This is a genomic window from Gloeobacter violaceus PCC 7421, assembly GCF_000011385.1.
In the GTDB taxonomy this organism is placed as follows: domain Bacteria; phylum Cyanobacteriota; class Cyanobacteriia; order Gloeobacterales; family Gloeobacteraceae; genus Gloeobacter; species Gloeobacter violaceus.
This window is the reverse complement of record NC_005125.1, coordinates 1072299-1185940: the sequence shown is the minus strand read 5'-3', so window position 1 is coordinate 1185940 and position 113642 is coordinate 1072299. Positions and strand designations below refer to the sequence as shown.

Genomic DNA, 113642 nt, shown 5'->3' with positions numbered 1-113642 from the left:
TTGAACACGGCAGCGGCACCACCGAGGGTAGCCTGATCAACTTTGGCTACGACCACGATTCTAATTTTGTTAATGAAATGCTTCAAGCGATTCCTGAAAATGGCGTAGGTATATTCGACCGGGGCTTTGCAGGACTGGAATATCTAAAAAATGCCCAGGCATCAAGCAAATATTTTTTAATGCGCATCCCGAGCAACTACAAGCTCGCCTTCGAGGGCAATGCTGGACGGATGCGGGTGGGAACGGGCAAAGAGTCCGGGATGTATCGAGTGGTCAACTTCTGCGATATCGAGAACCGGGCTGAGTATCGATTGGTCACCAATTTGCCTGGCGAGGGCGAATGGTTAGTCAGGGACGAGGAGGTGATGGAACTGTACCGTCAACGCTGGCAAATAGAGCTGTTATGGAAGTTTCTGAAAATGCATTTGAAGCTGAAGCGGCTGATGACAAAAAGTGAGAATGGCATCCGGATGCAGCTCTACATCACCCTGATTGCCCACCTGTTGCTGGAACTGGTGAGCGTGCCGAAGATTTGGGGGAGCCAACGGTTGGATAAGTTGCGCTACTTGCAATGTTGTATGTGCCAAGAAATCAGTTATGTGCATTGGCTAGGAAAATTACTCGGTAGCCAGAGGCGTAGAGCGCGGCTGCCCAGAGCGTGTACATATGTCCATTGATTCAACATTTCTGATCCGGAATGCGCTGCAGCAAGGCGTCAGTTGCCGGAAAACGATCGCAGTTGGCGGCGACCCGGCGGCCGTAGAAGTAGAACACCAGGGATTTCCACCTCGACTCGGCCATACCGCTAAATCGCGGTGACAAGTCTGCAAAGTGCGGTATTTTTTCCTGCACCATGAGGGCTTCGTCGAGATCGCGACGCATCACTTTCCAATGGGCCTCTAGTTCAGCGACCCACGGAAATTGCTCCGGATCAAAAAAACGGGCATCTGCATCGGGGCTATAGCGCTGAATCAAATTGTTTTGCAACTCAAGTAGAGGGTTGCCATGCCGCAGGACTTGTTTGTTCATGGTGTTTTTATCCGTATAAATCGATGAATTGCTTCAGCAAAATGATCCAACCTCTTAAGATCAAACGGTAAAAGGAGCCGGGGGCGGCAAATGAATTTGCCTTCAGCAGGTTGAGCATTGGTAATAAACTCTTCTACCGTTGCAGGCAATCACATTTTATAGAGCCCTCGCTTGTGCTTCTGCTCAAAGAAATGCTTATAAAACCCGCAAATGAACTTGACTAACTGTTCAGTAAAGCCGGGGAAGCTCAGTTGATAATTCCATTGGCAGCAGATAAGCGCTTTCTCTGGGACCGCTATGCGAGAGTGCTCATCAGTCCGGCATTCGACGGGCAGCGATCAGCGCTACGACGGCACCGGGTGGGCTTGGCAGCGTCTGCATATCGACGAACCCTATCTGGTTCAAGAGTGTCTCAGCCTGGCCAGGAACGATCACACAACCGCCCCGAATCACTGTCCGTAGTCGAACAAGGGAGGCGCTCAGCGGATCGCTGCCGGGATTGGCCATCGCAAACAGTAGCCATCCACCAGGACGTAAGGCGCGGTGTACGTGTTCGCAGGCTGTTGGCATCACCTTCTCAGGCATGAAGGCGCTGGGAAGCCAGGCGAGATCAAAGGTGCTGGTGTCACAGAGGTCCTCTGCTGCCTGCTGCCGTAACTGGATGCGGCCTGTGAGTCCGGCGCTGTGCACATTCGCGCGCGCGAGGGCCAAAGACGGCGCCCAGGGATCGATGCCGACCACGCTCAGCGACGGCCACAGGCGTGCCATCGCGATCGCCAGGCCGGCGACGCCCACACCGACATCGAGAAACGAGCCGTCGGGGAAGTCCAGGCGCTGCGCAAGCCCTTCGAGGCGCGGTACGATCGTGCGCGTCAACGTATCGGCAAAGCCATCGGAGACCTCTCCCGCCTCCTTCAGGATCTCGGTCTCGGTATGTGCCCACATTGTTGTCCGTTTTGTGTCGAACAGAAGCTTTGTTTCCAGGAGCATATTGAAGCGAATTTCTGCCAGCAGGTGCTTGAGTTGAGCCGGATTGTACTTCTCTATCAGGTCGTACACCCCGAGTGCGCTTAGAACTTCGTCGATCCGGGCCTGGAGTACGGGATCAAGGGAATTGCCCGTCACCTGCGCATCGAGCACTGCAGCGAGGGCAGCAAGGATGGTCGTCGAACGACTCTGGCGATCGACGAATTCGCGAAGGGCTTGGGTACCGGCTTTGCTCTGGGTGCAATTTACTTCATCGTTCACGGCTGTGTCCTTGTAGCTGGCGGTGCTCGATAATGCTTGAGGCGGATGCATTTACCGGCAGCGTCGGCACGGTTGGGAACGAGGCTTGGCGGGTGGGATGGGCTTATTCTTCCAGTGCGTGCACGATGCGTGTCGACTGCGGCATAGCGCCAAGTGAGCGGTGCAGTCAGAAAGGGCGGCTGAATGCATGAATCTCTGCTCCAGGTGGTCCTAGCGGCGAGTGGGCGTGCGCTGAAATCTGGCGCGAAGCAGGGCTTTACCTAGGGCGGCGTGGGCTTCGGTCAGTTGCGCCTCGTGCAGTTGGGCTGCGTCGCGGGTGCGGTTTCGAAAACCGCTTTCCATATGCATTTCGGCCTGGAAAAGCCAGGCTTTGATCTCGGAGGGGGGTAATTTGTACTTGCGGGCAAGGTCGAAGACCGTCGCATTCCCTTTCAATAGATCGAGGACAACCTTGACTTTGCGCCGGGGTGTCCAGTAATCGAAAGCGCGCTCATTGGGTCCAGTGTTGTTTAATGGGGTGAACATCGTCTGTCACTCACAAACTGATAGGTTGGCACGTCAAGTCGCGCTCGGCCCAGCGGAGCTTGAACAGTTGCCACAGCAAGGTAGGCAGATGGCACCCGAACTGTGGGAGTTGTTGCAAATGTTTGACCATCGAAACAGCCAGGACAAAGCAGATAGAGACGTTGTCATCGCCGAGGGAATCGATCAAGCAGCCCGTGGCAAAAAAACACGGGATCCAAAACCAGAGCGCTTGTTTGCGCAAGCTGGAGCAGACTCTCATTAAGCTTTTCATTGTACTTTACCCCGCGCGTAGCGATTGGCATTGCCCTGGAAGTCTTTGACTGCTTTAAATTGCCCAGCAGCAGCGATAATGCCGCGGTTGATTGCCGAAAGCCATGGAGGAAGCGGCCTGAGAAAGTCGAGCATCAGTACCGCACGGCAGCGCGGGTCACGGTTCCAGACTTCGTGCTCAAACGTGTCGTCAAAGAGCAGGCTTTTGCCCTCTTTCCACGAACGGACTTCGTTGTCGACGCGAATGGCGCACCGCTCATCTTCTACCGGAATGATGAGACCCAGGTGATAGCGCAGCACACCCTTGCATGGCCCGAGGTGAGGAGGAATGTGTGCGTGTCCGCCCAGGATAGAGAACATTGCAAGGTTCAGGCCCGGAACCCGTTGCAGCAGAGCCGCTGTCTGCACAAAGCGTCTGCAGTTTTCGTCAACCCTGCGACCGTAAACGTAGAACATTACAGATTTCCATGCTGTGCCGGAAAACCGGGACTGCCGCTGTGATAAATCTGAAAAATATGGTATTTGCTCCTGCTCCAGGAGCGCTTCGTCCAGGTCGCGCCGAATTATTTTCCAATTCGATTCGAGATCTGCTACCCAAGGAAACTGGTTCGGTTCAAAAAAACGGGTATCTGCATCGCAACTGAAGCGATTGATCAAGTTGCCTTGAAGCCGACCCAGTGATTTATCAAGTCGCAAAGCGCGTTTGTCCATAGGTCACACTCGACTTTTCTGGTTATGGTTGTGAGGTGCCATTGGCGCCTCAAGGTGCGGCGGATCGATCTCGGAGGCTGTTGTGCTCCCTGCCGAGCTTTGCTGTGGATCTGCCCGAAGAAATTCAACAGTGGAGGGTGGCTGTGGGCAGGAATCGACTGCACGGCTCCTGCAACAGGTTCGCGCGCAGCTGGCAGAGAGTCTGGGAGTGCCTGGTCTGGCACTGGGCAACGACCTGCTCCGGTAAGACAAGCAGTTGCACTTCGCTGAGGGCGACCGCTTGTCCCACAGCACAGCAGGACGCCAGAAATCCCTCAGCGCCAAAGCATTCGCCGCTTGAAAGAATGTTCGGTGGCCGGTCTGAGCTGCCCGGATAATACAGGGCGACTGCGCCGGAGAGGACGATAAACAGTGCCCCGAGCAAATCTCCTTGCTGCACGATAATTTTGCCTGCCCGCACCCGGTGGAGGATGGCGTGCTTGAGGAGCGCTCTGGCGTCCGCTTCGGTCAGTCCCTGCAGCATCCGGATGGTTCGTTCGGGCGGACCACCGAGGGTCTGGCAAAGATTGGACCACCGCCGTTCGGGTGGTAACGACCGCCGTTCGGGTGGTAACGACCGCACGGGGGCAAATTCCGCCGGCGGTAGGAATTGCTCAGAAAACCAGAGCCCATCTGCGGCATTGGTGACCCAACGGTTTGCCTCGCGGGCAAAGGGAGAGCCCACCGAGCGCAGGTACTCTACATCCTCGCCCACACAGACCATCGGTGCCATCAGACCGACCGCCTCATTCACGTCGCGATAGTTATTCAAATAGCGCCGGTAACCGAGGTGCTCGTACATCTCAATCAGGTGAAAGCGGCTCAGTAAAAAGTCGAAGCGCAGGCCCTCCTCGCGGCCGTGGCGGTAGGCGGCGACGGCCAGCCGTACGGCCATCGAACTGTTGCGGAAGCGGTGGGCGATCACAAAACGGCTGCTCACCGAGAGCGAGTCCCTGGCGATCTTTGCGAAACGATCCAGGGCAAATGCCTCGCGCCACGCGGGGGGGCAATTGTCGGTATCGACGATGTTGCGGCGCAGCGTGGCGGCCACTTCGCCTTGCTCGCCGATGTAGAACAACACGGCGCTCTCATCGTGCTGATCACGCAACCACTGGCGGCGGTGGTCGGCGTGGGGAAGCCGCTTGTTCATCTCCTCTACGTAGACGTGGTAGCGGAAGCGGAAGATCGCTTCGCGTTCTGCGGCGGTGGTGGCGATTTTGACTTCTAAGGGCAGTTGTATTTGGGCAACCATGGCTGTGTAGAACTCCACTTGCCCAACAACGCGACAATCGCCGGTAAATTGATCGCCTGGGACGGAACAGTTTTTTTCAGGGCGGGTTTCAGGTGTCAGGGGGTGGAGAGCCGACGGGCTGTCCGCCGCCGTTGGCCTGGAGATTCTGACCGGTCACCCACGGTCGAAGCGACGGAGGAACGCCGAGGGTCAGGGCAGGAAGGCCACGTCTTCGTAGAGTTCTTCGAAGGTGCCAGAAAAATTGAGAGCGCCGATTTCGTACACTTCTAGTCCGTAGGACTGTAGCACCCAGAGTGCTTCAGCGTCGCGCCGAAAGCATTCGACTTGCGGCTGTTTCGAGCTGACCAGAACATACTCACTTAACGTGTCGATCGTTTGATAGTCTTGAAACCTCGCTCCTCGATCAAAAGCTTCTGTAGAGTCCGACAGAACCTCAACGATGAGCCTGGGAAAGCGCAGATACAGCGGTGTCGCCCAGTCGCGCTCGTCACAGGAGACGGCAATATCCGGATAGAAAAAGCGGTTGCGCTGTTCGACTCGCACTTTCACATCCGATGTCAACACCCGGCAGCCGGTTCCGCGCAGATGCCTGCGCAACGCAAACGCGAGATTGAGCACGACCAGATTGTGGTCCTGGGTGGAACCAACCATCGCATAGAGTCTCCCGTCTAGATACTTGTGCTTGATGGGGCTGTGCTCCTCGATCTGGAGATATTCCTCGGGAGAGTAAAAAGGATTGTCAGCAGTGGTGAGCATCGTTCAGCCCCAAAAGCGCAGTGTGCGTGGCTGCTACTAAGGTAGTCCATCGGGTTCCATTGCCATAAAAACGGTGGTCTGCCCCCTTAAAACCGGTCCGATCATTTGGGGGCAAACCAACCATGGACGTCGGTGGGGGTGTGCAGGTTATGTTGATGGCAACCCGTCCTCGGAGGCAGCGTGGAGGCTCGTCGGTTGTGCTTCGTGCAGTTGGGCCGCGTCGTGGGTACGGTTGCGAAAGTCGTTTTCCGTTGACAATGTTGACTATGACTCGCACTTTGCGCCAGGGAGCCGCAGGGATTTTCAAGGACCTCGGAATACCGAGCGGTTTAACGGCTGAGGGCGGCTAGTGCAGTCTGTCGTTGGTCTGCTGCTTGCCGGGGTGAAGAACAACCGGGGACAAAAATTTGCCGCACGGCTCCTGCAAAAGGTTTGTGCGGAGTCGGCAGACGGTCTGAGGGTGTTTGCGTTCGGTCTGGACGACGGTCTGCTCGGGCAAGATCAGTAATTGAACCTCGCTGAGGGCGACCGCCTGTCCCGTAGCGCCGCAGGAAGCCAGGAGCCCTTCGGCTGCGAAACATTCGCCGACCGAGAGAATATTCGGGGGCCGGTCGGAGTTGCCAGGGTAGTCCAGTGCGACCGTGCCGGAGACGACGATAAACAGTGCCCCGAGCTGATCCCCTGGCTGCAAAATCACCCTACCCACACGCACTCGGTGAAGGATAGCGTGTTTGAGGAGCGCTTTAGCGTCCACCTCGCTTAGACCCCGCAGCATTCGGATGATTTGTTCGGGCGGACCGCCTAAGATTTGTCTAAGTTTGGACCACCGCCCTTCAAGCGGTGTCGACCGCACAGACGAGAATTCAGGAAGCTGTGGGAATTGCTCGAACAGCCAGACCCCACCTGTGATGTCGTTGGGAAAACCATCTGCCACGCGGGCGAAGGGAGACCCCACTGATCGTAGGTACTCCGCATCCTCGGGGACGCAGACCATCGGTGTCATTAAACCGACTGGCTCATTGGGATCGCGGTAGTTGTGCAGGTAGCGTCGGTAACCCAGGTGTTCGTACAGATCAATGAGGTACCAGCGGCAGAGCAAAAAGTCGAAGCGGACACCCGCTTCGCGAGAATGGCGATAGGCGCCGGCAACCAGTCGAGCCGCTATCGTACTGTGGCGAAGGCGGTGGGCGATCACGAAACGGCTGCTGACCGTGAGCGCGCCTGCAGCGAAGCCGGCGAAGCGATCGAGGGCGAATGCCTCGCACCACCCGGGGGGGCAATCGGCGAGGTCGATAAAGTTGCGGCGCACCGAGGCCACTACTTCGTCTCCCTCGCGGATGTAGAACAATACGGCGCTCCGGTCGTGCGGATCACACAACTGCTGACGGCGGTGATCGGCGTGGGCAGGCCGCTGGTTCATCTCTTCTATGTAGACGCGGTAACGAAAACGGAAGATGGCTTCGCGTTCTTCATCGGTAGAGGCAATTTTGACATGCGAAAGCGACTTGTATTGGGCGACCATGGTTGCACCAAATGAATACGGCGGCATGCCCCGTTGGCCTTATACCAGAAGAAAAATTCCTATGTCGATTAGAGGCCGCAAGGACGAATCAAGAAGTTTCAGAACTGGGCTCCAGCCCCCGAAATGTGAGCCGGAAGGAATCATAAGTGTTCGAATAGTACCGGGCACAGGGGGAGGAGAGACCGTGCCTTGCGCGGTTGAGCGCTTTGTTATCAGTTGCCCTGACTGTAGAGGGGCGCTGCTTGCACTCTTGCTCGGGGATGCGCTTTGCGTGCCGCTTAAATATAAAAAATATTTCCCACTAACTTCGCAGATGATGTATGGACCTATCGATGAATTTACTTTTAGAGGTTTTGCCCTGGCGCAACTCCTCGAAAAGGTGTGTCATCAATTCAACCAGACGATCGCTGCTGCAAGATAAATTAGCACTGGGTGTTACAATTCTTGGGCGAGCGCCCGCAAACGCATCTTCTCTATCTGTGCCCTGAGATCGGTCAGAAGTTGCTCGAAACGCTTATCCCTGCGCAGGTTCTCGAAGATTGGGTCAAATTGCAATGTATGCACGTCGCGGTAGCCGTTTTTGATCGCTTCGCGCAGCTGGACCACTGCCGCTTCCCGTTCTCCGCCCAGGGCGTGAATTACCGCCATATCTCGAAAGTACAGCCATTCTTCATTGCCCTCGGCAATGCGCTTGCGGTCAAAATCCAGACTCTGCGCGAGCAGGCGGTGTGCCCGCTGCGGTTGATTTTCCTGAAGTGCGAGATACCCGAGGGCGGTCCGTGCCCGCAAACTGGTGTCGCCCGCATCCTCCAGGTCCGTGGTCTCGGTGAGCTTGAGCATCCTCTCGTAGTAGCGGCGCGAGCGTTCCCAGCGCCCGCTCAGCCGCTCCGCCGTCCCCGCCAGACTCAAAGCCTCCGCATTGTTCGGCTCCTCTTTAAGCACCTGCAAGGCGATCTGCCGGGCCTCATCGTACCGCCCCCGAGGCAGATACGCGCGGCCACGGCTCACATGCAGTCTCGCTCCATCCGGGATGAGGGCAAGACCCTTATCGATCCAGACATCGCCCTTTGCGGCTTCTCCCAGTAGCCAGTAGTAGGAAGCAATCGAGCGATAACAACCGATGCACAGCGGATTGACCCTGACCGCCTTTTTCATCCAATACAGACCTTCATCCAGCCTGCCGAGGCTGGCCAGGATGGCCGAGTAGTTGTACATTGCCGAGAAAAAATTTGGGTTCAAGTCGATGGCCCGGCGATACTCCGCCATCGCCTGGGGCTGGAGGCGCAGTTCCATCTGCGAGTAACAGGCAGCCATGGCGTTATGGGCCTCGGCCAGACCGGACTCCAGAGCAACGGCGCGGCCCGCCTCCCGACAGGCGGCCTCGCGCCACGACACCTTACCGCCGTAGATAAACCGGTTGAGATAGCCGACGGCCAATCCGCTCCGGGCAAGGGCGAAGTCGGGGTCGAGCGCCAGGGCCTGCTTGAAAAAACCGATCGCGTATTCGTTGTCTTTGACCGTAAAGCGGTTGTTGTACTCGCGTCCGCGCAGATAGTACTGGTAGGCCATGGCGTTTTGGGCAGGCGCTCGCGCCAAGCGGATCTTTTCCTCGGGTGTAAGCTTTGCTTTCATGGCTGCGGCGATCCGCTGCGCCACTTCCGTCTGGATTGCAAAAATATCCTGCAGTTTCCGGTCATACTGCTCCGCCCACAACTGGGTGCCGCTGCGGGGGTCCACCAGCCGGGCGGCGATGCGGACGCGCTCGCCCGAGCGCAGGACGCTGCCGGTGAGTACGCCGGTGGCTCCCAGGTCGCCGCCGATCTGAGCAAGGCTACTGTCGCGGTACTGCATCGCCGCCCGGTCGGAGATGACCGTGAGCGCCGCTACCTTGCCCAGATGGGTGGTGAGGCTGAGGGTGAGTCCATCTGCAAGGCGCTCGTCGCCGGTGCTGCCCCGCTCGCTAAAGGGCAGCACCACCACGGTTTTACCGGAGGCCGCCAGCAAGCGCTCCTCCAGCAACGACCAACCGTAACCGCTCGCCAGTGCCAGTGCCGCCGCAGCCAGAGCGGTACTCACTCGGTGTCGGCCGAGGAACTTGCGGGCGCCGTAGAGCCAGGAGACACCGCGGGCTGTGACTGGCCGACCGTCTAAATAATTCCTGATATCTGCGGCGAAGGCATCGACTGAGGGGTAACGCCCTTCCGGCTCCACGGACATGGCTTTGCAGGCGATGCTGTCGAGTTCTTCAAGCTGACTGGATTGGGGTCGGGCAGCAGGCTCCGGCCCGGGGCGAGGAGGCCGACTGCCGTGGAGCAATTCGTAGAGCACCACACCCAGGGCGTAGATATCGGTGATTGGGGTGATTGCCCCCCCGTGTAACTGCTCGGGCGCGGCGTACTCGGGGGTGAGCGCTCCTCCGGTGACCCCGGCGGGCTGTTCGGTCCCGACCGTAAGGCTTGCCTCCGGCGCGATACTCTCTGCATGCTCCAGGAGCTTGGCGACACCGAAATCGAGCAATCGAGGCATTCCCTCCGCCGTCACCAGGATGTTGCCGGGTTTGAGGTCACGGTGGACTATTCGCCGCTGATGGGCGTAGGAAACTGCCCCGCACACCCCCAGGAACAGTTCCAGCCGGGCGCGCACGGCGAGGCGACGACGCTCGCAGTAGCGGTCGATCGGTTCGCCGTCGATGTAGTCCATCACCAGGTAGGGCAGCCCCCCGGCGGTCGTGCCGCCATCGATCAGGTGAGCGATATTCGGATGATCGAGGTCCGCGAGGATCTGCCGCTCCAGGCGGAAGCGCCGCACCAGTGTCTCCGTCCCGAGCTCGGCGCGCAGGACTTTGATGGCGACCTGCTTGCTGTACTGCGCGTCCGCCCGCTCCGCCAGATAGACGCTGCCCATCCCGCCTTGGCCGAGTTTGCCCACCACCCGATAGGGGCCGAGATTGTCTCCTGGCTGCAGAGTTGGTATGGGCTCCTCCAGCAGTTGGACCACCGGGCGGTTCAAAAAGTTTTCGCTCTCCCGGTGGTGCTCCAACAGCGAAAGGGCCTCCGCCAGCATCTGCGCACAGTCCGCGCAGGAGCGCTCCAAAAAAGCCCGCCGCTCATCGGCAGGCTTTTCGAGCGCCTCGGCAAACAGGTTTTTCACCCGTTGCCACTGTTCAGTCGTCAACACGATTCCACTATCTGGACGCGCGAAAAGTTTACTCCGGCGCGCTTGCTGTCGGCGGTGTTTTTGCCGACAAACAGGGACTTGGCCCTGCGCCCGCTAAAAAATGCTTCAATGCCGAGCGATCAATTCATCGACGTTTGTCGCGTTGTTGGGCAGAGAGGAGTTCTACCTCGTAACTCCTACCTTGCCTCGCGTGGGGTTTGACGATTCGCACGGCGCATGGCGCCGAAGGAAAGGATACCTGTGCAGAAGTTGCCCTGTAAGACCCCATATCACCCGTCGGCAAACGCGGCCGACCCGAGTGAAACGCTGCTGCCACTGCGCATCTACGCCCTGGGTACGGCTTCGGTGTACCGGGGCGAGTACGCCCTGACGGCTGCCGACTGGACCTACGCCAGGCCCCGGGAGCTGTTTTTCTGCCTGCTGCTGCGCCGCTTTGCCACCAAGGAGCAACTCGGCCTGGCGCTGTGGCCCGACGCCTCGGCGCTGCAGTTGCGCCGCAGTTTTCATACCACATTGCACCATCTGCGCCGCGCCCTCGGCCCGTCGGACTGGATCGTCTACGAACACCAGCGCTATACCTTCAATCGCCGCTTACCCTACTGGTTCGACGTCGAGGAGTTCGAGGCTCACTTTGCCGAGGGGAAGCGGCTGGAAAGCTCTGCCCCCGAGCGGGCCATCGCCTGCTTCGAGGCGGCCGCGGGCCTTTACGAGGGCGAATTGCTCGAAGGGATGATCCAGAGCGAATGGTGCCTGCAGAGGCGGGAGGAACTGCACAGGCGGTTTGTGGAGGCGCTGTTTGCCCTGGGACAACTGTTGAGCACCATCGGGCGGAGTTTGCAAGCCGCCGACGTCTACCTGCGCATCGTCTCTTGCGACAATCTGCTGGAGCGCGCCCACCGCGAACTGATGCGCTGTTACGCCTGCCTGGGAGAGACGGGTCTAGCGCTGCGGCAGTACCAGACCCTGGTGCACCTGTTGCGCCGAGAGTTGGACTCCCCGCCGGCTGCTGAGACAACCCGCCTTTTCGAAGAGCTGCGCCGGGGCGAGAATCTCTAAAAACAAGGTCACCGACCCATCTGCAAAGTTTGTAGGAAAGTTTTTTACATTTAAGCGCTTCTGATAGCGCTTAAATGAGTGAGAGTGATTGTGCAATCTCAGAATTTTTGCAAAGAGGCGAGTCCGGGCAAAACAATTTTTCCACCGAGCGATCAAATGGTCGGCGTTTGTCGCGTTGTTTAGACAGAAGGGATATTTGGAGAACATACTCTGCGCTCCAAGCTCAGCTAAACCGAGGGCTCATAGCGATTTGACCAAGCCAGAAATAGGCATTGGGTGTTTCAACACCGCCTATCAAATCAGGTGAGGAATAGAGGATAAAAACATGACGCAGAATCCACTGTGCGACAGAGTGATGAGGATCTCAGATCAATCTCTCACAATTCCTTTGAAAGAATTACTGAATTTGATGTTGATTGTACGTGAAGGTGATTTGCGTGAAGGGAATCTGATGCGCCAGGGAAAAGGCTGGATTCATATCCCAGGGATGGGGCATGAATCCTTGATTGCCATCACCCACCATTTGCATCGTGAAGATTATCTTTTCACGTACTATCGAGATCGCGCATTGATGCTGGGAAAAGGTTTCACAGCTCAGCAGTTAGCCTGGGACTATTTTGCCTGCGCCAAGTCTTCGACCGGTGGGCGAGGCATGCCTGTTCACTGTTCAGCTAAACATCTGAATATTTTCCCACCTGCTACACCGACCGCAAGTCAATGCTTACCTGCTGTCGGCGCTGCATGGGGGATCAAACATTCTGAAAAAACCGATGTGGTGATCTGTACTATTGGGGATGCCTCCGTTAGACAAGGTGAATTTTATGAGGCAGTTTGTATGGCGGTTCAAGAAAGGCTGCCCGTGATATTCGTAGTTGAAGATAATGCCTATGGAATTAGCACATCTACCAAACATCAACTTCCATTCCGGTTAGGCATATTCAATGAAGAGATTTTCGTTCGAGTCGATGGACGACATCCTGCGGAAATTTTCAATCACAGCGGACAAGCCATTACCAAGGCAAGACAGGGAAATGGGCCTACAATTCTTTGGGTTGAATTGGATCGGTTGGTTTCCCATACCAATTCTGATGATCATCGCATCTACCGTCCGAAAGAAGAGATCGATGCGATGCTGCAACGGGATCCACTTTCTGTACTGGCCAGACATCTAATCAACGCTGGAGAGCTAACAGCAACTGAATGGCAGGCTTTGCAGTTTAAAACTGCAATGACGATCGACGAGATTTATCAGCAAGCCGAACGGGAAAACTCCCCAAACCCTGATCAGATTTTGGTTCATCTATATGGCTCAAAAGTTGATCATCAATGTGTTCCTTTCCAACCCGTTGAACGAACCACAACGATGGTTGCGGCCATAAACCAGACTCTGCGAGAAGCATTGCAACTTTACCCTCAAATGATCATGTTTGGTCAAGATATTGAGGATCCTAAAGGGGGAGTCTTTGGCTTTACCAAAGGGTTGAGTAGTCAGTTCTCACAGAGAGTTACTAACTCGCCTTTGGCAGAAGCAACCATTGTGGGCGTTGCAGCAGGGTTGGCTGCAACGGGTTACAAACCTGTATTTGAGTTACAGTTTATAGACTTCATTACTCCCGCTTTTAACCAATTGGTGCAACAAATTGCCACGCTGCGCTGGCGATCACAGGGCGACTGGAGTTGCCCAATGGTACTCTATGCGCCCTACGGAGCCTATCTACCAGGTGGAAGCACTTGGCACAGCCAGAGTAATGAGGGGTGGTGGACACATATTCCAGCAGAAGTGTTGAATGTCAGGAATTGATCCTACAAAAACAGCTCGAAGTCGTGTAAACTTCGAGCTGTGTTCAATTTCATTATGTTGAGACAATGCTACTCGATTTTCCGCAACTTGTCAAAACCGCTCTGTCTTCCTTGCCCAATGATGATTTTCCTGTTCTCGATTCCAGGCTCTTTTTCAGTTGCTGGCTTGCCCTGGTGATGGACAAAAGTACCGTCAGCATGCGGGACCTCTTCAAACGCGTCAACCACACTGGCATCCCCGTCGATATCTCCACTTTTTCCAAAGCCTGCAAGTCCCGCTCTCTCCAAATCTTCGAGCAGTTGTATCAGGCCTTGCTGGTCCGGGTCAGGCGAGAACTGCCCGCTAAAAAACTACATCCTTGCCCAATTGACTCGACGGTAGTCGGCTTGACAAGCAAATTGCTATGGGCACAAGACTATCACCAGGTCAAACTGCTCACCTGCCTTGAACACGGCAGCGGCGCCACCGAGGGTAGCCTGATCAACTTTGGCTACGACCACGATTCCAACTTCGTAAATGATATGCTTGAAGCGATTCCTGAAAATGGCGTAGGTATATTCGACCGGGGCTTTGCAGGACTGGAATATCTAAAAAATGCCCAGGCATCAAGCAAATATTTTTTAATGCGCATCCCGAGCAATTACAAGCTCACCTTCGAGGGCAATGCTGGCCAGATGCGGGTGGGAACGGGCAAAGAGTCCGGGGTGTATCGGGTGGTCAACTTCTGCGATATCGAGAACCGGGCTGAGTATCGATTGGTCACCAATTTGCCTGCCGAAGGCGAATGGTTAGTCAGGGACGAGGAGGTGATGGAACTGTACCGTCAACGCTGGCAAATAGAGCTGTTATGGAAGTTTCTGAAAATGCATTTGAAGCTGAAGCGGCTGATGACAAAAAATGAGAATGGTATCCGGATGCAGCTCTACATCACCCTGATTGCCCACCTGTTGCTGGAACTGGTGAGCGTGCCGAAGATTTGGGGGAGCCAACGGTTGGATAAGTTGCGCTACTTGCAATGTTGTATGTGCCAAGAAATCAGTTATGTGCATTGGCTAGGAAAATTACTCGGTAGCCAGAGGCGTAGAGCGCGGCTGCCCAGAGCGTGTACATATGTCCATTGATTCAACATTTCTGATATTCCAGGTATTCGGGTGGCCGTTCCCAGCACACCCACCGATGCAGTTGGGCTTTTTTGGTCTGCATTTCAGGATGAAGATCCATCGTTGATATTGATCCCGAAGCACATCATGAGGATGCGGACGCCTGTGGAGAACTATCAAGCTATTCCGTGGGGAAAAGCTGCAATTAGGCGGGTAGGAGGCGATGTCACGGTCGTAACGTGGGGAAACTGTTTGGAGTTGGCGGAGCAAGCAGCTGAACGATTGTCAAGTGAGGACATTTCGATCGAGATCATTGACCTGCTTACGCTTGTGCCGTGTGACTGGGAAACGATTGAAAAATCCCTTTCAAAAACTGGACGGTTGGTTGTGATCAATGAGGACAGTCGTACGTGTAGTTTCGGTCAGGCTGTCATCACAGAAATGATCTCCATGCCAGAACGTTTTAATTACTTTTTGTCTCCACCGCAACTGGTGGCACGGGCGGATGTGCCTATTCCTTACAATCCAGTCTTGGAGTATGCCGTGCTGCCCGACTTGACAAGGGTGTTAGAAGCAATTTATACAACTCTAGAGTAACGGCAGATGGTCATCACAGAAATCAAGATTCCCCAGTTGGGAGAGGGTTTGCAGGAAGTTTTGATTGACAGACTACTCAAGCGCTCCGGTGAGCACATCAAGCGGGATGAGGCAATCTACGTCATAGAGACGGACAAAGCTCTGATGGATGTGGAGTCACCTTATGAAGGAGTGATTCAAGAATGGCTGGTGGAAGAAAATGATGTTGTCCTCGTTGGAAGTCCAGTTGCACGGATCCAAACCATTATCGAGCATTCGGCCGCCCCGCACTTGGAGCCACGAAAAGCGGAGTTTCCTGAAACGAAGCCAAAATCCCAGATTGCCCCTTCCTCTTCGGCCGTAATTCCGCCACGAACCCGCGCCTACTGTAAGCAGTTGGGGATCCCTGAAGATGAGATGCTCCAGATCTCAGCTCTAACGGAAAAGCTGATGCCACGGGATGTAGACAAATACGTTGCTGCGAAGTCAAACCCAGAAATTTTACCGAGTCTGGAGCAAGTTCGTTGCGATTACCTGGAGCGCTCTATATCCGGCAAACAGAAAACACTGCTCTATCGACTCAAGCGCAGCACTGAATTGGTAGTGCCGGGGACCATTTCACGCCCAGTGGCTTGGTTTCGCCTTCAAGAAGGGATTCAGATTCTCACGAACAGAGGAGATTCTCCTTTGCCTTCTGAATTTCAGATGTTCGCCTATTGTGTAGCACAAGCAAGTAAGAAACACCCCAAATTTCGTTCTGTTTTGACAGGTGAAAATTCGGTTCGAGAGTACCGTCTTCTAAACCTGGGGATTGCGATTGCCAGACCCAATGACGAACTAATTACGGCAGTGATCCCTGAGGCAGACTGTTTGAGCCCTGCAGCATTCGCAAATACAGCACGGCGACAGATGAGAAAAGCAATCAAAGAAGGAGATCAAGCTTCTGAGTCAACCCAAATCACCTTGTCATACCTTGGTGAATATGGAATTGTTGACGCAACACCTGCCCTGGTAGCCCCTGCAGTCGCTGTCATGTTCATCGGCTCAACCTATGGGCAGGCGGGTAAACAGGTTGCCAACATAGCATTGACTTTCGATCATCGCTTGATCAACGGAGCTGGGGCCGCACTCTTTTTGAATGATATCGCTCAGCAAGTCGAATCTTTTTCAAGTGAATTATGAATAAAACGGCTAAGTTGTCTGACAGCCCAGACGGCCCAGGTTTGCTGCAAGCCTAACCGAAGGTTGGTGTAGCAATAACCAGCTTAAGAAACTTTTCACTGGCCGAGATAGGAAATAAGAAATGAAAAGCAGGAATCAAAGAGAGTTAAAGCGCGTTGTCGTCACAGGCATGGGATCAATTACTCCTCTACAAAATGATCCAGAATCCTTCTGGCAGCAGTTACTTGTTGGCAGATCTGGGGTGAGTCGGATCACGTACTTTGACACATCGCATCATCGTTGCCAGATTGCTGCTGAAGTAAAGGGGTTTGAGGCGTCAGATTATCTATCATTAAAAGCAGCTAAGCGCACCGAAAGATGTATTCAGTTCGCTATTGCCGGGGCTAGGCAGGCCCTTGACGATGCTCAATTTTCGATCGATGCACTGAATGCCAGTCAAGTGGGGGTCGTGATTGGTACAGCCATTGGGGGAATCCGAATCTTCGAAGCACAAGCAAATGTTTATGCCCAGAAAGGACCAGATCGTTGCAGTCCCTTTTTGACGCCGATGACGATTTGCAATATGGCTGCTGCTCAGGTCGCTATTCAAATTGGAGCGACGGGGCCATGTTTTTGCCCAGCTACTGCTTGTGCTGCCGGTTCCAATGCGATTGGAGATGCTTTTCGGTTAATTCAGTTGGGGCATGTTCAAGCAGTGATTGCTGGAGGCACCGAAGCGCCCATCACACCATTGGTCATCGCAGGGTTTGAAGCTGCTAGAGTTGTATCTACTCTCAATCAGGAACCGGAAAAAGCTAGTCGACCTTTTGATAAAAGTAGGGATGGATTTGTCATTGGAGAAGGTTCAGGAATCCTTTTGCTTGAGGAACTTGAACACGCTCTCAGGCGCGGTAAAAAGATATATGCAGAATTGATCGGATATGGAGCTAGTTGTGATGCACATCATATCACTTCTCCTTTACCAACCGGTGCTGGGGCAGCTCAGGCAATGCGACTGGCTATCGAGGATGCCGACTTATCTCCTGGCCAGGTCAATTACATTAATGCCCACGGCACTAGCACCCTTGCTAACGATGCAATGGAAATTAAAGGAATTAGTCTTGCATTTGGAGAACTAGCTCCTCTGATTCCTATCAACTCCACCAAATCGATGACTGGTCACCTCTTAGGAGCAGCGGGGGGGATTGAAGCTATCGCAACAATCATGACGATCACTAAGGACCAGATCCCTGCCACGCTCAATCTCCAAAATCCTGATACTGAATGCGATCTCGATTTTGTGACGAAGGAAAGTCGTCACAAAATTGTGGATGTAGCGATGTCAAATTCATTTGGATTTGGGGGACATAACGTATCATTAATTTTTCGCAAGTTCCCCGGCATGCTTGAATAATCTACGCCGCGGTTTCCAGATTTGTACTACACGGGGTAAGCGAACGGAATGACCAATCGCCGGGCGATAGTGCTCGAACAGTTGCTCCGGGCTCAAATGCGGTTGGAGGCTGAGGTGTTTGGGCATGAAGTACACTTCACTCGGAAGTCTCATCACCCAGTTCCCGACGCAGCCAAGCGCGGGCGAAGGCCCAGCGGCGGGTAACCGCTCCTGCCGACAGACCCAGTACCTCGGCAGTCTCCGAGATGGTAAGACCGGCAAAATAACGCAACTCGACCACCCGGCACTCCTCGGGCGAGTGGATAGCCAGCCGCTCCAGCGCCGCATCCAGGATCAGCAGATCGATATCGGCCTCTGGCGCGGCCACCGCGAGGGATTCATCCAAAGACAGCATGCATGCCCCGCCACCCCGCTTGTGTCGGGCGCGGGCGCGGGCGTAATCCACCAGTACCCGTCGCATCAGGTGGGCCGCCACTCCGAAAAAGTGGGCGCGGTTCTGCCAGCCCTGGCGCTGGTCGATCAGCCTCAGATAGGCCTCGTTGACGAGGGCCGTCGGCCGCAGGGTATGTCCGCAGCGCTCCGAGCGCAATAGATGCCGGGCCAGTTGGCGCAGTTCGCCTTCAAGAATCGGTGCCAGGCGGTCGAGAGCTTGTCGGTCTCCGCGCTGCCAGTTGCATAGTAGTTGTGTGAGATCACCTTCGCTCCCAGCCTGGTGGCCGTAGTCCTCAACGGTACTCATGCGCTAGTTCTCCAGCAATGGCCGAAAAAGTGAGCCTCGAACGCCTCGACATCGAACCAGTAGGGCAGGCGGCGGTGTACGGAGCCTGCCAGGGCAACTTTTGCACAGGTATCCTTCCCTTCGGCGCCCTGCGCCGTGCGAATCGTCCAACGCCATCTAAAATACGAAGTCACCCGACCGGCAGGATCGTTTATCGCTGGGAAAATTTCGAGAATCCGACCTTCTGGGTGTGCAGGCGCAGGATAGGCGGCAGAGTTTTTGATACCTACACCTGAAGAAATAGTCCCTTCGGCTGTTAAATCAATTCTCCGGACGGGACGAACGCAACATTTCTCACTTGCGGTGGATGGAAAAGGCTAGTTGTCTTGTAAAGCTGGGTGTAATAAGCAATCGAACCTGATCAGGAGGCATTCATGGCAATCGGTACCAGTGATACCGTTGCTGCCCACGGCAACCACAGGGTGAGCATCGATATCGCCGCCCCCCCGGAGCTGGCCTACGCCCTCTGGACCCAATTTGAAAATTTTCCCCGTTACTTCCGCCACATCCTGGAGGTGCGCACGGCTCCAGAGAACCGTCTGGTGCAGCACTGGAAGGGCAAAATCTTCGGCATCGAGCAGGAATGGGACGCCGAAATCAGCACCCTCACCCCCAACCGGGTAATCGCCTGGCGCTCGGTAAAAGGTTTCGAGAACAGCGGTTCGTTGACCTTCGAACCCCGTGCGGGCGTAGGTACGCAGCTGACTGCTCAGATCGGCTACGACCCGCCCATGGGTGCCCTGGGCGATATCGCCGAAGCGGTCTGGGTGAAAAATCGCTTCGACGAAGGCTTGCAGGAGGATCTCACCCGCTTCAAGACCTACTGCGAAGGAATCTACGGGCGCATTGCCGAACGAACCCAGAAGGGTGAATCGATGGAAGCGGCTTTGCAGGCGGTGCTGGCAGGCGAAGAAGGCATGATCGCCCAGGACTTGCCCACCCGTATCGAACCGGCCGAATACGACATGGACCATGCCCCGCGGGGCGGGGTGATTACCACCACCGAATTGACGAATCGCCTCGGCTGGGGGGAGGTGGCCTTCACTCTGCTCGATGTGCGTCCGCTGGAAGCTTACAAAGCGGCCCACATCCAGGGGGCAAACGCCGCGCCGTTGGAGTCTCTGGAGGAGATTGCGCGCGAAATCACCGCCCCGATGAGCGGCGAGGGCGATCGGCAGTTGATCGTCTATTCCGAAAGCGGCGACGGCCTCAGTGCCGTTGCTGCCCAACGCCTGCTTGCAGTTGGCTACACCAACGTGCTCGATTACACCGACGGCTTCGCCGCCTGGCGCTCGGCGGGTCAGCCCGTCGAGACACAGACCATGGGTCAGATCCAGAGCAAGGGGTTGCCCGAGCGCGAGGAGTACATCGATCGCGTGATCACCGCCCCGACCCCCAACGACAACCCGGTGGTGGGCAGCACGGCCGACGGCCAGGAAAAGGTCAAGCCCCAAGCCTACGGTTCCCCCATGGGCCGTGCTGGCGAGAACGCGGCCTTAAGCGAGGAAGAGTTCCTGCGCAGGCAGGAACAGAGGGACGAGGACAGCGCCAAGACCGATCCCCGCTAGCTTGCCGCTTGCAGCCGCGCCGTTGCGCGGCATGTCGAATCGAGACAAACCGGCCTGGGTAGCGAATGCCCGGGCCTTTGTTTTTGCAATCCAACATCCCAATTAGGGATCAAAAAGAAAAATATAAAATCTACATAGTTTCTACCAGTATTCGCCGCTCAAAATTCTGAAGACAAAGGCTCTGAGCGACTTGGGCAAACAAAATTCTTGTGATAAAAGTGTCTTAAATCCAGGGAGACTGCCATGGCGTCCGAAGCGACTACGGTCCGCGCTCCACACCGCACCACCGTGGAAGTCCAGGCAAAAGCGGAACTGCTCTATTCGCTGTGGAAACAGTTTGAATGTTCGCCGTTATTTTTCCACCACGTCAAAAGCGTCGAACTCGATCCCACTAACTGCCACATCCAGCGCTGGAGCGGCGATATCGGCGGTACCGCGCAGGAGTGGACGGTCTATATTACCGAACTAGAACCCAACCGCCGGATTGCCTGGCGCTCGGTGCAGAGCGACTTTGAAAACAGCGGATCGGTGACTTTCGAGCCCTCCCCTGCAGGGGAGGCGACCCGACTCACCGTCGAAATGTTCTTCGAACTGCCCACGGCACTCGAAACCGACGGCCCCGAGGCGCTCCAAGAAACCTTCGCAGCCCATCTTGCAGAGGATCTCAGCCGTCTGGGGCCGATGGTGGAAACGCTCGAAGCTCGGCTCGACAGCCATCGGTTGGCAGGCGAGCCGCTCGACGCAGCGCTGACGCGCTTGCTCCGCAGCGAAGCCGGGTGGCCGGAACGTTTGGCAAAAGGCAATGGCAACGATCCCGCTGCTGTGTTTGAGGCGAGCGGTGTCTTTGTGCATGCCGGTGCCCGCCACATCGACGCTTCTGCCCTGCTCGCACTGCTCCAAAGCGGTAACCCGTTGCTGCTCATCGATGTGCGCTTCAGCAGCGACTACGAACAAGGGCACATCGAAGGAGCGGCTAATGCTTCCCTGGATAGACTTGAATTGTTTGTCTACGAGCAGTTCGAGCAGATGGAAAGCACCCTCGAACTGCCCGTCGTGCTTTACAGCGACCTCGACGGCATCGCGGCGCGTGGGACGCTCATCCTCCAAGAAGCGGGCTACTTCCCGGTCCTGGAGTACGCGGGCGGTTTTACCGAGTGGGAGGCGATGGGCCTGCCCGTCTGCCGCTACGCCGAGGAAGAAGCGGAGGAGTCGCCGCAGGTGGGTACCTCCGAGCCGCCGGCCCCGGCCGAGTTCCCCACCGCCTCGGGTCCAGAGCCGGCGGCGGCTTTCGAGCTTTTAGCCGCGTCCGCGACGCTCCTGGCCGAGCCGGACCAGACCCCGTTCAACCCATGGACGCCGTCTGCAGAAGAACACCTGCCACCCGGCGGCGAAGAGCACTTTGGAGCCCAAGCCGACGAGATGCTTGCTTTTGCGGACCTCTCGTCGGCCGAGGTGCAGATGCCGATGGACGACGAGGAGGACGAGGACGCTCCATTTTGAAGTTCAGTCGAGGCCCGCGCCCATCAAGCACTTGACCACGTAGGGGTGCAGTCCGTCCGCGATGCGCTGCACCCAGAGATATTCTTCGTGGAAGCGATCGAGCACGGGTGCTCCGACCGCGGCGACCGGATACAAAAAAAAGCAGCTGTTGATGCTGTGGATCGGGATACCCGAGGGACCGTCCGGAAAGATCGTCTCGGCGGTGTGGATGATCGGCCCCACGTGGCATTCGATGCCGACCTCTTCGAAGGCTTTGCGCCGGGCGGCATCCTTCATCATTTCGTTCTTGAGCACCCGGCCTCCGGGTACCCACCACTGCCCCATCGCCGGGGGCACCTTGCGCTTGACGAGCAGGACCGCACCCTGGGCGACGATAGCCACATCCACACAGGCGATGGGCAGATTGGCGAGAATCTGGTCGTACAGCGGTTGGGGAATAAACGTGTCGGGCAATGCGGGCGCGGCGGCAGCGGCGGCTTTGGGCGGCATTCTCTTCATTCGGACCTGTTGTCGGGTGGCAAAGCGGAATCGATGTTTGCGCGCCCGCTATTGTAACGGAGCCCGATTCCCGGGTAAAGATGATTTTTTGGTATACTGTCCCCGTCCTGCCCGCGCGGTTGGTCCGCGACGCGGCGGGACGACTGCACCACCCGCACCAAATTCTCGAAAGCTTCATGAGCAGCGAAAGCCTCGATTCCTGGCAAAAACTCGACAGCGAGACCCTCGGCACCAACCCCTACTGGAGCTACCGGCGCGACCACTTTCGGACCGCCGGGGGCAATACGGGTATATATTACTATGTCCAGACGCCCGGCTCGGTGCTGGTGGTGCCGTTGATGGACGAAAAGACCGTCCTGATGGTGCGCCAGTACCGCTACTTGCGCGATTGCGAGAGCCTCGAACTGCCGGGGGGCGGGCGCAAAATCGGTCAAAGCGCCCTCGAAGGCGCCCAGAACGAGTTGCGTGAGGAAACCGGCTTTCGGGCGGCACTGTGGCAGGAAGTGGGCGGCTTCAACCCGTGCAAGGGCCTCACCGACGAGTGGTGCACGGTGTTTGTCTGCCGCCAATTGCAAAGCGATCCCCTGGAGGGCGAAGACCCCTTTGAAGTGACTGCCGCGGTGCCGGTGGCCGTCGCCGATATCCCCTCCAAAGTGGCCGACGGCGAGATCTGGTGCGGCATGACCGTTGCCGCCTGGTTTCTGGCGGCCCGGACGCTCACAGACTGACAAACGCCGCGGCCAGTTGGGGCGCGAAAGGCTCGAACAGACCCTTTAGCTCGGGCGGATAGCGCAGGACGACATGTTGAATGCACCGCCTTTGTGCAAAAAACCCAGGTAGCGCCGATTGATCTGATCCGGCGCTACCTGGGCTGGGTTGAAACCCCAGGAGGGTTTACTGGCCTTGCTTCTGGATCGCCTCGATGAGGATTCGGGCCACCTCGGGGCGGGTGAATTCCGGCGGCGGCTCGAGACCTTCGCGCAGCATCGCCCGCACCTTGGTGCCGGAGAGATGAATCCGGTCCTCGGGGCCGGAGGGACTGGTCTTGGTGGTGGCCATGCCCGCGATGCGCTTGCAGTAGAAGGCGTGCTCGAACATCAGCGGCGTGATCCCCAGATCCTGCGGCTCGAACTCGTAGAAGATGTACTGGGCGTCGTAGGTGCCGTAGTAGTCGCCCACCCCCGCGTGGTCGCGCCCGACGATGAAGTGGGTGCAGCCGTAGTTCTTGCGCACCAGGGCGTGGAAAATCGCCTCGCGCGGACCGGCGTAGCGCATCGCCGCCGGGTTGATGGCGAGGATCACGCGGTCGAGCGGGTAGTACTTCTCGATCAGCACTTCGTAACAGTGCATGCGCACATCGGCGGGGATGTCGTCGCTCTTGGTGGCACCGACCAGCGGGTGCAGGAACAAGCCGTCGACGATCTCCAGGGCGCACTTCTGGATGTACTCGTGGGCGCGGTGAATCGGGTTGCGGGTCTGGAAACCGACCACTGAACGCCAGCCCTTGTCGATAAACGCCTGGCGCGAATCGGCCGGGTCGAGTTGGCGGGAGGCGAACAGCGGGTGGGGACGGCGCTCCAGGAGCATAATCGGACCGGCCAGATAAACATCGCCCTGGCCGTAGACCACCTTGACGCCCGGGTGCTTCTCGTCGGTGGTGCGGTAGACCATTTCGGCCTCGCGCAGCTTGTCGTAGGTGTACTTCTCAGCCAGGTCGAGAATGCCCACCAGGGTACCGGTGCTGTCCTCCAGACCGAGGCTCTCGCCAATTTCGAGCGTCTCGGCCACCTCGGCGCTCACCGGCAGCGTAATCGGGATCGACCAGACCACGCCGCTGGTCAGGCGCATCTTCTCGACCACCGAATGGTAATCTTCGCTGCCCATGAAGCCGGTCAGGGGCGAGAAACCGCCGATGGCGATCAACTCCAGATCCGAGACGGCCCGATCGTCGATGCGAACGCGCTTAAAGCCCCCGGCGCCGTCCTGATACTTCTGCCGTTGCTCAGCGGTGGCCACCTGGTTGATGAGCGTTCCGCCATGCGGAGCGATAGTCTGTTTTGGGGCGCTGCTCATAACTTGTTGTAAAGAAATTCTGCAGTCAGATTACCACTGGTGCGGCTAAACTGCGTTGCTATCGCTACAAATGCGTGAAGTTTTGTGTGCATTTGGGCTGCTGTTGCGTAGGATCTTGGCAATTTGGTACAAAAGCACCAACAACGAGGGAGCCGAGGCGATGACGGGCGAGATCTTTTTTGTAGCAGGGTTGGTTTTCGTACTGACGCTGGTGGGTATGGCCATCGGTTTTGGTGTCCTCAAGCTGCGCGGTGAGGGCAAAGAAGCCTGAAATGGCGAAGGCGGGCGCTTCTGGAGTCCGGGGGGGCGCCGGGGAGCACGATCGCTATTTCGTGGCGGTGCTGCCTCCAGGGGTAATTGCCCAGGAAGTCGAGCGCATCCAGCAGATTTTTGCCGACCATTTTGCCAGTTGCGGCGCGCTGAGATCGCCACCGCATATTACGTTGCAGCCGCCTTTCGAGTGGCCCGCTGCGGAGCGGGAGTGGCTTGAGGATTGTCTGCTGAATTTCGCCGACAAGCAGCCCCGTTTTGTTGTGGCATTGTCGGGATTTGCGGCTTTCCCGCCGCGGGTCATCTATATCGATGTGGTAGCCAATGCAGCCCTCGAAGCTTTGCAGATCTCCCTTGCGGAGCGATTCGAGCGGGTGCTGGGCGTCGTCGAGAGGTCGCGCTCCCGGCGTTATGTTCCCCACATGACCGTTGCTTTTCGGGATTTAACGCAGGAAAACTTTGCGCGCGCCTGGCCTCAATTTAAAGACCGGCCGTTGTCCATGGAATTTGCGGTGCACCGTCTAACCCTGCTGATGCATGGGGGTGGGCGCTGGCAAGTCTGCAAAGAATTTGCGTTGCAACCGTAGGCGCCCGTGGGCGTTTTGCTGAAGTCCGCCCCTGGAACGGATTGCTTGTGTCTTTTGGTCGATGGATTGTCGGGACTGATACGACTACAACAAAAGAGTGCCCCGCTGGGGAACATGTCGTCGATGGCAAGGCTTGTGCATGGCTGAAGGGTTGGGATTGCTGCTATTCTTGGCCGGGGTTGTGGGTACCGCCTTTGCCGGCTCGCTTTGGCCCGCCGCTCGGCAGCATGTGCCCGAGCCGCTCGGGCGGTTGCCGGGGGACGTCGTCTACAGCGGCGGCGGAGTGACGCTTTACTTTCCCTTGATGACGAGCATTTTATTTGCCGTTGTAGGCAGTGCTGCAGTGTGGAGCGCTCTGCGGCTGGTGCGCTAACGCGCCTTCGATGGTGGCGGTGATTGGCCTGGCGGTGGGCTAACTTGGAGTATTGGTACACGCAAGGAAGGCAAAGATGCCATTTGAACTGTCGGCTTCGCAACCGGTTGCGCAAGAAATTCGGCGCATTGTCCGTGAGCAGATTGCCGAAGCGCTCGAACTGTTGGGCACCCGGTACGACGAGCAACCCGAAGCAGCCGTGCACTCCGCCCGCAAGCTGTTCAAGCGGTTGCGCGCACTGCTGCGCCTAGTGCGCGCCGAGTTGGGAGCGGGCAGGTACAAAGGCGAAGACCGGGTCGTTCAGCAGGCCGGACGGGCGCTCTCCGAGGCGCGCGACGCCCACGTGCTTACCCAGACGCTGGCCAAGGTGCGCAAGGACCAGGTAGGGCCATTGCCCGACGGTTTGTTTGACGCCCTCGCGGACGCCATCGACCGCAATGCTGCGAGCACCCAACTTGACCGCACGGCCGTTACCGACGTTGTCGTGGCTCTGGTCGGCCTACAAGAGCGGCTTGCAGACTGGCCGCTGGAGCGCGAGGGATTCAAGCTTCTCGAGGACGGTCTGCTGTGGGTCTACCGCGAAGGTCGCCGGGCGATGAAGGCCGCCTTTGCCGATCCCGACCCGGAGCACTTTCACACCTGGCGCAAACGCGTCAAAGATCTCTGGCACCAGTACGAGGTGCTCACCCCGCTCTGGCCGGAATTGCTGGCGCCCTGCGCCACCCAGGCCCATCAACTGGCCGACTACCTGGGGGACGACCACGACCTGGCAGTCCTCTATGAGACCGTCGCAAAGCAAATCCCCGTCGATTATGCCGCCGAGGGAGCCTGGCTGCTGAGTGACATCGATCGGCGGCGCACCGAGTTGCAGCGGTTGGCAAAGCCCCTGGGGATCAAGCTCTACGCCGAGACGCCCGGCGCCTTTGTGCGGCGTTTGGGCGCCTACTGGCGAGCCTGGCAACGCAGCGAGCAGGGCCTCGCACCATCGCAAAGGACCGAGCCTGCGTTGCAAAAGTTGGCCTGAGGCGGCTCAACTCGCGCTCGCAAGCTTGTCTTCGCCGAGGGCGGCGTACTGGCTGTCGTCGATACGTCCAGCCTGATGCAGAGTGCGGGCGATACGTTCAAAGGGCAGTACGGCGTAGGCATTGTACCCTTGCGATTGCAAAAAGGCGCTCGCCTCAGGACCGTGCTCGATGAGCACGACGATATCGCGGACCACCAATCCGACGGACTGGAGCTTGCGCGCCCCTTCTACGGCGCTGTTGCCGGTGATCAAGATGTCGTCGATCACCACGACCGTTTCGCCCGGATAGAAGGTGCCCTCGATCGCCCGCCGGGTGCCGTGGGCTTTGACTTCCTTGCGCGGGAAGATCAGCGGCCGGTTGAGGTGAAGCGCCAGTCCGGTGGCGGTGGGCAGCGAGCCGTAGGGAATTCCTGCGATGCGATCGAAGGACAGGGTGCTCAAGATTTCCGCGTAGGCGAGCAGCACCTGCTGAAAGAGCTGCGGGTTGGAGATAATCCGCCTGAGATCGATGTAGTACGGAAACACCGCACCGCTGGCCTGGACGTACTCGCCGAAGAGAATACAGCCGGTGTCGAACAGCTGCAAGGCCAGATCCAGGAGCCGATCGGTTTCGATGAGGCAGACATCCGGTTGCCAGAGGGTGCAGCTGCTCGGTACATCCCCGGGGACAGTCCGGATCGCTTCAATTTCGCAGCGCAGCGCTGCGACGCTGAGGCCAGGAGTGTCTGCCCCCAGACACTCCTGGGGCACCGGCACCAGCAAACCGGCCCCCGCTGCATCGAGGCCGGCGGCGAGCATCGACGCGAGCGCCCCCGGCGGTGCGGCCCAGAGGCTGCGCACCATGATGAGCCGCTCGGGTGCGGCGGCGCGCACGCGCGCCAGGATCTCCGGCCGGACCGTACCCACCTCCAGGCCCAGTTGTTCGGGCAGACCCCAACCCCTCGCCTCGCGGACCACCTGTTGATACAGCGGCGGTTGCTGGCCCGGGTGCGCTTGCATCGCCTGGGCCGCCGGATTGGCGGTGTGGCAGAGGACGAATACCCCTTTGCGCGGGTAGAGCAAAAACGGCGCCACCGCATCCTGACCGGCAAAGGGATTGATGGTGACCGCATCGACCCCCCAGTCCTCAAAGAACGTGCGCGCGAGCTGCGTACCGGTGTTGAGATCGCCGTGTTTGGCATCCAAAATGACCGGCAGGTGCGGCGGGATCCACTCGAGCACCTCCAGCAACAGGTCGATCCCGGCCGGACCGAGGGCCTGATAGAAACCGAGGGTCGGTTTGAAGGCGCAGATAGAAGCGGCGGTCTGCTCGACGAGGGCGCGCATCCAGTCGCGCAAAGCAGCAATCGACGCGGTCCGGCCGTAGCGCTCGGGCAGCATCTCGGGGTTGGGATCGAGGCCGACAAACAGCAGACTGCCTTGCTGCGCGATGGCCTTGTCCAGTTTGTCGAAAAAATTCATGGCTCTATACCGCCGCCCTTTGGGCCATGATAGGCGCAGTTATCGACTCCAGCGGCATGCCCCAGGACAAACCTCCCGGTTTTTCGCTGCACCGGTTGCAGCCGCTGGAGCGTTTCAGCACGTTTTTCTGTGCGAACGGAACTGAAAAAAAGGGTGCCAGGGGCAAACCATTGACCATCAGGTTGTCACGTCCCTTGAACGGCTTAACTTCCCAACACAATCGCAGCCCAACGGCGAGCAAGCCTCTTCGCCGCAGTCGACACGCGTCGTGCACGCACTGGAAGAATAAGCCCGTCCCACCCACCAATTCTCATGCCCACCGTGCCGATAAGTCCGGGGGGTGTCGGGGGGCTGGCAGCCCCTCGACGCGGGGAGGGGGAGAGCGCGAGAGGGGAACCCGAAGGGGGTTCCGCCTCTCGCTCCACAGACCCTCGTGCCAAACCCAGCAAACCCCCAGCCAACAATCTTCAAGAACCTGCCGCCAGTTTGCCGATTTCCCCCGCCAGTGCGTCCAGTTCAGCCAATTGCGATGTGGAGCGAACGACTAGAGCTGCTCGACGGCCAGCCGGCCCAGCCGGGTGAGGACGCGACGGCGGTCGGTGGCCGAGGGAATCGAATCGCAGGCCCGGTAAAAGGCAGCGAGCAGCGTCGGGTCGTGGGTAGTGGCGACTTGCGGGGCCATGCGCAACAGCAGCCGGGCGCGGTCGTCACTCGAAGGAATACTCTGCATCGCCTCCAGAATGCCCAGGATCACCGGCCGATAGCCGCCGCCCTGGTGTTCGAGCAGCCGCGAGAGCACGCGCCGCTTGTCGCTGGAGGAACTGACCCCGGCGTAGGCGTCAAAAAAGGCGGCAAGGCCCGCTTCGCCAAGCGGCAATGCCGCCGCCTTGAGCAACACGTTCGCTTTGTCGCCGCTCGCCGCAATGCCGTGCACCGCTCTTAGGGCACCGCGGGTGACGCTCTCGCTCGGGGGCAAATCGAGCAGTTCACCCAGCACGCGCCGCCGGTCACCGGAGGAAGCGAGCGTATCGATCCCCTGCAGCACCCCCGCAACAATGGCTTCGCTTTCGGGCGGCGGCAGGTGGAGCACCTCGACAAGCACCCGGCGCTTGCTGCTGTCCGCAGTCAAGCTCTGGACACTGCGCAGCACCCGCAGCAGGACACTCTCCTCCAGATCAGATCTTTCAAGAACCGTAGAGAGCACCCGACGGCGATCGTCGTCAGCAGGCAAACCCTCGATCAGTCTAAAAAAAGCGGGCGTGAGCGGTGCAGCGTTTTTTGCTTCGCCCTCGGCGTAAGCTCCCAGGGCGCGGGCGCGATCGGAGGCCGACGGCATCGATGCAATCGCAGCAAGCACCTCCTGGGGCGAGGGAATCGCCTCCTCCAGCGTCTCGGTGGCAAGCACGACGCCGCTAAACTCCCGCAAAGCCTCTTCCTCGTCATCGGGAACGGGAATTTCGATCGGATCTTCGCCACGGCGAGCCACTTTCGGGGCGGTGCGCTCCGCCACAGCCCGCTTCGCCATCCGCTCGAACTCGGCTTCCATGCGCGCGTACTCCGCCTCGTGCCTGGTGTGTTCGAGCTCCAGGCGGGCGTACTCGGCCTCGCGCCGTTGTTCGGCGCGCTCCAGTTCTTGGCGGGCGCGCTCGAAGTCGGCGGCAAACGCCCCCGAATCGAGGCCCAGATCCACCAAGAGATCCGCTTCAAAATCGAGAGCGGCCTCGGAGCGAGGGACCAACACCACCGGCACCATCTGCACGGCAAAGGCCGAAGCGCTCAACAGCACCGCCGCCGCCGCCAAAATCGGCGAGGAGAGCCTGGGCCGGGTGTTGCGGTCGCGCTTGAGCAGCATTTCGACCCGCCGCCGGATCTGGGAAGTGCCGCTCAGCACCCCGGGTTGCAGCCGACTCGTCCCAGAAGCGCGCGTCAGCTCGATCAACCGGGCCAGGCAGGCGGCGTAAGGGAGCGGTTTGCCGGTCACGGCGATCACAGCGTCGTCGCAGGCGATCTCCCGCTCGGTATCGAGCCGCCGGGCGATCCACAGCACGGCGGGGTGAAAGAAAAAGATGGCCTCGATCAGCTTTTGCACCAGATTGGTCCAGTCGTCCCAGCGGCGCAGATGCGCCAGTTCGTGCAAAACGATCTGCTCCAGTTCGCCATCGCTCAGCTGTGCCAGCAGCGCCTCCGGGAGGATCACCGTCGGGTTAAAAAGACCCACCGCCACGGGCACCGGCACGTCCCGAGCGCTGCACAGCCGCACCGGTCGGGGGGTGGTCGCAAGCCACGGCTCCAGAGCCTCGCGATAGGCGCTCTGCAGCGGCATACTGCGCGCTTTGAGCCGCTGCAGAGCGCGTAAGCTGTTCAGGACGCCGGCCAACCGATAACCGGCAAAGCTCAACCAGATTCCAACCAGCCCCACAGGCCAGCTGTCGGGCACCTGCGGCAATTGCCAATCGGAATCGCTTGGAGCCGGGGCGGAGGGTGCTTCCACGGGCGCCGCAATGGAGACGGCGGCCGGAGCCCCCGCAACCGCAGAGGCAGGTACCACCCGTTCCACCCCTTTGGGAACCGGGGCAGGGACGGTGGGCAGCCGCCCGGATACCAGCGGCAGGACGGCCACCGTCACCAGCACAGCACACCAGACAGCGTAGCGGGTCGCGGCATTGAGGCGCTTTGCCGAAGCCATCGGCATGGCCACCACCGCCGTCAGCAGGGCACCCTGCCATAGACCGTTGAGCAATGCCTCGGCAATCGCGGCTGAGAGATCGACAAACACGCTCAAGTGGGGCATGGCGGCTCGTTGGGTGTAGGAAGCGGTGGAGCGGGTACTTTTTGAGTGCGTTTCACTGGGCTTGCACCGGCACGGCATCCGAATGGACGACGCGCCCGTCCAGCAGGTGGATGGTGCGGCTCGCGCAGCGGGCAAAGCGCGGATCGTGGGTGACGATGCAGATGGTGGTGCCGCCCCGGTGCAATTCGCCCAGAAGCTCCATCACCGTTTCACCGTTGGCCGAATCGAGGTTGCCGGTCGGCTCGTCCGCCAGCAAAAGCGGCGGCCTTCCCGCCAGGGCGCGGGCGACGGCGACGCGCTGCTGCTGGCCGCCCGACAGTTGGGCCGGACAGTGTTTGCGGCGGTGGGCGAGGCCGACGCACTCCAGGGCCGCTTCGACGCGCCGCTCGCGTTCGCCGGCCGCAAGCCCCCGGTAAGTCAAGGGCAATTCGACGTTCTCAGCGACACTCAAATCGCCAATCAGATTGAACGCCTGAAAGATAAAGCCGATGCGGCGGTTGCGCAGGCGCGAACGCTCGCTGGGGCCAAGCCGGGACATCGGCTTTCCTTCAAAAAAATACTCGCCGCCGGTGGGTGTATCGAGCAGGCCCAAAATCGACAGCAACGAAGACTTGCCGCAACCGCTCGGACCGGCGATCGCCACGTACTCGCCCGCCCCGACCGTCAGACTCACCTCCGAAAGGGCGCGCGTCTCCACGGCATCGGTGACAAAAACCCTCGAAACGTTCTCCAACTGGATCAGCGGTCGGTAGTCGGTGCTCATGGGGCAGAAAAATCGCATAGGGCCGAAAAGGCGCAACAACCGTGAATTGCCCGTGTCTACTAAATTATTAATTGCTCTTGCGCTCAGCCTACCGCCCGCTCCGTGGACCTGTCAACTAAGTAATTAATAGCCTCAGGTTAGTTCGAGCACGGCGAGCTGGACGGGGTCGCCCGGCCGTTCGACCAGTTCAAATCCGAGTCGGGTGCAAATGCGCTGCATCACCAGGTTGGTGGTCAAGATTTCGGCGCGGATGGCGCCGAGGTTTTCGTCGCGGGCCACGGCGATGAGCCGTTTGAGCATTTCGGTGCCCAGTCCCTGGCCGTGGAGCCGGTCGCTGACCATCATCGAAAATTCCGCCCGGGTGGTGCCGGGGATTTTGCTGAGCCGCCCCACGGCGACGATCTGCGCCCGCCCGCTTTTGGGGTCGTGAATTTTGGCCACCAGGGCCATCTCCCGGTCGTAATCGATAAAGCAAAGCCGGGCGAGGCGTTCGTGGGCGACGCGGCGGCTGAGCTTGAGAATCTGGAAGTAGCGCTGGTAGACGCTTTCAGTCGAGAGGCTCTCGTGGAAGTGCACCGCGAGCGGTTCGTCCTCCGGCCGGATCGGTTCGATGAGCACTTCGGTCCCGTCGCGCAAGGTCCAGGGGGTGCGGTACTGGAGGGGGTAGGGCCGGATGGCGGGCCGGGGCAGATCGCCGTCGGGAATCGTTTCCGGGTGCAGCACGACGCGGGCGTCGAGGGCAATCAGCGTCGGGGCGTCGCTGTCGCCGGGTCGGGCCAGTAATGGATTGATATCGATTTCGCGGATGCGCGGCTGCTCGGTGACCAGTTGGCTGAAGCGCACCAGGAGCCGCTCCAGGGCGGCGAGATCCACGGGCCCCCGGCCGCGCACCCCCAGCAGCGCCCCATAGATCCGCGTCTGCTCCATCATCCGCCGTGCCAGGGTGGTGTTGAGGGGTGGCAGACCGAGGGCGCGGTCTTTGAAGACTTCGACCAGTTGTCCGCCGGTGCCGAAGAGCAGCACCGGCCCGAATTGGGCGTCGATGCTGCTGCCCAGGATCAGTTCGTAGCCGTCGAGGCGAACCATCGGCTGCACGCTCACCCCCAGAAAATGGGGTTTCTGCGGGGAGGGTTGGAGTTTGCCCGCCCGTTCCTGCACTTCCACCGCCCCGGCGACGGCGCGGTAGGCGGCGCGCACGGCCTCTGCGTCCCCCAGGTTCAGGTGCACCCCCTGCACGTCGGTTTTGTGGGTAATCGTCTCGGAGTGCAGCTTTACAACCACCGGGTAGCCGATCGCCCCCGCGGCGGCGACGGCCGCCTCTTCGTCCGCTGCTACGCGCGTCTCGACCGTCGGGATGCCGTAGGCAGCCAGCAGCGCTTTGGCCTCGAATTCGGTGAGCAGCGTCCTGCCCGCTTGCCGGGCGGCGGTGAGTATCCCTTCGGCGGCGGCCCGCTCGATGCCTGTGTCCGCTTCTGTGGCGGAGGGCGTCTCGTAGATGTCGCGCAGGTTGTAGCTGTAGAGCCCCATGTAGTTGAAGATGCGCGCGGCGGTATCTGGATAGGTGTAGGTGGGAACGCCCGCGCGGTTGAGCAACGCTTCTCCCGCCGCCACTTCCGCTCCTCCCATCCAACTGGCCAAAATCGGCTTGTGGTGCAGTTCACGGGCGCATTCGACCAGTTGACGGGCGGTCTCGGTGGGTTGGCTCATCGCCTGGGGGGTGAGGATCACCAAAAGCCCGTCGCTACCCGGATCGCGGGCGGCGGCGGCGAGCGCCTGGGTGTAACGCTCGGGTTCGGCGTCGCCCAAAATGTCGATCGGATTGCCGTGGCTCCAGTGGTCGGGCAGCAGTTTGTCCAGTTCGGCGACGGTCTCGGGCGACAGTGCCGCCAGTTCGCCCCCCGCGCCGACGAGGGCGTCGGTGGCGAGCACCCCCGGCCCGCCCGCGTTGGTGAGGATGGTGAGCCGGCGCCCCCGCGGACGCGGCTGTTTGGCGAGCACTTCGGCCATATTGAACAGCTCCGAGATGCTCGCCACCCGCAGAACGCCCGTGCGCCGGAAGGCGGCATCCAGCACCTCGTCGCTGCCGGTGAGGGCACCCGTGTGGCTGGTGGCGGCCTGGGCCGCCGCCGCAGTCCGGCCCGCCTTGATGACGATGATCGGCTTGGTGTAGGCCACCTCCCGCGCCGCCGACAAAAACGAGCGCGCGTCGCCGATCGATTCCATGTAGATGACGATGCTCTCGGTGCGGGGGTCATCCCCGAGATAGTAAATCCAGTCGCCCCAGCCCACATCGAGCATCGAGCCCATCGAGACGAAGGCGCTGAAGCCGACGTGCTCGCGAAAGCTCCAGTCGAGAATCGACGTGCAAAGAGCACCGCTCTGGCTGAGAAACGCGAGGTTGCCGGGGTTGGCCATGGCACCGGCAAACGTGCCGTTGAAGCCCAAATGCGGGTTCATCACCCCCAGGCAGTTGGGACCGACAATCCGCATCCCGCCCTTGCGCGCCTCGGCAAGCACCTGCCGCTCCAGTTCGGCCCCCGCCTCCCCCGTCTCCCGAAATCCGGCGGAAATGACAATCGCCCCCGGCACTCCCGCCTCGGCGCATGCGCGGATCACCCCCGGCACCGTGGCGGCCGGGGTGACGACGATGGCCAGTTCCACCCGCTCACCGACCGCGGCAATGGTCGGGTAGGCTTTGACACCCAGCACGGCGGGCCGCTTGGGGTTGACCGGAAAGACCGTGCCGCCGAAGGGATTGCTCAACAAATTGGCGAGGATCGTGCGGCCGACGCTGCCCGGCCGGTCGGTGGCGCCAATTACCGCCACACTTTTGGGAGCAAAGATGAGATCCAACGGTCGGCGCATCGAGCGCAAAACGTCCTGGGCCGGATCGGCGGTGAGCATCCTGGAGCACCTGAGAAAATCTTTCCCATGCTATCGGTTGGTCCCGAAGGTCTTCCAGCCGCAGCGGCCACGAATCGCTTCATTGCTTTTGGAGGCGCGGCCAGTCCCGCAGCACCGCCCCCGCCAGGTACAAAGAGCCGGCGATCACCGTCAACTGCTCTGTATCGCTAAGCTGAAGGGCTTCAGAAAAACCGGAGGCGCTTGCGATGGAGTGTATGCCCATGGTCTGCGCCATGGAGGCCAGCCTCTCGGGCGGATGGGAGCGGGCGTCGGGAACGGGGACGGCTACAAAAGCGTCGCCCGGACGGAGCAAAGCTTTTAAGACGGCTCGCGCGTCCTTGCTTTCGAGAATGCCCACGATCCAGCGGATGGATTCTTTGGGGTGGAGGGTATCCAGATAGCGGCGCAGGTACACGGCACTGTCTTCGTTGTGGGCACCGTCGAGCAGCAACCGTTCGCCAAGCCACTGGTAGCGTCCCGGCCAAACGGTGTTTTCGAGGCCGGTGCGGATCGCTGTTTCATCAATGGGCAGTCCCCGCTCCCGGAGCACTTGGCAGGTGGCGAGGGCGGTGGCGCTGTTTTGCAGCTGTACCCCACCTGCGAGGGGGAGCCGGTAACGAAATCCTTGCCACTGCGCCTCACCCGGGGCGACCTCGTGGGCAGGCTCGGCCAAGGTGATCACAACGCCCAACGCCAGTGCCTTTTCAGTGACCACCTGCATCGCTTCCGGGGCCAGCGGCGCGCAGACCAGGGGGCAGCCGGACCGCAAAATCCCGGCTTTTTCGGCGGCGATGGCCGCCAGCGTGGAGCCGAGTTGGTCGCAGTGATCCAGGCCGATACCGGTGATCACGCTCGCCGGCGGCTGCTCGAAGACGTTGGTGGCGTCGAGTCGTCCGCCCAGTCCGACCTCGACTACCGCCACTTCGACGGCAGATTGGGCAAAGTGCAAGAACGCAGCGGCCGTGACAATCTCGAACTGGGTAGGCTCCCCCAAACTTTTCGGCAAATGCTCGGCGGAGGCTTTCACTTTTGCCAGGCACGCCTGCAAAGCCCCATCCGAGATAAAAGCACCGTCAATCCAGATGCGCTCGTTCCAGTCGAGCAAATGGGGTGAAGTGTAGCGCCCCGTCCGATACCCGGCCGTCTGCAAAATATGGCTCAGATAAGCGCAGACCGAGCCTTTACCATTGGTCCCCGCCACATGCACGGCTTGGAAGGCAACCTGCGGCTCCCCCAGGCGCTTAAGCAGCGCCTGGATGCGCTCCAAGCCCAGGTGAACGCCAAATTTTTGCAGGTGATCGAGATAACCTCCAGCCGTCATTGGTTTGGGTAGTAGATATCTACATTATTTGGACTATTGTGACGCACTGGACACTCCTGCAGCTCAGTGGCGAGCCAGCCCCATCGCCGCAGTCGACACGCGTCGTGCAGGCCCTAAAAGAATAAGCCCAGCCCACCCACAGAGTCTCGTTCCCAGCCGTGCCTTGAAGTCCGGGGGGTGTCGGGGGGCCGGCAGCCCCTCGACGCGGGGAGGGGGAGAGCGCGAGAGGGGAACCCGAAGGGGGTTCCGCCTCTCGCTCCACAGACTGTCGTGCAAGACCAAAGAACCGGAGAACCCAAAAGTGGAAGTACCCGATCGGCTCGGCGCGCGACGTTTTCTTTTTTGATCGCGGACGGGAGACAGCTCCATAGTTGCCGGCTGACGGTAAAAAATTCGGGAATGCTGCGGCTCACTTCGTCGGCGAACCCACCAGCACCGAAGTACAAAAAGGGCAGCGGCGCGCATCGATCGCAATTTCGCTGGTGCATTCGGGACATTTCTTGGTGGTCGGGTCGGGGGACGGTTCCTTGTGCGCCCGCGCAATCAGGGCGTTGAGCGGCAGCACGATCAAAAAGTAGACCACCGCCGCGATGATCAAAAACGAGATGATCGCGTTGATGAACTGGCCGTACATGAACTTGCTGTTGTTGATCGTGAAGTAGAGACCCGAGAAATCCGGCTGGCCGCCGATGGCGGCAATCAGCGGGGTGATGAATCCTGAAACCAGGGTTTCGACGATCTTTCCGAAGGCGGCACCGATGACCACGCCCACGGCCAAGTCGACGACATTCCCCCGCAGCAAAAATTGTTTGAATCCGTCCAGCATCTTGGAACCTCCAATGGTCGAGATAAACATACGTGAATAATCTCAGAAAGTCGGCTGCTTTTCTTGTATGGAAGCGTTGCTTTACCGAGCTGTATCGCCTGTGGGTGAGTATACGTCGCCCATCCGGGGACAGTCGGCAAGCTTCCCGAAAATTTCAGTTGAGGCCGTTTACTCTGCGTCTGAATGCTGGGGCATTTTCAAAGATTTTTTGCGCCCCGGCTCCAGATTCCGCCGGTAGCGTATTCTGCGCTACTAAGTACCCAACACTGTCTGCTGTTTTTGCCGCCGGAGCACCCGTTTGCGGGCACCGGCCGCGAAATCGCCCTGGATGGGATCACCAAACTGCTCGAATAAGCGCGGTGGCTGTTTCCCAGGTTTTTCACCTTTTTTGCTTACTTTGAAATTGGCTACAGACAGGGAGGCTCGGCGTATGACAGGCAAAATTGACACCGAAGCATTTCTGGCGTCCGTGGGGCGCATTGCCCGCGCGGTCGATCCGATTTTGAGGGTGATCCCCCGCGATGAGAGCCGCTGCACGGTGCTCTACCCCGGTCTGGGCGATCAAGTCTGGGTGAAGGTCGGCCCCCGCGAGGGGTTGTTCCATGTTTTCAAGTCGCGCCTCAGCGAGCCGAAACCTGCCCACCTCGGTCTGATTACCCCGGCGGGCGCCGACTTTCTCAGGCAAGTATTGAGCGAGTACGTCGAGGAAGTGGGCCATCCGAATATCCGCATGCTGTAATGACATGAACGATATCCTGGTACTGGCGATCGACGCGGCGCGCGCCCGTTTTTTGGCCCTGGAGCGGCCGGAATTTCCCGAGTGGGAGCCTGGGCCGACGCTTGTCGAAGGGGAGACGCTCATCAACGCCGAGCGCGAGGCCGCCGGGCGGCAGCTGTGGTCTGAGACCAAGACGGGGCGCAACCGTGGACCAGGGGCTGGTCCTGCCCACGCCTACGACGATCACCGCGAAAACCACGCGGAGGAGTTTGAGCGGCGCTTTGCTAGGTTGGCCGCCCAGGAGGCCGCCCACCGCGCCGATCGGTGTCAGGCGCGCCAGGTGGTGCTGGTGGCGGAGCGGCGGATGCTCGGGTTTGTCCGCGAGGCGCTCGCTCCGCTGCTGGGCGCTCAGGTGCGCCTGGAGGAGTTGGCAAAGGATCTCTGCAAACTGAGGGCGGCTGAGTTGCAGGCGCATCTGGCCGGGGAAAATTTGTTGCCGGCGCACCGGCGGCCATAGAGCAGTTTGAAGTTGCCCAGATGATAGTTTTCAGCCTGGCGGTTGGTTTTGCACGAGGATCTGTGGGTGCGAGAGGTGGAACCCCCTTCGGGTTCCCCTCTCGCGCTCTCCTCCTCCCCGCGTCGAGGGGCTGCCGGCCCCCCGACACCCCCCGGACTTAGCGGCATGGTTGGGAACGAGAATTGGCGGGTGGGCTGGGCTTATTCTTCCAGTGCGTGCACGACGCGTGTCGACTGCGGCGATGGGGCTGGCTCGCCGTTGGGCTGCAAAGGCATTGGGGTGTGGGGCGGCTCAGGCAAACGCTGTGCAAAATTGGACAGGAAACGGTTTTTCCCTGGCACCTACTCTAAAAATCGAACGTTGCGCGCAGGGTGCCGACCTGCACTGTTGGGTTGTTTCGGTTGTTTTCGGGGTTGAAGATTGTGAGTAAGCCAGGGGTGATCGAGATGCGGTCGGTGAGGCGGATGCGGTAGAAAATTTCTAGATGCACCGCCCCGTCCGGGTCCTGGAATTTGTTTCCCAGGTCGCTACGCGTGACGCGGGGCGGTTGGCCGATTACCAGGCCGCCCAGGTTGCCCTTGCCTGCTAGATCTGCAAAGGCAAAGGAGAGTGCGTAGTTGACGATGCTGGATCCTGGACGGCCGGGCAGATCTTCGGCGCGCGCCTCGGTGAGGCCGAACCAGCCGCCGATTTGAAAGCCTGGGGAAATCTTCCAGAACCCCTGCAGGCCGTAGGAATCGGCGAAGGTGCGCTTGCTGTCGCCGTCGAAGGGGTCGTTGGCCAGGTCGCTGCCGGTGCCGGTGTCGGTGGCGTTGAAGGTGCGGATATAGCTCAAGCCAATCCCTGTGGTCTTGCTCGGCTGGAAATTCAATTGCGCGAGTATCCCGGTGGGCAGGAAGCGGTCGGTCTGCCTGACATCGTCGAGATCGTCGTCCTCGGCCAGGGAGCCGAAGTCGGCCACGAAACCCGCCGAGAGGGTGAGGGTCTTGGTGGCCTCCCAGCGCACGCCCACGCCGGTGCCGCTGATGAGTCGGTAAATGGCGTTGCGCTGGCCGAAGCGCGAAATGGCACCGCTGCCGGTGCTGCCCACCAGCGGATGGAGTGCGTCGGTGAAGTCGTCGAGGCGGCCCCCCAGGGCTCCGATGTAGACGCGCAGATTTTTGGCGAGGTCGAAGCGGTACTCCAGGCGGGCGACGTTGAAGACCCGGTTGGTGTTGCCCCCTACCCCGAGACGGGCCATGTCGGTGCCGGCAAGCGAACCGTAGTTGGGAAAGTCGCCTGCCTGCAGCCGCACCCGCAGGCGGTCGTTGCGGCCGAAGGTCGTGTCGAAGGTGAGGCGCGCCCGGCCGCTAAAGCGCACGGCGGTGCTGTCCCCCTCGTCGTCGTCGAGCGTGTTGCTGAGGGTGCTCAGGCCGAAGATCACCTGGCCGCTCATGGTGGTTTTGCTGTCAAACGGGGCGTACCTGGCCCGGTCCAGGCGCTTTTCGAGGTTTTCGAGGCGGGCGGTGAGCCCTTCGCGCTCGGGAAGAAACTCCAGTTGCAGCCGCCGCAGGGCGTCGAATTGTTCGGCATCCAGCGCATTCGCCTGTTGCGCCGATTTTTCGACGGCCGCGAGCACCCGACCGAGGCGAACGGCAAATTCGGCGCGCGAGATGAGCTGTGCATGCGGACGGGCAGGGTCCGGCAGACCCAGCTGCCGCTCCAGGCTCGTAAGCGTGCGCTCGGCCCACTCGCCTGAGCGCACATCCGCCAGCTGCGAGACGGCAGGGTCCGGCTCAGCTGTCAGTGGCTCCGCCCCGAGCAACAGCGAGGCGAGCAGGGCGGCTAACCCGCGACTTCGACGGGCGCTACGGCGGGCCATCGCGGGCGGACGGTGGTGGTGGTGCGCACAACGGGCGAAGCGGCACTCAGGTAATCGCGGTACCAGCAGACGAAGCGCTCGATGCCGACGGTGAGTGGGGTGCTCGGTTTGAAGCCGACTTCGCGCATCAGGTCGTCCACATCGGCGCAGGTGGCGGGCACATCGCCAGGTTGCATCGGCAGCAGGTTTTTCACGGCCCGCTTGCCCAGGGCCTGCTCGATGACTTCGATAAATTCAATCAGACTCACCGGCTGGTGGTTGCCGATGTTGTAGATGCGGTAGGGGGCAGCTCCTGCATGGGTGGGAACGCGGGGGAGGAGGCGGACGATGCCCTCGACGATGTCGTCGATATAGGTGAAGTCGCGCTGCATGTGGCCGTGGTTGTAGACGTCGATGGGCTTGCCTGCTTCGATGGCCTGGACGAACTTGAAATAGGCCATGTCCGGCCGTCCCCAGGGGCCGTAGACGGTAAAAAAGCGCAGGCCCGTGGTCGGCAGGGCGTACAGGTGGCTGTAGGCGTGGGCCATCAACTCGTTCGCTTTTTTGGTGGCGGCGTAGAGCGAGACCGGGTGATCGACGTTGTCGCTCACCGAGAAGGGTGCTTTGGTGTTGGCGCCGTAGACCGAACTGGAGGAGGCGTAGACCAGATGCCCGATGCCGCTGGTGCGGCAGCACTCCAGCAGGTTGACGAAGCCGCTCAGGTTGCTGTCGACGTAGGCGAAGGGATTTTTGAGCGAATAGCGCACGCCTGCCTGGGCCGCCAGGTGGACGACACAGTCGAACGATTCGCTTTCAAATAGTTCGAACATGGCCGGGCGGCGGGCGATATCGAGGTGCCGGAAGGTAAATTGCGGGTGCGGCACCAGCCGCGCGAGCCGCGCTTCTTTGAGGCGCACGTCGTAATAGCTGTTGAGGTTGTCGATGCCGTAGACTTTGCTGCCTTCCTGGAGCAGACGCGCCGCCAGGTGGTAGCCGATGAAGCCGGCTACCCCGGTGATTAAGACTTTCATGGCTTGACTCGCTGGATGTAGGTGTGGATGGTGTCAGGGCTTGCCCGAGGCGGCGGCCGGCACCTGACACCGGTAGAGGGCGGCGTAGCGCCCGCCCGCGCGCAACAGTTCTGTGTGGCTGCCCTGCTCGACGAGCCGGCCCGCTTCGATAAAGAAAATCCGTTCGGCGCTGCAGGCTGCCTGCAGGTCGTGGGAGATCAGAATGGTCGTGCGGCCTTGGGTGAGGCGTTCGAGCGCTTCGTTGACCGCCTGCTCGCTGGCACCGTCCAGGCCGACGGTCGGTTCGTCGAGCACGACGATGGGTGAGCGGCGCACGGCGGCGCGGGCGATGGCGATGCGCTGGCGCTGGCCGCCGGAGAGGCTGGCGCCCCGCTCGCCCAGGATCGTGTCGTAGCCCTGGGGAAGCGCTTCGATGAAGCTGTGGGCGTTGGCGAGGCGGGCGGCCGCTTCGACCTCCACGCCGGTGGTGCCGGGGGCGCCGTAGGCGATGTTGTCGCGCACGCTCACCGCGAAGAGCACGCTCTCCTGCAGGACGATGCTCACCTGGCGGCGCAACGAATCGAGCTTGTAGCTGCGCGCGTCGTGTCCGTCGATGAGCACCCGTCCGGCGCTCGGGTCGTAGAGGCGCAAGATCAGGCTTGCCAGGGTCGATTTGCCGCCGCCGGAGGGACCGACCAGGGCGATGCGTTCACCCGGGGCGATCGTGAAATCGAGATCTTCGAGGATTGGACTGCCCGGCTGGTAGCCGAAGCTCACCCCCTCGAAGCGGATCGCCCCGGTAAGGGGCGGGGCTTCGACGGCCCCCGGCAGATCCCGGACGTCCGGGACGCTGTCGATCACTTCGACCACCCGCTCGCCGGAGGCGGTGGCCTTGGCGATCTGACCGGTGTACTTGGCCAGGTAGCGCATCGGCTTGAAGGCCGTCTTCAAGTAGGTGACAAAAACCAGCAGATCGCCGGGGGTGAGGGCGCGCTCCAGCACCAGTTGCGCTCCGCGCCAGAGCACCAGGGCGATGGCCGCCCCGACCAACAGTTCGACGGTGCGCTCCAGCCCCGCCGCCAGTTGCTGGGCGCGCTCGCCCTCTTTGAGACTTTTGAGGTTGTCGCGTTTGAAGGAGCGCTCCAACAGCCCCTGCAGCGAGAGGGCCTGCACCACCTTGATGGCGCCGATCGACTCGGCGGCGCTCGCGGCCATCGCCCCTTCGCGGCGGCGCTGGGTACGGGCGACTTTGTGGATGCGGCCGGTGAGGCGCACCGTCGAGACTAAAAACACCGGCAAGATGGCGGCGGCGAGCAGGGCCAGCTCGAAGTTGAGCCAGAACATCACCGCGAGCATCCCGAAGAGGGTCAGAAAGTTGGTGAGCAAAGGCAGTGCCGCGGTGACGGTCACCTCCCGCAGCCGTTCGGTGTCGCTGGTGACCCGGGCGATCAGATCTCCGCTTTTGTGGCGGCTATGAAAAGCGAGGGAGAGGCGCTGGATCTGGCTGTAGAGCCGGGCGCGCACCTCGCTCATCACCTGGGTGGCCACCAGCGACATGCCGACCACCGCCAGGTAGGCAGCCCCGGCCCGGAGGGCGGCGATCGCCACCAGGCCGAGGGCAAGGGCGGTGAGCACCACCGTCGGTTCGGCCCCGGCCAGGGGAGCCGGGAGCACAGCACCCGATTGGGGCAGGATCACCGTGTCGAAGATGTACTTCAGCGGCCACGGTTCCAACAGCCGCAGGGCGGTCTCGGCGATCAGGGCACTAAACGACCCGGCAAGCAGCAGTTTTTGCTTGCGGATCTCAGGCCAGAAGCAGCGCAGGATGCGGCCAAAACCCGGCAGGTTCAGCTTGGGAACGCGCAGGTGCATGGCTTACTCCTGGGCCGCAGCGGCAGTCGGTACCGGCGCGGGTGGTACAGTAGCGGACGCACCCAGGCGGTCGGTGAGGTAGCGGTTGAGCTGCTTCTCCATCTCAGAGAGCATCGCCTCCAGTTCGGCGTCGTACTCGCCGCCGAGGCTCAGGGCGCGCACCAGCGGGCGCAAGAACGCCTGGTGGCGCCGGTGGCCGAGGCGGTCGAGGCGCTTTTGAAAGTACTTGTCCTTAGCCAGGCCCCACTTCTTGCGAAAATGCTTGAGGCTCGCCAGTTCCCAGGCGTCGCTCCAGCGCAGCAGGAAGTAGGACAGATCCGACCAGTCGAAGGGCGGTCCCGGCACGTAGGTCACCACCGAGTCGGGCTCCACCCAGATGCTGCCCCCCGCCTGCTGCACCGTCAGACAAAAATCGATGTGCTCGCGGGTGCTGAGTAACTTTTCGTCGAGGGGACCGAGGCGGCCCATCAGCGAGGCGCGCACCAGCACGCAGTGAAATTCGGCAAATTCGCAGGGGCGACGGGCGGTCTTGCCCAGCACCTCGGCGAGGGGCCGGTTGACGAAGTAGTGCTTTTCGTGGATGCGGCGCTCGTCGCGGCCGTCTTCACCGGTTTGCTGGAGGATGCGCGCTTCGCCGCCCGCCAGGTGCACGCGCTCCTCGCCGGGAGTGCCGATGCAGACGAGCGGACCGACCACGGCGGCACCGGTGGTCTCGGCGCAGTCGACCAGCCGCTCCAGCCAGCCCGGGGTGACCTGAATGTCGTTATCGACAAATACGACGTAATCGCTGTCGCCGCAGCGGGCCAGGCCCAGGTTGCGCGCCTGGTTGGGGGCCAGGTAGTGTGCGGTGCGAATCAGTTCAAACCCACGAAGGGCGGCTTGCTGTTGCAAGTAGCGCTGCACCGGCTCGGGGGAGCCGCCGTCGACGTAGACGAGCTTGAAAGGGTAGTCCGTGTGGGTATAGAGGCTTTCGAGCGACTCGCGCGTGTAGCTGAAGCGCTCGCGCGGCGAGACGATAAGACAGACAGTTGGCTTGCGCATGGTAAATATCCCAAAGTGCATTGCTAGTGGTCAGCCGCCAGGGGCAGTTCGACGGCGGTGGCAGGCAGGCTATGGGCGGCGGCATCGGTCTGCTGGAGGACGTGCCGGTAGATTTCGCTCCAGTGCTGCTGTTCGATCCAGGGGGCGAGCCATTCGCTGACTTTGTAGCGGGCGGCTTCTCCCAGTTGGCGGCGCAGATCCGGCGAAGCGACGAGGCGGCCCAGGGCGGCTGCGAGGGCTTCGCTGTCGCAGGGGGGAACCAAAAGCGCGTCGCGCTCGTGATCCAGAATTTCGCCGATGGCGTCCGCGCGGGTGCCCACGATCGCCCGGCCCGCCGTCATCGCCTCCAGTAGGGCGTTCGGGCAGCCGTCGTGCAGCGAAGGGATGACGAAGATATCGAGGAGGGCGTAGCAGGCGAGCGCCTGCTCGCGGGGCAATAGTCCCGTTACCACCAGCCGGTCGCCCAGGCCGGCATTTTCGACTTCCAATTGCCAGTAGGCGGCTTCTTTGGGCACGAAGTCTCCCACCAGCAGCAGGGTAACGTCGAGCGATTCGGCCAGCAGGCGGCCGCAGGCATCCAGCAGAAATTCGATCCCTTTTTTGTCGCGGAAGCGGCCGACCGAGCCAATGACGGTGCCGCTCAGGGGAGGGACGGGGGGATCCCCGACATGCTCAAAGCGCACCGGGTCGATCGAATTCCAGAAAGCCGACGATTTGTCGCGGATGGCCGGGGCAAAGAGCGCTGCCCGGCTTTGCAGGTCGCGGCTGACAAAGGTCACCCAGGCGGAATTTTCGAGGGTCCAGACCATCTGGGCGTGCAGTAGCGGGCTGAACATGTGCTTGTGGATGTCCGAGCCGCGGATGCTGTTGATCACCGGCACGCCGTATTCGCGGCCGAGCAGGGTGAACAGATAGCCTGTCTCGCTCAAGAAAAAGGCGTGCAGCACATCGAAGCTGTAGCGCCGGTGCAGGGCGCACAGCTGAAAGTACAGATCGCTCAGCATCTCCTGTTTGGAGGCATCGGCGGAGCGGATGGGCGGTTTGAGGCGGTGGACGCTCAGGCCGTCCTGCTCGGTGGTGAGGCACTGGGCGCGGCGCGGACCCTGGCTTAGCACAGCCTTAGGTTCCGAGCGAAAGACGGCGATGTGCACTTCGTAGCCCAGATCCCGCAGGAAGTGGGCGATGCGGTGGACCGATTCGCCGACCCCCCCGACATCGGGGGGAAATTCAAGGGTTGCGATGCAGACTTTCAGGCTCATGGCGGCTCTCACACCTCGGTAGCGGTTGGTGATGGTAGTGGGGTGCGGTGCAACCCTGCCCCGGGATCAACGGCAATGGCCGACGGCGGCGGTGGGCAGGGCGGGGGCAAGCAGGGCGCGGAGGTGTCCTGCCGTGCGCGCCACGCCGTCGAGGTCGAAATGAAAAGTCGTGGGCTCGCGCTCCAGGCAGGCGAGGATTTTGCGGGCGAAGCGCTCCGGCAGCAGCTCCTCCGGGTGGATGCGGGCGACGACGCCCAGGTCTTCGAGTTTTTGGGAGCGGATCGTTTGCTCGAGATCGTCGTTGCCGGTAAAAGCGAGCAGCATCGCCCGCACGCCGGTAGTCAGCACGTTCATCGTCGTGTTGTAGCCGGACATGCTGATCGACAGGTCGGCTTTTTGCAGGTAACTGAGTAGATGGGGCGTGTAGCGCTCGACGGTGGTGCGCGGCAAGGAAGTGGCCAGCGCTCGGAAGCGCTCGAAGGTCTCCTCGGGCATAAACGGTCCGCAGAAGATGGCGAAGCGGTGCGGCAGCCGGTCCTGGAGGATCCCGGAAGCGCCGATGGTCGATGCGATCAGTTCGTGGCCGAAGCGGCCGCCGCCGATGCTCGTGACGATGAGCGGCCCGGCGGGCAGGGCTGCGGGCGGGGCCGGGGGCGGCTGCTGGACGACGTAGCCGGTGTAGTGCACCGGGCAAGTCAGATCCGCCACCCGCGAAAAAGTCTCCTCCAACGGCTGGAAGCGCGGGTCGCCGTGCACCAGCAGCAAGTCGAAATAGCGGTTCATCAGTTGGCAGACTTTTTGTTCGTGCTTGGCCTGGTCCTGCTTGGTGACCACGATGTCGCGCAGGCTGCAGATCACTTTGGTCCGACCCCCGGCGCGGGCGGCTTCCAATAGCGGCACCAGTTCAAAGGAAAACCGGCGCCGGCCGAAGGGAAACAGCTCGATCACAAGCGCGTCGGGAGCAAACCGGTGCAAGATCGCGAGCAACCGGTCGCGGCGGGCCGCCTGGACGGCTTCGAGATCGTCCGCCTGACCGACGACAGTCAGGGTGCGAAAGGCGGCGTCGGTCTTGATGGCGGGCAGGTTGATCACTTCGATCCCCGCCGGTACCTCGAAGCCCGGCACCTGCTCGCCGCCGTTGATGAAGCACACCTGAAAATCGTCCGCCAGGCCGCGGACAATTTCCATGCTGCGGACCAGATGGCCCATGCCCAAAATGTGCTGGCAGTAAAAAAGAAGCTTCTTTTTCATCAGCTGGCGACCTCCAGAGGCGGCAGAGCCGGAACGTAAGCGGGTGGGACGGGCGTTTCGCCGCCGGGAAGCAGGTGGTGGGTGATGCGGCCCAGGGCGTTGAGATCAAAGCGCGCGCAGGGAGGACGGACAGGCTGAGCGAGGGCGCTCTGCACGGCTGTGTACAATTCGCCCGCCTGGATGCGGTCGGGGTGAAGGGCGGTGAGCAGCCCCATGTGTTCGAGCCGCGAGGAGCGGATCCACTGTTCTTCGACCGGCCGCACGCGCGGAACCACCACCGCCCGCTTACCGAGGGTAAGGATTTCGCAGATGGTGTTGTAGCCGCCCATGGAGACCACCGCGTCCGCGGCGGCTATACAACTGGTCAGATCGTCGGTAAATTCGAGCATGTGCAGGTGCGGCAGGCGCGTCGCGGCGGCAAAGCAGTCCCGGCGGCGCTCGGCGGGCATCTCCGGCCCGAGGATCACCAGACTGTGAAAAGCCCCGTCTGGCGAGCGTTCGAGGTCCGCCAGATACCGCTCGACCAGCTGAAAGCCGTCCTCACCTCCACCCGGGGTGACCAGCACCAGCGGCCGGTCCGCTGCGATACCGAGACCGGTGCGGATTTGGGCGATCGACTGCACCCCGGCGGGCTTGGCGATGTAGCCGCAGTAGTGCACTTTGCGGGCAGTCGCCTGGGGAAGTTGATACTCGCGCACCAGATCGAACACCTGGGGCATACCCGCCACCAGAATCGATGCGTAGAATTTCTCGATCGTCTTATGAAAGCCCTGCTTCTGCCACAGGGCGATCGTCGCTTCCGGGCGGTCGAGAATGTCGCGCAACAGCAGCACGCAGCGCGTCGGCGGCAGCATCTGCTCGACGTAGTAAAGCGTATCCTCCAGTTCGCCCTCCAGGCCGCGGGGGTTCTTGTCGACCAGCAGCACGTCCGGGTGAAAGTGGGCCACCGCCTGCAAGATCAGCTCCGAGCGCAGGCGCACGGTTTCAGCGAGGCCGGTCTTGAGGTACTTGGCGGTGGGCCGTCCGGTCTGGCCGCGGTTGAGGCAGGGCAGCTTGATGTAGTCGAGGCCCTCAGGGAGCCGGAAGCTGTGCAGCATCGGCGAGCCGGAGATGAGCAAGATGGACAGATCTTCGGTCGTGGCAAGCAAGTGTTCGCAAATGGCGATCATCCTGCGCACATTGCCGAGGCCGTAGGAATCGTGAGAATACACGGTAATTCTCATCGCCGCAGGTCCTTGTGTGAGTGTGGATGCGAAAGGTCAGCCGGCGATGGCGAGCACCGGCGCCGCTTTTTCGGGGGCGGCCGGCGCCGCTTTGGCCCCGGGTTTGCCGATGCCCACGTAGGTAAAGCCCGCCGCTGCGAGAATCTGGGGATCGAGAAAGTTGCGCCCGTCCACGATTAGCGCTCTTGCCATCGACCGGGCCAGGCCGGCGTAGTCGAGGGTACGAAATTCGGCCCACTCGGTCACCAGCACCAGGGCGTCGCAACCGACTGCGAGGCTCTCGGGGCAGACGGCCACACCCGCTTCGAGGCCCGCGGGCGGACGCTCCGGGCGGACGGTCGGGTCGTAGGCTTTCACCCGAGCCCCCAATCTCCGGCACTCGGCGGCCAGATCCAAGGCCGGGGCGTCGCGCAGATCGTCGGTATCGGGCTTGAAAGTAAGACCCAACAGACCGATCGTCTTGCCTTTGAGGATACCCAGCGATTGGCGCAATTTTTCGATAGCCAGATAGCGCTGGGAGCGGTTGACCGCCACCGCCGCCGCCAGCAGCTTCGCTTCATAGCCGTAGTCGCAGGCAGTGTGCACCAGGGCTGCGACATCCTTGGGAAAGCAAGATCCTCCCCAACCAAGACCCGCCTGCAAAAATTTGCCGCCGATGCGCGAATCGAGGCCCATGCCCAGGGCCACCTGCTGCACATCGGCGCCGACCCGGTCGCAGATATTGGCTACTTCGTTGATGAAGCTGATTTTGGTGGCCAAAAAGGCGTTCGCCGCGTACTTGATCATCTCGGCAGAGGCCAGGTCCGTCACCACCACCGGCACCGGGGGCAAAGCGGCCTCGGCGGCCACTTGCCGTTGGGTAATCGGTTCATAGAGCTTTTTCATCAAAGCGACGGCCCGCCTGCCGCTGCCCCCAAGCACGATGCGATCCGGATTGAAGGTATCGAATACTGCCGAGCCTTCGCGCAGAAATTCGGGGTTGCTCACGACATCAAAATCGACATCCGGCGCAGCGTTTTCGCTCACCAGCATCCGCACCCAGTCCCCCGAGCCGATGGGCACGGTCGACTTGTTGACGATCACTTTGTAGTTGCCGTCCAGGTGGGTGCCGATCGCCCTAGCCACCGCTTCGACCGCCCGTGTATCGCTCTCGCCGCTCGGCAGAGCCGGGGTGCCGACGGCAATAAAGATCACCTCGCCGTGGCGCACCCCGGCGGCGATATCGGTCGTAAACGCCAGCCGCTGCGCCTGCATCGCCCCGGTCATGATCGTTTCGAGGCCCGGTTCAACAATGGGGGAGATTCCCGCTTGCATCTGGGCGACCTTGGCGGCGTTGTTGTCCACGCCCACAACGTCGTGGCCGATATGGGCCAGACAGGCTCCCGTAACCAAACCAACATAGCCAGTACCGATAACGCAGACGCGCATAAAATAACCCCTCATCAGTTGTTGGCAATTAATCTGATAATCCGGCCGCTCCTACTCAAGACGATCTGACCGGCCGGATTGTCGGCCCGTCGCACTTGCGAGCCTCTAGATTGCTCTGGGCAGATTGTGAAGCGAAGGTAACACCGGCGTGCAATTATTATTCATTCCCACCCGGCAGCCCACGGAGCAACTCCGGCTCAAAAACCCTAATTTGCACCACGCCTGGCCGCAGTCTCCCCGCAAAGCGTGCCAGCCCCAGAAACATCGGCCAAGCCCGCCCACCCCCTCTCCCGCCGACCTCGCCAATAAGTCCGGGGGGGTGTCGGGGGGGTGGCACGCCCCGCGAGGCGGGGAGGTTGGAGAGCGCGAGAGGGGAACCCGAAGGGGGTTCCGCCTCTCGCTCCACAGACCCTCGTGCAAAACCAACTGCCAGATGCCACGATAAAAACCCTTACCCATCAAAGTTGCCAGCCGACCAGCCGTTATCTGGGCAACCAAAAATCGCTCCAACCGCATCGCGAAGCGCAAAGTTGCCTCCCAGCGCCCGGCCCTATCGCCCTGCTGTGCTCTGAAAAAGCCCCTGTACCGGTCGCCAGTCCCCCGAGAGAATAAAGGACGACCAGTAGTACGGATGGCTGTACTGCTTGCTTTTGAGCAAGTTGAGCTGAGCTTTGCGCAGCCCCTCGCCGCGGCCTGCCCCCTGCTGCAACTGCCGGTAGTACTGCACCATCAGATCGCGGGTGCCCTCGTCTTCGACCTGCCAGAGACTCACCAACTGGCTTTCCGCCCCCGCCAGCGTCAGCGCCCGCCGCAGGCCATAGACCCCTTCGCCGCTCGCGATTTCCCCCAACCCCGTCTCGCAGGCCGAAAGCACCACCAGCCGGGTGCCCTGTAAATTCAGCCCCGACAGCTCCAAAGCCGTGAGCGCCCCATCGTCGCCGCCGCTGTCGCGCTGGTTGAACCCGGCCAGGACCAGTCCCGAGCGCAGCAGTGGATTTTTGACCTGCTCCTCAGCTGCCTCCAGAAAAAACCCGTGGGTGGCGATATGCAAAATCCCCGGTCCCTTCACCTGCTTAAGAGCATTCTCGGTAGCATTTCTGCCGGTGAGCACCCGCGCCTCGGGCAGCAACCCGGCGATCGCCTCCGCCTCCTCGGCCGTAGCCGGCAGCGGATCGTAGCGCAGTTTGCCCAGATCCGCCGCGACCGGTTCGGCACTGCGCTTGCGCTCCTCCCCCGCCGAGCGCGTCCGGGCGACTTCGGCATTGTCGAAGTTGGGATTGGCAACGATCAGCGCGGATTGGGCCGCAGGTTGTGAGCGGCCCAGTCTGAGCAAATCCCGACCGGAACTCAGGTAGCTAATCGTGTAGTTCTCGACCAGATAGCGGTTGCGCTCGTCGACCAGGGCGGCAATCGGCAACAAATTAAGCAATCCGTCCGGGGAAATCAAGATCTGGCGGGTATTGCCCAGTTTGCGGCGAATGGGGGCTATCAACTGCTGATCGAGGCGGCGGGCCAGGGGTTTGAGCTTTGCCGCCGAGCGCTCGCCATCCTGTAGACGCTGGCGCAGTGCCGTGGCAGCCGCATTGAGATCTCTAGCCTTTCCCAGATCCAACCACTGCAATCTGCCCTGTCCGTCCAGCAGATAAGCGGCGTATCGCGCTGCTCCAAATTGCTTGTTCCGCTCCGCCGCCTGTACATTTAGCGGTCGGTACTGAACGATCTCGACCAAGGCTGTGTCCGCTGGCAACCGTCGCTGAACCGATTCGAGCGTCACTGAGGTGCTCTGCCGGACGAACTCAGTACTGCGGCGGCTGAGGTTGGCCTCCAACTGCTCCGCCTGGGTCTCCAGAGCTGCCACCTTTGCCCGGTACTGTTCGGGAGTATCGTCTTCCAATCCTCGGAAAACCAGAGCCGCCAAGTTGGAACGGGTTGCCGTCAATTCATCCAGCAGTTTCTGCTCGTTGGGTTCGAGACGCTGGCGCAGTGCGGTGTTGGTATCGCTGAGGACATCGAGCAGTCGTCCTTTGCGGCGCAAGACAGTGGTCATTGCCAGGCGCGCTGCCTCCGCATCCTGTAACGCAACTTGCTGATGAAACCAGAGAGCGGTATCGGTGGTCCTGGCCACGGTCGTCAGGTAATCGCGCTTGCGCTTCTCTGAACCGGTACTGAGAGCAAGCGTCAGGTTGCGCTCTTGAATGTTGAGACTGCGATTGAGTAGCTGTACAGCCGGACCGAGTTTTTTCTGCCGGGCCTGGAGTATGGCCAACTCCTGCAAAGATTCACTGATAGCCGGGTGGTCCGCAGGAAGCGCCTTTTCGCGAATGGCCAAAGCTCGCAGGTGCAAGGGCTCTGCCTGGGAAAGCCGACCCTGGCTACCGTAGAATTCAGCAAGATTGTACAGGCTTTGGGCAACATCTGGATGTTCCGCTCCAAGGCTTTTTTCCCGGCTGGCCAGCGCTTGTTTGAATAAGGGTTCAGCTTGTACATATCTGCCTGTGTATAGATACAGTGTTGCTAGGTCATTAAGACTCGTAGCGGTTCGCGGATGCTCAGGCCCTAGAGCTTTCTCGACGATAGTTAAAGAACGCTTGTAAAGTGGTTCCGCTAAATCATATTTGCCCCAGTCCCGGTACAGATCAGCTAAACCACTACAACTGAGGGCTACGTTTGGATGTTCAGGCCCAAGGGTGCTTTCCAGGATCGATAAAGAGCGACGGAACAACTGCTCCGCTTTTGCATATTGCCCCCCTTGGTTTCTGTATAGTTCAGCGAGATTATTGATACCCATGGCCACGTTAGGATGGGTTGGGCTGAAAGCTTTCTCCAGAATTGCCACGGCACGACGCAGCAAGGGTTCAGCCTCAACATATTTGCCCTGGTTGCCGTATAGAGTAGTAAGATTGCTTAAATTTCTAGCTACATCTGGATGTTCTGAGCCTAAAGAGCGCTCCCGTATGGCTAAAGCACGGAGCAGTAAGGGTTCGGCTTCAACATACTTGCCCTGGCTATTATAGAGAGCTGCAAAGTTACTTAGGCTTCTGGCCACATCCGGGTGTTGTATACCCAGGGTTTCCTCGCGTATTGCCAAAGCTCGACGCAACAGGGGTTCAGCCTGTTCATACTCTCCTTTGCGGATGTAGAGAACAGCTAAGTCGTTCAGGCTTGTAGACACTTCTGAATGCTGCGGGCCAAGAGTGCTTTCTCGAATTGTCAAGGCTTGCTGGGCCAGTGGAACCGCCTCTGCATACTTACCACTGTCCCGCAGCTTTTCCACCTGAGTACTTAGATCTTTTGCTTCTTCTAGTCGCAAAGCTGATGCACTGACATCACCGGTTTGGTGCTGGGCATCGACCGGGTGGAGAGAACTGAAAAGAAAGCCAATTAGCAAACCTAGTCGCGCCCCATAGGTAGACAGAGCCCTGACCTTACTTGCTTTACTTTTGTTGGTCACCTGCAGCCTTTTCTCCAGCAGTCCCATGCACTCAGGCGAGAGGAGGAGTCAGCTGCGATAATAGTCGCTTTCTACCGAGCACGCATCATCAGCCCAGGGTACTGTGTAAGCAGGTGAACAACCATCTCGCTTAGAGCGTCCGCATTCAACCTCAATTCTGGCTGTAGTTTATAGCTTGTGAGTCGAAAAACCAGAACGAATTTTTCCCCTGTGTTTGGGGGGTGTTCGCCAAGCCCTTGCTGGCCGTGCGATCCACCGGTGCGTAAACGTTCACCGGCGGCAAGAAGGGTGTCGAGGAGACTTTTGTGCCGTTCAGGTTCCAGACGGCGTTCTCGCCGCTGGTCTGGTTGCGCCAGAGGACTTCGGCTTTGCCGTCGTTGTTGAGGTCTTTTGCGCCGCCGATTTGCCAGTTGAGATCGGCCTGGGTGGGCAGGTTGGCGGTCGAGGTGCGGGTGGTACCGTTCATGTACCAGACGGTGTTCTGGCCGGTGGTGCTATTGCGCCAGAGCAAGTCGGGCTTTTTGTCGGCGTTGAAGTCGCCCACACCCACGGCTTGCCAGGCGGTGCCAGTCCAGGCGGGCAACGCGACGGTCGAAGTGCGGGTGGTGCCGTTCATCAACCAGACGGAATTTTCGCCCGTGGCTTTATTGCGCCAGACCAAGTCGGACTTGGCGTCGGCATTGAAGTCGCCCACGCCCACCATCTGCCAGTTCAGATCGCTTTGGGCAGGCAGGGTGACCGTCGAGAGGCGTTGGGTGCCGTTCATCAGCCACACGGAATTCGCACCGGTGGCCTTGTTGCGCCAGATGATATCGGGTTTGCCGTCGGTGTTGAAATCGCCCGTGCCCACGATCTGCCAGTCGGGATTGGTCTCCACCGGCAGATCGGCGAACGAAAGATAGGTAGTGCCGTTCATGAACCACACACCGGTTTTGCCGGCGTTAAAAGTGCCGTAGTTGCGCCAGAGGATGTCCGGCTTGCCGTCGCAATTAAAATCGCTCTGGACGCAGGCGGTCTGGGCGGGTGCGGAGGTGCTTGCCAGCACCAGCGCCACACCGGCCATCGACGCGATCAGCAGGCCCCCCCGGACGCCAATCGCCTGACCTATTACACCTGGAATGTCGAAAATCTTCATGAAAAAATGCTCCTTCGCTACAACCTGGGCAGAAGTCTTACTTGGTAATTGCCGACCAGGGGCTGGGGGTGCCCTGGATTTGCGTTGTGCTCGGAAGTCCGTTGGCGGCGTTCAAAGACGCGACATTGACCACCTGGGGCAGGTAGCCGGTGAGATTAAAGGTGATGCCGTTCATCAGCCAGATGGCACTCTCGCCGGTGACCTTGTTGCGCCAGACGATGTCGGTCTGGCCGTCCTGGCCTGCGACGACCTGCGGGATAGCACCGCTCTGAAGCTTACCGTAGTCGCCCACCCCGACGATCTCCCAGTCGAGATTGGTCACCGGCGAAAAGGTCGCCGACTCGGTGAAGGTGGTGCCGTCCAGATACCAGACGCGGTGAGCGCCGGCCTCGCTGCCGCTGCCGTAGTTGCGCCAGAGAATGTCCGGCTTGGCGTCGCCGTTAAAGTCGCCCGCCCCCGCGATCCGCCAGTTGAGGTCGCTCTCCGCCCCAAGGATGGTCGTGGAGACGCGCACGGCTCCGTTCATGTACCAGATGCGCACTTCGCCGGTGGCCGTGTTCTGCCAGAGGATGTCCGGTTGGGCGTTGTTGCCGAAATTGTCCACCGCGACAATTTGCCAGTCGAGATCCGTCTCCGCCGGTAGCGGGATCTGTTCGAAGTCATCATCGTCGTCATCGTCATCATCGTCATCGTCGTCGTCTTCCAGCGACCAGACGTAGTTCAGGCCGGTGCCGGAGTCGCGCCAGACGATGTCCGTCTTGCCGTCGACCGTGAAGTCTCCAGTGCCGCCGATTTGCCAATTGAGATCGGGTTGGGCAGGCAGGTTGGCCGCCGAGAGGTAGGTCAGGCCGTCCATGTACCAGACCAGATTGTTGCCCGCCTCGGCGCCGGTACCCAAGTTACGCCAGATTACATCGGGTTTGCCGTCGCAGTTGAAGTCGGTGCGCGCGCAGGCGGGCAATTGGGCGGGTGCTGAAGCACTGAAGACCGCCAAAGCCGCGCACAGGCCCGAGGCGGCCAGCAGCCCAGGCCCCAGGCGATAAAGCGCCGATCGCCCGCGGGGGCGAGAAGCAGCGAATGCCCTTTGGAATATCAAGATACCTTGCTCCTTGTCGTGCTTCATTCTCGTTCTATAAGTGCACATGGGTCATTTTGAGGGGTTCGGTTACCACGCGGGTGTGCGCGAAGGCGAACAACTTTGCCCGGGCATCGACCTGTTGGCCTTCGAGGTAACCGCCGGTCGGCCTTTTGCCCATGGGCAGGTAGGATACCACGCTGTCCGACCCGCGACTTGAAGAAGGCCGGACATTCGGACACAGGTTGCCGCTCCGGGAGTGTTTCGATGGATAGCGAACCATGGAAAGTGCTGTTGCACCGTTGTTCGAAAATGTGAAGCAGATGGCCGTAACCGACCTCGATCGCCTGGCAGGCAATCTGAAGCCGCTGTTGCGGCAGCGGGAGGCAAGCTGCTGCAATCGGGATTATGCTCTGTCCGCCCGGTTGCAGGCCGTCGAGTCCGCCGACGGGGCGTTGCGCGAAGCGGGATTGAACGTCTTTGTCGAGGAAGTGGCGCGATTTAGCCGGGCGTTTCTCAAGCGCAAAGATTTCTGGCAGTTGGGCAGCCGTCCTCTCGATGCGGAGGATTTTGTCATGGAGGTGCTCATCCGGCTGACGACCGGGGAACTAGACAACTTTGACCCGGCGCGGGCCGGGTTTGGCACCTGGCTGAAGGCCACGGTACTGCGCACGACTTTTGCCGAACTGAAGCGCCGCGACAACCCTTATTGGGGGCGCACCCGGAACCTGGGGCTGCGCGCCGAGCGCTCGCGCACCCAGGCCCAGGCGCTCGCCAACCCCGCTTCGCTGAATACGCCGCTCGGCCAGGGCGGCGATGCCGTTCTGCAGGATGTGCTGGTGTCGAGGGGAAGTTCACCGGATTTTGAGTTGTTGGAAGAGCAGTGCGCCTGCCGTTTCCGGCAGGCTATCGAGGCACTCACGCCGGAGGAGCAGGTGCTCATCGAGCGCGCCTACGCCTTCGACGAAAGCCACGAGCGGATCGCCGGCTCGCTGGGGGTGACCCGGGCGGCCGTCACCCGGCGGCTCGGGCGCATCCGCAACCGACTGGTGGCGCTGTTGGGAGAATCATTTTGTCACGACTGCGATGGAACTCGATTTGCCAAGGAGATCTTTGGAGACCCCCATGATGAACCCTGATCGCTTCGAAAAGGCGCTGCCGACCCTGATCAAAAATTCCGGCTGGGTGCGCAGCCCGGGGCGGCACCGCCCAGCCGGTGCACCACCGCAGACCCGTCCGTCCCGGCGCACCCCCTCGCCGTGGCTGTGGGCAGCCCCGGCCTCCCTGGCGGCAGCCGGTCTGGCGGTGGTGCTGACGGGCCGCCTGCCGGGGCTGCTGCTCGCTCCGGCGCCCCACACCGAGGAATTCTCAGAGCCCCAGAGCCTCACCGATGTGCCCGAGCCGGTGCGCTTTCCGCTGTGGCTGGAGCGCGGCGCCCGCGGCCAAGTGGTTTACCGGGCGCCCGCCGAGACGCTGGTGGCCAATACGGCGGTGCGCCTGCCGGTCGAAGGGCGGGTGGGAGCGGTCTCCTTTCCGGCGGGTACCGCCCTGGTCGGTTCGTTGGTTCCCGTCGATGCCGCCCATGCGGTGCTGAAGTTCGAATCGCTGATTTTGAACGGCCGCACCTACCGCATCCAGGCCACCAGTGCCCCGCTGGCCAGCAAAATGCAGACCCGCCAGGGCAGCACAGCGGTCGCGGTCGTCGAACTGCGTCCCGCCCAGGTGCTGCCCGTGCGCTTCGACGAAGCGGTTCAATTGGAAAGTCTTTAGATCGGTGGAGTGGTCGGGCATGTCGTCGGGTTTCTCACTACACAATCTGCGCGCCGGCGCCCTGGGGCTGGGCGGGCGGGTTGTCGCAATCCAGTTCCTGCTTGCCGCCCTTTTCGGCCTGTGGCCGGGGGTAGCGGTAAACGCCCAACCGGCGGGGGCCGGAGCGGACGAGACCATAAGCCGCCTCGGGCCGCGGGTGCTCGAATTTAGCCGGCGCAAAACCGTGCGCGGCAAACCGGAGGCGAAAATTGACGTGGTCGTCTTCGCCTTGCCCGCGCTGAGCGAAACCCAGCGCATCAAACTCGAAGATCTGGGCATCGATGCGGCGCGGGCCGTGCGGGGCGGCTCGCCGCTGGCGGCGACGCCGGGGGTGCTCCGGGCGCTGTCCCGGCTCGACTTTGTCGTACACATCGACGACCGGCACCTCACCAAGATGGATTCGACCATCGCCAGCTACCTGGCCGCCCTGGACGGCGGCCGTCCCGGAGGTAACCCGGCAGCACTCGAAGTCGAAGTCACCCTGCATCCCGACCTTACCGCAGCCCAAAGGCAAACCCTCGCAAGCTTCGGCCTCGACCCGCAGGCAATCGCCTACGACCGGGTAGTGGGAGCAGTAGCTACCCAGCGGCTCGAACAACTCGCCGCCCAGGAGTGCGTACTGGGAATTTCGCTTCCCAGCGAAGAAGAACAACAGCAGGCTCCTCGACTGCCGGCCCGGATCGACAGCCCCGCCGATGTGGCCAAGTTGCACCAGCGCGGCTGGACGGGCAAGGGCGTCAAAGTGGCTGTCATCGACGGCGACTTTGATCCCAAAGACCCACGACTCGCCGGCGGCGGCGGGGTGCTGTACGCCGAAACGGTCGGGGCGGTGCGCGGCGAAAGTGCCGCCGGTAAGGCCCACGGCACCGCCGTCGCCGCCATTCTCCGAGCGGTCGCCCCTGAGGCGCAGTTGATTTTGCTCTCGGTAGGCAGTGCTCCCGGCGGCAACGTCTACCGGGCGATCGACCGGGCGTTGGCGCTGGAGGCCGATGTGATCAATGTCTCGCTGGGTAAGGCGATTCCTGAAGAGAGCTTTTTGCGCGGCGACGGCCCGCTCGCCCAGGCTTTAGGCCGCAAGCTCGCCAAGCGCGGCACTTCGCTGGTGGTGGCGGCGGGCAACTACAACCGTTCGCTTGCCTACCTTCCCGACGGCGGCCGCTTCGACGGCCGCAGGCTGCTGCTGGGGCCGCAGCGGCAGACCCAGATCCGCTTTTTCTGGCCGCGCCGGTTACCGGACAATCAGGTCTTCGTCGCCTGGGACGACGAGTACGCTCCGGTGGCCCGGCGTGCGAGCGATCTGACCCTCGAAGTGCGCGAGGCGCGCTCCGACAAAGTCGTAGGCTTCTCCAACGACAACCAGTTGGGCAGCAAGCCGCCCAAGGAGGTGCTGCGGCTGGCCCGGCCCGGCTCCGCCAACTTCGGCAAGCCCGGCTTCATCCCGGTCACCGGCGGCGGTGAATATTTTGCGATCGCGGTCGGTAGCGCCATGCCCCCCCAGACCATGCGCGGCCGGGCGCTGCGGGTCGGTGTGAGCCAGGCAGCCGTGCTCGAATCGCCCAGCAACGCCGCGAGCATCAGCGCCGCCCCCTACGCCCTCGCCGCCCAGAGTCTAATGGTCGGTGCCCTGGAGGCCAAGGGGGGCAAGTTCGCCATCGTCCCCCACAGCGGCCGCGGTCCCCAACTAGACGGCGTACCCCGCCCCGACGTGCTCGCCCGCGACGCCGGAGCGCTGCTGCGCGGCACCTCCGCTGCCGCGCCCTTTGTGAGTGGAGTGGTCGCTATGCTCAAAAGCCTCCAGCCGGATCTCAAGCCGCCTGAGATCCGTGAGCTGCTCAAGCGCACCGCCGGCCGCGGTGAAGCCGGCGGCATCGACCCGGTAGCGGCGATCGGCGCGGTGGTCTCCGCCAACGGCAACACCCAATTTCTGACGGCCGTCGACCACTAGTAAGCCTGCGAAGCAATCCGCAAGTCGAACGAGCGGGTCGGGCTAATCTCCAGAATTGCTGCGCCCCATCGCCTGCAGCAGCGCAGTGAGGGCACTGTCTTCTGAGGGGTTGATGCGGCGATCAAGCATGGCGATACCGACGGCCCTGGCTAGGGCGAGGGCAGCCACATCCGGATCGAGCTCCGCGAGCACCGCTTCGAGCGGCTGTGGACTGGATAGATGCGAACGGATCCCAGCCAAGGTCGCCTCGTCGAAACCGAGGGCCATCAGTTGGGGTCTCAGATTCTCCCAGGGAATCGGCCCCTCGCCCTGGCCCGCCTGGATCATGTGGGCGAGCAGGCGGTGCAGCTGGCTCTGCTGGGTGGGGGTGGGCTCGAACGGAGCGGCGGTGGGCATTCCTGGGGTGCGCTGAAGTTTGCCTAGGATGTGTTGCCAGTCGTGGGGGTCGCAGGCTTCAGGCTTCTCGACGCAAAAAGAGACGTAGATGCGGTTGGTGTCCGGTTCCAGGTGGGTGACCCGGGCGCGCACCCCGAGGAACCCGAGCCACTGCGAAAGCAAATTGACCAGCGTCGAGCGCGGCGCTGCGGAACCGGCCAGAAGCCGGATCTGGGTATGCACCATCGGGCGAACGATCTGCGAGAGCATGCGTGCACCTGTAGAGCGGTCGATTTTCACAGCATACAGAGAGGGTCGCAGCTTGACACTGCCCAAAGCGGTGTGCGAGCTTGGATAAGCCATTGGGGAATGGTGTAATTGGCAACACGTCAGGTTCTGGCCCTGAAGTCTCTAGGTTCGAGTCCTAGTTCCCCAGCTAAGCCCAAGTGAAAAGTCACAGCGAGTGGATGGGTATGGCCCTGGAGCTGGCGCGCGAGGCGGGCCGGGTGGGGGAGGTACCCGTCGGTGCGCTGGTGGTGGATGCGTCCGGAGTGCTCCTGGCTACCGGCGCCAACCGCCGCGAGCGCGACTATGACCCGACCGCCCACGCCGAGATCGTGGCGATGCGCGCCGCCTGCGCGAAGCTGCGCGACTGGCGGCTGACCGACTGCACGCTTTACGTCACCCTGGAGCCCTGTGCGATGTGCGCCGGTGCGATTTTGCAATCACGCCTGGGCCTGCTCGTTTACGGCGCCGACGATCCCAAAGCCGGAGCAGTAGGTTCGGTGCTCAACTTACCGGCGAGCGCCGTAAGCTTCCACCGCCTGCCCGTTGTTGCAGGCATTGAAGAGCGGGCCTGCCGGGATTTGCTTTGCAGGTGGTTTGAGGAGCAAAGGTAACCGAAAAATCAAAACCCCGGCCAAGCCGTAGCCGCCGGGGCGAAAGTTACCGCTCAGGCGTCGCTTAGACGTCGAAGTAGAGCGAGAACTCGTAGGGGTGGGGCCTGAGCGACATCGGGATCACTTCTTTTTCGAGCTTGTACTCGATCCAGACGTTGATCAGCTCCTCGCTGAAGACGCCGCCCTCGGTCAGAAAAGCGTGGTCCTCTTCGAGCGCCTTGAGGGCTTCGGAGAGCGAACCGGGGGTGGAGGGCACCTTGGCCAACTCCTCGGCGGACAGCTCGTAAATATCGACATCGAGAGGCTCGCCCGGGTCGATCTTGTTCTTGATGCCGTCCAGACCCGCCATCAGCATCGCCGCAAAGGCGATGTAGGCGTTGGAGCTGGCGTCGGGGCAGCGGAATTCCAGACGCTTGGCCTTGGGGCTCTTGCCGCTCAGCGGGATGCGGATCGAAGCGGAGCGGTTGCCCTGGGAGTAGGCCAAGTTCACCGGCGCCTCGAAACCGGGCACCAGGCGCTTGTAGGAGTTGGTGGTCGGGTTGGAAAAGGCCAGAATCGCCGGGGCGTGCTTGAGCAGGCCGCCGATGTAGTAGAGCGCCATTTCGCTCAAGTCGGCGTACTTGTCGCCTGCGAACAGCGGCTGGCCGTCCTTCCAGAGCGACTGGTGGGTGTGCATGCCGGTGCCGTTGTCGTTAAAGATTGGCTTGGGCATGAAGGTCGCTACCTTGCCGTGCTTGCGGGCGACGTTTTTGATCACGTACTTGTAGATCTGCAGCGCGTCCGCCGCCTCCACCATCGACAAAAAGCGCACCCCAAGTTCGGCCTGACCGCCGGAGGCCACTTCGTGGTGGTGCTTCTCGATGGGCACCCCCAGACTGCCCATGGTGAGCAGCATCTCCGTGCGGATATCCTGCATCGAATCGGTGGGGGCAACCGGGAAGTACCCTTCTTTGTTGCGGGGCTTGTAGCCTAGATTGGGACCTTCGTTGCGGCCGGTGTTCCAGTTGCCTTCGACCGAGTCGAGATAGTAGTAGCCCGCATTCTGGGTCTGATCGAACCGCACATCGTCGAAGATGAAAAATTCCGCCTCGGGACCGAAGTAGGCAGTGTCGGCGATGCCGGTGCCTTTGAGATATTCAAGTGCCTTCGCGGCAATCGTGCGCGGATCGCGGCCGTAGGGTTCGCCCGTGCGCGGCTCGCGGATCGAGCAGGTAAGGCTCAAAGTCGTCTCTTTGAAGAACGGATCGATGAACGCCGTGCTCGGATCCGGCACCATCAACATGTCCGACTCGTTGATGGCCTTCCAGCCACGGATGCTCGAACCGTCAAAGGGGATGCCCTCGGCAAAAGCATCCGCATCGATCTGGTTGGTGGCAAACGAACAATGCTGCCAGGTGCCCGGCAAATCGATGAATTTTAAGTCAACTATTTTGACGTCCTCATCCTGGATCATCTTGAGAACGTCATCGGGAGTCTTCGCCATGTCGAGGCTCTCCTAGAGCTGTAGTGGGCCAAGTGAAAGAGTGGAGCCAAGCCGGCCAGGGCAGGGCCAACCCATACTAAGGAGGGTCGGGGAGGTGTTTTGTAGTCTGAGATACGCTCTTCGGGTGTGCTACGGGAGGCTTCGGCAGCGGCGTGAGGATATGCTGATGAAGTTGTCTGTCTGCTGTTCACCATGACCGCCACCCCCTGGAGCGCCCGCTTTGAAGCGGGCCTGCACCCGACCGTCGCCGCCTTTAATGCGAGCATCGGCTTCGACATCGAGCTTATCGAGTACGACCTGAGCGGCTCGGCGGCCCACGCCCGGATGCTGGCGCATAGCGGCATCCTCAGCGAAGCGGAGGCTGAGGCTCTAGTCGGTGGTCTTGAGCAGATCCGCTCGGAGTGGCGCACCGGTCAGTTCCGCCCGGGTCTTGAACAGGAGGATGTGCACTATGCCGTCGAGCGGCGGCTGGTGGAACTGGTGGGCGAGGTGGGCAAGAAACTGCACACGGCCCGTTCGCGCAACGATCAGGTGGGTACCGACCTCAGGCTGTGGCTGCGCGAGCGTATCGACCGGATTGTCGGCCGACTTGGCGTATTTCAGCGCACCCTGCTGGATCTGGCCGCTTGCCACGTCGAGACGCTCATTCCCGGTTACACCCACCTGCAGCGGGCACAACCGGTGAGCCTCGCCCACCACCTGCTTGCCTACATCGAGATGGGCGAGCGCGACATCGAGCGGCTGACGCAGATCCGCGAGCGCGTCAACGTCTGTCCGCTCGGTTCCGGGGCGCTCGCCGGAACGGTCCTACCCATCGACCGGCACTACACCGCCCGGCTTCTGGGTTTTGTCGCCCTCAGCGAAAATTCGCTCGATGCGGTGAGCGACCGCGACTATGTGGTCGAATTTCTGGCGGCAGCGAGCCTGATTGCCGTGCACCTGAGCCGGCTTTCAGAAGAAATCATCCTCTGGGCTTCGCAAGAATTTCGCTTTCTTACCCTCACCGATCGCTGTGCCACCGGCTCCAGCCTGATGCCCCAGAAGAAAAATCCGGACGTGCCGGAACTGGTGCGCGGTAAGACGGGCCGCATCTTCGGCCACCTGATGGGGATGCTCACCGTGCTCAAGGGGTTGCCGCTCGCCTACAACAAAGACCTGCAGGAGGACAAAGAGGGCATCTTCGACGCGGCGCGCTCGGTCGAAAGTTCTCTAGAAGCGATGACGATTCTGATGGCCGAAGGCATCGTCTTTCAGCCCGACCGGCTTGCCGGGGCTGTCGAAGAAGATTTCTCCAACGCCACCGACGCCGCCGACTATCTGGTGCGCAAGGGGGTACCCTTTCGGGAGGCCTACGGCGTCATCGGCGCAGTGGTCAAGCACTGCTTAAAATCAAATGCACTGCTGCGGGATCTGCCCATTGCCCAGTGGCGGCACTTCCATCCGGCCTTCGACGATGATCTCTACGCGGCTATCACCCCCAGAACGGTGGTGGCCGCCCGCAACAGCTACGGCGGCACCGGCTTCGAGCAGGTGCGCGCCGCCCTCGGGCGCGCCGAGGCCCGCTGGCAAGGACATTTCCCCTCCGCTTCGGCCCATTAAGTGGACAAATTGTCTACTGGATGTCCAGCGGCATAAGTCGGTAAGACATGGCGAAAACCCGCGCCATTAGAGGTTGTGGGCGAGGCGCAACACCTCGATAAGAAAGCTTGCCGCCTTGCGCGCGCTGTCGTGAGCGTGCTCTTCGACAAGGGCACAGGCTTGCTCCAGGTCGGTCTCAGCCGCCATCGCGCTTTGCAGGTCGTTGGTGATCTCCCCGAGCCTGCGGCAGGCGTCGAGCACACGCGGATCACCGAGCGGCAGGCACTGGATCACCTCGAGCGCATTGGCAAATGTATCGTCCGCTGACATAGATTATTTTAAGAGAAGGACTGCGAGAAATACTACACGCTCTCCGAGCGTATTTCCAGTAAAATCTCACGAAAGTGTGAAAAATCCCACGGATTGTGTCGGGCGGCACCGGGGATCGCCTTCCCATGCCCGGGGGTGCCTGCACCGGTAAGTTACCGCCGATGGGATAACATAGTATCACCGTATACACGTAAACGGCAATGAATGGTGCACTTCCAAAACGTCAGTTCCCTCTTGGGCAATTGCTGGAGAATTTTCTCAACGAAGCCCGCATGACCCAGACGGATTTTTGTTTGCTTTCGGTCGATCAGTACACCGGTGAACGCAACATTACGCAAAACACCCTGCGGCGGATCATGCTGGGCTACAACCCGCACGGGCCAAACCGTCAGGCGGTTCCGTACAACCCGACACCCAAGATCGTCCGCAGTATCCACACGGTCTTCAGCCGCATTCGCGATTGGGAGCAGAGTGTCACTCCCGTCCTGTTTGAAAATTACAATCGCCTGCTCAAAGAGCGCATGGAGCGCGAGGAAGGCGAAGAGGAACGCCACTGGCATGGGCGGCTTGCCAAACTCGAAAAGCTCATCGTGGAGCGGCCCGAAATCGAACAGTTGCGCCTGGTGTGCAAGCAGTCCGTGGGTCTGGTGCCCGAGCGCAGCGAGGCGGAATTATTTAATCTGGCGGGGATTGCCGGCGAATTTGCGGCCTCCGACTTTCGCAACGGCCACAAAGGCTTCGTCGGTCTTCCCAAGCGCAAGGGCGAGCTGATCCTGGAGCTGCGCAACACCGGGCTCAATCCCCAGGAGCAGCAGGAGATTATGAGCAAGCTGGAGACGATCGTGCAAACTTATCTGCAGACCTTGCTGTGAATCGGGAGCATCCTGTTGTGATTATCAGCACCACCACCGCCATCGAAGGCCGCCCGGTCCAGGGTTATCTGGGTGTCGTGACCGGCGAGGCTATCCTGGGCGCCAACGTCTTCGCCGACTTTTTTGCCAAGATCCGCGACATCGTGGGAGGCCGCTCCGCCGCCTACGAGCGCGAATTGCGCAAAGCCCGCCAGATTGCCATGGACGAGATGACCCGCGAGGCGCGCGAACTGGGCGCCGATGGGGTGATTGGCGTCGACATCGACTACGAAACTATCGCCGTTCCCGAAGGGGGCAGCATGTTGATGGTCTCCGTCTCCGGCACCGCCGTCAAACTCAGCTGAGGGAACCCCCCATGGAACTGTCCGCCACCCACCGGGCACGCCTCGCTTCACCCCTCACCATCGGTTCGCACCGCTTCGCCAGCCGCGTGCTCCAATCGCCCCTGGCCGGGGTGACCGACAAGGCGTTTCGGCAACTGGTGCGCCGCTATGCGCCGCACTCGCTGTTGTACACCGAGATGGTGAGCGCTTCGGGGCTGCACTACAGCCGCTCGCTGCCCCAGATCATGGACATCGCGCCGGGCGAGACGCCCATCGGCATCCAGCTGTTCGATTGCCGCCCCGACTTTCTGGCGGAGGCGGCGCGCGTCGCCGAGGCCCAGGGTGCCGATGTGATCGACATCAACATGGGTTGCCCGGTCAACAAGATCACCAAAAACGGCGGCGGCTCCTCGCTCCTGCGCGATCCGGCCACCGCGGCCAAAATCGTCGCCGTAGTCGCGGCGGCGGTAAGCCTGCCGGTCACCGTCAAGACGCGCCTGGGCTGGAGCGACGGGGAGATCAATATCCTCGAATTTGCGCGCCTGATGCAAGAAAGCGGCGCCCAGATGCTCACGGTCCACGCCCGCACCCGCGCCCAGAGTTTCGAAGGCACCGCCCGCTGGGAGTGGATAGCCCGGGTCAAAGCGCAACTGGCCATCCCAGTCATCGCCAACGGCGACATCTTCTCAATCGACGCGGCGATTCGCTGTCTGGAGTTGACCGGAGCGGACGGCGTCATGTGCGCGCGCGGCACGATGGGGGCTCCGCACTTGGTGGGTCAGATCGATCACTATTTGCGCACCGGCGAGCGACTACCCGATCCGACACCCCGCGCGCGCCTGGAGATGGCCTGTGTCCATCTCCACTTGCTTTTTGACTATCTCGGAGCGCCGGGGGTACGCCGGGCGCGCAAGCACATGGGCTGGTACGTGCGCGACTTTCCCGGAGCGGCGGCTTTGCGCGCCCAACTGATGTGCATTGAGACTGTACCCGAGGGAGAAAGGCTGCTGAACGAGGCCATCGAGCGTCTGGAAGCGAAGCCGGTATTGAGTGCAAATTAGAGCTCGTGGCAACCGGTGCGAATGCCTAGGATTTAATGGTACAACTTTCAAGCATTACGAGGTATTGCTAGCCAAGTATGCCGACAAGGTTTCTGTTGTCCAAGTTGGCAGTCCACACCCCAAAAAATCTCCATCAGCAGTCCATATTCCGGCCTCCAGGACCAAGGCCAAGGCAACCGTGGGCCAGTCCTGAGGATCACGGGGGATGCGCAGCAAGGCCTGCATTTTATTGGAGAGATATATGGGCTCAGGAACTGGCTGAATATTCTTCTCGATGCACTGGATGGCTGCGGCGCGTAGAGCTTGTGCACTCTGCAAGTTCTGATTGCCCTTTCGGACCATTGCTTCCATGCGCTTTGCCAGCTCGTATTCGTATTCTTCTACGACTTTCTGGGTTGCAAATATTTCGAGTGCAGGGTTAGAAAAGAGTTCCTGTCCGCGCTTTCGTAGGGATTCACCGACCAGAATGTTCGCATCGATCACTAAGAGCACAGCGGATCAACTCGAGAGATCCAGTAATTTGTTCAGTTCGTCTTCGGTAAGGTTACTTTCCTTCAAAACTTGCTCTAATGCTTGCTCAAATTGTAAATGAGCCTGCCGGATCTCCTCTTTGGTAGCAGTGTTTACAGGAAGATAAAAGCCTGCTACTCTACCGTGCCTTTTCACTACAGACACTTCTCGGTTACCCAATTCGCTCCAGTTCAGTTCAGAACTGCTACTTTCGTCCAAGCTACTGAGATTGTTCGCATACGGATGCAACCCTTTGCTTGCCGGGCTAATAGGCAAATACTTCGATTCATCCTGTGCAAGAACACTGCTAGCGTAGAAGAGATCGATAAAACTTTGTACATTCAAAGCATCTTCAAGGAATGAACCATCGCTAGGCCCCTTAAATTCTTTGCTGCTTCCTAGAATTTTGCAGCCACACACCTCCAAAAGTAAGTTTTTACTGTTTGTGATCTTGAATACAAGCATTCTCTCAGAGCGGAGAAGACCTCCAGGCATCTTGTATCCGAGTGTTTCTCCATCATCCCAGAACAATGAAGCTCTTAACTGCATCATAATCGACTTAATCTGGTCTTTGATTGCGACGACATCCGAAGTAAGCTCGATTTCCGCTTGCGGTTTAAATCTCGCTGCGGAATCGAATGCCCTCGTCCAAACGTCATTGATGGTTAGAGCAAAGATGAATATGCTCACAATAGAGAGTGCAAATAGTAAAGGACTGATACTTATAGAGGCAACGAGGAAAAGCAACAAGGATGACAGAGTAACATGAACAGCAGTAAATAGCACTGCAACGATCTGTTGAGTGCGACGCTTAGACTTTTCGGCATCATCACGCTTTGTGCTACGGATCGTTATCACTCCAGTTGTACGGAGCCTGCTTAAGGTGCGATTGTCACTCAATTCGTTCAAGTAATATCTAAATAAGAAAGCGATCAGAGTAGTGCCAAGACTCTGCAGAATACTAAGTAGAGTATTAAGAAGTTCGGGGCCTATCATGATATTCCTCAAGCAGGTTATTTCAATACAACCTCGAACACTATCGTACTCCTATTTACTAGGTGCTTACCCTGAACACTGGGAGATGAGCACTAGCAAACCAAGGTTTTACCTTCCCAGCTTACAAACCTAACGGCCGGCGGCCTGCGAGGATATGTGCTCGGGAGCCGGTTCGCCCACATTGTGATCTCTTCCCCCAGCCGCCTGGGCCGCCTCGTATTCGGCTTTGAGCTTGGCCATCACTTCGCCCCGGCGGTCGTAGAGGCGCTTGAGCGGGCGGGACTCAGCGTTATCCAAGGCGTAGGCGGTCAGTAGCGGCAGAGCAATCGTCGAATCGACGTAGCAGACCACCGTGTCCGGCAGCCGGTCGGGATCCACTTTGCCCCAGGAGACCGCCTCGGAGGGGGTAGCCCCCGACAGACCGCCAGTATCGGGCCGCGCGTCGGTCACCTGCAAAAAGTAGTCGTGCCCCTTTTCTTGAATGCCCAGGACTTCTTGGATCTGCGGTTCGGTCTGGAGCATGAAGTTCTTGGGTGAACCGCCCCCGAGAATCCAGACCCCGCTCTCACCCCCGGAGCGCTTGGCGTCCAGCACAATGGCCGCGGTCTCGTTGACGTCGAGTGAGACATCGAGGCGCGGACCTTTGCCGTCGAGGGCCATCGCCGCGATGTTCATGCCGATCGAAGAATCCCCGGGACTGGAGGTGTAGATGGGCACCCCGAGACGATAAGCCGCGGCAAGCAGCGATTTATTCTCCAGGCCCAACTGCCGCTCGCGCTCAGCGATGTACTTGCCCGCCAGGTAGTGAAATTCGGCCGTGCCCATGGCGGCTTGAAACTCGGGAGCTTTAAAGATTTCGCGAAAGAAGCGGTCGGTCGACAGCAAGACGTCGTAGTCGAAGAAGATGTCGTAGATGCGCACCACGCCCTCTTCGCGCAGGACCACGTCGGAAATATCGGCCCGGCCGCGGCGCAAATCGAGGCCGATGCCGTGGTGGGTGTCGTGGTAAAGATTGGCGCCCGTGGAGATGATCCAATCGATAAACCCCGCTTCCATGAGCGGAATAATCGCCGCCATACCCAATCCCGTGGGCGTGAGCGCGCCGCTCAGAGTCACGCCTACAGTCACCCCCGGACGCAGCATGCGCTCGACTAAAAGCCGGGCCGCCTCGCGCAGCCGGCCGGCGTTGTAAGCCAAAAACGTGTTGTCGATGAGGGCACTCACCGAGATGCCCGCCCCAATCGGCTGGGGGTCGATCTTTTTGCCCGCCAGAAAGCGATGTTTGGCCATGGGGTTACGATTCGTCCTCTTCGAGTTCGAGCAGATGCACGTAGGCATCGACCAGTTGGGGACGACGATACTGCAGGGCCTTGAGCACTTGCCAGTCGGCGAGGGCGTCGAAGGCGTGCTCGTAATCGTCGTTTTCGAGGCGACGGGCCAGCTCTGCCACTTCTTGGGGCGTCCAGTCCGCGAGGGTCTTGGTGGTGCTGGGGGTGACCACGGCCATATCCTTAAAATTGCGCTTTTTTATCGTACCAACTTCTGCTACGAAGGGGCGTCGCGGCGGCGGTAGAGTACCGGGTTGGCGGTCGGGGCGCAGGTCGGACGGCCTTCGCCGTTGCAGCGGGCGGGGGCGAGGGCAAAAAAATCCGCCCCGCGCAGATCCACAAGCCAGGACGGCCCTCCGGTTGAGACCAGCGCCAGATCGTAAGGGGCGCTCACCGCCGCCGTCAGATCGACGCTGTAGTTATTTGCGGGACGCAAAGAGAGCACCACCCCGTTCGGGCTGCTTCCCGCCTGGATGCGCAGGCTGTCGCGCAGCACCAACCCGACGTTACCCAGCGGGTTCCAGAGGCCGATGAGCACCCCCTGGGCCAGATAGGCTTCGAGGGTAGGCCACTGGGGAGCGTAGGGCGCGGGCCGGTAGATGCCGTCGAGGTCGCGGCCGAGGCCCACCAACAACAAGGGCGGATCGGCAAAATCGGCGGCGGAGTCGTAGATGAGGCGGCCGGTCCGGCTACCGACCGCGACACTCAAAGTAAGCACCTGCTCGCCGCGCGCCAGGTCCACCGAGCGCTGGGCGCCGGTGACGACCACACCGGCCTCCGCCCCCGGGGTGCGCAAAGTTATCTGATATGGCCCGCCGCCCACCGGCAAAGCGACCTGCAAGGCCGGACTGGTGCGCAGTTCCTGCAAGTCCTGCAAATTTTCGAGGGCGGCGCCCGCCTCGGCGCGATAGTAAGAACCGACCATCTGGGGCAAAATCGGCACTCCGTCCACCGAGAGCCCCGACAGCAGCGGTGCGGCGTTCCAGCTGCCCTCGGCGTGGCGGTAGACGCGGCGGCGCAAGGCGCGCTTGGGCTGGCCGAGCCGTTCTTCGACAATCAGTTCTGAGCTGCCGTCGGCGTTCAGATCCGTCCAGCGCACCTGCATCTGGTCTGTGGCACAGATGCGCCGATCGGCAAAATCGTCCTCGCCAACCTCCACCGGCACCGCCGCAAGATTGCCGGTGCGGTAGCGAAAAAACGCGTAGCAGCGACTGCCGGCCCCTTCGAAGACTACCCCAAGCAGTGCCATCCGGCCCGAGAGGGGCACTGTCTCGACCGCCCGGGCCGAAGGGGCGAGCGTCATGCGGATCTCGCTCCTACCCTGGGTGCGCACGCGCAATTCGCTACCCGCCAGGACGATCGTCTCAGCCTGACCATCGCCGTCCAGGTCAAATTTCAACGAAGTCTGAGCTACCGCCGACCACGGCCACAGCCATACCAGCAACACCAGCAGACAGCGGCGCATCGGCAGGTTACTGCAGCAAACTGGGCGGGGTTTGCTCGGGCAGTTCGGGCTGAACGGCGCGCACGGCGACAAGGTGGCGGATTTTGCGGGTGAGGGTGGCCATTTCGATGGCATTCTCGCCGTACTCCCAGCCGAGGTTGCTCTTGATGCCGGCCCGCTCGATCGCCTGCTGCATCGTGTCGGTGGTGAGCACGCCGAAGGTGACCGGCACCCCGGTCTGAAAGGCGAGGGCCTGGATGCCCTTGGCCACTTCCGAGGCGACGTGGTCGTAGTGGCTGGTCTGGCCGCGGATGACTGCCCCCAGGCAGACGATCGCGTCGTAGCGGCCGGAGAGGGCAAGTTGGCGGGCCACCATCGGGATCTCGAAGGAGCCCGGCACCCAGGCATAATCGACCTGGTGCGAATCGGGACCGACGGCGACGCCGTGGCGCCTGAGGGAATCCTCACAGGCGGACAGCAATTTGCCGACCACCAGGTCGTTGAAGCGCGCGATCACAATGGCGAATTTTAGATCCCGGGTGTCCTGGAGGTTGCCTTCGAAGACGGTCATAGCGGTAGGGGAGACGGTGTCACTACTGTTTCATTTTGTCCTGCGGGCCTCGGTCCTGGTACTCCATGCCGTTGCTGGCGGCGTAGCGGTCCATAAACCGGCGCAACCGCTGCCACTGCAAATCGTCGATCAATTCGAAGGTGCACACAAGCTTGGCGAGGTTGTCGTCGCTTTTATAAAAAAATTCGAGATTGCGCGGGGTGACCTGGATGTCGCCTTCTTCGTCGTTGAGCAACATGTACTGGGCACCCCCCGAGGAGAAGCTGCTAAGTTTGTCCATCGCATTCACCTTCTCGAAGACGAACACGACGATGCGGTTGCCGCTGGTCTGGCCGCGGCGCAGTTTGATTTCGGTCAGTTCCTCGCGGATGCCGCTGATAAATTCGATCGTCGCCAAGGACTGCCCTCCCGAATGCCGTTCCAACCACTGTACCGCGCCGAAGCGGCGGGTGCTTTCCGGGCGGATGGGCTGGTACACTGCTGAGGGTAAATCGGATATCGGGGTGTCACTGCCTTGCGACGAAAGGTTCTGGCGGGCAACTGGAAAATGTATAAGACCCGCGGCGAAGCGCGCGCCTTCCTGGAGGCTTTTGTACCGCTCATCTCCCCGGGCGCCGAGAACCGGGAGGTCATTCTCTGCGGGCCGTTTACCTGCCTCGACCTATTGAGCGCCCAGGCCGGACCCTATGCCGTCGGCGCACAGAACGTGCACTGGGCCGATCACGGCGCCTACACCGGCGAAATCGCTCCCCAGATGCTCGTCGAACTGGGTGTGCACTACGTGATTGTCGGCCATTCTGAGCGGCGCGAATACTTCAACGAGACCGACAGCACCGTCAACCGACGCCTCAACAACGCCCAGGATCACGACCTCGTCCCGATTCTCTGCGTGGGTGAGACCGAGAGCGTGCGCAAGGACGGCATCACCGAAGCCCACATCCGCTCCCAGCTCGATCGCGACCTCGAACTGGTGGACATGCGCCGCCTGATCATTGCCTACGAACCCATCTGGGCCATCGGCACCGGCAAAACCTGCGAGGCGAACGAAGCGAACCGGGTGTGCGCCATGATCCGCAAACACGTCAACTTCGAAGGGGTGCCCATCCTCTACGGCGGCTCGGTCAAACCCGAAAATATCGACGAGTTGATGGCCCAGAGCGACATCGACGGCGTGCTGGTGGGCGGCGCCAGCCTCGAAGCGAAGAGCTTCGCGCGGATCGTCAACTTCGAAGTGTGACGCCTACGAATTGAGCACGTGAAAGAGCGCAAACCAAAAAACAGTCAGGCCGCTCAGCGCGGCCAGATCCAGGCAGGCGCGCGAGAAAGTCTTGCCTGAGCGGACTGTGGCATTGCCGACGGAGATAACCGCCAGGCCGGCAAGGGCGACAACCGAAAACGTGGCTAGGTGCATGTACCTAGTGTAGGTCTGCGCTCAGGTCGTTGCAATCAAACTTTGTACAAAGCCAATTAGCGGGCGAGCAGTGTGACCACCCAGAGGATGGCGATAAGCACAAAGCCGGTGAGCCCGGGAGGAACCGACTGGTTCTGCCAAACCGAGGCGAGCGACGAGGAGGCGAGAATGGCGACCACGACGCCGCCCAGGGCGTAAAGTCCCGCCTTCCAGAACACCCGGATCTTGCGGTAGAGAAAATAAATCGTCGCAAACAATCCCAGGGCGATGGCATAGCTGCCGTCGTTGGCCGGGGCGGAAGATGAGAGCGCCAAATAGAGAAGCCAGACAGCCGAGAAAACCAGGGCCGAAACCCCCGCCTCCGGAGCGTTCACAGCGAGTGAGCGCCACCACTGCTGGGTCGGACGGGCAGGCACCGCCTGGGCCGGACGGGCGACCACGGTGCGATCGGCGTAGCGGATGCGCTCGTGGACCTTGATCTTGCCGTCCTGGCGCTGCTTGAGCCGCTGCATCAAAATCGTGTCGTAGGCGATTTCAATGGCCTGCTGACGCTTCTCATCGAGGGCAAACTCCGACAGAAGTCGCGCGCGCGCCTCCTGCACCTCCTCAAAGAGGGCATCTTCAGCGATACCGAGGACATGGTAGGGATTCGGTTCACTCATGGCTCGCGCTCTGCGGGACTAAAGCTTTTCTCTATCAGGCTATCCCAGAGATAGGCCCTTGGACAAGAACCCGGCCGTCTGGCGTACAATCGTCTGCGATTTGACAGCAAAGGTGCGCTGTGGGACAAGCGTTTTCGATTACCCCGGCCCGGCGGCTGAGCGGGGAGATCGCCGTGGCGGGCGATAAGTCTATCTCCCATCGTGCCTTGATGCTCGCGGCCCTGGCCGAGGGTGAATCGGTGATCGAGGGACTGCTGCCGGGGGACGACCCGCGCAGTACTGCCGCGTGTTTGCGGGCTCTGGGCGCCGAGATTTCGGGGATCGACGGCCCGTCGGTGCGGGTGCGCGGCGTTGGCCTGGGCCGGCTGCATGAACCTGCGGATGTGCTGGATATGGGCAATTCCGGTACGACGATGCGGCTGATGCTGGGGGTGCTTGCCGGCCAGCCGGGGCTTTTTTGTACCCTCACGGGCGACCGATCGCTGCGCTCGCGGCCGATGCTCAGGGTGGTCTCACCGCTTCGGCAGATGGGGGCGCGCATCTGGGGGCGCGAGGAGGGCGGCCGGGCGCCGCTCGCGGTTTGGGGAGAGCAGCTCAGGGCGATCGACTTTGTTTCTCCTGTTGCCTCCGCCCAGGTCAAATCGGCCGTGCTGCTGGCCGGGTTGCTCGCCGAGGGGCTGACCAGCGTCAGTGAACCGGTCCGCTCGCGCGATCACAGCGAACGAATGCTCAGAGCCTTCGGAGCCGAGGTCCTGGTAGACGGCACCACCGCCGCGGTGCGCGGGCCTGCCAGATTGCGCGCCCAAAGTTTGCGGGTGCCCGGGGACATCAGCTCGGCCGCCTTCTGGCTGGTGGCAGGCTCGATTGTGCCCGATTCGCAGTTGCTCCTGAGCGGGGTCGGCGTCAACCCGACCCGCACGGGGGTACTCGACGCCCTCGCCGCCATGGGAGCGGATATCGCCGTGGAAAACCGGCGCGAAGTGTGCGGCGAGCCGGTGGCCGACCTGCGGGTGCGCTCAGCCCCCCTCAAAGCCTGCACGATCGGGGGCGAGTGGATTCCCCGGCTGGTGGATGAGATACCGGTGCTGGCGGTGGCCGCCTGCTGTGCCGCGGGCAAAACCGTGATCCGCGACGCCGCCGAATTGCGCGTCAAAGAGAGCGACCGGCTGGCCACGATGGCCCGCGAACTGGGCCGCCTTGGGGCGCACATCGAGGAGCGGCCGGACGGTCTGGTGATCGAAGGCGGCCATCGCCTGGTGGGAGCCGGTGTCGAGAGCCATGACGATCACCGGGTGGCGATGAGCCTGGCGGTGGCCGGGTTGGTGGCCACCGGCACCACCGAAATCGCCGACCCCGACTGTGCGACGGTCTCCTACCCGCAGTTCTACGAACACCTGGCCCGGGTGCGGCAGCAATAACCTGGGCTCGCGACAATCTGGCTGCAGGAAGGATTCCTTCGCCAGGGCAACCTGTATCGTGGAAAAAATCCAATCGAAATCTTACTTATGCGGGCTACCGGCGTCGCTGCAATGTTGCTGTTGCTCATCGGGATTCAGGTGTCGGCGGTACCGTGGGCACTGGCCATACCTGCTGTGCCAGCCGAATTCGCCCAGAGCAAAGCAGCGCTCAAAAAACAACTGGAAGCGGTCATCCAGTCGCAGCTGGCGGCTTTTCGCAAGGGCGACTATGCAAAGGCTTATACGTTTGCTTCCCAGGGTATTCGTCGGCGCATCCCGGCGGCTGTTTTCGCCGAGATGGTGCGCTCCGCTTACCCGGCCATCGCCCGTTCGCGCTCGGCCCGCTTCGGTCCGATTCTCGACGATGGCGATCAGGCGGTGGTGCACGTCGTCGTCGAAGGGGCCGAAGAACAGGCGACTTACGCCTATCAGATGATCCGCGAGGGCAGAGTCTGGAAAGTCAATAGCGTCACGGAGGCGGAGCCGCGGCGTCCCGATGGCCTAGTCTCGACCTGAAGCGCTTGCAGCGATTGGATTTTGGCCGGGGGGCAGATTATGCTGGGTGGGTTGTGAGAACCTCTCGACCACCATGCGCATCGCTTTAGCGTTGTTCTCGATTTTGGCATTTGGTGCGCTGATTGCACCGGTTGCCGTCCAGTCCGAACAAGTCAAAGATTTGTCCACCCAGCCTGCCACCGCCAAAAAGGCCCGCTCCAAATTTCAATCGGCGGCCGACAAGCAAAGGCAAGCCAAGGAGCGCCAGCTCACCCAGCAACTCAACGCCGATGAGCGTCAGGTCGAAGCGGGAGCGCGGCCCGGCTGGACCCTCCAGGGCGCCCCGTCTCCCGCCCAGAAAGTTCCGCGCGGCAACAACGAAACGGCCGTGCAGGGCAACCAACCCGACTCGGCGGTCATCAAGGGTCCACGCTGAGGACGATGTCCATGCCGGTCCATCTCAGACAATCGCGTGGACTCGATGGTAGTCGTTCGAAAGAGTTATGCAACCGTTGGGATTTTTACCGGCGACAGGTGCGCTAGGCTGGTAAATATAGAATCGCCTCTCACCACAATGCTCAAAAGAAATGTGTTAATCGCCGTCGCTGCGCTTGCCGCTTTCGGTGCCATACCAGCCGGTGCCCAGACGAGTACCAGCGTCGATGAGCTTTCTACCGTCCCGGCCCGTACCCTCAACCCGCCACCCGCTTTTGTAATCAATTCCCGCAACGTCACCCGCGACCTCAACGCCGAGGAGCGCCGCTTCCAGAGGCCACCCCAACGCTTCGAGCTGCGCAAAGTCAAATCGCCGCTGCAGAGCGTGCCGCGCGGCAACCAGGAGTCGGCACTGCTTGGCGATCAACCCGACACCGTTATCCTCACCGACATCGTCGAGTGGTAGCCGGTTAGCGAAATTTGCACGGCAGGGCGAGCGCTCCTTTGAGCCGCTGCCGGTATTCCCGGCGCGGAATTTCGACGACGTGGAACTGCACAAGATGCTCGTTGGCGAACTGGGTGTCAAGCAGTGCGAAACCCCGCCCCCTAAGCCGTTCGACCAGATGAAAAAACGCCACTTTCGAAGCGTCGCTTACCCGGCAAAACATCGACTCGCCGAAAAAGGCGCCGCCCAGGCTGACGCCGTAAAGCCCGCCTACCAGTTCGCCGTCCAGCCAGCTTTCGACGGACTGGCCGTAGCCCGTGCGGTAAAGCCGAATGTAGGTGCGGATGATCTCCTCGGAGATCCAGGTGGAAGGTCGGTCGGCACAGGCGCGGATCACCCGCTCAAAGGCGGTGCTGTAGCGAATCTCAAAGCGCTCCTGGCGGATCACCCGCAGCAGGCGCTTGGAGAAGTGCACTTTATCGAGTTCAAAAACGGCCCGCGGGTCGGGTTCGTACCAGTAGATGCGTTGACCCTGGCCTTCGGCCATCGGGAAAAAGCCCTGGGTATACGCTTGCAGCAACAGTTCGGGTGTGAGAGTTACCAGCATTACAGATCCGCCCGGCCCAGGTCTGTGGCTGCACGGGGGCGTGTGGCGGCGGATCTATTATCGCCACGGTTGCAGCCTGTAAGTTAAATTCGTTGCGCTTACCCAGCGTAACCGCCATGGCCGACCCCGCCACTCAACTCTCCCAGTGGGACTTTCGCCGCTTCGCTCGATCGGATCTGACCCCGATGCTCCAGCAGTACGTCGAGGTCAAGGCCCAGCATCCCCACTGCCTGCTCCTGTATCGGATGGGGGATTTTTACGAAACGTTCCTGGCGGACGCCGAAATCGTCTCGCGCGAGCTGGAAATCGTGCTTACCGGCCGCCAGGCGGGCGACAAAATCGGCCGCATCCCGATGGCGGGGATTCCCCACCACGCTCTGGAGCGCTACTGCGCCCAATTGATCGAAAAGGGCTACGCGGTGGTGATTTGCGATCAAGTCGAATCGCCCGAGCAGGCCAAAGAGCGCGCCCGGCAGGCGAAAGTCGCTCGTCGCAGCAAGAGCGACGGCGACGCGCCGCTGTTGCCCCTGCTGCTGGAGGACGGCGAGCAGATTGACTGGGAAGGTGCCGAGAGCGTCCTGGTGCGCCGGGCGGTCACCCGGGTGCTCACCCCCGGTACGGTGCTCGAAGATCAGTTGCTGGTGGGACGGCGCAATAACTATCTGGCGGCGCTGGTGCAGGCGGGGGAGTGCTGGGGATTGGCCTTCGCGGACATTTCGACCGGCGAATTTCAGGTGACCCAGCTGGAGAGTGCCGAGGCACTGGTGCAGGAGTTGTTGCGCCTGCAGCCGGCCGAAGTGCTCCTGTCCGGCGACGCGCCCGATCCGCTGGTGCTGCTGCGGCCCGGCGAGGCTTCCAGCGAACGGCCCGAGTGCCTGCCGTCCCAGTTTTGCTATACGCTGCGTCCCCGGCGTTATTTCGAATTGGACGAAGCGCGGCGGTTGCTGATGGAAACGTTCGGCGTGCGCTCACTCGAAGGCTTCGGCTGCGAAAATCTGCCGCTTGCCGTGCGGGCGGCCGGGGGGTTGGTGCAGCATTTGCTGGAGACGCAGCGGGGAGTGTCGATTCCCCTGGAGGGCATCCGCACCTACACCCTCTCGCAGTACCTGATTCTCGATCACCAGACCCGGCGCAACCTCGAACTGACCCAGACCGTGCGCGACGGCGCGCAGTACGGCTCGCTTTTGTGGGCGCTCGACCGCACCCGCACGGTGATGGGGGGGCGCGCCCTCAGGCGCTGGCTTTTGCAGCCGTTGCTCGATACGCGCGCCATCGGCCGCCGTCAGGATTCGGTGGCCGAGTTGTACGACGAGGGGCTGTTGCGCGAACGGCTCCAGCGCATTCTTGAATCGGTCTACGACCTGGAGCGGCTCGCGGGACGCTGCGGTTCGGGCACCGCCAACGCCCGCGATCTGGTGGCTCTGGGCGAATCGCTGCTCAAATTGCCCGCTCTGGCCGAGGCGGTGGCCGCGAGCACCAGTCCCTACCTCAAAGCCCTTCAATCCATTCCTGTCGAACTGGAGCGGCTTGGAGAGAAGCTGCGCCGCACGCTCGTGGATACCCCGCCGCTCATCCTCACCGAGGGCGGTCTGATCCGGGCGGGCGTCCACCCGGAACTGGAAGGAATGCGCGGGCAACTTATCGAAGATCGCGACTGGCTGGTGGATCTCGAAGCGCGCGAGCGCGCCCGCACGGGCATCCAGACTCTCAAGGTGGGCTTTAACAAAGCCTTCGGCTACTACCTGTCGATCTCGCGCGGCAAGGCCGAAAAAGCGCCCCCCGAGTACCTGCGCAAACAGACCCTCACCAACGAGGAGCGCTACATCACCCCCGAACTCAAAGAGCGCGAAACCCGCATCCTCAACGCCCAGCAGCAGACCAACCAGCTTGAGTACGATATTTTTAACATCCTCAGGCAGGAGGCGGGCCGTCACGTTTCGGCTCTGCGGCAGGTGGCCCGGCGCGTGGCCGCCCTCGATGCCCTGGCCGGTCTGGCTGAGGTGGCCGTCTACCACGACTATTGCCGTCCGGTGCTCGGCGAAGGGCGCGAGGTGCACATCGAGGCAGGCCGCCACCCTGTGATCGAACAGGCGATCCCGGCGGGTTTTTTCGTGCCTAACGACGCGCGCATGGGAGCCGAAGCCGAGCCGGACTTGATCATCCTCACCGGCCCGAACATGTCCGGCAAATCGAGCTTCATCCGCCAGGTGGCATTGATTCAGCTGTTGGCCCAGGTGGGGGCCTTTGTGCCCGCCAGGGGGGCTGTGCTCGGGGTGGCCGATCGCATCTTTACGCGCGTGGGAGCGGTCGACGATCTGGCCACCGGCCAATCGACCTTCATGGTCGAGATGACCGAGACGGCGAATATCCTCAACCACGCCACCCCCCGCTCACTGGTCTTGCTCGATGAAATCGGCCGAGGGACGGCGACTTTCGATGGGCTGGCCATCGCCTGGGCGGTGGCTGAGTACCTGGCAAGCCACATCCGCTGCCGGACCATTTTCGCCACCCACTACCACGAGCTGAACGAACTGGCTTCGGTGGTCAGTGGTGTCGCCAATTATCAGGTGACTGTGCAGGAACTGGCCGATCGAATCGTCTTTTTGCACCGGGTCACCCCCGGCGGGGCGGATCGCTCCTACGGCATCGAGGTGGGCCGGTTGGCCGGATTGCCGCCTTCGGTGGTGGCGCGGGCGCGCACGGTCCTGGCCCAGGTCGAACAGCATTCGCAAATTGCCGTGGGCTTGCGCGATTCTAACGGCAGCGCCTCCGAGTCGGCCGCTGGCTAAACTGAAGGCGGGTCGCCGCAGGAGGGCATTTGCAATGACCACAACCGGGCTGCGCGCGTGGACCGTCGAGGAATACCACCGCATGATCGAGGCCGGTATTTTGACTGCTGAGGATCAAGTTGAACTGCTTGAGGGACAAATTGTTCAGATGAGTCCACAACAGCCGCTCCACGCCTCTGTCATCAGCCGAACCGCCAAAACCTTTGAAAGGTTGCTTGGAGAAGTGGGAATTGTGAGGGTACAGTCACCCATCACCTTACTGCCCGATTCAGAGCCGGAACCGGATATTGTGGCAGCCCGCCTGGATGAAAACTTTTACCAGGATCGGCACCCGGATGCTGCGGATATTTTGTTGCTTGTCGAGGTTTCCGGTTCCACCCTCGCTTACGATCGCAGGCACAAGGCCATGATTTACGCCCGCGCCCGGATTGCCGACTACTGGATTTTGGATGTCGGCACCCGGCAACTGCTTGTCTTGCGCCAGCCCGGCTCAGAAGGTCACTCCGAGCAATTTTCCCTCGGAGAAAATGACAGTATTGTGCCGCTTGCTTTTGCTGTCGTTCAGATAGCTGTAAAGGATTTATTCCCTTGATGCTGAGCCGCCTACTCGAATGGGTCGTGGCCATGGCTGGATTTGCCTACCAGGAACAATTCGAGGATCTGATAACTGCCACCCGTTTTGCCTGGCGGTCTCTCCAACGCCGTGCACCGGAAATAGAGCCACCTTTACGCCAGCAGTTGCAGACGAAACTGATCAAAAGTGCTTTGGGTAAAGCACAGAGCATTCACGAGCAGGCCACTCAACACCTCTTCTCGCTCATCGTCGCACCGGAAACGAGCCACTTGAGCTTCGCTGGGACCATGAAAGCGCTCAATCTGCTCCACACCCGCACCGTCGAGGTCATTGAATCCATCGGCCGCGGTGAATCCGACGGCGAAGCCGGTGCCCGTGTCCCAGTCCCCAAAATTCCGCCACCTGGCGGCTTGCAGGCGGAGGCAGAGCCGCAAACGTGGCCTGCCTGGCCCCAGAACGGTTGAACAGGAGGCAAACATTTATGCCAGACATCTACACGCCGCGCCCCGATATCGTGACGCGCTTTCTCAAAGAAGCCGGTTTCGAAAGCCAGGTGCAGCCGACGATTTTGAAGGACCGGCCGAAGGAAATTACCTACCGTTTCCGCACCAAAGATACCTACGTGGAGTTCTACGTCCACGACATCAAATCCATTCCGGAACCGCCGAGGCCGGTGTTCGAGCCAGCTTCCGCGGCGGGCGGCGCACTTGTCGGTGCGGCTCTGGCTGCGGCAATAGGTTGGTGGTTTTTTCGCCGCCCCTGAAAGCTATCCTGATGTCGCCTCTATAGGGGAGCCATCGGGTGGACCAGGAGATGCGAGTTTGGGAAGACAGGTTTTCTGTAGCGGTAGCAAAGACTACGCGCGTGTTCACCAATGTAGGTAACGACCCGGCTTTGGCGATGCTGCTGCCTCAGGTAGAGCTCCAGGTACGAAGCCTGGCCACGTCTTTGCATAATGTCGCTACTTTCGAGCGGATCAACGACGAAGTGGTTGCCGTATTTCCCAGTGATACAGCCCTGCTTGAGCCGGTAACGCAAGCTATCGAACGACAACTGCATATACGAACTAGGCAAGAGAGCGGGGTGGTGCTGGTACCCCTGCCTTTACTCGGTGAGCAGGTCTGTTCCCAGCTGCAGCAAGAGGTTGTCGACGAAGGAAAAAACTCCATCTGGAAACTTTACGAGAATGCGCAGACTGCTCTCGAACCTGAACAAAGCGACGCTTTATCCGCGCTCCTATGGCTGAGGCAATTGCGGGATCGTGCCCTCGCCCGCATTGCCGACCTCGGCGACGGCAGCGGTCCTGCCGGTAGCAAGATCAACAATCGTCCTCCTTCGCCCCTGGAACCTGGCGATCTGGCTGCAGACCCACAAATCAGGTCAGACTGAGCGGGCATACTTCCAGCCCCGACCCAATTGGGTAGCCGTTGGTCTGTGCGTTACACTCGCAGATGTCGTCCGCGAATTTTTATGGTCACCAAGCCGGACTGGCTCAGGGTCAAAGCGCCGCAGCGCGAGCGGGTGGGAGCAGTTAAAGACATCCTGCGCGACCTGGCGCTCAACACCGTCTGTGAGGAAGCTTCTTGCCCAAATATCGGCGAATGTTTCAAAGCCGGGACGGCAACGTTTCTGATCATGGGACCGGCCTGCACGCGGGCTTGCCCTTACTGCGACATCGATTTTGAGAAATATCCCAAGGCCCTCGATCCGACCGAACCCGAGCGGCTCGCACAGGCCGTGCGGCGGATGGGCCTGCGCCATGTGGTGATTACCTCGGTCAACCGCGACGATCTGGCCGACGGCGGCGCTCTGCAGTTTGCCCGCTGCATCGAAGCGGTGCGCCGGGTCATGCCCCAAACGACCATCGAAGTGTTGATCCCCGATTTTTGCGGCTCCGAAGCGGCCCTCGATATCGTGATTGCCGCCCATCCACAAGTAATCAATCACAATACCGAGACCGTCCCTCGGCTCTACCGGCGGGTCAGACCCCAGGGCGACTACGGACGCACTTTGCAATTGCTCGAGCGCGTTCGCGCCAAAGCATCCCACATCTACACCAAGTCGGGCCTGATGGCGGGCCTTGGCGAGAGCGAAGCGGAAGTGCTCGCGGTCATGGCAGATCTGCGGGCCGTCTACTGCGACATCCTGACCATCGGCCAGTACCTGCAGCCCACCCCCAAACACCTCAAAGTCGAAGCCTTTGTCGAACCGGCGCTTTTTGAGCGCTGGCGGCGGGCGGGCGAAGGGATGGGCTTCTTGCAGATGGTCTCCTCGCCCCTGACGCGCAGTTCCTACCACGCCGAGCAGGTGCAGCGACTGATGCGCTCCCACCCCCGGACCCCCAAAAATCAGCACTCGCCGGAGTAAAGGGTTAGCACTCTCGGGTCTTCAGTGCTAAACTCTGTGCTTGGAAGGGAGTCGTTCCTTCCACAAAGACTTTAGTGAGCTGTAAGAGAGGTTTGCATGGCAACGATCACGTTGGCTACGACGACACTGCGCCCCCTGGGGGACCGTGTGTTGGTCAAGGTGGTAGAGCAAGAGGAGCGGACCGCCGGGGGTATTTTTCTGCCCGACACCGCCAAAGAGAAGCCCCAGACCGGTGAAGTGGTCGCCGTGGGGCCGGGCCGTCTCAAAGACGACGGCACCCGGGTCGACCCGGAGGTGAAGGTGGGCGACACCGTGCTGTACGGCAAATATTCCGGCACCGACCTGAAACTTGGCGACGCCGAGTACATGCTGGTGGCCGAAAAAGACATTCTGGCAATCGTGGCTTAATCGGGGAGAGAACACAATCATGGCAAAGCAAGTCGTATTCGATGAGACCGCCCGCCGCGCCCTCGAGCGCGGCATCGACGCCCTCGCCAACGCGGTGCGCGTCACCCTCGGCCCCAAGGGCCGCAACGTCGTACTTGAGAAAAAGTTCGGCGCGCCCCAGATCATCAACGACGGTGTGACGATCGCCAAAGAAATCGAGCTTGAAAATAAGCTCGAAAATACCGGCGCCCAACTGATCAAAGAAGTCGCCTCTAAGACCAACGATGTGGCGGGCGACGGCACCACCACCGCCTGCGTGCTGGCCCAGTCGCTGGTCAAAGAGGGTCTCAAAAACGTCGCCGCCGGTTCCAACCCGATGAACCTCAAGCGCGGCATGGAGAAGACCGTCCGCCACCTGGTGGCTGAACTGGAGAAAGTCGCCAAGCCGGTCGAAGGCTCCCAGGCGATCGCCCAGGTCGCGGCCGTCTCCGCCGGCAACGACGATGAAATCGGCGAGATGATCGCCCGCGCCATGGAGACCGTCGGCAAAGAAGGCGTGATCACCGTCGAAGAATCGAAGTCCCTGACCACCGAACTGGAGGTGACCGAGGGCATGCAGTTCGACCGCGGCTACGTCTCGCCCTACCTGGTTACCGACCAGGAGCGCATGGAAGCGGTCTTCGACGAGCCCTTCTTGCTGATTACCGACAAAAAGATCTCGATCATCACCGACCTGGTGCCGATTCTTGAAAAAGTCGCCCGCGCCGGCCGACCGCTGGTAATCATCGCCGAGGACATCGAAAAAGAAGCCCTCGCCACCCTCGTAGTCAACAAGCTGCGCGGCGTCCTCAACGTGGCTGCCGTCAAGGCCCCCGGCTTCGGCGACCGGCGCAAGGCGATGCTGCAAGATATTGCGGTGCTCACCGACGGCGAAGTGATCTCCGAAGACACCGGCATCAAGCTCGAGAACGTCACCACCGACCAGCTCGGCAAGGCCCGAAAAATGACGATCACCAAGGACAACACCACGATCGTGGCCGAGGGCAACGAAGCCGCCGTCAAGGCCCGCTGCGCTCAGATCAAGCAGCAGATCGAAGAGACCGACTCCGAGTACGACCGCGAGAAGCTCCAGGAGCGCCTTGCCAAGCTCTCGGGCGGTGTGGCGGTGATCAAAGTCGGTGCGGCGACCGAGACCGAACTCAAAGACCGCAAGCTGCGCATCGAGGATGCCGTCAACGCCACCAAGGCGGCCATCGCCGAGGGGATCGTCCCGGGCGGCGGTACGGCGCTGTTGCACCTGGCGGCCGGTATGGGCGGGTTCATCGACAGCCTGAGCGGCGAAGAGAAAATCGGGGCGCGCATCATCCAGAAGGCCCTCGAAGGTCCCCTGCGCCAGATCGCCGAGAACGCCGGCCTCGAAGGCTCGGTGATCGCCGAGAAGGTGCGCAACTTGGAGTTCAACTTCGGCTTCAACGCGATGACCAACGAGTATGAGGACCTGGTCGCCGCCGGGATCATCGACCCGGTGAAGGTGACCCGCTCGGCACTGCAGAATGCCGCCTCGATTGCCGCGATGGTGCTCACCACCGAGTGCATCGTGGTCGACAAGCCCGAGGATGATAAGACCCCGGCCGGTGCCGGCGGTGGCGGCATGCCCGACTTCGACTGATCTGCGTCAGCTTTCAGGTATCAGTAAGGGCACCCCGATGCCTGAAACCCGACAGTTCAGAATCCCCGGCCGATCGGCCGGGGATTTTTTGTAGGACCGCGTGCTAAAACGGGAGTGACTTGCCGCCGTCTTGAGGAGACTTCGATGCTGAAGCGTGCCGCTCTGTTGCTGCTGGCTGTTCCTGTGCAAGCGATGAACGTGGCGATGGCCGGACATTTTCTGAATCTGGTCAACCCCCAAGATTCCGCGATGCTCGACGTGGCCCCCATAGAGCAGGCTGCCGAAGAGTACGAGTGCCCCTACGCCCAATCCGAACCCTACACTTCGGTGCACATTGGTTCCGACGGCAGCGTCTCGGTCTACTACGGCAGCGAAGGGTACGACACCTACGGCGAAGAAGCCGAAGAAGAAACCGCCGAAGAAGACATTCAGGCTCTGGAGTAGCCTCCTGCCATGCTTTCTATCGCCGATATCGAAGAGCTTTTGGGCAAAGAAGCCGAGTCGCTGCTGACCCACGAGTGCAAAGGCATCGTCAAAGATCAACTCCACCTGCCCGGTTCCGACTGGGTGGACCGGATCATGAGCTTTTCCGACCGACCGATCCCGGTTCTGCGCAGCCTCCAGGCGTTGCTGGCTCATGGGCGGCTGGGCGGAACCGGTTACCTGTCGATCTTGCCGGTCGACCAGGGCGTCGAGCACTCGGCGGGGGCATCTTTCGCCCCCAACCCGATGTACTTCGACCCCGAGAACATCGTGCGTCTGGCCGTCGAAGGCGGCTGCAACGCGGTGGCTTCCACCCTCGGCGTGCTGGGGATCGTGGCACGCAAGTACGCCCACAAGATTCCATTTATTCTCAAGATCAACCATAGCGAACTGCTCACCTACCCCAACAAATCCGAGCAGATCCTCTTTGCAAGCGTCAGACAGGCCCGCGACATGGGAGCGGTGGCCGTAGGAGCAACGATTTATTTCGGTTCGCAAGACAGCGGTCGCGAGATTGTCGAAATTTCCCAGGCGTTCCAGTTGGCCCACGAGCTGGGTATGGCCACGATCCTCTGGTGCTATTTGCGCAACAACGCCTTTAAGATCGACGGCGTCGATTACCACACCAGCGCCGATCTGACCGGCCAGGCCAATCACCTTGGGGTGACCATCGAGGCCGACATCGTCAAGCAAAAATTGCCCACCGTCAATGGCGGCTACGAAAAACTCAACCTCCAGTCGAGCTACGGTCGCTTCGACAAACGCATCTACACCGAACTGACCACCGATCACCCCATCGATCTCACCCGCTACCAGGTGGCCAACGGCTACCTGGGCCGCATCGGCCTGATCAACTCGGGGGGCGAATCCGGCAAGGGTGACGACCGTGCCGAGGCGGTGCACACCGCCGTCATCAACAAGCGCGCCGGCGGCATGGGCCTCATCAGCGGCCGCAAGACTTTTCAGCAGAAGACCCTCGCCGACGGTGCGGCCATCTTCCACGCCATTCAGGATGTCTATCTAAACCAGGACGTGACGATCGCCTAGAGTCTCCCACCCCATCTAAAATGGGCGACAGACGGGCGGGAGGTCTGATCATGACAACAATTGACGAATTTTTTGACGCTTGCCTGGGCAAGTGGTCCATCGAGCGCACTTATCACTACCTGGGCGACGCCGAAGGCCGGGTGGAGCGCTCCCACACCAACTACGACATCCGCCCCCTCACCACCGACCGCCAGCACAAGGTGCTCGCCGACAACGAACGGCCCACCGATGCGCCGGAACCGCTCTACGGCTTTTATCTGGCCTTCGATACGGTTTCAGATCGCGGCGAAAAAGTGGCGATGGACCTGAACATCCTCTTCGTGCCGACCCAGATCGAGGAGGGTGGCTTCCTCGAAGGCGACTATTTGCGCGATCGGGCCTACGAGGAGGCCCGTCCGATGGTGTCCCACTTCCGCTACGACCCCGAGCGCGCCGAACTGCGGATGACGACGCGCTACACCCGCGTCGTCTCGGTCGATTCGATCACCCTCGTGCAGCCGGACCTGCGCATCCGCCAGATCCAGAACTTCCGCCGCCCGCAGTTCGACAGCCTGCCGCTTCGGGAACTGGAACTGGTCGGTTTCGGCGTCGAGAAGAAAGTCAGCTAAGCCGGTAGCGTCCGGTTTGTCCCGGGTGCCGGCCGGCCCATGCCTCTAGAATTGGGTGGTGCCCTTCAGAGTGCGGCCGCCATGCGAGACCGGAAGCCGGAAGCCGGAGAAGCAATGGGTTCCGACGAGGATGAGTCCTACGTCGATTACCATTACGACGACCCCGGTACCATGCCGGGAACGCTCAGCATCGACAAAAACGCTCCACCGCCCGAGATCCACCTCATCGATTACGATGCCGAACAATCCACCGGCCGCAGGGTGGAAAATCCCGAGGAACTGACGCCTTACCTGGACAACCACTCGGTCTCGTGGGCCGACGTGCGCGGCTTCGGCAGCGAGGACATCCTGCGCCGCCTGGGCAAGGTATTCGGGCTGCATCCGCTGGTGCTCGAAGATATCGTGAATGTGCCCCAGCGCCCCAAGGTGGAAGAATACAAGGATCACTTGCTGATTATCGCCAGGATGGTCTGTCCCACCTCCGAAACAGCAGAAGAATTTTTCAGCGAACAGGTGAGTTTGATCCTGGGCAAAAACTATTTGCTCACGGTCCAGGAAGAAGCCAAATTCGACGTCTTCGGCCCCGTGCGCGAGCGCATCCGCACCGCCAAGGGCATCATCTGCAATCAGCGCGCCGACTACCTGGCCTACACGCTGCTCGATGCGATCATCGACGGCTTTTACCCGGTGCTCGAAGACTTCGGCGAACGCCTCGAGGAACTCGAAGCGGAGGTGGTAGAAAACCCCACCCGCGCTACCCTTGAGAGAATCTATCTGCTCCGGCGCGAACTGCTCATGCTGCGGCGCGCCATCTGGCCCCAGCGCGATGTGATCAACGCCCTCATCCGCGATGCCAACCCGCTGATTGGCGAGGAGGTGCGCCTCTACTTGCGCGACTGCTACGACCACGCCATCCAGATCATCGATATGGTGGAGACATACCGGGAACTGGCTTCGAGCCTGACCGACATCTACATGTCCTCGGTGAGCAACCGTATGAACGAGGTGATGAAGACCCTCACGGTGATCTCGGCCATTTTTATTCCGCTGACCTTTATCGCCGGGGTTTACGGCATGAACTTCGATCCCGAAAAATCCCCCTGGAACATGCCCGAACTGGAATGGTACTGGGGCTATCCGTTCAGCCTGGTGCTGATGTTCATAGTGGCCGTGGGTCTGGTCGTCTATTTTTGGCGGCGGGGCTGGTTTGAGAGCTTCTCCTCGCAGAGCAAAAAGTGAGATATTTGGACACGTAAGGGTTAGGATTTCAAGTCATAAAATTCGTGTCTTTAACTGAAGCTTTGCAAAAAATCTTTAAGATATGCTGCATTTTCCAGCAGTATATAACGCTAATCCAGATGTGTTAGTCTTGCATTACTAAATCGACTATGAGTCATATGGAAGCAATCCTTTTCGAGGTTCCCGAAAGCGTCATTAATATCGAGGAAGCAAATCAAGATACCATTGAGGATATCGCTCCTGAAGATCAAGATCTTTCAGAGCTGATTGTCTACTCTAGGGATTGGACTGTTGAAACAATTGTTAGTCAAATACAGAAAGGAAACATTGACTTAAATCCTAAATTTCAGCGCCGTAATGCCTGGAGCGATGATAGAAGAAGCAAGTTAATCGAATCCCTAATTGTCGGCATCCCAGTGCCTGAGATTGTTTTCGCAGAGGATAAGGAGCTCAAAAAGTCATTTATAGTCATTGATGGTAAGCAACGCCTTCTAACCATTGCTGGCTTTTTTGAGCCTGATAAGTTTAACTACTGGAACGATCCGAAACTTAAAAATCTACTTCTTAGAAAAGATTTAAATAGTGTCACCTATGCCCAACTAAAAAGCCGAGCAAGCCTAAGCGAAGATTATAGACGATTTTTAAATGCTGACATCCGGTGCACCGTTATATCAAACTATGCATCAGATGATATTCTGTACGATATTTTTTACAGACTTAACACTGGCTCTTCCCCATTAGCTACTCAGGAACTTCGGCAAGTTCTGAAAAAAGGCGCATTTGCTGACTACTTAATTGAGATTACCAACAGCTATCAGTTGTTGCACGAAGTACTTAGGCTCAGAGGCTCTGATCCTAGGCTTCAGGATGTCGAGATTCTGCTTCGTTTTTTTTGCATTTCTTTATTCCCTCATCAATACAAAGGAAATCTGAAAAAATTTCTTGATGATTCAATGGCCGCTATCACAAAAAATTGGTCTCAGTGTAAACCCAAAGTAGATAAACTATATGGGGACTTTAACATAGCCCTGGCGCGGCTGTCTGAGATACTCACTGTACAACACATTGGAAGGAAATTCACGGGTGACAAATGGGAGGCAAGATTTAACAAGGCTTTGTTTGAAGTTGAAATTTATTACTTTTGTAGACTTTCTGATGCACATGCAACCATTGAAAACAATGAGCGATTTCTTGAAAAGTTCAAGCAGTTGTGTGGCAATAATCCAGTGTTTCGAAGTTCAATTGAGTCGACTACCAAAAGCTTGGACAAATACGAAACGCGCTATAGCTTATTCCAGGAGCTAGTTAATGATGCGTACAATTGTGAAATCGATGACGTTCCTGTGAGAAATCGTTAAGACGGAAAATAGTGATGCCGAGTACCTCCACCATAAAGGAGCAGTTAACAGCAGTCTACGACGATTTGTTCAAACAGCTATCAGATATAGAGGATGCATTGATTAAGCAGTTCTTTCAAACCGATCCTACTGCTGATCCTGTTGATCCTCAAGAATACGATTTTCATGTCAAGTCGTACTGCATCCTTGCACATGCAGCCTTAGAAGACTACTTTGAGAGTGTAGTGCTGAAAATCATGCACCATAGCTGCAATGTCTGGTTAACGTCACAGAAAGCGACGGAGCCTCTACTCTATCTTTTATGCTTTTATGGTTCCAGGCCGAAGATCAAAGTTGATGATCGCGAAGATGAGAAAAGTTGCTACTCATATTTGAAAGAAAATATCGACAGCATTGTCAGTGCCTTCTCAAAAGAAGTTAATAATAATCACGGTATTTCCCTAAAATATCTGAAGAAACTACTGCTACCTGTTGGTTTGAATATCATGAATGAAACCAGAGTCATAGAGTCCTTAAATAGATTGGCTAAATATAGAGGAGATGTAGCCCATAAGGGAATTGTGAGAAGCTTTCTATCGCCAGAAGATGCAAGAGATCAAGTTGCAGACTGTTTGGAATTGTGTGAGCATATTCATCAAACTGCACTAAACAAGATGCAAGATATAAATTTTGTATAATCCTAACAACATCTAGATCAACAACTTAATTTTGCGGGACTATCGCGCTGTTCGGGTGTAAATTTGTGAATGATGCGGCTATTGATTTGCGAAAGTCCAGGTAAGATCAAAACTTTTAAGGCAATTCTCGGCGCGGGCTGGGACGTGCAGGCGTCTTTGGGTCATGTCATGGAGTTGGCCAACGACGGTGCCGATCACCTGGGGTTCGATGTCGGCCCCGAGGCGATAACCTGCCGCTACGTGCCCCGCGGCGAGCGCGGGATGGCGACGCTCAAGAAACTGCGCACAGCGGCGGCTAAGGCCCAGGAAGTGTATCTAGCCACCGACCCCGACCGTGAAGGGGAAGCGATTGCCTGGCATTTGGCACGGGAGTTGCGCCTCAAATCCCCCCGGCGCATCCGCTGTACTCAGATCACTGAGGGAGCCGTGCGCACAGCCCTGCAATCACCCGGTCGCCTGGATATGGACCTGGTGAGCGCCCAGCGCGCCCGGCAGTGCCTCGACAAGCTGGTGGGCTACAAAGTTTCGCCCCTGCTCTGGAATGCGACCGGCGGCAAGAGCGCGGGCCGGGTCCAAAGTGCGACGCTGCACTTTGTGTGCGAGCGCGAACGGGAGATTATCGCCTTTGTGCCGGTCGATTACTGGTCGGTGTGGGTCGAGTACGCCCCCGGCTGGCGGGCTTACTACCAAGGGGACGTGCAGGAGACGCCCGAGTCGACCGAGGCGACCGACGACGCCAAATCGAACAAAGAAGCGCCCCCCGCCGAATCGACCCGGGTGCTGAGCGAAGCGGAGGCCGACCGGCTGGTCGCCTTGGCGCGCAGCCACCCCCACGCTGTCGAGCGCGTCGAGCGGCGCACCGTTACGAAGATCCCCCCGGCCCCCTTCACCACCAGTACCCTCCAGCAGGCCGCTGGGGCATTGCTCAGCTACAACCCCGAGCGCACGATGGGTATCGCCCAGCAGCTCTACGAAGGCATCGACCTGCCCACCGGCCGCAAGGGGCTCATTACCTACATGCGCACCGACAGCGTCGAAGTGGCCCCCGAATTTGTCGAACAGGCGCGCACCTACCTGCAGATCAATGACCCCGACAATCTGCCCGCCCGCAGCGCCACGCACCGCTCCCGCGCAGGTGCCCAGCAGGCCCATGAAGCGATCCGCCCCACCGACGTCAGCTTGACGCCGCGCACGATCCGAGCGCACCTGAGCGAGGAGCAACTGCGGCTTTACGACATTGTCTGGCGGCGGGCGGTGGCTTCGCAGTGCGCCCCGGCCCGCCTGGCCAAGACAAAGATCTTGACCCGCTCCGGCCCGGTGCACTGGCAGGCTCTGGGCATGACCGTCGCCTTCGCGGGCTACACGCGCTACTGGAACGACCTGGAGGCGGCCCTGGCCCTACCCGCCCTCGAAGCCGGACAGAACCTGGAACTGCTGCGCTCGGCCCACGAAAAAAAGCGCACCCAACCGCCGCCGCGCTACAGCGAGCCGAAGCTGGTGCAGCTGATGGAGCGCAAAGGGGTCGGGCGGCCCTCGACCTACGCTTCGACGATCAAAACCCTCAAAGAGCGCGCCTACGTCGAACTGCAGGGCCGCGCGCTGGTGCCCACCGAGCTGGGTCTGGCCACCGACGCGCTGCTCGGGCGCACGCTGCCGGAACTGGTCGACAGCGCCTTTACCGCCCGGATGGAGACGGGCCTCGATGCGATTGCCGCAAGCCGCGAGCCCTGGGAAAAATATTTGATCGGCTGGAACACAGACTATCTGGTGCCGGCGGTGGCGCGCGCCCGCGCGGCGATTGCGGCGGAATTTCCGAAGCGTCCGGCCGCTCCACGCACAGCCCAAGCACCGCAGATTTCGCGCACCCCCTGTCCCCGTTGCCGCCAGGCGCTCTCGAAGGTACCCTCCAAAAAAGTCAAGCGGGGCTACTTTCTCAAGTGCCCCGCCTGTGCGGATTTGGTGATGTTCTGGAACCCCTGGCGCAAAATCTGGGAGCTTCCCAAGCCCAAAACGGACCCGCAAACTCCCTGACACTGCACCCCGAACCGGTCCCTACGCCGAGGTCGCTACAGCGAGCGGCAAACTGGTCACAGGAGCCTCCAGCGGCGTCTGCAGGAGCACCTGAATGAGCGGGTGGCTCTGGAGCATCTCGCGGGTCACCTGCTTGACGGTGCGCTCCAATAGCTGCTTGATCCCCATCCAGTCGTACTGGTAGCCCAAGGCGCCGGCTTCGAGCGGCTGGCGAAATTCGCCGAAGCGGCCCTGGGTGCGTTCGAGGGCGGTGCGCAGCATGTCTTCGAGGTTGCGCGTCTCGGCGGAGCGGGCCACCGCTTTGATCGAGATCTGGGGCCGGGCGGCAAAGGTTCCCTGGGGGGTGAGGGCGATCGCCACGGTCACAAAGCCGTCCTCAGCCAGGCGCTGGCGCTCGCGCAGGACGTTGCTGTTGACCATCGTCGAGCGGCTCGCGTCCACCAGGTCCACCCCGGCCGGGATGCGATCGACGACGCGCATCGACTCGGGGGTGAGTTCGACCACGTCACCGTTCTCGGTAAGCAACATGTTTGCGGCCGGTACGCCCATCTCCTGGGCGGTCTGGGCGTGGCGGCGGATCATCCGGTACTCGCCGTGGCAGGGAAAGAAGAACTTGGGTTTGGTGAGGGCGAGCATCAGCTTTTGATCTTCGATGGCCCCATGGCCGCTCACGTGAATGCCGCGCTCGCGACCGTAGACGACGTTGGCCCCCAGTTGCATCAGTTTGTCGATGACGCGCACCACCGAGATCGTGTTGCCGGGGATCGGATTGGACGAGAAGATCACCGTGTCGCCCGGCTGGATTTTGACCTGGCGGTGATCGCCACCCGCGATGCGGGTAAGGGCCGACATCGGCTCGCCCTGCGAACCGGTGGTGAGCACCAGCACCCGCTCGGCAGGCAGGCTATTGGCGGCCTGAACCGGCTGGAGGAGCGAGTCTGAAAAGTTGGGAATAAATCCCAAGGCCTTGGCCTTGGCGATCATGTTAAGCATTGAGCGGCCCACGACGCACACCGAGCGGCCCGTCTTCTGGGCGATGTCGAGCAACATGTGGATGCGGTGGACCGAAGAAGCAAACGTCGTCACGATCACCCGACCGGGGGCTTCTTTGATGTAGCGCTCGAGATTGGGGTAGACCGAGCGCTCGGAGGGCGTAAAGCCCGGCACCTCGGCGTTGGTCGAATCGCTGATCAGACACAGCACGCCCTTCTCGCCGTATTCGGCAAGCCGCTGGTAGTCGAATTTGCGGCCGTCCACGGGTGTATGGTCGAACTTGAAATCGCCCGTGTGCATCACCACCCCTACCGGGGTGTGGATGGCCAGGGTGTAGGAATCGGCCATCGAGTGGGTGTTTTGCAGGTACTCGACCAGAAAGTACTTGCCCACGCGCACGGTGCCGCGCGGCCCGACCGTCTGCAGTTGGGTGCGGCCCAACAGCTCCGCCTCCCGCAGTTTGTCTTCAAGTAGAGCCATCGCCAGGCGCGGTCCATGGATGACCGGGATGCGCAGCCGCTGCAGGTGATAGGGAATGCCGCCGATGTGGTCCTCGTGGCCGTGGGTGACCACCATACCGACGATTTTTTCCTGGTTTTCGATCAGCCAATCGATATTGGGCAGCACCAGGTTCACGCCGTGCATCTCCTCGGTCGGAAACGACAGACCCCCATCGAGGAGCATAATTTCGTCGTTGACCTGGAAGATCCAGGTATTCTTGCCGATTTCTCCCAGCCCACCGAGGGGAGTGATGCGTAGGGGCGAAACAGTCTGGTTCGGGCTTTCAGCCATATTATAAGGTTCCTTGTGTGCGGTGTTGTCGTGGTAAAGATGCGGTCGGACGGACCGCTCAGACCAGCAGTTCAAGCTGGTGCAAAAGCTTTTCAAGCCGGGAGCCGAGTTCCTCGCTCCCGGCGACGAGCGGCAGGCGCAGATGGTTGACATCCCAGCCCTGCAGGGCGAGGGCCAGCTTGACGGGAATCGGATTGGTCTCCCAAAAAAGCCCTCGAAAAAGCGGCAACAGGTGCAGGTGAATCCGGCGGGCTTTGTCGTTGTGGCCGTTCTCGAAGGCCCGGATCATCTGCTGGATGGGCTCTCCCACCAGGTGCGAGGCGATGCTGACCACACCCGTCGCCCCGACGGCAAGCATCGGCAAGGTCAGCGAGTCGTCGCCGCAGTAGATCACAAAATCCTCGCAGGTGAGCGCCCGGACGGCACTCACCTGGTCTAGGGAACCACTCGCTTCTTTGATGGCGACGATTCCCGGTACCTCGGCAAGGCGGGCGACGGTCTCAGGGGCGAGGTGCACGCCGGTGCGCCCCGGCACATTGTAGAGGATCACCGGCAGATCGCCCGCCTGGGCGACGGCGCGAAAGTGCTCAAAAAGCCCGTCCTGGGTAGGTTTGTTGTAGTAGGGGCACACCTGCAGCGTGCCGTCGAGACCCAGGGCTGCGGCTTTGCGGGTGGCGACGACCGCTTCGCGGGTGGCGTTGGAGCCGGTGCCCGCCACCACCTTGGCGCGGCCGGCCACCGCCCGGCGCACCACATCGAACAACTCGTACTCTTCTTCCCAACTCAAGGTCGGCGATTCGCCGGTGGTGCCGCAGACGACCAGGGTATCGCTGCCGTGGGCCGCCAGATAGTCGGCCAGTTTTTCGGCCTCGGCGTAATGGACATTACCCTCGCCGTCGAAGGGTGTGATCATCGCCGTGAGCACCCGACCGAAGCTCACCGCCTCCCTCCCGCCAACTGTTCGGCAATCTGGACGGCGTTGAGGGCCGCTCCCTTGCGGATCTGATCGCCCGAAAGCCACAGGTCCAGAGCCCCCGGACAGGAGAGATCCTCGCGCACCCGCCCCACCAACACCGCGTCCTGGCCGCTCGCCTCGACGGGCATCGGAAAGTGGTTGCGCTCCCAATCTTCGACCACCTGCAATCCCGGGGCTTCGCGCAACAGCGCCAGTGCCTCCGCCACCGGGAAGGGCTCTTCAAATTCGAGGTTGACCGCCTCGCTGTGGGCGCGCAGGACCGGCACGCGCACGCAGGTGACGGCAATGGGCAGGGCCGCGCTGTGAAAGATGCGCCGTGTCTCGTGGACCATCTTGCGCTCTTCCTCGCAGTAGCGGTCCGCTCCGATAGCCGAATTGTGAGGGAAAAGATTGAAGGCGATCGGGTGAGGAAAAACCTCGGCTGTGGGCACTTCGCCCGCCAGCACCTGGCGCGTCTGGCGTTCAAGCTCCGCCATGCCCGCCGCCCCCGCCCCGGAAGCCGCCTGGTAGGTGGAGACGACCAAGCGCTTCAGGGGCCGGCGCCGGTGTAGGGGCCACACGGCCACCACCAGCAGGATTGTAGAGCAATTGGGGCTGGCGACAATTCCGCAGTGGGCAGTCAGATCCGCCAGGTTAACCTCCGGCACCACCAGCGGCACCGCCGGATCCTGGCGAAAGGCGCTGGAGTTATCGACAAACACTCCCCCCGCTTCGACGATCACCCCGGCATACTGCCGGGCCACATCTGCCTCGGTGGCACCCAGGACAATGTCCTGGCCTTTGAGAGCCTCGGGCCTCAGCACCTCAACGGGCAGCGATTCACCGGCAAAATCAAGCAACTTGCCCGCAGAACGCTCCGAGGCAAGCAGCTTGAGACTGGCGAGGGGAAAGTGGCGCTCTTGTAATAACTTGACCATCTCGGTGCCCACTGCTCCGGTGGCTCCCAGAACAGCGACACGATATGCGTTTGTCAATCGGCCTCCTTAACGGGTTGGTCAGTGGTGCGTTTGGTCAAAAGAGTGGGCTGATAAATTTTTGATTTTAATGTTTTGTTGCACAACTATACACCCATTCTACAGGCTTCGGGTATCCGGTGTCAGCCTCTCTGCTCCGGCCGCTCTGGCCGTCTCAAGCTGTCGGCGCAGGGTGTCGTCGAGCAAGCTCAGCAGCTCGTCGATGTTCTGATCGCCTTTTTTGAGGATCTGTTCGGTCTGCTCGGCAAGCAAGGTTTGACGCTGCTGTTCGGTCAAATCCATGGCACTCAAAATGAGCACCGGCAACTGCCTGCCCCCCGGCATCCGGCGCAGTCGCCTGAGCACTTCGAAACCGTCCATCTGCGGCATCATCAAATCGAGGATGACCAGTTGCGGTCGGTGGCTTTCGAGGTAGGCGAGGGCCTCGTGGCCGGAGGCGGCCGGTTGCACACGGTAGCCTTCGTCGCGCAGGCAGGCGGCCAGGTACTCGCGGTTGTCGGCGCTGTCGTCGACGATCAAGATCGCATCGCCCTCGGGGGCGACCCGGCGGCGCTTGAGTACCGCGAGCAAACTTTCCTGGCCCACGGGGCGGGTCAGAAAATCCGCCAGTCCGAGCGGGATCGCCAGGCCCCGCTCGCCTGCGATGCTCTGCAACAAGATTGGAATACCGGCGGTAGTGGGGTCGGTCCGCAACTCGAAGAGCACCCCCCACAGATCGGTGCGCGGCAGGGTCGGATCGAGCACGATCGCATCGGGGCGTTCGGCTTTGGCAATCTGGATGCCCTCGATGCTGTCGGGGGCAAACAGCAACCGGTAGGAGCGCTCGGCAAGCCGGGTGGCCACCAGTTGCTGCACCTGCAGGTCGTGCTCAATAAACAGCACCTTCGGCGGCTCACCCGCCGAGCGCCCGGCAGGGATAACAGCAGGCCCGCAGGGCAGACGGACGGTGAAAGTGCTGCCCACGCCCGGGGTGCTCACCAACGAAATCTCGCCTCCCATCAGCGTCACCAACCGTTTGCAGATAGCCAGCCCCAATCCGGTGCCGCTGGCCTGGCGCGTCGCGGCCCCTTCCAGGCGGCTAAATTCGTCGAAGACTTTTTGTTGTTGGTCCGGATCGATGCCGACGCCGGTATCGCGCACCTCCAACTCGAAGCGGTCGGCCGCCGGGCGCCGGGCGCGCACTTCGACTTCGCCCCGCTCGGTGTACTTGAAGGCGTTGCTGAGCAAGTTGATCAAGATCGTGCGCAGTTGCTGCGGATCGGTCTCGACGGACCCTATGGATGGGTCGACGGCGATGCGCACCGACAGATTTTTTTGGAGCGCGAGGCTTTCGAGGGCGGCGTAGACCTCGCGCACGAATGGTTCGAGGGCGACTGGCTGGTAGCGCAACTCGACTTTGCCCGCTTTGATCTTGGCGAGATCGAGAATGTCGTTGACCAGCCGCAGCTGGATCTTGCCGTTCTGATAGACGCGGTCGAGTTGCAGCAGTACCTGCGGTTGCTCCTGCAGGTTTTTGTTGCGCAACAGCAGCTGCGAGAAGCCGATAATCGCGTTGAGGGGTGTGCGCAACTCGTGGCTCATTGAGGCCAAAAAGTTGTTCTTCTGGCGGTCGGCTTCGACGAGTTCCTGATTCTGGCTCTCGATCTGCAGCCGCTGCTGCTCGAGTTCTGCGTTGATGGCCTCCAGTTCGCTCTGCTGGGCTTCGAGTTCTTCGTTGGTAGCCGCCAGTTCGGTATTCAGAGCCTCCAATTCGCGAGCCTGCTGCACCAGGCGCCGCTCGCGCTCGCGCTCGACCGTCACATCGCGAAAAACGGCCACCACCCCATAGATGTTGCCACGGCCGTCTTTGAGCGGCGAAGCGCTGACCGACAACAGTACCGAGCGTCCCTGGCGGATCCGAATTTGCAAGTCGGCGCGCACCGTGGTGCCGAAGCGCACGGCGCGGCGAACCGGCACTTCCTGCGCTTCCAAAGGCTCGCCCTCCAGGGTGAACACCTCGAAGCGATTCTGCCAGTCGCTGTCGGTGAGATCTTGATCGGCAGGCAGACCCAGAATGCGCAGTCCCGCCGGGTTGATCAGTTGCGGATTGCCCCGGGCGTCGGCAATCGACACACCGTCGGACATCTGCTCGAACGTGGCTTCCAGGCGCGCCCGCGCTTCTTCGACGGCGCGCACGCTGCGGCTGTTGAGCAGGGCGACGGCCAGCTGACTTGAAACACTTTCGAGCAGGTTGCGCGCCATGGGAGCCAGGGGCTCCAGACCCGCAACAAACAGCACGCCCACCAGTTGCTGTTTGCTCAAAAGCGGCCAGGCGGAGAGGCTGCGCGGCTGCAGCGCGCCCGCGGGAGTCTCAAGGGAGAGCGGCTCCCCCGTGGGGGGGCTCTGCAGCACTACCGGGGCGCACCGGGATGCCGCCAGACCGACCATGCCTTCACCCAGGCGAATGGCAGGCGCCGGGGCGCTCAGACCCAGGCTGCTCTGCAAGAGCAGCCGCTCACCTTCGAGCAGATAGAGCGCCCCCAACTGCGACCCGGTCAGTTCCCCCAGGCTCTCGAGCAGCCGCCCGCACAGGCAGTCGAGGTCGATTTCTTCGACGATTACCGCATCGAGGACGCGCAGGCTGCCCAGAATGTCGCGCTCGCGCAATTCGAGGTTCTGGCGGCCGAGCCGCTCGGCCGTCTGGTTGAAGGAGCGGGCGAGCACCGCCAGCTCGTCGTCGTTTTCGATGACTTCAGCAGGTACCCGCGTCTGAAAATTTCCTTCGCCAAGGGCCACCGCCGCCGCCTCCAGCGCCGCAAAAGGCCGCCTTAGACTGCGCACCAATCCCAGGGAAATTGCCCCAGCCAGCAACCCGGCCATCGCCAGAAGCCCGATACTCAAGATTTCGCTCTGGTTCTGCCGCTCGCTGATCCGCGCTTCGAGCTGCGCAAAGAGCAGGTCATTGCGCCTGCGCACCTCCGCTGCCGCCTGGCGAAACCGGTCGAAGCGTTCTTTACCCTGGCGGCTGCGGCCAAGGTCCAGAGCCGCAGCCACATCGCCGCGCCGGAGCGATTCGATTTCGCCGGCGCGCACAAATTCGTACCAGCTCTCAGCCGCTTGTCCTGCGGCGTCGAGGGCGCTGAGCATCTGACTGCGCATCTGCGGGTCTTCGATGCGGACGGTGATCAGTTGCACGACCCGCCGGGCTTCTTCGAGGGAGCGCAGGTACTGGACCCGTCCCTGATAGAAAGGGGCGAGAAACTCCTCCTGGCGGGCCAGCAAAAATCCGCGCACGCCCGTCTCCTGATCGGTCATGCCCTCTTGCATCCGGTAGACGTTAATATTGAGTTCACGGCTGAGCCGATAGGACTGCCGGAGGTTTTCGACCTGATTGAATACCAGCCCATAATTGAATCCGAAGACCAGCAAAAAAACGAGCAGCAGCGAACCCAGGGTCAGCAACAGCCGCCTGGCGATTGAGCCTTTTCGTTGGGATTTAAATTTCGCAATCACCCGGTTCTCTCTCGTCCTACGCTTGGTCTATCTACCAAAAGGCAGATGCGGTGACTGACAGGTTGAAACCCAAGACTGCCGGAAGGCCAGTTCTGTGAAACCCGCGTGTTAACAGTATGCGCCCGCCGCATCGGCGGGTGCAACAAATGCCCACCGGTTGGTCCGTCAGGCTTAGCTTCACAAACTAGAACCGCTCCCGAATCCCCCGGCATCGCCGGGCGGTTGGACGTGCGCTAACATTTGGGTCATGGACTCTACCTGGTGGCCGCTGCTGGTGCTCGTTCCAGCCGGGGCGCTCTACTTCTACTTCAAGCTCACCGAGAAAAATCTGATGGGCAATTGGGCGGCGCTCATCAAGGACGGCGTCGCCTCGGCAATTGCCTTTGGGGCAGTCGGTCTTACTTTTTTTGTGGCCTATCCGGACGGCTGGCTGCACTGGCTGGGATTGGTACTTGCACTTTGGAGCCTCACCTACTGGGGGTCCGCCGCCATCAGCTACCGCAACTTGCGCACTGAGCGCAGCGGCGGCCGGGTGGAGCCCCCCTTCGGCGTGCGCACCCCGCCCAACCCCGCCCGACCCAACCGCCGACAGCGCCGCAGCAACCGCCAAAAGCGCCCCTAAGCGGCACAATTGACAATTAATTGCAGCAAGATTATAGTTTCACAGGCTACAAGAACGCCCCTTGCAACGCCCGTGGTCGCGGCGGTTGCGGGAGATGTTTTCGTGCGAATGAATGTTCTGGAGGTTGCTGTGTTCACGCGTCGACAAGTGTTGGGAGTGCTCGCCGTCGGTGGCCTGTTTACCGCGGTACCGTCGGTCGGTCTTGCCCAGGGGAGTGAGGAGTTGGTCGTCTATTCCGGGCGCAAGGAGCCGCTCATCCAGCCGGTGCTCGAGCGGTTCCAGAAGGAGACGGGTGTTCGGGTGGTGCTCAAAAGCGGGGATGCGAGCGCCCTGGCCAACCAGCTCCTCGAGGAGCAGAAGAACCCGCAGGCGGACGTGTTTGTCGCCAACGACGCCGGGGTGCTGGGTCGGCTGGGCAATCTCGGGGTGTTACAGCCCTACCAATCCGCTTCGATCGAGAAGATCCCGGCGCGCTACCGGGGTGCGGGCTGGGTGGGAGTCACCGGCCGTGCCCGCGTGATCATGTACAACAAATCGTTGATCAAAGAAGCCGACTTGCCCAAGTCGCTATTGGATCTGAGCGATCCCAAATACAAGGGCAAAATCGCCGCCGCCGGCACCGCCAACGAATCGATGCTGGGCCAACTGAGCGAGATGCGCCAGGTGCTGGGCGACGAGAAAACCCGCGAATTCGTCAGGAGCCTGGTGGCCAACCAGACGACCTTTCTCAAGGGCCACACCGATGTGCGCAAGGCGGTCGGACGCGGTGAATTTCCTTTGGGCATCGTCAATCACTACTACTACCACCTGCAACTGGCGGAAGGTTCGCCCGTGGGGGTCATCTACCCCGACCAGGGGGCAGGACAGATGGGGACGATGATCAACGTCAGCGGCGTGGGCATCGTCAAAGGGGCGAAGCACACCGCCGCCGCCCAGCGCTTCGTGGATTTTCTGGCCACCGCCCCGGCCCAGGAAATCTTCGCCCAGGCCAATTACGAATTTCCGCTGCTGCCGGGGGTGCAAGCCCAGGCAGGGGTGCGTTCGCTGGGCGATTTTAAAGTCACCCAGGTGCCCCTGTCGGCCCTGGCCAAAGAGGTGGACGGTTCATTGAAGCTGGCCAACGGTGCCGGTATGCCGTGAGCATCGATGCGCAATCTGCAAGCGGGTGAACCCGCCCTTCGCCGCGCCCCGGCTCCGCTTCTCTGGCTTGCGGGGACGGTGGCGTGCGCCCTGGGACTGCCGCTGGTGTATCTGCTGGTGCGCAGCTTCGAGGTCGATGGGGCCACCTGGAGCAGCCTGCTTGCGACGCAATTGGGGCCGCTCTTGGCCACGACGATCGCGTTGGCCCTCGCAGTCACCGTCCTGGCCGCCGGTGTGGGCACGGGGCTGGCCTTTTTGGTCGAGCGCACCGATTTGCCGGCGCGCTCGCTGTGGCGGGTGCTTTGTGCCATGCCGCTGGTGATCCCCCCCTACGTGGGTGCTTTTTGCTATCTGACCCTGGCAGGACCGCAGGGACTCATCGAGCAGTGGCTTGCAGTCCGGCTCGGGGTGGCGGCGGTGCCGCAGGTGCGGCTCATCGGTTTTCCGGCCGGGGCGCTGGTGTTGGTACTGACGACCTATCCGTTCGTCTATCTGCTCGCCGGGGCGCAACTGCGCAGCACCGACCGCGGGCTGATCGAGGCGGCGCGCGCCTGTGGCCAGGGTCCGTGGCAGACCTTTCGCCGCGTCACCCTGCCGCTTCTGGCGCCTGCCGTCGGGGCGGGCAGCCTGCTGGTGGCCCTCTATGCCATCTCCGACTTTGGGGTGGTGAGCTTGCTGCGGGTCGAAACCTTCACTGCCGCGATTTATCTGCAACTGACCACCCGCTTTGACCGGGCCGGGGCGGCGGTGCTGAGCGCGGTGCTGGTGGTGATTGCCCTCGGGGTGCTCTGGGCGGAGCAGCGTGCCCAGGGCGGTGGGCGGGTGACCCAGATGAAAAGCGGCTGGCGGCCCCCGGCACCCGTACCCCTTGGCCCCTGGCGCGTACCCGCTCTGCTGGCGGTGGGCACGGTGGTGGGTCTGGCACTGGTATTGCCTTTTGCCCTGCTTGTCGCCTGGACCTTCCAGAGCCTCACCGACCGGAGCGCCCTGGCAGCGGTCTGGACTTCTGCTTACAACAACGTCTGGCAGGCCCTGGCCCACTCGCTCGCCAGTGCCGCCGCCGCCGCCACCATCGCCACGGTCGCCGCCTTTCCGGTGGCCCTGCTGTGGGTGCGCTATCCGTCGCGCTCGGCCGGCGTGTTCTATCGCCTCTCCCAACTCGGTTATGCCCTGCCGGGATTGGTGGTCGCCCTCAGCCTGGTGTTCGTGGGCACCCAGTTTGTCCCCTGGCTCTACGGCACCGTCGCGATGGTGCTGGTGGCCTATGTGGTCCGCTTTTTACCCGAGGCGCTGCAGGGGTTGCGCACGGCCCTCTCCCAGCTTTCGCCCACGCTCGAAGAGGCGAGTCGCTCCCTGGGCTGCTCCCCGATGTCGACCCTGGTGCGGGTGAGCTTTCCGCTGTTGTGGCCGAGTTTCATCGCCGCTTGGGCGCTGGTGTTTCTGTCGAGTCTGCGGGAATTGCCCGCCACGCTGCTGCTGCGCCCGGCCGGCTTCGACACGCTGCCCATCCGCATCTGGATTCCGGCCAGCGAATCGGTCTATACCCACGCCGCCCCGGCGGCGCTGTTGCTGGTGCTCTGCTCGCTCATTCCGCTTGCCTTTTTGTTCGTGCGCGCCCGGACGGAGGTGCCCCGATGAGCGAACCCCTGCTGGTGCTCGACCATCTCGCCAAAGGCTACGCCCGGGGCCAGAGCGCCCTCGCGGGGGTGTCTTTGGCGCTCGAAGCGGGCGAAATTCTGGCGGTGCTGGGGCCGAGCGGCTGCGGCAAGACGACCTTGCTCAGGCTGGTGGCGGGCTTCGAGGTGCCCGACGCCGGTTCGATTCGCTTTGCGGGGCAGACGGTCGCTGCTGCGGGGTATTGCCTGAACCCTGAGCGGCGCGGCATCGGCATGGTCTTTCAAGACTTTGCGCTTTTTCCGCACCTGAGCGTCGCTCAAAATATCGGCTTCGGCCTCAAAAACCCCGCCCCCAAGCGCATCGCCGAGTTGCTCGAGCTGGTGGGTTTGTCGGGTGAGCGCGAGCGCTATCCCCACCAGATCTCGGGCGGCCAACAGCAGCGCGTCGCCCTCGCCCGCGCCCTCGCCCCGGAGCCGCGCCTGGTGCTGCTCGACGAACCGTTCAGCAACCTCGACTACAGCGTGCGCGTTGCCCTGCGCGAGGAAGTGCGCGCCATCCTCCAGAAGACACGCACCGCCGCGATATTCGTCACCCACGACTGCTCGGAGGCGTTGAGCCTCGGGGACCGCGTCGCCGTGCTCAACGGCGGCTGTTTAGAGCAGTGGGACACCCCCGAGCGCCTCTACCGCGCCCCGCGTTCGCGCTTTGTCGCCCGCTTCGTCGGCCGCGCCAATGTGCTCGTCGCCCGGCGCACCCCCGAAGGCTGGCAAAGCGAGTTGGGGCTGTTGCCGTTTGCGCCCGCCACCGATGCTGCCCAGGTGGAGATCGCCCTGTACCCGGAGGCGGTGTGCTGTGTACCGGCGGCGGACGGCGTGGCGGTGATTGACGCCGTCGCTTTTTTGGGTCGCGAGTACTGCTACACGCTGAAATTGCCGTCGGGCGATCTGTGGCAGGCGTACCAGGCCGACGAGGATCCATTGCCCGCAGGCACCCCCGTCCACCTGCGCTTTACCCGCCAAAACGCCCGTATGCTGCCGTCGTGCCCACCCGCGCGAGTCGAAAAATCGCTGTAGGGTGGTGGAGCGGACCTTCGGCCGGCTGCTGCACGAGCGTCGATTGTAGGCGTAGCCGTGCGAAGCACAAAAACTATGAGCAGTGGCCCGAAAGTAGCGAGTCGATGATCTACCTGGCGAACATCCGGCTGATGTTACGGAGGCCGGCTCCCGCTAGTTCTCAGCCGTTGCACTTCATTCTTAAATTGGCGCCTTGAAAACTACCGGTTGGATTAGAACCATACTTCATTAAATCGCCTGGTCTGCTGGAAGTCGCAGACTGGGCCTTTTTCAGTCGGTCCTTCATTGAAATTTCCCATGAGTCTGTTGCCTGACACCTCTCCAACAAATCGCAAACCTACGGCCGGGGCAATAAAGCGCAGACGGTCGCCCTCCAAGCGTGCATCGCTCAATAGATGCTCCCTACCCTCGACAAGCAGGATACCGCTTACTACTTGGAAGCGTTGGCGCAGCACGAGCCGGTAACTGCGCGGGGGACCGCCCGCAGAAACACTGCCCTCCCAAACTCCCTGGGCTTCGGCAGGGATTGTCCAGGCGAAGATCTGATAGGCACGGTCCGGCGCCTGCACTTTGAGGGTCTCGTCCGGTTGCCACTCGCCCATGTCCCATTCGTTGGAGACCACGCGGGATCCGGGCTTGAGTTCGGCAAAGAGCTTGGGCCTGAGCTTCAGGTTGATCTCAGGAAACAAATACAGCGTCACGACCGAGGCCGGGCGCAGGTCGGTCTGGAAAAGATCTTGCTCAGCAAAGCGTACCCGTTCATCGACACCGGCCCGCCGGGCGTTGGTGCGGCTCAGTTCCACCAGTTCGGGAGCAATGTCCACTCCAAGACCCCGCGTGCCGTGCTCGCGGGCGGCGGTGACGACGATCCGCCCGTCGCCGCAACCGAGATCGATCAAATAGTCGTCTTTGCCCACGCGGGCGAGCTTGAGCATTGCTGCCACGACCACATCCGCCGTGGGCACGTAGGGAACGACCAGATTGCCTCCCGGTTGGGCCGGCAGCCGGCCGGCCGGCCAGAGACCCAGGCTGCTAAGCAACAAGGTGCGGCGTCGAAACAAAGACATAGTGCGACCGATAGAAGCCGCCAGATCGTCGCAGGAGCCTTGTCAGGCTTTAGTGCGCCGGGCGGCTAGGGTTCCAGTCCCAATTCTCGCAGTCGCCGGGTCAATTCTTCCGCTCGTTTCTCTGCCGCTTCCGCACGTCGGGCGACGGCCTGATAGCTCTCGAAAGAACGACCGTCCGGGCGGATCAGGCTCAAGTCGCCGTTGTCGGCCAAAGCGAAACGCACCCCGAGCAGCGGGCTGAGCCAACCCTGCATCGCCTCGACCGGTTCCAGGGAATCCCCCCGGCGCACGAATCCGGCCAGATCGTAGCGGTCGGGGTCGTAGAGGTAGTACTCCTGCACACCGAAGCGCTCGTAGAACAGCAGCTTGCGGCTCATTTCCGGCACGGTGTTACCGGGCGAGAGCACCTCGAAGACCACCTGGGGAGCGATGCCGTTCTCCTCCCACTGCCGGTAGCTGCCCCGGTCGCCTTTGGGACGGCCGAAGACGACCATCGCGTCGGGAGCCTGGCGGGTCTTGTTGTCCCCCTCCACCGGATACCACAGCAGATCGCCCGCCACGAACACGCTGGGATTGTCGGCGAACAGCCAATCGAGTCCTTCTTTGATGGTGACGATCCAGCGAAACTGCCGGGTGTTGTCGGACATCGGCAAGCCGTCGGAGTCGGGATACTGTACCGGTTGGGCGGAGATGACCATAGCACGAACCGTTTTGGCCTCATCCTAGCCGATGTGTGCAGATGTTCCAGCATCGTGTGCTGCGGCGCTGTGCAGCGCTCTACCGGCAACGCAACCGGTCAAGGTCGACATCCTGCAGCCGTTCGCTCTGGGAGCCCGGATCGCGCTGCATGACGCCGGTGCGTACATGGTAGGCGCCGCTGGTGCCGGGGGCGTGCTCAAAGAGGCCGCCGGTGCGCTTTTTGCCGGTCCAGCCCGCTGCTTTGAGCACCACGGTACGCTGGCGGATCGCTGCTTTCCCTGGTTTGACGCTGGTGATTTCGACAAAATCTTCCAGAAGTGCTCCGCGGCTATCTTTGAGGCGCTCGGTGAAGGCGAAGCGCTCGGAGGTGTGGCGGGTCACCTGCCAGCAGACGCGCTCCAGCTTCTCGCCGTCGTCGTAATGGGTGTAGTAGCGCGGCGAGAGGTCGCCGGGCAGGGCCAGTTCTTCTTTGCGGTAGCGGCCGAGGTTTCGAAAGCCTTTTTCTTCGACGATGATCGACGTGTAGCGCCAGGTGCCGCGCACCCACTCGGGGATCACTTTTTCGATCCCCAGCTGCAAAGCGGGCGGGGACTCGGTGGACGGTTCGCTCAATTCGGTGTCGGCGGTGCTGTCGGGGGTCTGGGCGCTCACCCGGATAGCGCAGCCCAACAGCCAACCGGTCGCGATGAGTAGACTTTTGCTTAGCTTGCACAACTGGAGCATAGAAGCCATCGGCAGTGATCCTGCAGACAGAGAGGGGCTTCTATTCTATGCGCTAGGATAATTGCCATCTGTATGAACACTCAGCCGCCGCAGTGCTTGGCGGGAGACAGCGATGCAGGGCTTGGGCGGACGGGTATCGGCGGCGGCGGCAGTTGCGCTGTTGTTCTGGGCAAGCGTGGAGCCACTCGGGGCCGCCCCGGTCGCTTCCTTGCAGAAGGTTGTCACCCAAAGCGGTCTGGCAGGGGAGCGGGTGCGGTTGTCGCGCGCGGGGGAAATGCTCACCATCGAGACTGGACAATTATATACAGACCGCGATCAGTTGAAGCTGGTGCTGGTGGGGCTCGCCAACCTGGTGAGTTCTCGGGACAAACAGATTAAACAAGTCAAGTTGCGCGGTCAACTGCTCGGCGAGGAGCGACCGCTCGAAGCGACGGTTCCAGTGAGTCTGGCAGGTCAGATCCGGCGGCAGAGCAGCCCCGCCGGGCTCAAAAACATTGTCCTTGCCCCCTTTGCCGGGGATCTCAGTGCGCTTGCGACTGAGCCTGCCACCGAGCCCCGTCCAGCGATCAGCACTGCCCAGAGTGCCCGGCCCCACCTGCCGGTGATTGGCGAGCCGCTGATGGCCGGTCAGCCGGTGGCGGACGCCGGACGGGGCGACGACAGCCGGCTGGTGCACGCGGGTAACGCGATGCTGGTGCGCCTTGACCGGGAGGTATCGCTGGCGGCGAGCGCGTCGGTGGCGGTCAGTGCGGTAGTGGATCAGCCGGTGGTGGGGGCGCGCGGCACGATCGTCATTCCCCGCGGCAGCCGCGTGCATGGGTTGGTCGAAAAGGCCGACGGCGGGGCGCAACTGGTGATTCGCGAACTGGAGATTGACGGGAACCGTTATGCGATCGCCGCCGCTTCAGCGGTCATCTACACGCCCCTTTCAGGTGGAAATACTGGCCCTGTGGCCCATCCGAGCGTGATGGCCGGTTATGGCGGTTTTCTGGTAGGCGGCCCGATCGGCGGCTTACTGGGAGTACTTTTGGGTGGCCTCGCAGGACCGGCCGCCGCCCCCCCGCGCGTCTACGGAGTCCCGGCCGGACCGCTGACGGTGCGCCTGATCGAAGACTTGAGGACAGATTTGCCTTGAAACATTTTGCGGCGCTACGGCTCCAATCCCATTTCCTGCAGACGCCGGGTCAGCTCCTCGGCGCGCTGCTCGGCTACCTGAGCCCGCTGCTGAGCCTGTTCGGCCTCCTGCCGCGCCATCTGGGTTTCCTGCTGCGCCATCTGGGTCTGAAGTCGTTCCGCTTCGGCCCTGCGGGCGACGGCTTGATAGCTCTCAAAAGGTAAGCTGTCGGGACGGACAAGAACCAGGTCGCCGTTGTCGGCCAAAGCGAAACGCACCCCCAGGCGCGGGCTGACCCAACCCTGCATTGCATCGACCGGATCCAGGCGGTCGTCCCGACGCACAAATCCGGCCAGATCAAAGCGATCGGGATCGTAGAGGTAGTATTCCTCTACACCGAAGCGCTCGTAGAACAGCAGCTTGCGGCTCATCTCAGGCACCGTGTTACCGGGCGAGAGCACCTCGAAGACCACCTGGGGAGCGACGTCGCCTTCTTCCCACTGCCGGTAGCTGCCCCGGTCGCCCTTGGGGCGGCCGAAGACGACCATCGCGTCGGGAGCCTGGCGGGTCTTGTTGTCCCCCTCCACTGGGTACCACAGCAGATCGCCCGCCACGAACACGCTGGGATTGTCTGCGAACAGCCAATCGAGCCCTTCTTTGATGTAGACGATCCAGCGAAACTGCCGGGTGTTGTCGGACATCGGCTGGCCGTCAGAATCCGGGTACTGGACCGCCTGGGTAGAGATAACCATGGCCTGGACCATTTTGGCCTCATCCTAGCCGATGTGTGCAGATGTTCCTAGCCCATCAAGATGACGCGGTCCAGGACGTGGATGATGCCGTTGTCGGCTTCGATGTCCGCCGCAAGGACCGTGGCGTTTTTGACCTCGAAGACGCCTTCTGCGCAATAAAAGGGGATGGGGGCGCCTTCGACGGAGTTGAGGGAACCCACCCTGGCCAAGTCCGCCTGTTTGTAGCGGCCGGGGACGACGTGGAAGCAGAGGATGCGCGCCAGTTGGGGCGGGTTTTGCACCAGGGAGGTGACGGTACCCGGGGGCAGTTGGGCGAAGGCCTCGTCGTTGGGGGCAAACACAGTGAACGGGCCGGGACTTTTGAGGGTATCAACCAGGCCGGCCACCTGGACGGCGGTCACCAGGGTCTTGAAGGCACCGGCGCCCACGGCGATGTCGACAATGTCGGGCATGGGAGTGTTTTCCTTGGGTAGCTAACGGTAGTCCTGGTGCTGGATATCGCGCAGGCGCGCCTCGGGCCGCTTGAAGCGGTCAAGCTGCATCTCAAAAAAAGCCCGGTTGGCCTGCAAATGGCGCGGATTCGGATCGTCGAGCGGGTAGAGTAACGCCGCGCGCAAGGCCTGGATAACCGCCGAGGTGACACAGTACATCGAGCGCTGAAAGGTGATGCCCAGTTGGATGAGCATGTCGTCCTTGCCCTTGCAGTGGCGGCTGTAGTACTCGACCAGATAGGGCGGCAGGAAATGGTACATGTCCTGCATCAGCAGCGTGGGCGGGATCCCGGCGGTGCCCACCGGAAAGACATCGGCATAGAGAATGCCAAAGTGAAAGTCTTTTTGATCTTCGGGTACCTGCTTGGCCTGGGCGTTATAGGACTTGGTGCCGCGAAAGGGAGAGGTGCGGTAAAAGACGGCCTCCACGTAGGGCAGGGCCGCCTCGTACAGCCAGGTGAAGCCCTTGGATTTGGGGATGACCTCGTAGCACTCGCCCCGGATATAGACGTGGTGGTAGATGGGCCGCCCGGCAATGGCAAAGATGCCGTTGACGAGAAAGTTCATCGCCTCGGGGACGGTGCGCAATTTGCCCTCGTCGAACAAATCCGACATCTCGAAGAAGACCGGGGCCATCACCTCCCAAAAGAGGCCCAGGTTGGCCAGGTAACTCGCCTGGCGGCACTGCTCCAAGAACAGGTCCGGAAAGAGTTTGTGCAGGGCGAGCATGGCCGGATTGCCCTTGAAGTAGGCGCGGATAGCCCGATCGGCACCCTCGCGGTATTCGTCGCTGTCCAGATAATCGTTGAAGCGCCCGCCCATACCCTGGTGCCAGAGCATGGCGCGCATGCACTCCTCGGCAAATTCCATGTTGATACGGTCGTGCCAGAGGTGGTGGAACAACTTGGGCATCTTGCCGGTTTCGCCCTTTTCCATGAAGGCCAACAGTTCCGGGTGGGCGGTGGCGGGACCGCGCCAGATGCGCAAGTCGGCGTCCTCGCCCGCGTAGTGGTTGTGGCGATCCAGATATTCCTGGGTCGGGAAGTACTTGAAAAAGGGCAGCGGATCGAGGAAGACCTGCTCGGCCATATAGAGCAAGTCGCGCCAGTAGAAGTCCATCGGCACGGCGTAGGCCTTGTAGATGCCGATGATTTGCATCAGGTTCTCGGGCGAATCCGGCAACATCGCTCCGCCCGCCTCCAGGCGGTGAACGACCTGCGCAAATTCGTGCTGGGAGGGCGGGAGCACCCCGCTGTAGCCGGGGAGGATAGGGGATTTTGTGGCGGTCGTCATCGGCGGATACCTCGTGCGGTGACTAGTTCGGGCTGAGAGAAGCGGCGGCGGCCGGCATTTTGGGCTGGTTGGCCGCACTTTGAACTGGGGTAACCATCGACTCGGCGGTCACCTCGCTCCAGCGCGAGAGCCACTCGGGCTGAACGCCCAGGACCAGGATGATGCCGGCGAGGATCAATGCAGGGGTGCGCTCGATCCAGCGCACCGGCGGGTAGTAGGCGGTGGCGTTATCCAGGCGACCGAAGCAGGTGCGGTTGAGCAAAATCACGAAGTAGACCGCCGTGAGACCGCTGCAGACGACGCACAGAATCGTCTGGACCGGGAAGGCGGCAAAGGAGCCCTGCAACACCAGAAATTCGGCCACGAAGCCCACCAGCCCCGGAATGCCGGCGGAGGCCATCCCCCCCAGCACCAATAGCGCGCTCACCATCGGCAGGCCGCGAATCGGGTTCATCAGGCCGTTGAGCACGTCCAGGTCGCGGGTGCCGACTTTGGCTTCGACCACCCCCACCAGGTGGAACAAAATCGCGAGGATGAGGCCATGGCTCACCATCTGCAGCATCGCCCCGAGCAGGCTCAAAGGGGTGGCGGCGGCGGCGGCCAGGAGAATATAGCCCATGTGGCCAATCGAGCTGTAGGCAACCATGCGCTTGATGTCCCTCTGGGCAATGGCGGAGAAGGCGCCGTAGACAGCGGTGATTGCACCGATCGTGGCAAGCCCCGGCGCCACCAGTGCCCAGGTCTCAGGAAAGAGCCCCAGGCCGAAGCGCAGCAGGCCGTAGGCTCCGAGCTTGGCGAGCACCCCGCCTAAGAGAATGGCCACCGGCGGGGACGCTTCGCAGTAGGCGTCCGGCAGCCAGGTGTGCAGCGGCACCAGCGGAATCTTGATGCCGAAGCCGACCAGCAGCATCGTGAGCAGAATCAACTGGGTAATCAACGGCAGGGCGGCGGTGGATTGTTCGCCGTAGGCGAAGCTTGACGAACCGTCCAGCAGCACTAGGCCCAGAAAAGCACCCAGAATTAAGAAGCCCGAGACGGCGGTGTAGATGAGAAATTTCATCGCCGCGTAGCCGCGCTTCTCACTGCAGCCCCACAAAAAGATGAGCAGATAAAAGGGCAGCAGTTCCAGCTCGTAGAACAAGAAAAACAGCAGCAAATTCTGGGCGGCGAACGCTCCGGCCATCCCGCCCCCGGCCAGCAACAGCAAGCCGTAGTAAAGCCTGGGGCGCTCGCCGGAGTACGCGTTGCTGTAGATGGCGATCCAGATGAGCAGGCTGTTGAGGGCAATGAGCGGCAGCGAGAGGCCGTCCGCCCCGAGGCTGTAGTGCAGGCCTACCGGGGCAATCCAGGGGATAAATTCGACAAACTGCAACCCCGGCCGGGCAGGGTCGAACTGCCAGAGCAACCCGGCCGACCAGAGCACCCCGGCCGTGGCGAAGGCGAGGGCGATGCTTCGCAATCTTGCGGCGGAAGCGCCGGGCCAGAGGCCCACCAGCAGAGCGCCCACCACCGGCAACCAGATAAGCACACTCAACATTGCAACCGTACCTCGCGCGTCGTGTGGAGAACAGGAGCTAAATCATCAGCATTCCGAGGAGCACGACCCCCAGAATGATCGTGAGCAAATAGAACTGGGTCTGGCCGGTGGTGCTGTACTTGATGCCCTCGCCACCCAAAAACGAGAGCTGCCCCACCAGGTTCACCAACCCGTCGACCACGTAGCGGTCAAAGAGTGAAACGAACTGCGAAATCAAACCGATCACAAAGACGATGGTGTTCTTGTAGGCGACGGCGGTGTAAAAGTCGTTGGCCAGCCAGTCCTGCACCGGGCGGTTGGGCAATTCCACCGGCCTGAGCCGCGCTCCGAGCACCACGCCTGCCAGGCCCGGCACCACTAGGGCCACCAGGGCGGGGAGCGCCAGCGGATTGGCGGCGGTGCCGGGCAGCAAGCCGATCGTGGCAAGCACGATGGGAAAATGAATCACCAAACCGGCGAGCACCGTCATCGGCACCACCATCGGCCAGGGCGCCTCAGGCGAGCGCACGGTCATCTGGGTAGGCTTGCCCAGGAAAATCAGACCGAAGACGCGGCCCAAAGCAAAACCGGCCAGGGCATTGACGACCACCACGAGCACAGCCAAAAGCGGCTGGGCGTTCCAGAGCCCCTCGACCATCTCCAGTTGCGCCCAAAGGCCCCCGAGGGGCAAAGCCGCCACCAACCCAAAGCAGCCGGTCAGATAGCACAGCGCGGTGACGGGCCGACGCGACCACAGACCGCCCAACTGGCTGAGATCCTGGCTGATGTTGTTCCAGACTGCCGAACCCACGGCCATCACCAACAGCGCCATCGCCAGGGCATTGGCCAAAAGCAGCAGCAGCGCGGTCGAAAGCTGGCCGGTGGCCACTGCGACGAGCACCAGGCCCAGGTAAGCACTCACCAGGTACGACAATACCCGCTTGACGTCGATCTGGGCCAGGGCCACCAGCGAGCCGCCCAGGGCGGTGATCGAGCCGATGGCGATGAGGGCCGCGACGGTTACCGGCGAGAGGGCAACGAGCGGATACATTTTGACCAACACCCAGGCGCCGGTGGCGACCACCACCGAGTTGCGCAGAATGGTCGAAGGCAAGGGACCTTCCATGGCCTCGTCGAGCCACAGGTGCAGCGGGAACTGGGCGCACTTGCCGATCGGGCCGGCGATCAGCGCCAGTCCCAACAGGGTGGCAACACTCGCGTCCGGGGGAGTCACAGCCGCCCAGCGCGCCAGTTCCGAGAAGTCCCAGGTGCCCGCCAGCGGCCAGAGGGCAAGTACGCCCATCAACATAAACAGGTCGCCGACGCGCTTAGTCAAAAAAGCGTCGCGCGCCCCGGTGACCACCAGGGGCTGGTTGAACCAGAACCCAACCAGCAAATAGGTGCCCAGGGTGAGAATTTCGAGGATAAAGTAGCTGAAAAACAGCGAATTGCACAGCACCAGCGCGCTCATGCCCGCCTGGAACAGGCCCAACAGCGAAAAGAGCCTGGCCCATCCCCAGTCCATCTCCAGGTAGGCGACGGCGTACAACTGGGCGAGCAAGCCCAACCCAGCCACCACCGCCGCCGCCGTCACCGTTACCGCCGAAATTTCCAGCGGCAGCGTCAGGGTCAGTCCCGGCACCTCCAACCAGGTAAAGCTCATCGCCACCGGCCCCTGACCCCAGACCTCCCGCAGCAACAGCAGGCAATGGACCAGGGCAAACAGCGTCGCAATCAAATTGAGGTAACCGGCCGGGCGCGGTCCGGTCTTGCGGATGATCCCCGGGGACCAGGGCAGGGCCAGCACGGCGCCGGCCAGATTGTACAGGGGAATCCACCAGGCAGATTGAACAATAGCGAGATCCATCGCAGCCAGAACTCCCGACGCTGGACACATGCACGAACATCCGGCCCGAGCGGCTCCCCGCGGCGCGAGGGACCGTTTTTCGACCCGCTTGGACTATTGCATCGATGTTAATATTGCTTTGCAATAGATAAAAGTAGATGATATCAATAATTAATATCGACTTTCATCTATGATTTTGTCCGGTTGGGGCGGTGGGCTCGCTGCGGATCTGCTATATCTGAGCACAATATCCGCCAGGCAGGAGGTGGCCCGTGAAGATCGTGTGGGAAACGACGGTGTACGCGGGAAACGGGCCGAGCTACTGCGCGATTTGCACCGATCGCTTTCATCCGCTGCGCGCCCGCGGCAGTCTCTCATTGCTGGCGGTGGTCTATAACCAGCGGGGACAAGCCTGCGGCGAGGCCTGCCGCGATTGTGCCGGGGCTTCTGCCGAGGTGATCCGGCGGTTGCTCGGTGAGCGCATCGACAAGCTGCGCTCCGACCTGCAAGATCTCGAAGCACTGGCCGCGGAGCCGATCGAGCCGCCCTCGCTGGAGCAGGAGTTTCGCGCCCATTTATAGGTTTTCTGCAGGCGGCTCCCGACCCGCTGTCGGCTGGTAGATGAGAACATTCTCATTCAGCCATCACCTTAAGTTGATGTTATTCCTGTTCATGATAGAACTATGTCTATAGGTGCTGGAGGATCGTCTTGAAGCACGCCACATTGCACCAGCTGCAGGTGTTTCAGGTGGTTGCGCGCCACCGCAGCTTCACGCGCGCCGCGGAGGAGTTGTTCCTCACCCAGCCGACCGTCTCGATGCAGATCAAGCAGCTGACCCGGGCGGTTGGGATGCCGCTGTTCGAGCAGATCGGCAAGCGGTTGTTTTTGACGGATGCGGGCCGGGAGCTGCTCGCCACCTGCGAAGAGATATTCACCCGTCTGGCCCAGTTCGAGATGACCGTCTCCGACATGCAGGGGCTCAAAAAAGGGCAATTGCGCCTCGCGGTGGTGACAACAGCCAAGTACTTTGCGCCGCGCCTTTTGGGGCCGTTTTGCCAGCGCTATCCGGAGATCGACATTTCGCTGGAGGTGGCCAACCGCGGCCGGGTGCTCGAACGGTTGGCGGAGAACCTCGATGATTTTTATATCGTCGGCCAGGTGCCCGAGGATCTCAACGTCGAGATGCATCCGTTTCTCGATGACCAACTGGTGGTGATTGCGCCCTACCACCATCCGCTGGCGCTGCAGCGCAATATTCCTGCGAGCCGTCTGGTGCAAGAACCCTTTTTGATGCGCGAACCCGGCTCGGGCACGCGCATGGTGGTGCAGCAATTTTTCGAAGAGCGCCGTCTCACCCCGCGCGTCAAGATGGAACTGGGCAGTTCCGAAGCGATTAAGCAGGCGGTCATCGGCGGATTGGGCATCGCAGTGCTCTCCCACCACGCCCTGGCGAGCGAAGGGGCGTTGCACCATCTGGCCATCCTCAATGTCGAAGGTTTTCCGATCCGCCGCCACTGGCATGTCGTCTATCCGGCGGGCAAGCGCCTCTCGGTGGTCGCCCGCACGTTCTTGCAGTACCTCATCGAAGAGGGCCGCGAGGTGGCCGAGCGCACCAGCTTCGAGATGACCAGTCTGTTGGAGCGGCCCGCCTGAATTCGCCTCAACGGCGCAGGTGCTGCCAGCATTCCCGGGCAATCGCCCAGTCCTCCTGGGTGTGAATGACCAGCACCCGCACCGCTGAATCCGCGGCGGCAATGTCTGCGTCCCTGGGTCGGCCGTTGTTCTTTTGGGGGTCGAGGGCCACCCCGAGAAATCCCAGCGCTTCGCAGGCTCCGGCGCGCACGGGGGCTGCGTTTTCTCCCACCCCGGCAGTAAAGATCAAGGCGTCGAGGCCGCCCAGGCTCACGGCCATCGCTCCGATCCCGGCACGCAGTCGGTGGATGTATATATCGAGCGCCAGTTTGGCGCGGGCGTTGCCTTCGTCGATCGCTTTGAAGAGCGG

General features: G+C 61.0%; 109 protein-coding genes and 1 tRNA gene (2 of these 110 cut by a window edge). 56 read left to right on the top strand and 54 right to left on the bottom strand.

Annotated elements, in window-relative coordinates; genetic code table 11:
• Nucleotides 1-677, top strand: the 3' portion of a protein-coding gene (locus GLL_RS05735; protein WP_011140213.1) for an IS4 family transposase. It extends 379 nt beyond the left edge of the window; the window shows 677 of its 1056 coding nt (coding positions 380-1056); its start codon lies beyond the left edge, outside the window; the stop codon is at nt 675-677.
• A gap of 1 nt (nt 678) precedes the next feature.
• Here GLL_RS05735 and GLL_RS05730 read toward each other — a convergent pair whose 3' ends face one another.
• The 3 genes from GLL_RS05730 to GLL_RS05720 all read right to left on the bottom strand — a co-directional run bounded on the left by GLL_RS05730 (nt 679) and on the right by GLL_RS05720 (nt 2802).
• Nucleotides 679-1029 (bottom strand): aspartyl/asparaginyl beta-hydroxylase domain-containing protein, encoded by a 351-nt coding sequence (locus tag GLL_RS05730; protein WP_011141105.1) that lies wholly within the window; start codon nt 1027-1029, stop codon nt 679-681.
• A gap of 312 nt (nt 1030-1341) precedes the next feature.
• The gene (locus tag GLL_RS05725; protein WP_164928686.1) at nt 1342-2277 is read right to left on the bottom strand and encodes an SAM-dependent methyltransferase; all 936 of its coding nucleotides are present in this window, start codon (nt 2275-2277) and stop codon (nt 1342-1344) included.
• 210 nt (nt 2278-2487) lie between these two features.
• Entirely contained in the window at nt 2488-2802 is a 315-nt protein-coding gene (locus tag GLL_RS05720) for a hypothetical protein (protein WP_011141103.1), read from the bottom strand.
• Between the two features lie 88 nt (nt 2803-2890).
• Between GLL_RS05720 and GLL_RS05715 the strand changes: the two genes are divergently transcribed.
• A complete protein-coding gene (locus GLL_RS05715) occupies nt 2891-3064 on the top strand; it encodes a hypothetical protein (protein WP_164928685.1) in 174 nt (57 codons plus the stop codon).
• Nucleotides 3065-3069: 5 nt separating this feature from the next.
• Here GLL_RS05715 and GLL_RS05710 read toward each other — a convergent pair whose 3' ends face one another.
• The 4 genes from GLL_RS05710 to GLL_RS05695 all read right to left on the bottom strand — a co-directional run bounded on the left by GLL_RS05710 (nt 3070) and on the right by GLL_RS05695 (nt 7352).
• On the bottom strand, nt 3070-3783 hold the full coding sequence (locus tag GLL_RS05710) for an aspartyl/asparaginyl beta-hydroxylase domain-containing protein (RefSeq protein ID WP_011141101.1): 714 nt from the start codon (nt 3781-3783) through the stop codon (nt 3070-3072).
• A gap of 124 nt (nt 3784-3907) precedes the next feature.
• Nucleotides 3908-5074 carry a cyclic nucleotide-binding domain-containing protein gene (locus GLL_RS05705; RefSeq protein ID WP_164928684.1) on the bottom strand — a complete coding sequence of 389 codons (1167 nt, stop codon included), beginning with the start codon at nt 5072-5074 and terminating at the stop codon, nt 3908-3910.
• 189 nt (nt 5075-5263) lie between these two features.
• Nucleotides 5264-5830: a Uma2 family endonuclease gene (locus GLL_RS05700; RefSeq protein ID WP_011141099.1), complete on the bottom strand. Its 567-nt coding sequence runs from the start codon at nt 5828-5830 to the stop codon at nt 5264-5266.
• A gap of 346 nt (nt 5831-6176) precedes the next feature.
• Nucleotides 6177-7352 (bottom strand): cyclic nucleotide-binding domain-containing protein, encoded by a 1176-nt coding sequence (locus GLL_RS05695; protein WP_164928683.1) that lies wholly within the window; start codon nt 7350-7352, stop codon nt 6177-6179.
• A gap of 184 nt (nt 7353-7536) precedes the next feature.
• Between GLL_RS05695 and GLL_RS05690 the strand changes: the two genes are divergently transcribed.
• Nucleotides 7537-7773: a hypothetical protein gene (locus GLL_RS05690; protein ID WP_164928682.1), complete on the top strand. Its 237-nt coding sequence runs from the start codon at nt 7537-7539 to the stop codon at nt 7771-7773.
• 14 nt (nt 7774-7787) lie between these two features.
• Here the strand turns inward: GLL_RS05690 and GLL_RS05685 are convergent, their stop codons facing one another.
• A complete protein-coding gene (locus GLL_RS05685; protein ID WP_011141097.1) occupies nt 7788-10529 on the bottom strand; it encodes a serine/threonine-protein kinase in 2742 nt (913 codons plus the stop codon).
• A gap of 240 nt (nt 10530-10769) precedes the next feature.
• On the opposite strand from GLL_RS05685, the gene GLL_RS05680 reads away from it, so the two are divergent.
• The 6 genes from GLL_RS05680 (at nt 10770) to fabF (ending at nt 17637) form a co-directional block, all read left to right on the top strand.
• Nucleotides 10770-11585 carry an AfsR/SARP family transcriptional regulator gene (locus GLL_RS05680; RefSeq protein ID WP_164928681.1) on the top strand — a complete coding sequence of 272 codons (816 nt, stop codon included), beginning with the start codon at nt 10770-10772 and terminating at the stop codon, nt 11583-11585.
• A 325-nt stretch (nt 11586-11910) separates the two neighbouring features.
• Entirely contained in the window at nt 11911-13386 is a 1476-nt protein-coding gene (locus GLL_RS05675) for an alpha-ketoacid dehydrogenase subunit alpha/beta (RefSeq protein WP_164928680.1), read from the top strand.
• A 65-nt stretch (nt 13387-13451) separates the two neighbouring features.
• Nucleotides 13452-14507 (top strand): IS4-like element ISGvi3 family transposase, encoded by a 1056-nt coding sequence (locus tag GLL_RS05670; protein ID WP_011140874.1) that lies wholly within the window; start codon nt 13452-13454, stop codon nt 14505-14507.
• Nucleotides 14508-14537: 30 nt separating this feature from the next.
• A complete protein-coding gene (locus GLL_RS05665) occupies nt 14538-15083 on the top strand; it encodes a transketolase C-terminal domain-containing protein (RefSeq protein ID WP_197530126.1) in 546 nt (181 codons plus the stop codon).
• A 6-nt stretch (nt 15084-15089) separates the two neighbouring features.
• A complete protein-coding gene (locus GLL_RS05660; protein ID WP_011141094.1) occupies nt 15090-16244 on the top strand; it encodes a 2-oxo acid dehydrogenase subunit E2 in 1155 nt (384 codons plus the stop codon).
• Nucleotides 16245-16365: 121 nt separating this feature from the next.
• Nucleotides 16366-17637 carry a beta-ketoacyl-ACP synthase II gene (fabF, locus tag GLL_RS05655; RefSeq protein ID WP_011141093.1) on the top strand — a complete coding sequence of 424 codons (1272 nt, stop codon included), beginning with the start codon at nt 16366-16368 and terminating at the stop codon, nt 17635-17637.
• Between the two features lie 136 nt (nt 17638-17773).
• Here the strand turns inward: fabF and GLL_RS05650 are convergent, their stop codons facing one another.
• Nucleotides 17774-18376, bottom strand: coding sequence for a sigma-70 family RNA polymerase sigma factor (locus GLL_RS05650; RefSeq protein WP_011141092.1), 603 nt, complete (start codon nt 18374-18376; stop codon nt 17774-17776).
• A gap of 17 nt (nt 18377-18393) precedes the next feature.
• Between GLL_RS05650 and GLL_RS05645 the strand changes: the two genes are divergently transcribed.
• The 3 genes from GLL_RS05645 to GLL_RS05635 all read left to right on the top strand — a co-directional run bounded on the left by GLL_RS05645 (nt 18394) and on the right by GLL_RS05635 (nt 21483).
• Nucleotides 18394-18651 (top strand): hypothetical protein, encoded by a 258-nt coding sequence (locus GLL_RS05645; protein WP_011141091.1) that lies wholly within the window; start codon nt 18394-18396, stop codon nt 18649-18651.
• Between the two features lie 138 nt (nt 18652-18789).
• Nucleotides 18790-19983 carry an SRPBCC family protein gene (locus tag GLL_RS05640; protein ID WP_011141090.1) on the top strand — a complete coding sequence of 398 codons (1194 nt, stop codon included), beginning with the start codon at nt 18790-18792 and terminating at the stop codon, nt 19981-19983.
• A gap of 243 nt (nt 19984-20226) precedes the next feature.
• Entirely contained in the window at nt 20227-21483 is a 1257-nt protein-coding gene (locus tag GLL_RS05635; protein WP_011141089.1) for a rhodanese-like domain-containing protein, read from the top strand.
• A gap of 3 nt (nt 21484-21486) precedes the next feature.
• On the opposite strand, the gene GLL_RS05630 is transcribed toward GLL_RS05635, so the two are convergent.
• Nucleotides 21487-21981, bottom strand: a complete 495-nt coding sequence (locus GLL_RS05630) for an NUDIX domain-containing protein (RefSeq protein WP_011141088.1) — start codon at nt 21979-21981, stop codon at nt 21487-21489.
• Nucleotides 21982-22061: 80 nt separating this feature from the next.
• Here GLL_RS05630 and GLL_RS05625 point away from each other — a divergent pair, with 80 nt between their 5' ends.
• Nucleotides 22062-22709: an NUDIX domain-containing protein gene (locus GLL_RS05625; protein ID WP_011141087.1), complete on the top strand. Its 648-nt coding sequence runs from the start codon at nt 22062-22064 to the stop codon at nt 22707-22709.
• Nucleotides 22710-22875: 166 nt separating this feature from the next.
• Here GLL_RS05625 and sat read toward each other — a convergent pair whose 3' ends face one another.
• On the bottom strand, nt 22876-24054 hold the full coding sequence (gene sat, locus GLL_RS05620) for a sulfate adenylyltransferase (protein WP_011141086.1): 1179 nt from the start codon (nt 24052-24054) through the stop codon (nt 22876-22878).
• 103 nt (nt 24055-24157) lie between these two features.
• Between sat and GLL_RS05615 the strand changes: the two genes are divergently transcribed.
• The 4 genes from GLL_RS05615 to GLL_RS05600 all read left to right on the top strand — a co-directional run bounded on the left by GLL_RS05615 (nt 24158) and on the right by GLL_RS05600 (nt 26308).
• The gene (locus GLL_RS05615) at nt 24158-24325 is read left to right on the top strand and encodes a cytochrome b6-f complex subunit PetM (protein ID WP_197530125.1); all 168 of its coding nucleotides are present in this window, start codon (nt 24158-24160) and stop codon (nt 24323-24325) included.
• A 1-nt stretch (nt 24326) separates the two neighbouring features.
• Nucleotides 24327-24911, top strand: a complete 585-nt coding sequence (locus GLL_RS05610) for a 2'-5' RNA ligase family protein (protein WP_164928679.1) — start codon at nt 24327-24329, stop codon at nt 24909-24911.
• Between the two features lie 139 nt (nt 24912-25050).
• Nucleotides 25051-25284 (top strand): DUF2905 domain-containing protein, encoded by a 234-nt coding sequence (locus GLL_RS05605; RefSeq protein WP_164928678.1) that lies wholly within the window; start codon nt 25051-25053, stop codon nt 25282-25284.
• Nucleotides 25285-25360: 76 nt separating this feature from the next.
• Entirely contained in the window at nt 25361-26308 is a 948-nt protein-coding gene (locus tag GLL_RS05600) for a CHAD domain-containing protein (protein ID WP_011141082.1), read from the top strand.
• 6 nt (nt 26309-26314) lie between these two features.
• Here GLL_RS05600 and GLL_RS05595 read toward each other — a convergent pair whose 3' ends face one another.
• From GLL_RS05595 to mscL, 6 genes are all read right to left on the bottom strand, one after another.
• Entirely contained in the window at nt 26315-27769 is a 1455-nt protein-coding gene (locus GLL_RS05595; RefSeq protein WP_011141081.1) for a bifunctional orotidine-5'-phosphate decarboxylase/orotate phosphoribosyltransferase, read from the bottom strand.
• A 544-nt stretch (nt 27770-28313) separates the two neighbouring features.
• Entirely contained in the window at nt 28314-30560 is a 2247-nt protein-coding gene (locus GLL_RS05590) for a M56 family metallopeptidase (RefSeq protein WP_164928677.1), read from the bottom strand.
• 52 nt (nt 30561-30612) lie between these two features.
• Nucleotides 30613-31323 carry an ABC transporter ATP-binding protein gene (locus GLL_RS05585; RefSeq protein ID WP_011141078.1) on the bottom strand — a complete coding sequence of 237 codons (711 nt, stop codon included), beginning with the start codon at nt 31321-31323 and terminating at the stop codon, nt 30613-30615.
• Nucleotides 31324-31455: 132 nt separating this feature from the next.
• On the bottom strand, nt 31456-34227 hold the full coding sequence (locus tag GLL_RS05580; RefSeq protein ID WP_011141077.1) for a bifunctional acetate--CoA ligase family protein/GNAT family N-acetyltransferase: 2772 nt from the start codon (nt 34225-34227) through the stop codon (nt 31456-31458).
• A 79-nt stretch (nt 34228-34306) separates the two neighbouring features.
• Nucleotides 34307-35548 carry a bifunctional folylpolyglutamate synthase/dihydrofolate synthase gene (locus GLL_RS05575; RefSeq protein ID WP_011141076.1) on the bottom strand — a complete coding sequence of 414 codons (1242 nt, stop codon included), beginning with the start codon at nt 35546-35548 and terminating at the stop codon, nt 34307-34309.
• Between the two features lie 409 nt (nt 35549-35957).
• On the bottom strand, nt 35958-36374 hold the full coding sequence (mscL, locus tag GLL_RS05570) for a large conductance mechanosensitive channel protein MscL (RefSeq protein ID WP_164928676.1): 417 nt from the start codon (nt 36372-36374) through the stop codon (nt 35958-35960).
• A 183-nt stretch (nt 36375-36557) separates the two neighbouring features.
• On the opposite strand from mscL, the gene GLL_RS05565 reads away from it, so the two are divergent.
• The 3 genes from GLL_RS05565 (at nt 36558) to GLL_RS05555 (ending at nt 37609) form a co-directional block, all read left to right on the top strand.
• The gene (locus tag GLL_RS05565; protein ID WP_011141074.1) at nt 36558-36728 is read left to right on the top strand and encodes a hypothetical protein; all 171 of its coding nucleotides are present in this window, start codon (nt 36558-36560) and stop codon (nt 36726-36728) included.
• 76 nt (nt 36729-36804) lie between these two features.
• The gene (locus GLL_RS05560) at nt 36805-37113 is read left to right on the top strand and encodes a hypothetical protein (protein WP_011141073.1); all 309 of its coding nucleotides are present in this window, start codon (nt 36805-36807) and stop codon (nt 37111-37113) included.
• Between the two features lie 4 nt (nt 37114-37117).
• Nucleotides 37118-37609, top strand: a complete 492-nt coding sequence (locus tag GLL_RS05555; protein ID WP_011141072.1) for a host attachment protein — start codon at nt 37118-37120, stop codon at nt 37607-37609.
• A gap of 346 nt (nt 37610-37955) precedes the next feature.
• On the opposite strand, the gene GLL_RS05550 is transcribed toward GLL_RS05555, so the two are convergent.
• The 11 genes from GLL_RS05550 to GLL_RS05500 form a co-directional block, all read right to left on the bottom strand.
• Nucleotides 37956-39470, bottom strand: a complete 1515-nt coding sequence (locus GLL_RS05550) for an iron uptake porin (RefSeq protein ID WP_011141071.1) — start codon at nt 39468-39470, stop codon at nt 37956-37958.
• Nucleotides 39434-40480: an NAD-dependent epimerase gene (locus GLL_RS05545; protein ID WP_011141070.1), complete on the bottom strand. Its 1047-nt coding sequence runs from the start codon at nt 40478-40480 to the stop codon at nt 39434-39436. The genes GLL_RS05550 and GLL_RS05545 overlap by 37 nt, the downstream gene beginning before the upstream one ends.
• Before the next feature lie 33 nt (nt 40481-40513).
• Nucleotides 40514-42331 (bottom strand): ABC transporter ATP-binding protein, encoded by a 1818-nt coding sequence (locus tag GLL_RS05540; RefSeq protein WP_011141069.1) that lies wholly within the window; start codon nt 42329-42331, stop codon nt 40514-40516.
• 3 nt (nt 42332-42334) lie between these two features.
• Nucleotides 42335-43372 carry a glycosyltransferase family 2 protein gene (locus GLL_RS05535; protein WP_164928675.1) on the bottom strand — a complete coding sequence of 346 codons (1038 nt, stop codon included), beginning with the start codon at nt 43370-43372 and terminating at the stop codon, nt 42335-42337.
• Nucleotides 43373-43395: 23 nt separating this feature from the next.
• Entirely contained in the window at nt 43396-44631 is a 1236-nt protein-coding gene (locus GLL_RS05530) for a glycosyltransferase family 4 protein (RefSeq protein WP_164928674.1), read from the bottom strand.
• Between the two features lie 66 nt (nt 44632-44697).
• A complete protein-coding gene (locus tag GLL_RS05525) occupies nt 44698-45882 on the bottom strand; it encodes a glycosyltransferase family protein (RefSeq protein ID WP_011141066.1) in 1185 nt (394 codons plus the stop codon).
• Nucleotides 45882-47093: a glycosyltransferase family protein gene (locus GLL_RS05520; RefSeq protein WP_164928673.1), complete on the bottom strand. Its 1212-nt coding sequence runs from the start codon at nt 47091-47093 to the stop codon at nt 45882-45884. Before GLL_RS05520 ends, GLL_RS05525 begins: the two co-directional genes overlap by 1 nt.
• A gap of 48 nt (nt 47094-47141) precedes the next feature.
• Nucleotides 47142-48533 (bottom strand): UDP-glucose dehydrogenase family protein, encoded by a 1392-nt coding sequence (locus tag GLL_RS05515; RefSeq protein WP_011141064.1) that lies wholly within the window; start codon nt 48531-48533, stop codon nt 47142-47144.
• 550 nt (nt 48534-49083) lie between these two features.
• Nucleotides 49084-52011: a CHAT domain-containing tetratricopeptide repeat protein gene (locus tag GLL_RS05510; RefSeq protein ID WP_011141063.1), complete on the bottom strand. Its 2928-nt coding sequence runs from the start codon at nt 52009-52011 to the stop codon at nt 49084-49086.
• Between the two features lie 124 nt (nt 52012-52135).
• Nucleotides 52136-53119: an FG-GAP repeat domain-containing protein gene (locus GLL_RS05505; RefSeq protein WP_011141062.1), complete on the bottom strand. Its 984-nt coding sequence runs from the start codon at nt 53117-53119 to the stop codon at nt 52136-52138.
• A gap of 37 nt (nt 53120-53156) precedes the next feature.
• Nucleotides 53157-54242: an FG-GAP repeat domain-containing protein gene (locus tag GLL_RS05500; protein ID WP_164928672.1), complete on the bottom strand. Its 1086-nt coding sequence runs from the start codon at nt 54240-54242 to the stop codon at nt 53157-53159.
• A gap of 233 nt (nt 54243-54475) precedes the next feature.
• Here GLL_RS05500 and GLL_RS05495 point away from each other — a divergent pair, with 233 nt between their 5' ends.
• The 3 genes from GLL_RS05495 to GLL_RS05485 are packed head-to-tail and all read left to right on the top strand — an operon-like array spanning nt 54476 to nt 57948.
• The gene (locus GLL_RS05495) at nt 54476-55333 is read left to right on the top strand and encodes an RNA polymerase sigma factor (RefSeq protein WP_011141059.1); all 858 of its coding nucleotides are present in this window, start codon (nt 54476-54478) and stop codon (nt 55331-55333) included.
• Nucleotides 55320-55964 (top strand): hypothetical protein, encoded by a 645-nt coding sequence (locus GLL_RS05490; protein ID WP_164928671.1) that lies wholly within the window; start codon nt 55320-55322, stop codon nt 55962-55964. Before GLL_RS05495 ends, GLL_RS05490 begins: the two co-directional genes overlap by 14 nt.
• Before the next feature lie 19 nt (nt 55965-55983).
• Nucleotides 55984-57948 (top strand): S8 family serine peptidase, encoded by a 1965-nt coding sequence (locus GLL_RS05485; RefSeq protein ID WP_164928670.1) that lies wholly within the window; start codon nt 55984-55986, stop codon nt 57946-57948.
• A gap of 42 nt (nt 57949-57990) precedes the next feature.
• On the opposite strand, the gene GLL_RS05480 is transcribed toward GLL_RS05485, so the two are convergent.
• Nucleotides 57991-58593 carry a hypothetical protein gene (locus GLL_RS05480; protein ID WP_164928669.1) on the bottom strand — a complete coding sequence of 201 codons (603 nt, stop codon included), beginning with the start codon at nt 58591-58593 and terminating at the stop codon, nt 57991-57993.
• 93 nt (nt 58594-58686) lie between these two features.
• On the opposite strand from GLL_RS05480, the gene GLL_RS05475 reads away from it, so the two are divergent.
• A tRNA-Gln gene (locus GLL_RS05475) sits at nt 58687-58759 on the top strand.
• 10 nt (nt 58760-58769) lie between these two features.
• Nucleotides 58770-59222, top strand: coding sequence for a nucleoside deaminase (locus GLL_RS05470; RefSeq protein ID WP_011141055.1), 453 nt, complete (start codon nt 58770-58772; stop codon nt 59220-59222).
• Nucleotides 59223-59286: 64 nt separating this feature from the next.
• Here the strand turns inward: GLL_RS05470 and glnA are convergent, their stop codons facing one another.
• Nucleotides 59287-60705 (bottom strand): type I glutamate--ammonia ligase, encoded by a 1419-nt coding sequence (gene glnA, locus GLL_RS05465; RefSeq protein ID WP_011141054.1) that lies wholly within the window; start codon nt 60703-60705, stop codon nt 59287-59289.
• A 192-nt stretch (nt 60706-60897) separates the two neighbouring features.
• Between glnA and argH the strand changes: the two genes are divergently transcribed.
• Nucleotides 60898-62304 (top strand): argininosuccinate lyase, encoded by a 1407-nt coding sequence (gene argH, locus GLL_RS05460; protein ID WP_011141053.1) that lies wholly within the window; start codon nt 60898-60900, stop codon nt 62302-62304.
• Between the two features lie 66 nt (nt 62305-62370).
• On the opposite strand, the gene GLL_RS05455 is transcribed toward argH, so the two are convergent.
• Nucleotides 62371-62613, bottom strand: a complete 243-nt coding sequence (locus GLL_RS05455) for a hypothetical protein (protein WP_011141052.1) — start codon at nt 62611-62613, stop codon at nt 62371-62373.
• A 242-nt stretch (nt 62614-62855) separates the two neighbouring features.
• On the opposite strand from GLL_RS05455, the gene GLL_RS05450 reads away from it, so the two are divergent.
• From GLL_RS05450 to dusB, 3 genes are read left to right on the top strand one after another with little or no spacing between them, the layout of a single operon-like run.
• Nucleotides 62856-63485, top strand: a complete 630-nt coding sequence (locus tag GLL_RS05450; RefSeq protein ID WP_164928668.1) for a hypothetical protein — start codon at nt 62856-62858, stop codon at nt 63483-63485.
• A 17-nt stretch (nt 63486-63502) separates the two neighbouring features.
• A complete protein-coding gene (locus GLL_RS05445) occupies nt 63503-63829 on the top strand; it encodes a heavy metal-binding domain-containing protein (protein ID WP_011141050.1) in 327 nt (108 codons plus the stop codon).
• Between the two features lie 11 nt (nt 63830-63840).
• Complete coding sequence (gene dusB, locus GLL_RS05440; RefSeq protein ID WP_011141049.1) at nt 63841-64869, top strand: tRNA dihydrouridine synthase DusB; 1029 nt, start codon at nt 63841-63843, stop codon at nt 64867-64869.
• Between the two features lie 54 nt (nt 64870-64923).
• Here the strand turns inward: dusB and GLL_RS05435 are convergent, their stop codons facing one another.
• The 7 genes from GLL_RS05435 to psb28 all read right to left on the bottom strand — a co-directional run bounded on the left by GLL_RS05435 (nt 64924) and on the right by psb28 (nt 70115).
• A complete protein-coding gene (locus GLL_RS05435) occupies nt 64924-65361 on the bottom strand; it encodes a PIN domain-containing protein (protein ID WP_011141048.1) in 438 nt (145 codons plus the stop codon).
• Between the two features lie 6 nt (nt 65362-65367).
• Nucleotides 65368-66375, bottom strand: coding sequence for a hypothetical protein (locus GLL_RS05430; protein WP_164928667.1), 1008 nt, complete (start codon nt 66373-66375; stop codon nt 65368-65370).
• A gap of 129 nt (nt 66376-66504) precedes the next feature.
• Nucleotides 66505-67665 carry a homospermidine biosynthesis protein gene (locus tag GLL_RS05425; RefSeq protein ID WP_011141047.1) on the bottom strand — a complete coding sequence of 387 codons (1161 nt, stop codon included), beginning with the start codon at nt 67663-67665 and terminating at the stop codon, nt 66505-66507.
• Between the two features lie 4 nt (nt 67666-67669).
• Nucleotides 67670-67882, bottom strand: a complete 213-nt coding sequence (locus GLL_RS05420) for a DUF2555 domain-containing protein (protein WP_011141046.1) — start codon at nt 67880-67882, stop codon at nt 67670-67672.
• Between the two features lie 38 nt (nt 67883-67920).
• Nucleotides 67921-69168, bottom strand: a complete 1248-nt coding sequence (locus GLL_RS05415) for a hypothetical protein (protein WP_011141045.1) — start codon at nt 69166-69168, stop codon at nt 67921-67923.
• 7 nt (nt 69169-69175) lie between these two features.
• The gene (gene ribH / locus GLL_RS05410) at nt 69176-69718 is read right to left on the bottom strand and encodes a 6,7-dimethyl-8-ribityllumazine synthase (protein ID WP_011141044.1); all 543 of its coding nucleotides are present in this window, start codon (nt 69716-69718) and stop codon (nt 69176-69178) included.
• A gap of 22 nt (nt 69719-69740) precedes the next feature.
• Nucleotides 69741-70115, bottom strand: a complete 375-nt coding sequence (gene psb28, locus GLL_RS05405) for a photosystem II reaction center protein Psb28 (RefSeq protein ID WP_164928665.1) — start codon at nt 70113-70115, stop codon at nt 69741-69743.
• A gap of 117 nt (nt 70116-70232) precedes the next feature.
• Here psb28 and tpiA point away from each other — a divergent pair, with 117 nt between their 5' ends.
• Nucleotides 70233-70955 (top strand): triose-phosphate isomerase, encoded by a 723-nt coding sequence (gene tpiA / locus GLL_RS05400; protein WP_011141042.1) that lies wholly within the window; start codon nt 70233-70235, stop codon nt 70953-70955.
• Nucleotides 70956-70958: 3 nt separating this feature from the next.
• Here the strand turns inward: tpiA and GLL_RS05395 are convergent, their stop codons facing one another.
• Nucleotides 70959-71129 (bottom strand): hypothetical protein, encoded by a 171-nt coding sequence (locus GLL_RS05395; protein WP_164928664.1) that lies wholly within the window; start codon nt 71127-71129, stop codon nt 70959-70961.
• A 56-nt stretch (nt 71130-71185) separates the two neighbouring features.
• Nucleotides 71186-71791, bottom strand: coding sequence for a CPP1-like family protein (locus tag GLL_RS05390; RefSeq protein ID WP_011141041.1), 606 nt, complete (start codon nt 71789-71791; stop codon nt 71186-71188).
• Between the two features lie 119 nt (nt 71792-71910).
• On the opposite strand from GLL_RS05390, the gene aroA reads away from it, so the two are divergent.
• The 4 genes from aroA to GLL_RS05370 all read left to right on the top strand — a co-directional run bounded on the left by aroA (nt 71911) and on the right by GLL_RS05370 (nt 74644).
• Nucleotides 71911-73209: a 3-phosphoshikimate 1-carboxyvinyltransferase gene (gene aroA, locus GLL_RS05385; protein ID WP_011141040.1), complete on the top strand. Its 1299-nt coding sequence runs from the start codon at nt 71911-71913 to the stop codon at nt 73207-73209.
• An 87-nt stretch (nt 73210-73296) separates the two neighbouring features.
• Complete coding sequence (locus GLL_RS05380) at nt 73297-73764, top strand: DUF4864 domain-containing protein (RefSeq protein WP_011141039.1); 468 nt, start codon at nt 73297-73299, stop codon at nt 73762-73764.
• A gap of 73 nt (nt 73765-73837) precedes the next feature.
• Nucleotides 73838-74179, top strand: a complete 342-nt coding sequence (locus tag GLL_RS05375; RefSeq protein WP_164928663.1) for a hypothetical protein — start codon at nt 73838-73840, stop codon at nt 74177-74179.
• 138 nt (nt 74180-74317) lie between these two features.
• Entirely contained in the window at nt 74318-74644 is a 327-nt protein-coding gene (locus tag GLL_RS05370) for a hypothetical protein (protein ID WP_164928662.1), read from the top strand.
• Nucleotides 74645-74648: 4 nt separating this feature from the next.
• Here GLL_RS05370 and aat read toward each other — a convergent pair whose 3' ends face one another.
• On the bottom strand, nt 74649-75230 hold the full coding sequence (aat, locus tag GLL_RS05365; protein ID WP_011141036.1) for a leucyl/phenylalanyl-tRNA--protein transferase: 582 nt from the start codon (nt 75228-75230) through the stop codon (nt 74649-74651).
• 116 nt (nt 75231-75346) lie between these two features.
• On the opposite strand from aat, the gene mutS reads away from it, so the two are divergent.
• The 15 genes from mutS (at nt 75347) to topA (ending at nt 90459) form a co-directional block, all read left to right on the top strand.
• A complete protein-coding gene (mutS, locus tag GLL_RS05360) occupies nt 75347-78019 on the top strand; it encodes a DNA mismatch repair protein MutS (protein WP_011141035.1) in 2673 nt (890 codons plus the stop codon).
• Between the two features lie 34 nt (nt 78020-78053).
• A complete protein-coding gene (locus GLL_RS05355; RefSeq protein ID WP_011141034.1) occupies nt 78054-78611 on the top strand; it encodes a Uma2 family endonuclease in 558 nt (185 codons plus the stop codon).
• Nucleotides 78608-79057, top strand: a complete 450-nt coding sequence (locus GLL_RS05350) for a hypothetical protein (protein ID WP_164928661.1) — start codon at nt 78608-78610, stop codon at nt 79055-79057. The genes GLL_RS05355 and GLL_RS05350 overlap by 4 nt, the downstream gene beginning before the upstream one ends.
• A 17-nt stretch (nt 79058-79074) precedes the next feature.
• A complete protein-coding gene (locus GLL_RS05345; protein WP_164928660.1) occupies nt 79075-79356 on the top strand; it encodes a hypothetical protein in 282 nt (93 codons plus the stop codon).
• Nucleotides 79357-79394: 38 nt separating this feature from the next.
• Nucleotides 79395-79982: a hypothetical protein gene (locus GLL_RS05340; RefSeq protein ID WP_164928659.1), complete on the top strand. Its 588-nt coding sequence runs from the start codon at nt 79395-79397 to the stop codon at nt 79980-79982.
• A gap of 81 nt (nt 79983-80063) precedes the next feature.
• Nucleotides 80064-80960, top strand: a complete 897-nt coding sequence (gene lipA / locus GLL_RS05335) for a lipoyl synthase (RefSeq protein WP_011141031.1) — start codon at nt 80064-80066, stop codon at nt 80958-80960.
• Between the two features lie 96 nt (nt 80961-81056).
• Nucleotides 81057-81368 (top strand): co-chaperone GroES, encoded by a 312-nt coding sequence (groES, locus tag GLL_RS05330; RefSeq protein ID WP_011141030.1) that lies wholly within the window; start codon nt 81057-81059, stop codon nt 81366-81368.
• Between the two features lie 19 nt (nt 81369-81387).
• On the top strand, nt 81388-83016 hold the full coding sequence (groL, locus tag GLL_RS05325) for a chaperonin GroEL (protein WP_011141029.1): 1629 nt from the start codon (nt 81388-81390) through the stop codon (nt 83014-83016).
• 144 nt (nt 83017-83160) lie between these two features.
• Nucleotides 83161-83460, top strand: coding sequence for a hypothetical protein (locus tag GLL_RS05320; RefSeq protein ID WP_164928658.1), 300 nt, complete (start codon nt 83161-83163; stop codon nt 83458-83460).
• A gap of 9 nt (nt 83461-83469) precedes the next feature.
• Complete coding sequence (locus GLL_RS05315; protein ID WP_011141027.1) at nt 83470-84546, top strand: class I fructose-bisphosphate aldolase; 1077 nt, start codon at nt 83470-83472, stop codon at nt 84544-84546.
• A gap of 50 nt (nt 84547-84596) precedes the next feature.
• Nucleotides 84597-85154, top strand: coding sequence for a phycobiliprotein lyase (locus GLL_RS05310; RefSeq protein ID WP_164928657.1), 558 nt, complete (start codon nt 84597-84599; stop codon nt 85152-85154).
• An 81-nt stretch (nt 85155-85235) separates the two neighbouring features.
• Nucleotides 85236-86393 (top strand): magnesium/cobalt transporter CorA, encoded by a 1158-nt coding sequence (corA, locus tag GLL_RS05305; RefSeq protein ID WP_011141025.1) that lies wholly within the window; start codon nt 85236-85238, stop codon nt 86391-86393.
• Between the two features lie 158 nt (nt 86394-86551).
• Nucleotides 86552-87751: a DUF262 domain-containing protein gene (locus GLL_RS05300; RefSeq protein WP_164928656.1), complete on the top strand. Its 1200-nt coding sequence runs from the start codon at nt 86552-86554 to the stop codon at nt 87749-87751.
• Between the two features lie 14 nt (nt 87752-87765).
• Entirely contained in the window at nt 87766-88428 is a 663-nt protein-coding gene (locus GLL_RS05295) for a HEPN domain-containing protein (protein WP_011141023.1), read from the top strand.
• Between the two features lie 69 nt (nt 88429-88497).
• Complete coding sequence (gene topA / locus GLL_RS05290) at nt 88498-90459, top strand: type I DNA topoisomerase (RefSeq protein ID WP_011141022.1); 1962 nt, start codon at nt 88498-88500, stop codon at nt 90457-90459.
• 21 nt (nt 90460-90480) lie between these two features.
• On the opposite strand, the gene GLL_RS05285 is transcribed toward topA, so the two are convergent.
• From GLL_RS05285 to GLL_RS05270, 4 genes are all read right to left on the bottom strand, one after another.
• Nucleotides 90481-92244 (bottom strand): ribonuclease J, encoded by a 1764-nt coding sequence (locus GLL_RS05285; RefSeq protein WP_011141021.1) that lies wholly within the window; start codon nt 92242-92244, stop codon nt 90481-90483.
• Nucleotides 92245-92302: 58 nt separating this feature from the next.
• Nucleotides 92303-93184, bottom strand: a complete 882-nt coding sequence (dapA, locus tag GLL_RS05280; RefSeq protein ID WP_011141020.1) for a 4-hydroxy-tetrahydrodipicolinate synthase — start codon at nt 93182-93184, stop codon at nt 92303-92305.
• Nucleotides 93181-94194, bottom strand: a complete 1014-nt coding sequence (locus tag GLL_RS05275; RefSeq protein ID WP_164928655.1) for an aspartate-semialdehyde dehydrogenase — start codon at nt 94192-94194, stop codon at nt 93181-93183. Before GLL_RS05275 ends, dapA begins: the two co-directional genes overlap by 4 nt.
• Nucleotides 94195-94293: 99 nt before the next feature.
• Entirely contained in the window at nt 94294-97686 is a 3393-nt protein-coding gene (locus GLL_RS05270; RefSeq protein ID WP_011141018.1) for a response regulator, read from the bottom strand.
• Nucleotides 97687-97933: 247 nt separating this feature from the next.
• Here GLL_RS05270 and GLL_RS05265 point away from each other — a divergent pair, with 247 nt between their 5' ends.
• From GLL_RS05265 to GLL_RS05250, 4 genes are all read left to right on the top strand, one after another.
• A complete protein-coding gene (locus GLL_RS05265) occupies nt 97934-98308 on the top strand; it encodes a hypothetical protein (protein WP_011141017.1) in 375 nt (124 codons plus the stop codon).
• A gap of 129 nt (nt 98309-98437) precedes the next feature.
• On the top strand, nt 98438-99448 hold the full coding sequence (locus GLL_RS05260; RefSeq protein WP_164928654.1) for an extracellular solute-binding protein: 1011 nt from the start codon (nt 98438-98440) through the stop codon (nt 99446-99448).
• 6 nt (nt 99449-99454) lie between these two features.
• Nucleotides 99455-101086, top strand: a complete 1632-nt coding sequence (locus GLL_RS05255) for an ABC transporter permease (protein WP_011141015.1) — start codon at nt 99455-99457, stop codon at nt 101084-101086.
• Nucleotides 101083-102138 carry an ABC transporter ATP-binding protein gene (locus GLL_RS05250; protein WP_011141014.1) on the top strand — a complete coding sequence of 352 codons (1056 nt, stop codon included), beginning with the start codon at nt 101083-101085 and terminating at the stop codon, nt 102136-102138. Before GLL_RS05255 ends, GLL_RS05250 begins: the two co-directional genes overlap by 4 nt.
• 212 nt (nt 102139-102350) lie before the next feature.
• Here GLL_RS05250 and GLL_RS05245 read toward each other — a convergent pair whose 3' ends face one another.
• From GLL_RS05245 to GLL_RS05235, 3 genes are all read right to left on the bottom strand, one after another.
• The gene (locus tag GLL_RS05245; RefSeq protein ID WP_011141013.1) at nt 102351-103205 is read right to left on the bottom strand and encodes an SAM-dependent methyltransferase; all 855 of its coding nucleotides are present in this window, start codon (nt 103203-103205) and stop codon (nt 102351-102353) included.
• A gap of 65 nt (nt 103206-103270) precedes the next feature.
• Nucleotides 103271-103903 (bottom strand): Uma2 family endonuclease, encoded by a 633-nt coding sequence (locus tag GLL_RS05240; protein WP_011141012.1) that lies wholly within the window; start codon nt 103901-103903, stop codon nt 103271-103273.
• A 79-nt stretch (nt 103904-103982) separates the two neighbouring features.
• Nucleotides 103983-104636 carry a hypothetical protein gene (locus GLL_RS05235; RefSeq protein WP_011141011.1) on the bottom strand — a complete coding sequence of 218 codons (654 nt, stop codon included), beginning with the start codon at nt 104634-104636 and terminating at the stop codon, nt 103983-103985.
• 103 nt (nt 104637-104739) lie between these two features.
• On the opposite strand from GLL_RS05235, the gene GLL_RS05230 reads away from it, so the two are divergent.
• Nucleotides 104740-105762 carry a hypothetical protein gene (locus GLL_RS05230; RefSeq protein WP_011141010.1) on the top strand — a complete coding sequence of 341 codons (1023 nt, stop codon included), beginning with the start codon at nt 104740-104742 and terminating at the stop codon, nt 105760-105762.
• A 14-nt stretch (nt 105763-105776) separates the two neighbouring features.
• On the opposite strand, the gene GLL_RS05225 is transcribed toward GLL_RS05230, so the two are convergent.
• From GLL_RS05225 to GLL_RS05205, 5 genes are read right to left on the bottom strand one after another with little or no spacing between them, the layout of a single operon-like run.
• Nucleotides 105777-106493, bottom strand: a complete 717-nt coding sequence (locus tag GLL_RS05225; protein ID WP_164928653.1) for a Uma2 family endonuclease — start codon at nt 106491-106493, stop codon at nt 105777-105779.
• A 47-nt stretch (nt 106494-106540) separates the two neighbouring features.
• Nucleotides 106541-106945: a fasciclin domain-containing protein gene (locus GLL_RS05220; protein WP_011141008.1), complete on the bottom strand. Its 405-nt coding sequence runs from the start codon at nt 106943-106945 to the stop codon at nt 106541-106543.
• Between the two features lie 21 nt (nt 106946-106966).
• Nucleotides 106967-108277, bottom strand: a complete 1311-nt coding sequence (locus tag GLL_RS05215; protein ID WP_011141007.1) for a CO2 hydration protein — start codon at nt 108275-108277, stop codon at nt 106967-106969.
• A 22-nt stretch (nt 108278-108299) separates the two neighbouring features.
• On the bottom strand, nt 108300-109814 hold the full coding sequence (locus GLL_RS05210; protein ID WP_011141006.1) for an NADH-quinone oxidoreductase subunit M: 1515 nt from the start codon (nt 109812-109814) through the stop codon (nt 108300-108302).
• 37 nt (nt 109815-109851) lie between these two features.
• Entirely contained in the window at nt 109852-111660 is a 1809-nt protein-coding gene (locus GLL_RS05205) for an NAD(P)H-quinone oxidoreductase subunit F (protein WP_011141005.1), read from the bottom strand.
• Nucleotides 111661-111911: 251 nt separating this feature from the next.
• Here GLL_RS05205 and GLL_RS05200 point away from each other — a divergent pair, with 251 nt between their 5' ends.
• Together GLL_RS05200 and GLL_RS05195 are read left to right on the top strand one after the other, a co-directional pair.
• Nucleotides 111912-112220 (top strand): hypothetical protein, encoded by a 309-nt coding sequence (locus tag GLL_RS05200; protein WP_011141004.1) that lies wholly within the window; start codon nt 111912-111914, stop codon nt 112218-112220.
• A 128-nt stretch (nt 112221-112348) separates the two neighbouring features.
• Complete coding sequence (locus GLL_RS05195) at nt 112349-113293, top strand: LysR family transcriptional regulator (RefSeq protein WP_011141003.1); 945 nt, start codon at nt 112349-112351, stop codon at nt 113291-113293.
• A 7-nt stretch (nt 113294-113300) separates the two neighbouring features.
• On the opposite strand, the gene GLL_RS05190 is transcribed toward GLL_RS05195, so the two are convergent.
• Nucleotides 113301-113642 carry the final stretch of an acetate kinase gene (locus GLL_RS05190; protein WP_011141002.1) on the bottom strand. It continues 876 nt past the right edge of the window, so the window shows 342 of its 1218 coding nt (coding positions 877-1218); its start codon lies beyond the right edge, outside the window; the stop codon is at nt 113301-113303.

Excerpts from the sequence above, each read along its gene's own strand:
- mscL (WP_164928676.1), bottom strand. The coding sequence starts at position 36,374 with ATGCTGGACGGATTCAAACAATTTTTGCTGCGGGGGAATGTCGTCGAC.
- GLL_RS05720 (WP_011141103.1), bottom strand. The coding sequence starts at position 2,802 with ATGTTCACCCCATTAAACAACACTGGACCCAATGAGCGCGCTTTCGAT.
- GLL_RS05380 (WP_011141039.1), top strand. The coding sequence starts at position 73,297 with ATGCGGGCTACCGGCGTCGCTGCAATGTTGCTGTTGCTCATCGGGATT.
- GLL_RS05625 (WP_011141087.1), top strand. The coding sequence starts at position 22,062 with ATGATTTTTTGGTATACTGTCCCCGTCCTGCCCGCGCGGTTGGTCCGC.
- GLL_RS05485 (WP_164928670.1), top strand. The coding sequence starts at position 55,984 with ATGTCGTCGGGTTTCTCACTACACAATCTGCGCGCCGGCGCCCTGGGG.
- GLL_RS05250 (WP_011141014.1), top strand. The coding sequence starts at position 101,083 with ATGAGCGAACCCCTGCTGGTGCTCGACCATCTCGCCAAAGGCTACGCC.
- GLL_RS05390 (WP_011141041.1), bottom strand. The coding sequence starts at position 71,791 with ATGAGTGAACCGAATCCCTACCATGTCCTCGGTATCGCTGAAGATGCC.
- GLL_RS05630 (WP_011141088.1), bottom strand. The coding sequence starts at position 21,981 with ATGAAGAGAATGCCGCCCAAAGCCGCCGCTGCCGCCGCGCCCGCATTG.
- GLL_RS05245 (WP_011141013.1), bottom strand. The coding sequence starts at position 103,205 with ATGTCTTTGTTTCGACGCCGCACCTTGTTGCTTAGCAGCCTGGGTCTC.
- GLL_RS05715 (WP_164928685.1), top strand. The coding sequence starts at position 2,891 with ATGGCACCCGAACTGTGGGAGTTGTTGCAAATGTTTGACCATCGAAAC.
- topA (WP_011141022.1), top strand. The coding sequence starts at position 88,498 with ATGATGCGGCTATTGATTTGCGAAAGTCCAGGTAAGATCAAAACTTTT.
- argH (WP_011141053.1), top strand. The coding sequence starts at position 60,898 with ATGACCGCCACCCCCTGGAGCGCCCGCTTTGAAGCGGGCCTGCACCCG.
- GLL_RS05660 (WP_011141094.1), top strand. The coding sequence starts at position 15,090 with ATGGTCATCACAGAAATCAAGATTCCCCAGTTGGGAGAGGGTTTGCAG.
- GLL_RS05370 (WP_164928662.1), top strand. The coding sequence starts at position 74,318 with ATGCTCAAAAGAAATGTGTTAATCGCCGTCGCTGCGCTTGCCGCTTTC.
- GLL_RS05375 (WP_164928663.1), top strand. The coding sequence starts at position 73,838 with ATGCGCATCGCTTTAGCGTTGTTCTCGATTTTGGCATTTGGTGCGCTG.
- GLL_RS05555 (WP_011141072.1), top strand. The coding sequence starts at position 37,118 with ATGAACGATATCCTGGTACTGGCGATCGACGCGGCGCGCGCCCGTTTT.
- GLL_RS05480 (WP_164928669.1), bottom strand. The coding sequence starts at position 58,593 with ATGCTCTCGCAGATCGTTCGCCCGATGGTGCATACCCAGATCCGGCTT.
- GLL_RS05540 (WP_011141069.1), bottom strand. The coding sequence starts at position 42,331 with ATGCACCTGCGCGTTCCCAAGCTGAACCTGCCGGGTTTTGGCCGCATC.
- GLL_RS05610 (WP_164928679.1), top strand. The coding sequence starts at position 24,327 with ATGGCGAAGGCGGGCGCTTCTGGAGTCCGGGGGGGCGCCGGGGAGCAC.
- GLL_RS05575 (WP_011141076.1), bottom strand. The coding sequence starts at position 35,548 with ATGACGGCTGGAGGTTATCTCGATCACCTGCAAAAATTTGGCGTTCAC.
- GLL_RS05545 (WP_011141070.1), bottom strand. The coding sequence starts at position 40,480 with ATGAAAGTCTTAATCACCGGGGTAGCCGGCTTCATCGGCTACCACCTG.
- GLL_RS05300 (WP_164928656.1), top strand. The coding sequence starts at position 86,552 with ATGGAAGCAATCCTTTTCGAGGTTCCCGAAAGCGTCATTAATATCGAG.
- GLL_RS05285 (WP_011141021.1), bottom strand. The coding sequence starts at position 92,244 with ATGGCTGAAAGCCCGAACCAGACTGTTTCGCCCCTACGCATCACTCCC.
- ribH (WP_011141044.1), bottom strand. The coding sequence starts at position 69,718 with ATGACCGTCTTCGAAGGCAACCTCCAGGACACCCGGGATCTAAAATTC.
- GLL_RS05535 (WP_164928675.1), bottom strand. The coding sequence starts at position 43,372 with ATGCGCAAGCCAACTGTCTGTCTTATCGTCTCGCCGCGCGAGCGCTTC.
- dusB (WP_011141049.1), top strand. The coding sequence starts at position 63,841 with ATGGAACTGTCCGCCACCCACCGGGCACGCCTCGCTTCACCCCTCACC.
- GLL_RS05320 (WP_164928658.1), top strand. The coding sequence starts at position 83,161 with ATGCTGAAGCGTGCCGCTCTGTTGCTGCTGGCTGTTCCTGTGCAAGCG.
- GLL_RS05585 (WP_011141078.1), bottom strand. The coding sequence starts at position 31,323 with ATGAGCACCGACTACCGACCGCTGATCCAGTTGGAGAACGTTTCGAGG.
- GLL_RS05345 (WP_164928660.1), top strand. The coding sequence starts at position 79,075 with ATGCCAGACATCTACACGCCGCGCCCCGATATCGTGACGCGCTTTCTC.
- GLL_RS05430 (WP_164928667.1), bottom strand. The coding sequence starts at position 66,375 with ATGATAGGCCCCGAACTTCTTAATACTCTACTTAGTATTCTGCAGAGT.
- GLL_RS05670 (WP_011140874.1), top strand. The coding sequence starts at position 13,452 with ATGCTACTCGATTTTCCGCAACTTGTCAAAACCGCTCTGTCTTCCTTG.
- GLL_RS05710 (WP_011141101.1), bottom strand. The coding sequence starts at position 3,783 with ATGGACAAACGCGCTTTGCGACTTGATAAATCACTGGGTCGGCTTCAA.
- GLL_RS05505 (WP_011141062.1), bottom strand. The coding sequence starts at position 53,119 with ATGAAGATTTTCGACATTCCAGGTGTAATAGGTCAGGCGATTGGCGTC.
- aat (WP_011141036.1), bottom strand. The coding sequence starts at position 75,230 with ATGCTGGTAACTCTCACACCCGAACTGTTGCTGCAAGCGTATACCCAG.
- GLL_RS05315 (WP_011141027.1), top strand. The coding sequence starts at position 83,470 with ATGCTTTCTATCGCCGATATCGAAGAGCTTTTGGGCAAAGAAGCCGAG.
- GLL_RS05530 (WP_164928674.1), bottom strand. The coding sequence starts at position 44,631 with ATGAGCCTGAAAGTCTGCATCGCAACCCTTGAATTTCCCCCCGATGTC.
- groL (WP_011141029.1), top strand. The coding sequence starts at position 81,388 with ATGGCAAAGCAAGTCGTATTCGATGAGACCGCCCGCCGCGCCCTCGAG.
- GLL_RS05700 (WP_011141099.1), bottom strand. The coding sequence starts at position 5,830 with ATGCTCACCACTGCTGACAATCCTTTTTACTCTCCCGAGGAATATCTC.
- GLL_RS05515 (WP_011141064.1), bottom strand. The coding sequence starts at position 48,533 with ATGCGCGTCTGCGTTATCGGTACTGGCTATGTTGGTTTGGTTACGGGA.
- GLL_RS05565 (WP_011141074.1), top strand. The coding sequence starts at position 36,558 with ATGCTGGGGCATTTTCAAAGATTTTTTGCGCCCCGGCTCCAGATTCCG.
- GLL_RS05420 (WP_011141046.1), bottom strand. The coding sequence starts at position 67,882 with ATGGCCGTGGTCACCCCCAGCACCACCAAGACCCTCGCGGACTGGACG.
- GLL_RS05205 (WP_011141005.1), bottom strand. The coding sequence starts at position 111,660 with ATGGATCTCGCTATTGTTCAATCTGCCTGGTGGATTCCCCTGTACAAT.
- GLL_RS05355 (WP_011141034.1), top strand. The coding sequence starts at position 78,054 with ATGACCACAACCGGGCTGCGCGCGTGGACCGTCGAGGAATACCACCGC.
- GLL_RS05590 (WP_164928677.1), bottom strand. The coding sequence starts at position 30,560 with ATGCCCCACTTGAGCGTGTTTGTCGATCTCTCAGCCGCGATTGCCGAG.
- GLL_RS05235 (WP_011141011.1), bottom strand. The coding sequence starts at position 104,636 with ATGGCTTCTATGCTCCAGTTGTGCAAGCTAAGCAAAAGTCTACTCATC.
- GLL_RS05255 (WP_011141015.1), top strand. The coding sequence starts at position 99,455 with ATGCGCAATCTGCAAGCGGGTGAACCCGCCCTTCGCCGCGCCCCGGCT.
- GLL_RS05675 (WP_164928680.1), top strand. The coding sequence starts at position 11,911 with ATGACGCAGAATCCACTGTGCGACAGAGTGATGAGGATCTCAGATCAA.
- fabF (WP_011141093.1), top strand. The coding sequence starts at position 16,366 with ATGAAAAGCAGGAATCAAAGAGAGTTAAAGCGCGTTGTCGTCACAGGC.
- GLL_RS05455 (WP_011141052.1), bottom strand. The coding sequence starts at position 62,613 with ATGTCAGCGGACGATACATTTGCCAATGCGCTCGAGGTGATCCAGTGC.
- GLL_RS05595 (WP_011141081.1), bottom strand. The coding sequence starts at position 27,769 with ATGAATTTTTTCGACAAACTGGACAAGGCCATCGCGCAGCAAGGCAGT.
- sat (WP_011141086.1), bottom strand. The coding sequence starts at position 24,054 with ATGAGCAGCGCCCCAAAACAGACTATCGCTCCGCATGGCGGAACGCTC.
- GLL_RS05495 (WP_011141059.1), top strand. The coding sequence starts at position 54,476 with ATGGAAAGTGCTGTTGCACCGTTGTTCGAAAATGTGAAGCAGATGGCC.
- GLL_RS05550 (WP_011141071.1), bottom strand. The coding sequence starts at position 39,470 with ATGGCCCGCCGTAGCGCCCGTCGAAGTCGCGGGTTAGCCGCCCTGCTC.
- GLL_RS05425 (WP_011141047.1), bottom strand. The coding sequence starts at position 67,665 with ATGGCCAAACATCGCTTTCTGGCGGGCAAAAAGATCGACCCCCAGCCG.
- GLL_RS05210 (WP_011141006.1), bottom strand. The coding sequence starts at position 109,814 with ATGTTGAGTGTGCTTATCTGGTTGCCGGTGGTGGGCGCTCTGCTGGTG.
- GLL_RS05265 (WP_011141017.1), top strand. The coding sequence starts at position 97,934 with ATGGACTCTACCTGGTGGCCGCTGCTGGTGCTCGTTCCAGCCGGGGCG.
- GLL_RS05500 (WP_164928672.1), bottom strand. The coding sequence starts at position 54,242 with ATGAAGCACGACAAGGAGCAAGGTATCTTGATATTCCAAAGGGCATTC.
- GLL_RS05600 (WP_011141082.1), top strand. The coding sequence starts at position 25,361 with ATGCCATTTGAACTGTCGGCTTCGCAACCGGTTGCGCAAGAAATTCGG.
- GLL_RS05560 (WP_011141073.1), top strand. The coding sequence starts at position 36,805 with ATGACAGGCAAAATTGACACCGAAGCATTTCTGGCGTCCGTGGGGCGC.
- groES (WP_011141030.1), top strand. The coding sequence starts at position 81,057 with ATGGCAACGATCACGTTGGCTACGACGACACTGCGCCCCCTGGGGGAC.
- GLL_RS05635 (WP_011141089.1), top strand. The coding sequence starts at position 20,227 with ATGGCGTCCGAAGCGACTACGGTCCGCGCTCCACACCGCACCACCGTG.
- GLL_RS05645 (WP_011141091.1), top strand. The coding sequence starts at position 18,394 with ATGGCCGAAAAAGTGAGCCTCGAACGCCTCGACATCGAACCAGTAGGG.
- GLL_RS05415 (WP_011141045.1), bottom strand. The coding sequence starts at position 69,168 with ATGCGCCGCTGTCTGCTGGTGTTGCTGGTATGGCTGTGGCCGTGGTCG.
- GLL_RS05650 (WP_011141092.1), bottom strand. The coding sequence starts at position 18,376 with ATGAGTACCGTTGAGGACTACGGCCACCAGGCTGGGAGCGAAGGTGAT.
- GLL_RS05490 (WP_164928671.1), top strand. The coding sequence starts at position 55,320 with ATGATGAACCCTGATCGCTTCGAAAAGGCGCTGCCGACCCTGATCAAA.
- glnA (WP_011141054.1), bottom strand. The coding sequence starts at position 60,705 with ATGGCGAAGACTCCCGATGACGTTCTCAAGATGATCCAGGATGAGGAC.
- lipA (WP_011141031.1), top strand. The coding sequence starts at position 80,064 with ATGGTCACCAAGCCGGACTGGCTCAGGGTCAAAGCGCCGCAGCGCGAG.
- GLL_RS05605 (WP_164928678.1), top strand. The coding sequence starts at position 25,051 with ATGGCTGAAGGGTTGGGATTGCTGCTATTCTTGGCCGGGGTTGTGGGT.
- GLL_RS05230 (WP_011141010.1), top strand. The coding sequence starts at position 104,740 with ATGCAGGGCTTGGGCGGACGGGTATCGGCGGCGGCGGCAGTTGCGCTG.
- GLL_RS05695 (WP_164928683.1), bottom strand. The coding sequence starts at position 7,352 with ATGGTCGCCCAATACAAGTCGCTTTCGCATGTCAAAATTGCCTCTACC.
- corA (WP_011141025.1), top strand. The coding sequence starts at position 85,236 with ATGCGAGACCGGAAGCCGGAAGCCGGAGAAGCAATGGGTTCCGACGAG.
- GLL_RS05525 (WP_011141066.1), bottom strand. The coding sequence starts at position 45,882 with ATGAAAAAGAAGCTTCTTTTTTACTGCCAGCACATTTTGGGCATGGGC.
- GLL_RS05395 (WP_164928664.1), bottom strand. The coding sequence starts at position 71,129 with ATGCACCTAGCCACGTTTTCGGTTGTCGCCCTTGCCGGCCTGGCGGTT.
- GLL_RS05220 (WP_011141008.1), bottom strand. The coding sequence starts at position 106,945 with ATGCCCGACATTGTCGACATCGCCGTGGGCGCCGGTGCCTTCAAGACC.
- GLL_RS05225 (WP_164928653.1), bottom strand. The coding sequence starts at position 106,493 with ATGGTTATCTCTACCCAGGCGGTCCAGTACCCGGATTCTGACGGCCAG.
- GLL_RS05295 (WP_011141023.1), top strand. The coding sequence starts at position 87,766 with ATGCCGAGTACCTCCACCATAAAGGAGCAGTTAACAGCAGTCTACGAC.
- GLL_RS05640 (WP_011141090.1), top strand. The coding sequence starts at position 18,790 with ATGGCAATCGGTACCAGTGATACCGTTGCTGCCCACGGCAACCACAGG.
- GLL_RS05215 (WP_011141007.1), bottom strand. The coding sequence starts at position 108,277 with ATGACGACCGCCACAAAATCCCCTATCCTCCCCGGCTACAGCGGGGTG.
- GLL_RS05580 (WP_011141077.1), bottom strand. The coding sequence starts at position 34,227 with ATGCTCACCGCCGATCCGGCCCAGGACGTTTTGCGCTCGATGCGCCGA.
- GLL_RS05310 (WP_164928657.1), top strand. The coding sequence starts at position 84,597 with ATGACAACAATTGACGAATTTTTTGACGCTTGCCTGGGCAAGTGGTCC.
- GLL_RS05730 (WP_011141105.1), bottom strand. The coding sequence starts at position 1,029 with ATGAACAAACAAGTCCTGCGGCATGGCAACCCTCTACTTGAGTTGCAA.
- GLL_RS05705 (WP_164928684.1), bottom strand. The coding sequence starts at position 5,074 with ATGGTTGCCCAAATACAACTGCCCTTAGAAGTCAAAATCGCCACCACC.
- GLL_RS05240 (WP_011141012.1), bottom strand. The coding sequence starts at position 103,903 with ATGGTCATCTCCGCCCAACCGGTACAGTATCCCGACTCCGACGGCTTG.
- GLL_RS05510 (WP_011141063.1), bottom strand. The coding sequence starts at position 52,011 with ATGGGACTGCTGGAGAAAAGGCTGCAGGTGACCAACAAAAGTAAAGCA.
- mutS (WP_011141035.1), top strand. The coding sequence starts at position 75,347 with ATGGCCGACCCCGCCACTCAACTCTCCCAGTGGGACTTTCGCCGCTTC.